Origin of the sequence: Streptomyces sp. KL109B (assembly GCF_030766935.1) — a bacterium.
Taxonomy (GTDB): Bacteria; Actinomycetota; Actinomycetes; order Streptomycetales; family Streptomycetaceae; genus Streptomyces.
On sequence record NZ_JASERL010000016.1, the window covers coordinates 1 to 115,028 of the forward strand.

Sequence of the window (115,028 nt, forward strand, 5' to 3'; positions counted from 1 at the left end):
ACACGCGGGAGCGGTCGACGTCCTGCGTGAACGACGCGACGTAGTCATTGGCCGGCGTGACGAGGATGTCCTCGGCCGAACCGATCTGAACGATGCGGCCGTCGCGCATGACGGCGATGTTGTCGCCCAGCCGCATGGCCTCGTTCAGGTCGTGGGTGATGAAGACGATCGTCTTCTTCAGCGTCTTCTGCAGCTCCAGCAGCTGGTCCTGCATGTCACGACGGATCAGCGGGTCGAGCGCACTGAACGACTCGTCCATCAGCAGCAGATCGGCGTCCGTGGCCAGCGCACGGGCCAGGCCCACACGCTGCTGCATACCGCCCGACAGCTCGTCCGGGAAGGACTTCTCCCACCCCTCCAGACCCGCCAGGCGCAGCGACTCGATCGCCCGCTCCTCGCGCTCGGCGCGCGGCACACCCTGCACCTCCAGGCCGTACGCCGCGTTCTCCATCACGGAGCGGTGCGGGAACAGCGCGAAGTGCTGGAACACCATGCTGATCTTGTGCGAACGCACCTCGCGCAGCTCGCGCGGCGACAGCGTCGTCAGGTCCTGACCGTCGAAACGGACGTGACCCGCCGTGGGCTCCAACAGCCCGTTCAGCATGCGCAGGAGCGTGGACTTACCGGACCCGGACAGGCCCATGACCACGAAGATCTGGCCGGACTCGACCGTGAACGACGCGTCGATCACGGCGGCGGTGGTTCCTTCGGCGCGCAACTCCTCACGGTCTGCACCGCTGCGGAGCTTCTCCACAGCCTCAGCGGGTCGTCTGCCGAACACCTTGTACAGGTCTTCGGCTTCAAGCCTGGACACATACACCTCTCGGGTCGAACCAACACGGCCCGCCTCCCCCGCCGGCGGGCCGTAGAGCGACGCGGATCCGTCCGCTTGACCGACCCGCCCACTTCAATAGTTGAAGCGCGGACCGGCTCTGCTCCGAGATGGCGCTTGCCCCCGTTTATGTGAACCAAACGAAGAAGTTACCCAGTTCACAGCACTTCACTCACACTGTTCACTTACTCACAGTCGGTAACTGTCAGTGGTGTGCGGCATGATGCGAGCGTGACCCAGACGACATCCACGAACTCCACGGCAGGATCGGCGGACCGCCGCCTGATGCTGCTGGACACGGCATCTCTGTACTTCCGCGCCTACTTCGGGGTGCCGGACTCGGTGAGGGCCCCGGACGGCACTCCGGTGAATGCGGTGCGCGGGCTCCTCGAATTCATCACCCGTCTCGTCCACGACCACCGCCCCACGCACCTCGTGGCGTGCATGGACGCGGACTGGCGCCCCCAGTGGCGCGTCGACCTCATCCCCTCGTACAAGGCGCACCGCGTCGCGGAGGAGACCGCGGCCGGTTCGCCGGACGAGGAGGAGATCCCCGACACCCTCTCCCCGCAGGTCCCGGTCATCGAGGCGGTGCTCGACGCGCTGGGTATCGCGCGGGTGGGCGTGGAGGGGTACGAGGCGGACGACGTGATCGGCACGTTCACGGGCCGCGCCGAGGGCCCGGTCGACATCGTCACCGGCGACCGCGACCTCTTCCAGCTCGTCGACGACAAGCTGCAGCGCCGCGTCCTGTACCCGCTCAAGGGCGTCGGCACGCTGCAGGTGACGGACGAGGACCTGCTCCGCGAGAAGTACGGGGTGGACGGCGCCGGTTACGCGGACATGGCACTCCTGCGCGGCGACCCGAGCGACGGCCTGCCGGGCGTGCCGGGCGTCGGCGAGAAGACGGCGGCGAAGCTGCTCGCGCAGTACGGGGACCTGGCCGGGATCATGGCGGCGGTCGACGACCCCAAGTCCAAGCTGACGCCGACCCAGCGCAAGCGGCTCGACGAGGCGCGCCCATATCTGGCGGTGGCCCCGACGGTGGTGCGCGTCGCGGGCGACGTACCGCTGCCGAAGGTGGACACGACGCTGCCACGTGAGCCGCGCGACCCTGCGGCGCTCGACGACTTGGCGGCCCGCTGGGGCTTGGGAGGTTCTTTGCAACGCCTCCTCATCACCCTCTCAGAATGAGGTGTTAACTTAGGCATACCTAACTAGCAGTGGATCGAGGGAGACCCCATGGCCGAGCGCCCCGCACGCCCGCCCCGCAAGGCCCGCTCCGCACAGGTTGTGCGCGCCGAGAGCCTCACGCCCCACATGCGGCGGGTGGTGCTCGGCGGGCAGGGCCTCGCGGACTTCCCGCAGGAGCTCGAACACACCGACCACTACGTCAAGTTGCTCTTCGCGCCGCCCGGCGTCAGCTACGACGAGCCCTTCGACATGGCCCGCATCCGCGAGGAACTCCCCCGCGACCAGTGGCCGGTGACGCGTACGTACACGGTGCGCGCCTGGGACCCGAGCGCCCTCGAGCTCACCCTCGACTTCGTGGTGCACGGCGACGAGGGCCTGGCCGGCCCGTGGGCGGCGGCCGCCGAACCCGGCCAGACCATCCACCTGATGGGCCCCGGCGGCGCCTACCACCCCGACACCACGGCCGACTGGCACCTCATCGCGGGCGACGAGAGCGCCCTCCCTGCGATCGCCGCCGCCCTCGAAGCGCTCCCCGAGGGTGCCCGGGCCCACGCCTTCATCGAGGTCGAGAACCCCGACGAAGAGCAGAAGATCGACTCCCCGGCCCCGGTCACCTGGCTGCACCGCGCGGGCCGCCCGGTCGGCCAGGCCCTCATCGATTCGGTCACGGGCCTGGACTTCCCCGAGGGCCGCGTCCACGCCTTCGTCCACGGCGAGGCCGGCTTCGTCAAGGAACTCCGCCGCCACCTCCGCAAGGACCGCGCCATCCCCCGCGAGGACCTCTCCATCTCCGGCTACTGGCGCCTCGGCCACAACGAGGACGGCTGGCAAGCCTCCAAGCGCGACTGGAACGCCCAGGTCGAGGCCGAACAGGAAGCCCCCTGACCACCGACGACTTCCAATTCCCGGCCGCCCACCGACGGCCTCCAGTTCCCGGCCGCCCACCGACGGTCTCCAGTGTCCGGTTTCCGGCAACGAGGGACGCCGGTCCCCGGCGCCGGGCGCCGGGCGCCGGGCGCCCCATCCCAAGGCCTCAGCGGCGGGCGACCAAATCAAGCCCCGAGCGGCGGGTGACCCCAAATCAAGCCCCTGCGGCGATTGAGCAGCGGGGTCCGGGGCAGCGCCCCGCGACCGCGCCCCCGTCGCCGCGCCTACCCTTGACCCACGTGAGAAGACGCAAGCGCCCCACCCCACCCCCCTCCCCGCTGGCGCAGCGCTCCGGCATCGACGCCGTCCGCGTCCGCATGCCCGCCACCCCAGCGGAGCGCACCGTGCGGGACCACCTCGTCGCCCGCCTCCCCGCCCCGGCCGACGTGATCGACGCCATGATCGCCCAGGGCGCCTTCGTCACCGCCGACGGCACCCCCGTCACCCCCGACACCCCCTACGAGATCGGCGGCAACGTCTGGTTCCACCGGGACCTCGCCCCCGAGCCCCCCGTGCCGTACGACGTCGAGGTCGTGTACCGCGACGAGCACATCGTGATCGCCGACAAGCCGCACTTCCTCGCCACGACACCGCGCGGCAGCCACGTCACCGAGACCGCGCTCGCCCGCCTCCGCCGCGACCTCGGCATCGAGCGCCTCAGCCCGGCCCACCGCCTCGACCGCCTCACCGCAGGCCTCGTGCTGTTCGTGGTGCGGCCCGAGGACCGCGGCCGGTACCAGACCCTGTTCCGCGACCGCCGCGTCACCAAGAAGTACGAGGCGGTCGCCGCGTACGACCCACAGGTGACGCTCCCCGTCACCCTGCGCTCACGCATCGAGAAGGCGCCGGGGCGGCTCGCCGCGTTCGAGGTGCCGGGCGCCGAGCCCAACGCCCAGAGCCACATCGAACTGGCCGACCACAAGGGGGACTTGGGGCTCTACCACCTCACCCCGCACACCGGCCGCACGCACCAACTGCGCGTCCACATGAACCGCGTCGGCCTGCCGATCCTCGGCGACCCCCTCTTCCCGGAGACCGTCGAGCCGACACCGGCGCCGGACGACTTCCGACGCCCCCTCCAACTCCTGTCCCGCACCCTGGAGTTCACGGATCCGGTGACAGGCCGTGAGCACCACTTCATGAGTCGAAGGGAACTCACGGCCTGGACCGCGTACGAGAAGTGGAACCGGGAGCCCCGCCAGGAACCCCAAGAACCCTAGGAACCCTAGGAACCCCAAGAACCCTAGGAACCGGAACCCTAGGAACCCGGCTCACTCACCACGCCACCACCGCAGGAACCGCTGCCACACACCACGCTTGACCGGCTCCTGCGCCTCCGGATACCCGTACGGGCGCGGCGCGTGTGCGACGGGATCGGGAGCCGCGGCCACCGGCGTCGCGACCGGCTGCGGCGTCGACGACGGCGCGGGCGGCGGCGTGGGCGGCACGCCCGAACCGACCCGCCACTCCGGCCGCTGCGCCGGCAACTGCCCCGGCTGGGACTTCACGTCCTGCGGCGGCCGCGGCGTGAAGTCCACCGGCAGCTCCACCAGGTGCCGCCCCATGATCGTCGACGTCCACCTCAACTCGCTCTCGGGTACCTCGAGTTCGGCGTCGGGCAGCCGCATCAGGAACGCGTCGACGCCGATCTCCGCCACCGCACGCCCGATGTCCTGCCCGGGGCACTCGTGCGGCCCGCCGCCGAACGCGAGGTGCGAGCGGTTGCCCATCATGTGGGCGCCGGGTTCGGGCCGCACCCTCGGGTCCGCGTTGCCCGGCTGGATGCCGAAGATCAGGCCGTCCCCGGCACGGATGCGCTGCCCGCCCAGCTCCGTGTCCGCCTTGGCGAAGTAGCCGATGTTGGCGCTGAACGGCGGCTCGTCCCACAGCGACTGCTCGACCGCCTCCGGCACGGTCATCTGCCCGCCGTTGAGCCGCGCGCGGAACCGTGGGTCGGTGAGCACGACCCGCAGCACGTTGGCGATGAGGTTGGCCCCGCCCTCGTGCGTGGCGATGAGGATGACCCGCAGATGCTGCGCGACCTCGTCGTCGGTGAGCGCGGCGGGGGCGGCGATGAGGGCGCTGGTGAAGTCGTCCTCAAGCAGCTCGGCGCGACGCCGCACGGCGAGGTCCATCAGGATGCCCATGATGTACTCGTTGCTCGCGACGGCCGTCTCGCTGCCCCTGAGCAGATCGCGGGCGGCCTGCACGAAGCGCTCGCTGTACGCCTCGGGGGCGCCCAGCACCTCCAGCATCACCATCATCGGAAGGTGCTCGGCGAACTCGCTGACGACCTCGCAGGTGCCGCGCTCGGAGAACCGGTTGATGATCTCCTGCGTGGCCCGGTTGATGGAGCGGCGCAGCTCACGGTGGACCACGGTGTCGACGGCGGCGGTGACCGCGCTGCGCAGCCGTAGGTGCTCGGATCCCTCCTCCATCGAGCACATGGGCTGCCAGGTGAAGACCGGGGCGAGCGGGTGCGTGGGCTTGACGGTGCCGTCCTTGATGGCGCTCCAGTTGCGGGAGTCCCGGTTGAACAGGGCGGTGGTGCTCACCATTTGGAGGTTCTCGGTGTGCCCGAGCACCGCCCACATGGGTACGTCCTCGTGGATGAGGGCCGGGGCGACAGGACCGTACTCGGCGCGGAGCTTCTCGTACACACCGGCGAGGTCCGCGTCCGCCTCGGGCCCGTACAGCCGGCGCAGTCCGTCGGGGCCGAGGGCGTGCATGGGGCAGCCCGGCGGCGGCGCGAGCGAGGTATCCGCGGGGGCGTCGTATCCGGTGGACGACGTGGACGACTGTGGGGGCTGGGAGGATGACGTCACAAGAACGCTCCGGTCGGTGTGGTCGACTGACGGGTGGTGAGAGTGACGGACGACGGTGGGGGGACGGGATGGGGACGCGGGGGGCTCAAGCGCGGTGCAGCGCCATCTCGTGCAGGAACCGCATCAGCGTGAGCAGCACCTCGCGGCTCGACGCCCTGCGGCGTACGTCGCAGTCGATGATGGGGACGTAACTGTCCAGGTCGAGGGCGTGCCGCAGCTCCTCGGTGGGGTAGCGCGGCCCGTCGGGGAAGGTGTTGTTGGCGATCACGAACGGGACGCCGCGCTCCTCCAGCCGCCCGATGACGTCGAAGCTGACCTTGAGGCGGCGGGTGTCGACGAGCACGACGGCGCCGAGCGCGCCTTCGAAGAGCCCGTTCCACAGGAACCAGAACCGCTCCTGCCCCGGCGTGCCGAAGAGGTACAGGACGAGTTCCTCGGTGATCCCGATGCGGCCGAAGTCCATCGCCACGGTGGTCGCGGTCTTGGTGTCCGAGCCGTAGTTGTCGTCGACGCCGATGCCCGCCTGCGTCATGGTCTCTTCGGTGGTGAGCGGGCGGATCTCGCTGACGGAGCCGACCATGGTGGTCTTGCCGACGCCGAAGCCGCCCACGATGACGATCTTGACGGCGGAGGTGACGGTGTCGGGCAGCCGCTCCTCGGCCCGCGGGCCGGGGATGTGCACGGTCGTCGCGGTGTCGGTACCTGTGCCGGGGCCGGGGCCTGTCGCGCTGTCAGAGCTTCTGTAGTCCATGCATCACCGCTTCGAGAAGGGAACGGTCCGCGACCGCGCCTCGGATCACCGGCGCGCGCGCCTGCACGAGATCGGCCGCGAGGAGTTCGCCGAGCAGCACGGTGACCACGCTGAACGGCAGTTGGAGGTAGGCCGAGATCTCAGCCGTCGACAGGGGGGTCTTGCACAGCCGTATGACCGCGGCCTGTTCGGGCGGGGCCGAGGGCGGCGGTTCGCCGCGCGCCACGATCAGCGTCACCAGGTCGAGCGGCGCGCGCTCGCTGCCGTCGGTGCCTCCCGTGATGACGTAGAGGCGCTCGGGGTCGGGCTTTCCGCTGTTCTGCGGTGCCCGGCGCTCGCGTTTGGGCGGCGGTTCCCGGAAGGGGGGTTCTGGTGGGCGGTGCGTCATACGGTCTGGCCGTTGCGCCGGGGCGGGCTCGTCAGGTGGGCGCCGATCCGGATGACGAGATCGCGCATCTGGTGACTGACGAGGCCCGCGTCGACGAACTGGTCGGCCAGCACGGCGAGATAGGCGCCCTTCCCCGCGGCCATCAGATAGAAGAAGCCGGCGTCGACCTCGATGATGACCATGTTCATCTGGCCGCTGCTGTCGGGGATTTCCGTGGCGACGGCGGACGCGAGTGACTGAAGTCCCGCGCAGGCGGCGGCGATCCGGTCGGCGGCGTCCGGGTCGCCGCCGTAGCGGGCGATGCGCAGGCCGTCCGAGGAGAGCACCACCACCTGACGCACCTGGGGCACGCACTCGGCGAGCTCCTTGAGCATCCAGTCGAAATTGGCCCGTTGTTGGATCACTGGCGGTCTCCCTCGTCGACCTGCTGGTTGTAAGCGTCTTCATGCGGCTTGGCCGAGCCCTCCTGGTCCTGCGCGGTCTCCCCCACCGCGTCGGCCGCCTCGGCCTGGCCCCCCTCGGGCTTCAGTCCGTTCATGAACGCCTCGACCCACAGGCCGGGTTCGGGCAGTTCGGGCCCGCTGTGCTCGTCCGGCTCCGCGGCCGGCGCGGGGGCCGGAGCCGGTGCCTCGGCTGCCGCAGGAGCGGCCGGCGCCGCCGGTGGCGGCGTCGAGAGGTCCGGGTTGCGGGGCGTCACGATGATCTGGTCCTCGATGACCTTCGTGTCGTACTTCCTGCGCCGCTGCGGCAACCCGTTGGCCCGCCATTCGGTGACCACGGGTACGTCGTCTTCCTCCATCGCGGCGATCAGCGGGGCGGAGGGGCGCGGGCCCGTGACGGGACGGGGTCCCGTGGTGGGGCGGCGCGTCTTCTTCAGCCGCGGCTCTTCCTTGATCGGTACGCCGGTGTGGTCGACGCGCGGCACGGCGGAGGCGCCGATGCCGTGGGCGAGGCCGGGGGCGGGCTGGGTGCTCATCATGTCGCGCGGCACGACGAGGACCGCGCGCACGCCGCCGTACGCGGACTGGCGCAGCGAGATCTGCATGTCGTACATCGAGCAGAGCCGGCCCACGATGGACAGGCCGAGCCGCGGGTTCTCACCGAGGTCGTTGAGGTCGGTGCCGGCCTTGGCCTTGTCGAGCATGCCCTCGGTCTTGCGGCGCTGCTCCTCGCTGAGGCTGACGCCGCCGTCCTCGATCTCGATGGCGACGCCGGTCTGCACCTCGACCGCGGTGACGTGCACGCGGGTGGTGGGCGGCGAGTACCGGGTGGCGTTGTCGAGGAGTTCGGCGCAGGCGTGGATGACGGGCTCGACGGAGACGCCCCTGATGGCGACGTCGCAGATGGCGTGCAGGTCGATGCGCGGGTATTCGAGGATGCGCGACATGGCGCCGCGCAGCACGCTGTAGAGCTTGACGGGCCTGGGCCACTGGCGCCCGGGGCGGGCGCCGCCGAGGACGGTGACGGAGTCGGCGAGGCGGCCGATCAGGGCCGTGCCGTGGTCGACGCGCAGCAGGTCGTCGAAGACCTCGGGGTTGCGGCCGTGGTCCTCTTCCATCTCGCGGAGTTCCTCGGCCTGCTTGTGCACGATGGCCTGGACGCGGCGGGCGATGGAGACGAAGGCGCGCTGCGCGGCGTCCCGCATCGTGATCTCGGAGTCGATCTCCTTGAGGGCGATGCTCATCAACTCGCGCTCGCCCGCGGTGACATCGCGGAAGGCGGGCTCGGCCTCGCAGGTGTTGCGGACCGCGTCGTACGGCTTGTCGCCGCAGTGCATCCGGTACAGGGCGTACGGGAAGACCTCCTTGGCCACCCGCATCGTCCGGTGCTCCTGGGCGGCGATGTGCGCTTCCAACTCGGCTACGTGCCGGGTGAATTGGGCCCGCTGCGCGCGGTTCACGCGGCCGCGGCGGACGGTCTCGGCGGAGACGGCGAGCACGAGGAGCGCGCCGAGCGCGCCGCACAGGGCGACGGCGAGTCGAGCGGGCTGCGTGACCAGCGCGGTGGCCGCTCCGGTGGCGGCCGCCATGACCATGGCGGGCAGCAACAGCACGCGCAGATAGGGGACTTCTCGGCCACCGGGAGGCGATTGAACACTCACCATGTATGCCCTCTGAACGGTCGGGTCGGGGAAATTCGGGTGGTTCGTGGGGTGGTTCGTCACGCTTGGCCACACTTGAGAGGCGCCGGATCACAGAACTTCGGCACATAGGGGAACAAGCGGCCGAATCCATCTCAACTCGGTGCGCTGCGAGCGAGCTTAGTCGGACCGGATCATCGCTGAGGCATATTCAGCAAGGGCCTGAAATCGGCCCCGCGACAGGAATACACTCGCTCCATTTACACGCTCGGTCGCGATTCGCACACATGGAGCAATGGCGTCCGTGCGGCCGAACTCGGCCGTCTGCGCAGCGTGTTCGCGCACCGGCGCACGGGATGGCGCCCGCTCTCCGGCCGTCGCGCGGCCCGCGGGCGCCCCCGTCCTTCGTTCAGGGGATCCCCATCAATGAGAGCGGCGCGGTCGAATTCACCGGATCGACGGGTCCGCGCCACTCTCCTACCCCGCCAACTCTCCTACCCCACCGAGGAGTAGGCCACGACGCCGCGCCGTACCGCGTCGACCGCCTTGCGGGCGTTGCGGCCCACCGTGGAGCCCTCCGTGGGGGCGGCCGCCGCGATCTGCCCGAGCACGTCGATGACCTGCTTGCACCACCGGACGAAGTCCCCGGCCGGCATCTCCGCCTCCCGCAGCACCTCGTCGAGCCCCTTCCCGGAGGCCCACTGGTACGCGATCCACGCGAAGCCGAGGTCGGGCTCGCGCTGCCCGACGCCCTCGGCCTGGTTGATCCGGAACTCCTCCTCGAGAGCGTCGAGCCGCCCCCAGATCCGCACCATTTCGCCGAGCGCCGCCTTCGCCTTGCCCGAGGGCAGCTTCGGCGCCAGCGCGTCGTCGGCGACCCGCGCCTCGAACACCAACGCCGAGACGCACGCCGCGAGTTCGGCCGGGTTCAGCCCCTCCCAGACGCCGTCGCGCAGGCACTCACTGGCGAGCAGGTCCAGCTCCCCGTACAGCCGCGCGAGCCGCTTTCCGTGCTCGGTGACCTCGTCGCCGCGCAGATAGTCCATCTCCGTAAGGAGCTTGACGATCCGGTCGAAGGTCCGCGCGATCGTGTTCGTACGCCCCTCGATGCGGCGCTCCAGCTGACCGGTGTCCCGCTTGAGCCGGTAGTAGCGCTCGGCCCAGCGCGCGTGGTCCTCGCGGTCGGAGCAGCCGTGGCACGGGTGCGCGCGCAGCTCGGCCCGCAGGCGCGAGATCTCCCGGTCGTCGGCGGCCTGCGAACGGCCCTTCTTCTTGTGCCGGTCGGGCACGATGTGCCCGGCCTTCGTGCGCAGCGCGGACGCGAGATCGCGCCGGGACTGCGGCGAGCGCGGATTGAACGACTTCGGGATCCGCATCCGCTCAAGGGCCTCCACCGGCACCGGAAAGTCGATGGACGCGAGCCGCTTGACCTGCCGCTCGGCGGTCAGCACCAGCGGCCGCGGCCCGTCGTGGTGCTCGAAGCCGCGATGCCCGTTGGACCGGCCCGCCGGAATGCCCGGGTCGAGTACGAGCGCGAGACCCGCGAACTTCCCGGTCGGTACGTGGATGACATCGCCCGGCTTGAGCTTCTCCAGCGCGGCCGCCGCCTGCGCGCGCCGCTGCGCGGCGCCCTGCTTGGCCAACTCGGTCTCGCGGTCCTTGAGTTCGCGGCGCAGCCGCGCGTACTCCTCGAAGTCGCCGAGGTGGCAGGTCATGGACTCCTTGTAGCCCTCGAGCCCCTCCTCGTTCTTCTGCACCTGCCGGGAGATCCCGACGACCGAGCGGTCCGCCTGGAACTGGGCGAACGAGGTCTCCAGAAGCTCCCTCGACCGGTGTCGGCCGAACTGCTCGACCAGGTTCACCGCCATGTTGTACGAGGGCCGGAAGCTGGATCTGAGCGGGTACGTGCGCGTACCGGCCAGGCCCGCCAGGTACTCGGGGCTGAAGCCGCGCTGCCACAGCACCACGGCGTGGCCCTCGACATCGATGCCGCGGCGGCCCGCACGGCCGGTGAGCTGCGTGTACTCGCCGGGCGTGATGTCGGCGTGCTGCTCGCCGTTCCACTTGACGAGCTTCTCCAACACCACGGATCTCGCGGGCATGTTGATGCCGAGCGCGAGCGTCTCCGTCGCGAAGACCGCCTTCACCAGGCCGCGTACGAACAGCTCCTCGACGACCTCCTTGAAGGTCGGCAGCATGCCCGCGTGGTGGGCGGCGATGCCGCGCTCCAGGCCTTCGAGCCACTCGAAGTAGCCGAGGACGTGCAGGTCCTCGTCGGGGATCGCCGCCGTGCGCTCCTCGACTATGGCGCGGACCTCGGCCCGCGCGTCCTCGTCGTTGAGCCGCAGGCCCGCGTACAGGCACTGCTGGACGGCGGCCTCGCAGGCGGCGCGGCTGAAGATGAACGTGATGGCGGGCAGCAGGCCTTCGGAGTCGAGCCGCTCGATGACCTCGGGTCTGCCCGGCGTCCAGATCCGGGAGCGCTGTCTGCGCTCCCGCTCCCGGTCGGCCTCGCGCATGTGGCGCCCGCGCCGCCGGTCCTGGTACGAGGGGCGGCTGGCCTCCATGCGCGCCATCCGCGTCAGGTCGGGGTTGACCGCCTTCTTGCTGCCCTCCCCCTCCTCGAAGAGGTCGTACATCCGGCGCCCGGCGAGCACGTGCTGGAACAGCGGCACGGGCCGGTGCTCGGAGACGATCACCTCGGTGTCGCCGCGCACGGTGTCGAGCCAGTCGCCGAACTCCTCCGCGTTCGACACCGTCGCCGACAGGGAGACCAGCGTCACGGACTCCTGGAGGTGGATGATCACCTCTTCCCAGACGGCGCCGCGGAAGCGGTCGGAGAGGTAGTGCACCTCGTCCATGACCACGTATCCGAGGTTGAGCAGCGACTGCGATCCGGCATACAGCATGTTCCGCAGCACCTCGGTGGTCATCACGACCACGGGCGCGTCACTGTTCACACTGTTGTCGCCGGTCAGCAGGCCGACCTTGTCGGCGCCGTATCTCTTCGCCAGGTCCTGGTACTTCTGGTTGGAGAGCGCCTTGATGGGCGTCGTGTAGAAACACTTCTTGCCCTGCTGGAGGGCGAGGTGCACGGCGAATTCGCCGACGATCGTCTTGCCGGAGCCGGTGGGCGCCGCGACCAGGACGCCCTTGCCCGCCTCCAGCGCCTGGCACGCCTCGATCTGGAAGGGGTCGAGGCCGAAGTCGTACATCTCGCGGAAGGACGCGAGTGCGGTGGCCTGCTCGGCGGCCCGCTTACGGGCTGCCGCATACCGCTCGGCCGGGGAGAGGTCCTCTGTCATCGTGCTTTCCAGCCTACCGACGACCACTGACATCGGACGATCATTATCCGGTAAGGCCCGCTCAGGGGGTCCTGGTGAGGATCCGCACGGCCCCCGGCACACACTCCGCGACCAGCGGCAACGCGCCGACCGGCTCCCCGTCCGCGTACCCGGTGATCCCCTCGGCGGCCAGCTCGACGCGCGAGGCCCGGTACACGCTGACGGCGGGGTGGCTCAGATGCGTCCCCTTGTAGACCCGCGGAAACACCTTCACCAGCTCGGTCCGCGAGCAGTCCCCGACGACGGTCACGTCGAAAAGACCGTCGTCCATCTCGGCGTCGGCGCATATCCGCATGCCGCCGCCGTACGAGGTTCCGTTGCCGACGGCGACGAGCGTCGCGGCGACCTCCCGTACGGACCCGTCGTCGAGCGTCAGCTTGAACGGCACGGCCTTGAAAGTGGCGAGTTCGGCGACGATCGCCAGGTCGTACTTGAAACGCCCCAGCGGCAGCCGCATCCGGTTGCCCCGGTCGTTGACCCGGGAGTCGAACCCGGAGGCGAGCACGGTCCCGAACCAGTGGTCGCCGATCCGCCCGAGGTCGACGTCCCGGACCAGCGAGCCCTTGAGCGCCTCGGCGACGAGCGCCCCGCCCACGCCCGGCTCACGGATCGGAAGCCCCAGCGCCCGCGCGAAGTCGTTCCCGGTGCCGACGGCGACGATCCCCAGCGGGGTGTCGGTCCCGGCGACGGCCTGCAGGGCGAGGTTCACCAGCCCGTCCCCGCCGACGGCCACCAGCGCCCCGGTCCCCTCCGCCACCGCTTCACGCGCGCGTGCCAGCGCGTCGTCGGCGTCCGCACCGACGACGGTACGCACCTGGAACCCGGCCGCCCGCAAAGCAGCGGCGGCCGGCTGCGCAGCCTGTGCGCCCCGGCCGCGCCCCGCGGTGGGATTGACGAAGAGGGTGATCTCACTGCTCACGGGCGGACACTAACAAGTACCCCGCCCTGAACTGGAGTTACCTCAGGTCACATCGTCGTAACCGTTGACCCGGTCCGGCCGCGCCCCGCCATCGGAGGTTGCCTGCTCGGGCAGCGCACGGCTCGCCGAGACGGATTCGATCTCGCCGATGTCCTCGGGCGTCAGGTCGAGCTCGGAGGCCTCGTCGTCGGCGGGGCCGTTGGCCTCGCTCACGCGCCTGCGCCGGTCATTGAGCAGCGAGAAGCCGACGGCCGCGAAGTAGAGGATCCAGATCGGCCCGGCGAGCGCCATCATGGTCAGCGGGTCGGTGCTCGGCGTCGCGATGGCGGCGAACACGGTGATGCCCATGATCATGGCGCGCCACCAGCCGAGCATCCGCCTGCCGGTGATGGCGCCGATCATGTTCAGGAAGACGAGCAGCAGCGGCAGCTCGAAGGCGAGGCCGAAGACCAGCACCATGCGCAGCACGAGGTCGAGCAGGTCGTCCAGCGGCAGCAGGTTCTGGGCATTGCCCGGCGTGAAGTCGATGAGGACCTTCGCCGTCGTCGGCAGCACCGAGTAGGCGAAGTAGGCGCCGGCCACGAAGAGCGGCGCGCCCGTGCCCACGAACGCGTACGCGTACTTCTTCTCGTGCCGGTGCAGTCCGGGCGCCACGAAGCCCCAGAGCTGGTACAGCCAGACCGGCGAGGCGGCGACGACGCCGACCATCAGCGACACCTTCAGCGCGAGGGTGAAGGGGGTCAGCAGACCATTGAGGGTGATCTGGGCGCAGGGCTCGTCCGATGTGGACTTCGCCAGCTCCGAGAACGACTGCTCACAGCCGACCGAGTCGAGGATGGGCCGGGTGATCAGGTTGATGATGTCGTTGTAGAAGAACGCGGCGACGATCGTGACCGCGACGATGGCAACCAGCGCCTTCGCGAGCCGGTTGCGAAGCTCGCGCAGGTGCTCCGCGAGCGGCATCCGCCCCTCGGGGTCCTTCTCCTGCTTGCGGGCAGACTTGAGCAACCCACGTCCTCATCTCGTGCGGCAGGCCGCCATGGCAGGGGCGGCCTTCGATCAGCTCTTGGTCGTCTGGTTCGGCTGCTCGTTCACGGGACGCGAGCTGTTCACGTCACCAGGGGACGCCTGAATGGTGCGCGGCTGCTGACCGTCCTGCTGCGGAGGGTCGGAAGGAGCGGCCGACTTGTCGCCGCCCTCACCCTTCATGGCCTTGGCCTCGCTCTTGAGGATGCGGGCCGACTTGCCCAGCGAACGCGCCATGTCGGGGAGCTTCTTCGCGCCGAACAGCAGAATGACCACTACGAGGATCAGGATGATCTCGGGTGCGCCGAGCCTTCCGAACATATCCGTTTACCTTCTCACTGAGGCGGCAGGGGGCGGGGCTGCCGGTACCGATCGGACCTCGGACTGTTGTCCGACCACCGTGCTGGCAGCGATCGTATCCCGTGGGGGTAAACACGAGGCAATGCCCGTGCATCCTCCCAATTGCGACCCGCCGCCTCACTACGGGGCCGCCTAAGGGAGCGTACCCGCCGATCCCGCCGACCCGACAGGCCGCAGCGGTAAAGCGCTTACCATCCCGTCTCCACCGGTGCGACGGGGTGTCAGACGGCGTCGCCGCCGGCCTTCGCGACGCCCACCGCGGCCCGCTCCAGATCCTCGGCCGCGCGGTTGATCCGCTGTGTGGTGTCGGCGACTTGGCGCCCGAGGCGCTGCGCCTCGACGAAGACCCGCACCGCGAGGACCGCCAGCACGGCGAGCCCCACGAAACCCACAGCTACCGCCAGCATCGCCCAGAACATGCGCCGAGCCTAGACGGTCTGGTGCAGACGGAGCGTGCTGACCCCGCCACCGGTGAGCAGCTCGATGATGCGCTCACCGGCGGGCTTGCGCACGGACGTCTCGCACTCGGGGCAGGTGAACGAGTAGAAGGTGGTGCGGCGGCTGCCGCCGATCGCCAACCGGATCGCGGACGCGGCCAGTTCGAAGCGGGCGCGGCAGTCGGGGCAGGCGGCCTTGAAGACGACGGGCACCCCCGAGGGCACCGTGGCGGACATCTCGGCGATGTCAGTGAAACCGGCCACACCAGTCATTTCGAGCACCTCGCACCTTTTGTCCGCTCTGCACCATACGTAGCGATACGTCGCCGTGGATCCGGATTCGCGTCCAACTCCCTCACGCCGCCCCGTCGTACGCGGCCAGCGCCTCGCGCGCCGCGTCCCGCGCGCTGCCGGCCAGCTCGGCGGGCGACACGATGTGCCCGTCCCCGCCGAGCCGCAACGCGAGCCTGCGCAGCGAGGACGGGTCCGGGGTGCGCAGCGTGATCCGCAGCCCGCCGTCCGGCAGCTCGTCGGCGCTGTCGTGCGGGTAGTACTCGGCGACCCAGCGCCCGCCGGGACCCACCTCGACGACCACCTCGGGGTCCTCGGCGGCGGGCTGCACAAGCCCCTCGGACAGGTCCCGCAGCTCGACCTCCGGCGGCGCCGAAGGATCGTCCAGGACCTTGATCTCGGCGACCCTGTCAAGCCGGAACGTCCGCCGCGCCTCCGAACGACGACACCACGCCTCTACGTAGGTGTGGCCCACGGAGACGAGCCGGATCGGGTCGATCTCCCGCTCGGTCACCTCGTCCCGCGCGGGCGAGTAGTAGCGGATCCACAGCCGGCGCCCCTGGGAGATCGCCCGGTCGACGTCCGCGAAGACGCCGCCCTCCGACTCGAACGTGACACTCAGCCGCGCACTCGCGCCCGCGACCTCCCCGGCCGCCGCCTCCAGCTTCGCGGTCGCCCGCAGCAGCGCGAGCCGGTCGCTCTCCCGCAGGCCCGGCAACGTAGCCACCGCGCGAGCCGCCACCAGGAGCGCCGTCGCCTCGTCGGCGGCGATCCGCAGCGGCTCGGCGACGTCGTCCGGGTTGTGCCACCAGATGCGGTCGCCGTCGGTGTCGATGTCCAGCAGGTCGCCGCCCCGGAAGCTCGTCCCACACAGCGGCAGCACGTCCAGGTCGGAGATCAGCTCGTCCTCGGTGATGCCGAAGGCCCGCGCGACGTCCTCCACGCGCGCGCCGGGGCGCTCACGCAGATACGTCACCAGCGACAGCATCCGCCGGGTCTGGTCAATGGCGTTGGAAGCCATGGTCGTCCGTACTCCCCCTCAGCCCTTGGCCACCGCGCGCAGCCGGTCCACGACATCGGCCCGCAGCTCGGCGGGCTCCAGCACCACCACGTCGGGACCGAACTCCACGAGCCAGGCGTCGAGCCCGTGCCCGTACGGGATCTCCACCTCGTCCCAGCCGTCGCCCAACTCCCGTACGGAGACGGCCTTGGCGCGCAGCGGGTAACCGGCGCCCGCGCGCAGCCTGATCGACGCGGAGCGGGTGGCGGTCTCCCCCGCCCAGCTCGCCACGGTCTCCCGCACGGTCACCACGTCCGGCACCTGCGCCGTGAACTGCCCGGCCCGCGAGCGCACCTTCCCGGTGATCCGGGACAGCCGGAAGACCCGCTCGGCCTGCCGGTCGCGGTCCCAGCCCGCGAGGTACCAGTGGCCGCGCCAGCACTCCAGGGCCCACGGCTCGACGTGCCGCTGCTCGGGGCGCGCGGCCGTGGCCTTGCGGTAGTCGAAGACGACGGGGCGGCGGTCGCGGCAGGCCAGCATCAGCGGCTCGAAGGACGCCTCGTGCGCGGGGATCCGGGGTTCGAGCGCGCCATGGCTCTCGTACGGGTCCACGTCCTCGGGCATCCCGGCGGCGCGCAGTTTCTGCAGCGCTCCGGAGGCGGCGCCGGCGAGGCGGGCCTGCTGCCAGACCTTCGCGGCGAGGCCGAGGGCGGCGGCCTCCTCGGCGTCGAGGGTGACGGGCGGCAGCCGGTTGCTGTCGCGGCGGGCGAGGTAGCCGACCTCGCCGTCCAGGTTCTCCACGGTCTCGATGACCAGGCCGAGTTCGCGCAGGTCGTCCTTGTCGCGCTCGAACATCCGGTTGAAGGAATCCTCGCTGCCCGCTTCGAGGTAGGCCTCGATGGAGCCGCGCAGCTCGCGCTTGCTGAGGGGACGCCGCGTCCCGAGCAGACACAGCGCCAGATTCATCAGCCGCTCGGCCTTGGCAATCGCCATCGACGCCCTTTCATCAGATGACTCCCGACGGATGACCGTACCGCTCGGGAAGGCACTGGCAAAAGCCGAAGGCCCATGCCAGGTGGCATGGGCCTCGGGGTTGACCGCTCGCGGTCAGGGTGTGACTCGCTCAGACGGCGACCAGGTCACACACGAAGATCAGCGTCTCGCCGGGGGCAATGCGGCCGCCACCGGCGCCGCGGTCGCCGTACGCGAGGTGCGCCGGGATGGTCAGCTCACGACGGCCACCGACCTTCATGCCCTGCACGCCCTTGTCCCAGCCCGTGATGACCTGACCGGCACCCAGCTGGAACTCCAGCGGCTTGCCCCGGTTCCAGGAAGCGTCGAACTCCTCGCCGGTGGAGAAGGACACGCCCACGTAGTGGACCTTCACGAAGTCGCCGGCCTTGGCCTCGGCGCCGTCGCCCTCCCAGAGGTCCTTGATCTGAAGGTCCGCCGGCGGGTCGCCGATCGGGAAGTCGACCTCGGGCTTGTCGATGTTCACGTGAAGTGCTCCTGCTTGTTGACTGCTCTGCAACCGGGACAGTCTGCCATCTTCCGCCGCGCGGTGCGTGACGGCTCGGTGCGTGCCTCAGTGCGTGCCTAAGTGCGTTACTCAGTGCGTGACTCAGTGCGCGGCGAGGATGTCCACGGTGAAGACCAGCGTCGAGTTCGCCGGCAGCGTCTTGCCCTGCGCCTTCTTGCCGTACGCCTGGTCCGGCGGGATCACCAGGAGGACGCGGTCACCGACGTGCTTGCCGACGAGGCCCTGGTCCCAGCCCTTGATGACCTGACCGGCACCGATCGGCGTCGTGAACGGCTGGCCGCTCTTCCAGGACGAGTCGAACAGCTCGGCCTTCTTCTTGCCCTCGTTGATCTTCCAGGCGGCACCGCTGTACTGCATGGTGACCGTCTGGCCCTTCTTGACCTCGTCACCCTTGCCCTGGATCAGCACCTTGTCGACCAGGTCCTTCGGCGGGTCGCTCTTCGGCACCGAGATCGTCGCCGGGGCCTCCTTGTCGGCCTGGATCTGCGGCAGGTTCGACGGGATCGAGGCCTGCTTGCCCTCGGCCTTCTTCGGGATGACCTTGCCGACGTCCACGGCGAACACGAGCGTGTCCGTGCCCTTGATGCCGACCTGCTGGTTGCCCTGGCTGCCGAAGCCCGCGGCCGGCGGCGCCACGACGAGGACCCGGCTGCCCTCCTTCTGCCCGAGCACGGCCTGCGAGAACGCCGGGAGCTGACCCTCGGCGCCCGCCGTCACCATCTGGTCGCCGCCACCCTGGGACCCGTACGTCGAGCCGAGGTCCTTGCCGCCCTTCCAGACCTTGCCCGTGAAGTTCATCGACACCAGGTCGTTCTTCTTCACCGTCGGGCCGTCGCCCTCGGACACCGTGTGCACGACGAACTTGTCGCTCGGGTCGCCCTTGGGCAGCGAGATCTTCGCCTGCTTCCCGTACGCACCCGAGACCTCGGGCATCGGGTCGGCCTTGTCGACCGCCTTCGGTACCGCCGCCGCCTTAGGCGAGGAGGACGACGAATCGGCCTTGTCCGCCGAATCCTTCTTGCCGTCGTCGCTGCCGCAGGCCGTCGCGGTCAGCGCCAGTGCCGGCACGATCAGTAGAGCTGCAAGTCGGCGTCGCACAATCGTCCTCAAGTCGCTCGAATAAGGTCCGGCCACTCTAGGCCCTCACCCTGACAATCCAAGGTACGGCCAGGGGCCTCGTACGAATGATTCGCACGAGGCCCCTGGCCGGATTGCTCAGTGTGTCCATTCACCTACATACCGGCGATCAACTTCTCCACCCGGTCGTCCACACTGCGGAACGGGTCCTTGCACAACACCGTGCGCTGCGCCTGATCGTTCAGCTTCAGGTGCACCCAGTCCACCGTGAAGTCACGACGCTGCTCCTGGGCACGCCGGATGAAGTCGCCGCGCAACCTCGCGCGCGTGGTCTGCGGCGGCACCGACTTGCCCTCGAAGATCTTCAGGTCGTTGCAGATCCGCTTGGCCTGGCCCTTCTTCTCCAGGAGGTAGTAGAGACCGCGCTGCCGGTGGATGTCGTGATACGCGAGGTCTATCTGCGCGACCCTCGGGTGCGACATCGTCATGTTGTGCTTCGAGCGGTAGCGGTCGATCAGCTTGTACTTCATGACCCAGTCGATCTCGTTGCCCACCAGGTCCAGGTTCTCGGTCTCGATGGCATCGAGCGTGCGACCCCACAGCTCCAGGACCTGCTCGACGGTGCCGGTGCGGATGCCCCGGCGCTCGCAGAAGTCCACGGCCTTCTCGTAGTACTCGCGCTGCACCTCGAGGGCGGAGGCCTCCCGGCCGCTCGCCAGACGCACCTTGCGGCGGCCCGTGATGTCGTGACTCACCTCGCGGATCGCCCGGATCGGGTTCTCCAGGGTGAGGTCCCGCATCACCGTGCCCGCCTCGATCATGCGCAGTACGAGATCGGTCGCGCCGACCTTCAACAGCATGGTCGTCTCTGACATGTTCGAGTCGCCGACGATGACATGGAGGCGGCGGTACCGCTCCGCGTCCGCGTGCGGCTCGTCCCTGGTGTTGATGATCGGCCGGGAACGCGTCGTCGCGGAGCTGACGCCCTCCCAGATGTGCTCGGCACGCTGGCTCACGCAGTACACGGCGCCGCGCGGAGTCTGCAGCACCTTGCCCGCACCGCACAGCAACTGCCTGGTGACCAGGAAGGGGATGAGAATGTCCGCGAGCCGCGAGAACTCCCCGTGCCGCGCCACCAAGTAGTTCTCATGGCAGCCGTAGGAGTTTCCAGCCGAGTCGGTGTTGTTCTTGAACAGGTATACGTCGCCGGCGATTCCCTCCTCGTGCAGGCGGCGTTCGGCGTCGACGAGCAGGCCTTCCAGAATGCGCTCGCCCGCCTTGTCGTGCGTGACCAACTCGGTCACGTTGTCACATTCGGGAGTTGCGTATTCCGGATGCGACCCGACATCGAGGTAAAGGCGGGCACCGTTCCGCAGAAAGACGTTGCTGCTGCGGCCCCATGACACGACACGGCGGAAGAGGTACCGCGCCACCTCGTCAGGAGACAGGCGGCGCTGTCCCCTAAACGTACATGTGACGCCGTACTCGTTCTCCAGCCCGAAAATGCGGCGGTCCATGACTGAACATTACGCCCGATCCCCCGAGCTGAAACGGGGTTCGGCAGCACGGTTTGGATCATTTTCCGACGAGCGCGCGACACGCCCGGACGTGCGCGGCTCCCCCAGGACCCGACCCGTTGAAAGCAGCACGACCAGCGCGACCGCCCCGCTGACGGCCGGCACGGCGAACCCCCACCGCGTGCCCGCCCACTCGACGACCGGACCCGCCACGGCCGTTCCCACACTGGAGCCCACCATGAAGGTCGTCACGAGCCACGAGAACGCCTCCGTCACCGTCCCGCGCGGCGCGTGCCGGTCCACCACGATGAACGCGCACGCGATGCACGGCGCGAGGAACACGCCCGCGACCACCGTCAGCGCCACCATCGCCACCGGCCCCGGCATCAGCGTCAACGGCACATAGAACAGCGCCAGTAGCGCCACAAGGAGCCGAAGTCGCGTCTCCGGCGCGCCGGTCCACTGCCGCGCCCCGTAGACACCACCGCCCACCAGCGCGCCGAGCCCGATCGCCGCCATCAGCCAGCCGTACACCGTGTCGCCGCCGCGCCCCTCCGCGTACGACATCGCCGCCACGGTGATCGAACCGAGCGCGATCCCGATGAACAGGAACGTCGCGAGCAGCACCAGCAGCCCCGGCGAGCGCAGCGCCCCCAGCCAGTGCGCCTCACGCGGCGCCGAACGCCACGCGCGCGAAGGCTTCGACACCACCACGGACAGCGCGCCGAGCACCCCGATCACATTCAGGACCACAAGCGCGGCCATCGGCGACCACAGCGACACGCACAGCGTCACCAGCAACGGCCCGACGGTGAACATGACTTCCTGCGCGATCGCGTCCATCGCGTACGCCGTGTGCACCTGCTCCTCGCGCGGCAGCACGCTGGGCCACAGCGCGCGCAGACCGCCCTCCAGCGGCGGCGTGAACAGCCCGGCCAGCGCCATCGCCACGTACGCCACGGGCAGCGAGTCCGTGCCGACGAGCGCGAAGACCGTCATGGCGAGCCCCGACAGGACCGCCGCGGGCAACTGCACCTTCGGCTGGCCCCGCAGGTCGACGAGGCGCCCCAGCACCGGCTGCCCGATCGCGTTCGCCACCCCGTACACCGCCGCGAGCGCCCCCGCGAGGCTGTACGTGCCGCCCTCGGCGCGGATGAACAGCACGACGGCGATCGGCGCGGTGGCATTGGGCAGCCGCCCCACCAGCGTCCCGGTCAGCAGCCGCATCGCGTGCCGCGCCCTGAGGATCTCCGCATAGCCCGCGGCCATCGACCCGCCCCCGCCCTCCAGTTGTCGCCGTGACGCCCGGCCCTGCGACGCCTGACGTTTTACGTATAACGTCGAGACGTTATACGTACCACGTGCCCGACTGGCAGAGCCACCCGATAACGTCGAGCACCTCTGGACGACACCTACGGAGGCACCAGTGACAAGCGGCCCGGACGGCACCACGACCGCCCGCCCCACCAGCAGGGACGTGGCCAGAGCCGCAGGCGTCTCACAGGCCGCCGTCTCGCTCGTCATGGGCGACAAATGGCACGGCCGCGTCTCCGAATCCACCGCCGAACGCGTCCGCGCCGCCGCCCAGCGGATCGGCTACCGCCCCAACCTCGCGGCCCGCAACCTCCGCACCGGCCGCACCCGCACCGCACTCCTCGTCGTCCCCGCACTCACCAACGAGTTCTTCGCCGGCGTCTACACCGGAGCCGCCCGCGTCGCCGCCCAGCACGACTTCGGCGTCGTCCTCTACCCCTCACCCGACGGCATCGGCCCCGCCCGCGACCCCTTCCCCTCCGCGCGCGCCGCCCTCGACGGCATCCTCGCCTCCTCCATGGCCGCCGACGCCCTCACCGCCCTGCGCGGAGACGACGACCTCCCCCTCGTCATGCTCGACAGCGACCCCACCGGCAGCCCCGGCGCCACCACCGTCAACCTCGACCTCTCCGACGGCATCCGGCAGATCACCGACCACCTCCTCGCCCACGGCCACCGGCACTTCCTGCACCTCGCCTCCGCCGTCCAGTCCTGGACCTTCGACGTACGGGCCCACGAACTCGCCGCCCGCACCGCCCCCTTGCCGGACACCACCGTGCGCACCGTGCGCTCCGCCCTCACCGTCGAGGACGCCCTCGCCGCCACCGAACGCGCCTTGCGCACCTCCGGCCTCACCCACCCCACCGCCATCGTCTGCGACGACGACAAACTCGCCGCCGGCGCCTACAAAGCCGCCCGCCGCATGGGCCTGCGCATCCCCGACGACCTCTCCGTCACCGGCTTCGACGACCTCTCCCTCGCCACCGCGATCGAACCCGAACTCACCACCGTGCGGCTGCCCGCCGAAGAGGTCGGCGCACACGGCATGCGCGCACTCCTCGCCGTCCTCGGCGTCCTCGACGACAGCGAGGCCGAAACCGCCCCACTCCCCGTCGAGTTGATCGTCCGCGGCTCCACCGGACCGGCCACGCCCCGCGACTGACACACGTGTGCCCCGGCCGGAGCGACACCGGCCGGGGCACACGAACAGCTACGGGACTACGGGACTACTCGTCCTCGGACGAAGACGAAGACGAACCCTCGTCGTCGGACACCGCCTCCGACTCGGCCTCCGTCGTCGCGGCAGCCCCCTCGGCCGTGAGCAGATTCGACAACTGCCGACCCACGATCCGCTTGAACTTCCGCTGCTGCGGCCGCGTACGGTCCAGGACCGCCACCTCAAGGCGCTCCGCGGGAATCTCCCGCTCGCCACCATTGGTGTCCCGCGACAACGCCGTCACAGCCAACTTCAGCGCCTCCGACAGCGTCATGCCGTCCCGATGCTGCTGATCCAGATACGTACTGATCTGCTCCGCGTTACCGCCAACGGCCACCGAACCGTGCTCATCGACGATCGACCCGTCATGCGGCAACCGATAGATCTGATCACCCTCGGCCGACTGACCGACCTCGGCGACCACCAACTCCACCTCGTACGGCTTCTCCCCCGCGCTGGAGAAGATCGTGCCCAAGGTCTGCGCGTACACGTTCGCCAGACCACGGGCCGTCACATCGTCACGGTCGTACGTATAACCCCGCAGATCCGCGTAGCGCACGCCACCGATCCGAAGGTTCTCGTACTCGTTGTACTTACCGGCGGCCGCGAAGCCGATCCGGTCATAGATCTCGCTGAACTTGTGCAGAGCGCGGGACGGGTTCTCGCCGACGAACACGATGCCGTCGGCGTACTGCAGCACAACCAGGCTGCGACCGCGAGCGATGCCCTTGCGCGCGTACTCCGCGCGGTCGGCCATCGCCTGCTGGGGTGAGACATAGAACGGCGTCGACACCGGCTATCCGTCCCTTTCTGTCAGTGACTCTCAGGGGCTCGATGAGTAGGCAACCAAGGAAGAGAAGCGGTCCGGCTCAGAGCAGATCGGCCCGCGGGCCGTCCGGCTGCTCCAGACGCCGCTCCAGGATCGAGCGGGCGATCCCCGACGACTCGTCGTCCGAAAGACGCCGGAAGCCCTCATCCGTGATCACGGTGACGATCGGGAAGATCCGCCGCGCCATGTCCGGACCGCCCGTCGCCGAGTCGTCGTCCGCCGCGTCGTACAGCGCCTGCACGACCAGCGTCGTCGCCTGCTCCTCCGTCAGGTCCTCGCGGTAGAGCTTCTTCATCGCCCCACGCGCGAACACCGAACCGGAACCGGTGGCGGCGAAGCCGTGCTCCTCGCTGCGGCCGCCCGTGACGTCGTACGAGAAGATCCGGCCCCTCTCGCGATCCACGTCGTACCCCGCGAACAGAGGCACCACGGCCAACCCCTGCATGGCCATCCCCAGATTCGACCGGATCATGGTCGACAACCGGTTCGCCTTGCCCTCCAGCGACAGCTGCGCACCCTCGACCTTCTCGAAGTGCTCCAGCTCCAACTGGAAGAGCTTCACCATCTCGACGGCCAGACCGGCGGTGCCGGCGATACCGACGGCCGAGTACTCGTCCGCCGGGAAGACCTTCTCGATGTCGCGCTGCGCGATCACATTCCCCATCGTCGCCCGCCGGTCACCGGCGAGCACCACGCCGCCGGGGAACGTGATGGACACGATGGTCGTGCCGTGCGGGGCCTCGATGACGCCCTGCGTCGGCGGCAACTGCCGGTTGCCCGGCAGGATTTCGGGCTGATGCTCGGACAGGAAGTCCATGAAGGACGAAGATCCCGGCGTCAGGAAGGCAGCCGGTAGACGCCCGGTGCTACGAGGGTTGGCTTCCACGCGTTTCCTTCCACGTATGCTGCGGCCCGCCGTATGGCATCGGGCCGGTCCTTGAACTGCCCCAGGGCTGCGTTGCAGCTGAAGCACAGTACGCCACGGACCCTACCCGTCTCGTGGCAGTGATCCACATGTTCAGCGGGAGCATCCAAGCAGATACAGCAAACACCCTTCTGTTGCTGCACCAGCTCGTCCAACTCCGCGGGCGTGAGGCCGTACTTGCGCTTGAAGTAGCTGATCCGGTTGCGCTCGGCTCGGCAGCTTCGGCAGTAGCTCGACCAACCGTCCGAGGAGGACTTGTTGCGCTCCCACTCGGCGTGCGGCTTCACGACCTCGCATTGAGGGCACCGCTTGTGGCCGGGCGGCACCGCGACCTTCACACGCACTTTCTTGCCCTTGGCCTCCTGGCGCTGCCGGTAGTACTCGGCGGAGCACTCCCGGCAATACGCCTGAAGGCCATCAGGCATGGACTTGTTACTGGCGAACGCCACCCTCGGCAATCGCTCCTGGCACCGCGAGCAGCGCCTCATTCCCGAGACTTCCATACCAGCCACGCGGCCTTCGATTCGAAGGGAAAAGGGCCCTACTGGCCACCCTTCTGAACGAAGGACCTCACGAAATCCTCAGCATTCTCTTCGAGCACATCATCGATTTCGTCCAGGACGGAATCGACATCGTCGCTCAGCTTCTCCTGCCGCTCCTTGAGGTCCTCGGTCGACTGCTCGTCGACCTCCTGCTCCTCGACCTCCTCGGTGGAGCGCGTCGCCTTCTGCTGTCCGCCGCCGGTGTCCTTGGTTGCCATGTACAGCTCACCCCGCTCGGTTCGAGATAACAGCTCGTTCGTGATCAGAACCCTACGCGTCGGCTCTGACATCGGCCCCGCACTTTGTTCAACGTGCGGGGCCCACCTCTGTGATTCCCCTGCCGCAGATCAGTTACCCGAGAGCACCCGGACCAGATCCTCGGCCGTGCGGCACCTGTCAAGGAGCTCCTTCACGTGGTTGCGCGTGCCGCGAAGGGGTTCGAGGGTGGGGACGCGCTGGAGCGAGTCCCGGCCGGGGAGGTCGAAGATGACCGAGTCCCAGGAGGCCGCCGCGACGTCGTCCGCGTACTGCTCCAGGCAGCGCCCGCGGAAGTACGCGCGGGTGTCCTCAGGCGGCTTCGTACGGGCGTTCTCGACCTCGTTCTCGTCCAGGAGGCGCTTCATCTTGCCGCGGGCCGCGAGGCGGTTGTAGAGCCCCTTCTCGGCGCGTACGTCGGCGTACTGGAGGTCGAGGAGGTGGAGCTTCGCGGCGTCCCATTCGAGGTTGTCGCGGCGCCGGTAGCCCTGCATGAGCTCGTGCTTGGCGACCCAGTCGAGCTCGCCGGAGAGGCTCATGGGGTCCGATTCCAGGCGGCCGAGCACGTCTTCCCAGCGGCTGAGGACGTCCTTGGTCTGGTCGTCCGCGTCGGCGCCGAAGCGCTCCTCGACGTACTTCCTGGCGAGTTCGAAGTACTCCATCTGGAGTTGGACCGCGGTGAGTGTGCGGCCGCTACGGAGGGTGATCAGGTGCTTGAGGGACGGGTCGTGGGAGACCTGGTGGAGGGTGCGGACGGGCTGGTCCACGGCCAGGTCGACCGCGATGAAACCGTCTTCGATCATGGACAGGACGAGTGACGTCGTGCCGAGCTTGAGGTACGTCGAGATCTCCGACAGGTTCGCGTCGCCGATGATCACGTGCAGGCGGCGGTACTTCTCCGCGTCGGCGTGCGGCTCGTCGCGGGTGTTGATGATGGGCCGCTTCAGCGTGGTCTCGAGGCCCACCTCGACCTCGAAGTAGTCCGCGCGCTGGCTGAGCTGAAAGCCGTGGTCGTGGCCGTCCTGGCCGATGCCGACGCGGCCGGCTCCCGTCACGACCTGGCGCGAGACGAAGAACGGGGTCAGGTGGCGCACGATGTCCGAGAAGGGGGTCTCCCGCTTCATCAGGTAGTTCTCGTGCGTCCCGTAGGAGGCGCCCTTGTTGTCGGTGTTGTTCTTGTAGAGGTGGATGGGCTGGGCGCCGGGCAGCTGGGCGGCCCGGTCGGCGGCCTCGGCCATGATGCGCTCGCCGGCCTTGTCCCAGAGCACGGCGTCGCGGGGGTTGGTGACCTCCGGGGCGCTGTACTCGGGGTGTGCGTGGTCTACGTAGAGGCGCGCTCCGTTGGTGAGGATGACGTTGGCCAGGCCGATGTCCTCGTCGGTGAGCTGGCTGGCGTCGGCCGCCTCGCGCGCGAGGTCGAAGCCTCGGGCGTCGCGCAGCGGGTTCTCTTCCTCGAAGTCCCAGCGGGCCCTGCGGGCCCGGTGCATCGCCGCGGCGTAGGCATTGACGATCTGGGACGAGGTGAGCATGGCATTGGCGTTGGGGTGGCCGGGGACGGAGATTCCGTACTCGGTCTCGATGCCCATTACTCGCCGTACGGTCATGCGGCCCTCCTTGCCCGGCAGCGCCCTCGGTCGGGGGCGTCGCTCAAGTACCGCTGGTTCTCCGGTGCGTGTGCGGTGCCCGTCCCCGCACTGCGCGACTCGGCGGCAGGACAGAGCCTAGAACGCCTTTGCGCTGGTGGGGAGATCATTTGCGTCATTGAATTCGCTCCGGCTTCGAGCGGTGGTCGGCGTGGTCGGTTCCTGTGGGGGTGCCGCACGGTGGTGCCGCAAAACAGTCGGCTGCGGGTACCCGGTAGGGGCACCCGCAGCCACCCTGTCTTTTACAGGTACTGACCGGTGTTCGCCACCGTGTCGATGGAGCGTCCGGTGTCCGCGCCCTGCTTTCCGGTGACGAGGGTGCGGATGTAGACGATCCGCTCGCCCTTCTTGCCGGAGATTCGGGCCCAGTCGTCCGGGTTGGTGGTGTTGGGCAGGTCCTCGTTCTCCTTGAACTCGTCGATGCAAGCCTGGAGGAGGTGGGAGACCCGAAGGCCCTTCTGGTTCTGTTCGAGGAAGGCCTTGATGGCCATCTTCTTGGCGCGGCCGACGATGTTCTCGATCATGGCGCCGGAGTTGAAGTCCTTGAAGTAGAGGACTTCCTTGTCGCCGTTGGCGTAGGTCACCTCGAGGAAGCGGTTCTCCTCGGACTCGGCGTACATCTGCTCCACGGCCGTCTGGATCATGGCGTGGACGGTGGCGGCCCGGTCGCTGCTGTGCTCGTCGAGGTCGTCGAGGTGCAGCGGGAGGCGTTCGGTGAGGTACTTGCCGAAGATGTCCTTGGCCGCTTCGGCGTCCGGGCGCTCGATCTTGATCTTTACGTCGAGTCGTCCGGGTCGAAGGATGGCGGGGTCGATCATGTCCTCGCGGTTGGAGGCGCCGATCACGACCACGTTCTGGAGGCCTTCGACGCCGTCGATCTCGGCGAGCAGCTGCGGGACGATGGTGTTCTCCACGTCCGAGCTGACGCCGGATCCGCGGGTGCGGAACAGCGATTCCATCTCGTCGAAGAAGACGATGACGGGGGTGCCTTCGCTGGCCTTCTCCCTCGCGCGCTGGAAGACGAGGCGGATTTGCCGCTCGGTCTCGCCGACGTACTTGTTGAGAAGTTCGGGACCCTTGATGTTGAGGAAGTAGCTCTTTCCCTGGGCCTGTCCGGTCACTTCCGCGACCTTCTTGGCGAGGGAGTTGGCGACCGCCTTGGCGATCAGGGTCTTTCCGCATCCTGGGGGCCCGTACAGCAGGACGCCCTTGGGCGGCCGCAGTTCGTGCTCCCTGTAGAGGTCCGGGTAGAGGTAGGGCAGTTCGACCGCGTCCCGGATCAGTTCGATCTGGTTGCCCAGGCCGCCGATCTGGTCGTAGCCGATGTCCGGGACCTCTTCGAGGACGAGTTCCTCTACTTCGCTCTTCGGTACGACTTCGTAGACATAGCCGGAACGGGGTTCGAGAAGAAGGGCGTCGCCGGGGCGGATGGTGACGTCAAGGAGCGGCTCGGCGAGCCGTACCACCCGTTCCTCGTCGGTGTGCCCGACCACGAGGGCTCGATCGCCGTCCTCGAGGATTTCCTTGAGGGTGACGATGTCGCCGACGCTCTCGAACTCCATGGCCTCGACCACGTTGAGCGCTTCGTTGAGCATGAGTTCCTGGCCGCGTCGGAGCTCTTCGAGTTCGACGCTTGGGCTCACGTTCACGCGGAGTTTGCGGCCGCCTGTGAAGATGTCGGCGGTGCCGTCCTCGTTCGCCGAGAGGAAGACTCCGAAGCCTGCCGGTGGTTGTGCGAGCCGGTCGACTTCTTCCTTGAGGGCCACGATTTGGTCGCGGGCCTCGCGGAGTGTGTTGGCGAGTCGCTCGTTCTGGGCGGACACGCCGGCCAGGTTGGTCTGCAACTCGACGATCCGCTCTTCGAGAATCCTCGTGTGTCGCGGAGAGTCGGCGAGCTTGCGCCGCAGGACGGCGATTTCCTGCTCGAGATAGGCAACCTGCCCGGCCGGGTCCTCGGACCCTCGTCCCGGGCGGATGCCGCGGTTGATGTCGTCGTCGTGGGCTGCCACGGTCCTCACCTCCTCCAAGGGGAGCTGGACGCTTCCAGACCCTACCTGGGCGGGTGTCGATTGAAACCCCTAGATCAAAAAGACGATGGGGTGTGTCCGATCTTCACCCTTGCGCTCTCCCTCACGCCAGGGGAATACCCACCCAACAACATCGGAAAGCGGCCGGTTGTAGGGTCGAAGTGTTCAACACCCGTCAGGCTTGGCCCGACTTGCTCCTTCGAAGGAGCCTTTCGGGGGCCGCGACGCAGGAAACGGCAGGAGACATGACCGTGCGGCAAGAGGCCGGTTCCGGTACCGACAGCAGCGTTCCGCTGGAGGTGTGGATCGATCAGGATCTGTGCACCGGGGACGGGATCTGCGCGCAGTACGCTCCCGAGGTCTTCGAGCTGGACATCGACGGTCTCGCGTATGTGAAGAGCGCGGACGACGAGCTGTTGCAGGACACCGGTGCCTCAACGCCCGTTCCGCTTCCGCTTCTCACGGATGTGGTGGCTTCGGCGAAGGAGTGTCCTGGCGACTGCATTCATGTGCGCCGGGTCGAGGACAGGGTCGAGATCTACGGACCTGACGCTGAGTGAGAATTTAGCGGAGATCCGTCACTCTACGTACGCGAACGGGCCCCGTCCGCCGATGTTTCGGTGGACGGGGCCCGTTGCGTGTGGGTCAGACCGCGCGTGCCTCGGAGGGCGTGGAGCGGACGAACGACCCGTCCTTCCACTGCCACTTGGCCTTCTCGTGGACGTCCGGGCGGAAGCGCGGGACGGAGTCGGAGGAGTAGCCCTCCAGGTTCGCGAGGACGGAGCCGTCCTGTATGGCGAGGTCCGTCACCGAGTTGTTGTCCTTGGGGGCGACGAGCGTGGCGACGACGCGCGGCTTGGCGCCCGCGGGTTGCGTGACTACGTAGATGCCGCTCGGCGGGGTGCCGACGCCGGCGTCGCAGCGGACGACGGCGACCGTCTCGGGGCGTCCGTCGCCGTCCAGGTCACCGGCGGCCTTCTTGACGACCTTGGCCTTGACGGGGCCGCAGTCGAGCGGGAAGTGGACGGCGGCCGGATCGGGCGGGGCGACGGCCGCGGGTCTGTGCGCGGGCGTCTTGGTGCCGGCCTGGGCCGCGGTGGCGGAGTCCGGCTGCAGGAAGCCGGAGGCCGCGACGACGGCCGCGAGGGCGGTCGCAGTGGCCAGCCAGTGGATGGGCCGTGTGGTGGTGTGCGCCAGTTCCGGGAGCGTCTGCCGGGGGGGCTGCTGCACGAGGAGGGTCTCCTGTGAGGGCTGTGCCGGTGGGGGTGGCCAGCATCGTGCCATACGTCACAGTGCGCGGGAACGGCGGGGTCCGTGCTTTCTCGGCTGGTACGCCGCCGGTGCCTGGCTGGTCCCTGGTCCTGGTGCTGCCGCTTTGTGAACGAACGGGCGCCGCCGCCGAGTTCCCGGTCGTGCGGGGGAACTGGGCGGCGGCGCCGGTGCGTTGTGTTCGGCTACGGAGGTGGGCTCAGCGGCCGCGGCCTCCGCCGTCGGCGTTGGGGCCTTCGTAGTCCTCGCCGTAGGCGCCCTTGGCGGGGCGGCGGCGGCGCATGGGCGGCTCGACGCCGTCCGCGAGGCGGCGGGCGGTGAGCAGGAAGCCGGTGTGGCCGATCATCCGGTGGTCGGGGCGGACGGCGAGGCCCTCCACGTGCCAGTTGCGGATCATCGACTCCCAGGAGGTCGGCTCGTTGAAGCAGCCGATCTCGCGGATGGACTCGACGGTGCGGGCGAGCTGCGTGGTGGTGGCCACGTAGCAGCACAGGATGCCGCCGGGGACGAGCGCCTTCTTGACGACGTCGAGGCACTCCCAGGGGGCGAGCATGTCGAGGATGACGCGGTCGACGTCGGTGTCGACCAGGTTGTCCTGGAGGTCGCCGACGGTGAGCTGCCAGGCGGGGTGCGGGGCGCCGAAGTAGCGCTCGACGTTGCCCTTGGCGATCTCGGCGAAGTCCTCGCGGCGCTCGTAGGAGTGCAGCATGCCGTCGTCGCCGATGGCGCGCAGCAGGAAGCTGCTGAGCGAGCCGGAGCCCACGCCCGCTTCCACGACGCGGGCGCCGGGGAAGATGTCGGCGAAGGCGAGGATCTGCCCCGCGTCCTTGGGGTAGACCACGGCGGCGCCGCGGGGCATGGACAGGACGTAGTCGGGGAGCAGGGGGCGCAGCGCGAGGTAGGCGACGTTTCCGGTGGTGCGGACAACGCTGCCCTCGGGTGCGCCGATCAGCTCGTCGTGCGGGAAGGAGCCCTTGTGGGTGTGGAAGCTCTTTCCCTCTTCGAGCGTGAACGTGTGATGGCGGCCCTTGGGGTCGGTCAGCTGAACCTGGTCCCCGACCTTGAAGAGCCCGCGCCTGCGGGCGGCACCGGTCGGTTCGGACATGTGAACAGCCTACCGGGCCCGGCGGGGGCCGCCGACCACGGAGGTCACGGCGGCTCTACGAAGGGCGGGCCATCGCCTTCACGAAGGCGCGCTCCACGTCGGCGGCGGAGAGGACTCCGTAGATGGCGCCGTTCTCCTCGACGACGAGGTATTCGGTGGCGGGGGTCTCGCGGAGGGTGTCGAGGAGTTCCTCGCCGGCGAGTTCGGCGGAGACGCGCATGCCGTCGGTGAGGTCCTGGGCGAGGCCGCTGACGGGGACCCAGGGGCGGCGGTGTTCGGGGACGCCGACGATGGCGCTCTCGCGTACGAGGGAGTGGGGTTCGCCTTCGGGGTCGACGACGACGAGAGCGCGGGCCCCGGCTTCGTTGGCGCGGCGCAGGGCTTCGGAGAGCGGGGTTTCGGCTTCGACGGGGACGGCGCGGCGGGTGAGGGTGCGGGCGCGCAGTTCGGGGAGGTGTTCGCGCAGCCGTGCCATGCGCAGGCTGTTGCCGGCGCCGGTCCAGATGATCGCGGCGAGGATGGCGGCGAGCAGCGCGTCCGTGATGGTGTCGGCGCCGCCGACGTCCTCCGCGCTCTCGCCGAGGGCGCCGGACTGGGTGAGCAGGGGCAGGCCGATGAGGACGGTGATGGCGAGGGCGCGGCCGACCCAGGCGGCGGCGATGGTGCCGCTCATGGGCTTGCCGGTGAGCTTCCAGACGACCGCGCGGAGCATGCGGCCGCCGTCGAGGGGCAGGCCGGGCAGGAGGTTGAACGCGGCGACGATCAGGTTGGAGATCATCAGGCCGGCGAGGAGGACGCCGGGGACGGTGCCGGGTTCGACGGCCTTCATGGCTACGTAGAAGACGCCGGAGAGGACGAGGGAGAGCAGTGGCCCTACGAAGGCGAGCACGAACTCGCGGCCGGGGGTCTCGGACTCCTTCTCGATCTCGGAGACGCCGCCGAAGAACTGGAGCTGGATGCGGCGCACCGGGAGCTTGAAGCGCAGGGCGGCGACGGTGTGGGCGAGTTCGTGGACGAGTACGGAGGCGTAGAAGGCGACCGCGAAGAAGAGGGAGACCAGGTAGCGGGCGGCGCCGAGTTCGGGCAGCACGCGGTCGAGCTGGCCGCCGAACACCCACGTGATGAGCGCGGCCACGAGGAACCAGCTGGGGGCGACGTACACGGGCACGCCGAAGGGGCGGCCCATGAGGAGTCCGCCGCGCGGTTCGGGGCGTTTGGTGGGGCCCTTGGTGGCGCCCTTGCGCTTGCCGGAGGTGGCGGCGGCGCGCTCGGGGTGGAGGTCGTAGGGGTGTGCGGGGGGTGTGTCGTGCGGCTGGGGGGTCGCCGGGGTGGGGTCGGCCTCCGGGGTCGCCGGGGTGGTGTCGTCGTCCGGGGTGCCGGGGGTGTGCGGGGCCGCGTCGGGCGCCCGGTCCTTCGGCTCCGTGCCGGTCCCCTGGTCCTCCGGCCGCGTGGCCGCCTTCTGGTCCTCCGGGTCCGGCTGGGCCTCGCTGGTCTCGCGGGCTTCGGTCGCGTTCGGTTCGACCGCGGCCGGCGGCCGGGACGGCGTCGCCTTCCCGGTGCCGGACTGCGGCTGCCCGCTCTCGTCCACGGTGATCCCTCGGTCCCCTCGTTTCGAAGCGATTCCCGCCGCCCGGCGGGACGTTCTGGCGTCGATGGTATGCGGACAGTGTCGGTCGGCCCCCGTCGACTCCCCCGCGCCACGCTACGCAAGACGCGGCGGGGCGTGCAGGTGCCTGACCGACACCTGATTGTCAGTGGGTGCCCGTATCGTCGTACGTCATGGAGACCAGCACGGAAAAGCCCGCAGCCGCGCCGCCGGCCTCGCTCTCGCCGTCGCGCGCGAGCGATTTCATGCAGTGCCCGTTGCTGTACCGGTTCCGGGTGATCGACAAGCTGCCGGAGAAGCCGAGCGAGGCGGCGACGCGGGGCACGCTGGTCCATGCCGTCCTGGAGCGCCTCTTCGACACGCCGGCGGGTGAGCGGACGGCGCCGCGCGCCGCGTCGCTGATTCCCGGCCAGTGGGACCGGCTGCGGGAGGCGAGGCCGGAGCTGGCGGAGCTGTTCGTGGACGATGCCGAGGGCGAGCGGATGACGCGCTGGCTCGGTGACGTGGAGCGGCTCGTGGAGCGGTGGTTCACGCTGGAGGATCCGACGCGTTTGGAGCCGGTCGAGCGGGAGCTGTTCGTGGAGGCCGAGCTGGATTCCGGCCTGAAGCTGCGCGGGATCATCGACCGGGTGGATGTGGCGCCGACGGGTGAGGTGCGCATCGTCGACTACAAGACGGGCAAGGCGCCGCGCCCCGAGTACGCGGAGGGCGCGCTGTTCCAGATGAAGTTCTACGCGCTGGTGGTGTGGCGTCTGAAGGGGGTTGTGCCGCGGCGCCTGCAGCTGGTGTATCTGGGCAGTGGGGACGTGGTGACGTACGACCCGGTGGTGGCGGATCTGGAGCGGGTGGAGCGGAAGTTGCTGGCGCTGTGGGAGGCGATTCGGCAGGCGACGGAGAGTGGGGACTGGCGGCCGAGACCGTCGAAGCTGTGCGGGTGGTGTGACCACCAGGCGGTGTGTCCGGAGTTCGGGGGTACGCCTCCGCCGTATCCGCTCCGGGTGGCTTCGTCGGACGCCTCGTTGCGGTGAAAGGCCGGGGCTCTGCCCCGGGCCCCGCGCCTCAATCGCCGGCGGGGCTTGAATTACCCGGCCCGAGCGGCCCCCGCCCGGCAGGGCAGAATGGGGCGCCGGGTCTATCGAAGGATCGAAGGAGAGTTTCGTGGCCATCCGCGTCCTACTGGTCGACGACCAGCCGCTGCTGCGTACGGGCTTCCGCATGATCCTCGAGGCCGAGCAGGACATCGCGGTCGTCGGTGAGGCCGGGGACGGTCTGCAGGCGTTGGACCAGGTGCGTGCGTTGCAGCCCGATGTGGTGCTGATGGACATCCGGATGCCGCGGATGGACGGCGTGGAGGCGACGCGGCAGATCTCGGGTCCCGGCAAGGACGGTCCGGCGAAGGTCCTGGTGCTCACGACGTTCGATCTCGACGAGTACGTGGTCGAGGCGTTGAAGGCGGGGGCCTCCGGGTTTCTGCTGAAGGACGCGCCCGCGGGCGAGCTGGTGCAGGCGATCCGCGTCGTGGCGGCCGGTGAGGCGATGCTGGCGCCGAGCATCACGCGTCGGCTGCTCGACAAGTACGCGGATCATCTGCCGTCGGGCGAGGAGCCGGTCCCGGACACGCTGCACACGCTCACGGAGCGCGAGGTGGAGGTCCTGAAGCTGGTCGCGCGCGGCCTGTCGAACGCGGAGATCGCCGCGGACCTCTTCGTGAGCGAGACGACGGTGAAGACCCATGTCGGCCATGTGCTCACGAAGCTGGGCCTGCGCGACCGGGTGCAGGCGGCTGTGTACGCGTACGAGAGCGGTCTGGTCCGCCCCGGCGCGCAGTAGCCACAGCCGCCTTCCCCACAGGCCCCTGGCGGCTCAGCCCTTGCTGATCTCCCAGAAGCGGAACACGGTCGACGCGTCGAGGCAGTTCTCCAGGCCGTAGACGTCGGACTTGGCGACGGCGTACTGCTTGGCCTGCCAGATGGGCAGGATGGGCAGTTCGTCGGCGACGATGTTCTGGAGCTGTTCGTAGCGCGTCGCCGTCGCGGAGCGGTCGCTCTGGGCGCCGGTCTCCGGGATGATCCGGTCGGTGATGGTGCGGTTGTCGTAGCCGTTGTCGAGGACGTTGCCCTTGCCGAAGAACGGCTGGGTGAAGTTGTCCGGGTCCGGGTAGTCGGGCACCCAGCCCTTGACGTAGACGCCGTACTTGCCGGACTTGATGTCCCGCTCGTACTGGGCGAATTCGACGGACTTGACGTCGGCGTCGAAGAGGCCGCTGGCGTTGAGCTGCTTGGCGACGGTCTTCAACTCGGCGTCGGTGGCGGGGCCGTAGCGCGCGGGCGTGGACCAGAGGGTGAGCTTGACGGGCGTGGTGATGCCGTCGGCGCGCAGTGCGGCGGCCGCCTTGCTCTTCGAGGGGCGGGGCCCGTATTTGTCGAAGAAGGCCGTGTTGTGGCCGGTGATGCCCGCCGGGATGATCGAGTACAGGGACGTGGCGGTCTGGTCGTAGACGTCGTCGATGAGGGCGTCGCGGTCGATGAGGTGGGCGATCGCCTTGCGGACGCCGAGCTTGCCGACGACGGGGTCGTCCGTGTTGAAGACGAGGTGCTGGACCTCGGCGCTTGTGCCCTCGATGACGTCGAGGTTCTTGTTGCCGGAGTTCTGGATGTCGGCGACGTCCTTGGCGGCGAGGCCGCGGTAGGCGAGGTCGACGTTCCCGCCGAGCAGGGACTTCTTGAGGCCCTTCTGGTCGCCGTGGAAGAACTTCATGGTGACGCCGGAGTTCTTGACCTTGGCGGTGCCCTGGTACTTGGCGTTGACCGAGAAATCGGCCTGCTTCTTGCCGAAGGAGTCGAGCTTGTACGGGCCCGAGCCGACGGCCTTGCCGTCGGTGCGCAGCTTGTCGGCGGGGTACTCGGTGTGGTCGACGATCGATCCTGCGCCGGAGGCGATCTTGCTGGGGAAGGTCGCGTCGGCGGACTTGAGCCTGAAGACGACGGTCCTGGCGTCGGGGGTCTCGACCTTGTCCAGCATCGGGAACATGATCGCGGGCCCGGCCTCGTCGTTGATCCGCATCGTGCGGTCGAAGGAGAACTTGACGTCCTTCGAGGTCAGCGCGTGGCCGTTGCTGAACGTCAGGCCGGGGCGCAGCGTGCACCGGTAGACCTTGGTGGTGCTGTCGCTGAAGTGGCACTCCTTGGCGGCTTCCGGCTGCGGTTCGGTGCCGCCGTTGGGGAAGCTGAGCAGCGACTGGAAGACGTTGTTGAACAGCAGCCACGAGCCCGGGTCGTAGCCGGAGGCGGGGTCGGTGGCCTGGATGTCGTCGGACATTCCCATGACGACGGAGTCGCCGCTGTCGGCGGAGTCGCTCTCGTCAGAGCCACAGCCGGTCAGGAGTGCCGCGGCGAGTCCCGCGCCGAGGGGCATGACCAGCCACTGATTGCGCTTTCTCACGTACGTGCCTTGTCTTCGGTCGAGCGGACGGGGCTGGGGCCGGTGGGAGCCGGCCCCGGTGGGCTCAGCCGCTGACGCCGCGGCCCAGCTCCCACAGCTGAAGCACCGAGGAGGCGGAGAGCGCCCACTCCACCCCGGTGATGTCGTCGCGCGCGGCGACGTACTGCTTGCCCTGCCACAGCGGCAGGACGGGCACGTCGTCGGCGACGGTGTCCTGGATCTGCTGGATGGGCTTGGACGCGGTGAGCCGGTCGGCCTCGCGGCGCTCGGCGGGGATCAGGTTGCCGCGGATGTTCTGGTTGACGTACGGGGACGCCAGGAAGTTGTCCTTGTCGAGGAACGGCGCGAGGAAGTTGTCGGCGTCCGGGAAGTCGGGGAACCAGCCGAGGCCGTAGACGTCGTACTTCCCCTTGAGCTGGGCGTCGCGGTAGGTGTCCCAGTTGTCGCCCTTGATGTCGACGTCGAACACGCCGCTGGAGTTGAGCTGCTTCTGGAGGAGCTCGAACTCGTTCTTCGTGGCGGATCCGTAGTGGTCGCTCGTGTAGTGCAGGGTGAGCTTGACGGGCGTGTGGATGCCGGCCTGCCGCAGGATCGACGCGGCCTTGGACCTGCTGGGGTTCTGGTACTTGTTGAAGAACGAGTTCTGGTGTCCCGTGATGCCGCTGGGGACGAGCGAGTACAGCGGTTCGGCGCTGGTGCCGTAGACCTTGGAGGCGATCTCGCCGCGGTCCACGAGCTGCGCCATGGCCTGTCGTACGGCCTTGTTCTTGACGCTGTCGGCCTTGGTGTTGAAGCCGAGGTAGCGGATCTCCATGCCGGGCATCTCGACCAGGTTGATGTTCCCGGGCGGGTTGTCCGAGTACTTCTTGATCTGCTTCGGCGACATGGTGCGCGTCATCATGTCGAGGTCGCCCTTCTCCAGCGCCTTGCCCATGGCGTCGGAGTCGGCGAAGGAGTCCAGTTCGACCTTGTCGTTCTTCGGCTTCAACTGCCCCTTGTAGTGGGGGTTCTTGGTGAAGACGGTCTTGACGACGGTGTCGTTCTTGACCTGGGCCTTGAGGGTGTACGGGCCGGAGCTGTTCACCTTGAAGCCGGTGCGCAGCTTGTTCTTGGGGTACTCGTCGGGGTCGACGATGCCGGCGGTGGGCGTGGCCAGCTTGTACGGGAACGTGGCGTCCGGGGACTTGAGGTGGAAGATGACCTCGCGGTCGCCCTGGGTCTCGATGGTGTCGATCGAGGAGAGCAGTCCGTAGGAGCCGCTGCCGCTCTTGATGGTGCGTACGCGGTCGATGGAGTACTTCACGTCGGCCGCGGTGACGGGCTTGCCGTCGGCGAACTTGAGGTCCTTGCGCAGCTTGCAGGCGTAGCGTTCGCTGCCGCTGTCGGAGAATATGCAGCTCTCGGCGGCCTCGGGCACGGGCTCTCCGCTGCCGCTGCGCGGCATCGCCATGAGTGTCTGCACGGTCTGGCGCAGTACGTTCCAGGAGCCGGTGTCATAGGCGTACGCGGGGTCGAACGGCGCGGGCACCTTGCCGGAGGCGATGAACCGGTCCGTGGTGCCCACCTTGATGGCATCGCCGCCCGCGTCCCCGCTGTCGGACCCGCCGCACGCGGCGAGTACGGGGGCAAGCAGACCGATGATGGCCGGCAGCACCAAAGTCTTGCGGTTCATGCTCGAAGTTCTCCAGAGCTGTTGAACCCGCCGTCCCGGCGTCAGGGGTGGGACGCGTGGGTGGCGGGAGGGTACGGCGATGTTCTCGCGACGAGATTAATGGGCCCGCCCGAGCGGCCCGCGGGCGCGGGAGCGGGGCCCTCATCACGCTGTGGAATCGGGCGTGGACGCACCGAAAACACCTCAGGAGGAAGGTTCGTCGCATGGGGTGGCCAATCGGGACACAAGGTCACCCCTCGGGGCGCGGAGCGCGGTCGCGCAGCATGGGCCCGCGGGCCTGTCACCCCTCAGGAGAGTGGGAAAGCTCACACCGTCGATGGCGATGGTGGACGCGTCGATTCGGCCACTCCTGCCACCCGTGGCTGTCAGGGCGTCATCAGGCCCTGCAGGAAAGGAACGTTGACGTGTTCCAGGGAGCGGACGACGGTGCGCCGCGGCGCGGGTTCGATGGGGGCGACGGACGGTACGGCGACGACCTGGCAGCCCGCCGCCTCGGCCGCGGTGACGCCGGTGGCGGTGTCCTCGATGACGGCGCAGCGAGCCGGGTCGACGTCGAGCCCGGACGCGGCGAGCAGGTACGGGTCGGGGTGCGGCTTGGTGCGTGACACCTCGTCACCGGCGACGGTGAGGCGGAAGTTGTGGGCGCCGAGCGAGTGCAGGATCCGGTCGATGATGCGGCGGTGGGAGGCGGAGACGAGGGCCGCGGGCACGCGGTGCGCGGCGAGTTCGGCGAGGAGTCTCGCGGCCCCTGGCATCAGCGGCAGTGACTCGCTGATGCGCTTCTCGAAGCCGTCGTTGAGCAGCACGGTCACCTCGTCGAGGGTGATGTCGGCGCCGGTGGCCTCGATGAGGAAGCCGGCGCTGCGGGTCATGGGCCCGCCGACGACGACGTGCCGCCAGGAGTCGTCGAGGGTGTGGCCGAGTTCGGCGAAGACGGCCACCTCGGCGTCCCACCAGAATCCCTCGGTGTCGACGAGTGTTCCGTCCATGTCGAGGAGCACGGCCTGGAGCGTGGAGCCTTCGGCCGTTCGGGTACCGAGTGCGGGGACCGTACTGGTCATCCGTACACCTCCATGAGGGACGAAGAGGCCGGTTGCCCTCCGTGGAGCGGAAGGGCAACCGGCCTGCGCTGGACCGACCAGTGTACGACTGGTGTCGATTACCGCGCGTTGAAGTACTTCGCCTCTGGGTGGTGGATGACGATGGCGTCGGTGGACTGCTCGGGGTGGAGCTGGAACTCCTCGCTGAGCTGGACGCCGATCCGCTCGGGCTCCAGGAGGTCGGCGATCTTCGCGCGGTCCTCCAGGTTCGGGCAGGCGCCGTAGCCGAGGGAGAAGCGGGCGCCCCGGTACTTCAGGGCGAACATGTCCTCCATCTCGGCCGGGTCCTCACCGGCGAAGCCGAGTTCGTTGCGTACGCGCGCGTGCCAGTACTCGGCGAGTGCCTCGGCCAACTGGACGGACAGGCCGTGCAGTTCGAGGTAGTCGCGGTAGGAGTCGGACGCGAACAGCTTCGCCGTCTCCTCGCCGATCCGGGAGCCGACGGTGACGACCTGGAGGCCGACGACGTCGGTCTCGCCGGACTCCTCCGGGCGGAAGAAGTCGGCGAGGCACAGCCGCTTTCCGCGGCGCTGGCGCGGGAACGTGAACCGGGTCCGCTCGTTGCCCGCGTCGTCCAGGATGATCAGGTCGTCGCCCTTGGACACGCAGGGGAAGTAGCCGTGCACGACGGCCGCTTCGAGCAGGTTGTCGGTGTGCAGCTTGTCGAGCCAGCCGCGAAGCCGCGGCCGCCCGTCGGTCTCCACCAGCTCCTCGTACGTGGGTCCGTCGCCGGTACGGGCCTGGCGCAGGCCCCACTGGCCCTTGAACAGGGCGCCCTCGTCGAGCCAGGAGGCGTACTCCTTGAGCTGGATGCCCTTGACGACGCGGGTGCCCCAGAACGGCGGCTCGGGGACCGGGTTGTCGACCGCGACGTCCGAGCGCACCGGACCCTCGTCGGCCTGCTCCTCGATCGCGATGTCGCGCTTGGGAACCCGGCGTTGCTTGAGTTCGGGGAGGGTGGCGCCGGGCACGCCGCGCTTGACCGCGATGAGGGCGTCCATGAGGCGCAGGCCCTCGAACGCGTCGCGGGCGTAGCGGACTTCGCCCTCGTAGATCTCGTGGAGGTCCTGCTCCACGTAGGCGCGGGTGAGGGCGGCGCCGCCGAGGATGACCGGGAAGTCGGCGGCCAGCTTGCGCTGGTTGAGCTCCTCCAGGTTCTCCTTCATGATCACGGTCGACTTGACGAGGAGTCCCGACATGCCGATGACGTCGGCCCGGTGCTCCTCCGCGGCCTCCAGGATCGCGGAGACGGGCTGCTTGATGCCCAGGTTGACCACGTTGTAGCCGTTGTTGGACAGGATGATGTCGACGAGGTTCTTGCCGATGTCGTGGACGTCGCCGCGCACGGTGGCGAGCACGATGGTGCCCTTGCCCTCCGAGTCGGACTTCTCCATGTGCGGTTCGAGGTGCGCCACCGCGGTCTTCATGACCTCGGCGGACTGCAGCACGAACGGCAGCTGCATCTGGCCGGATCCGAACAGTTCGCCGACGACCTTCATGCCCTCCAGGAGGGTGTCGTTGACAATGTCGAGGGCGGGGCGGTCCTGGAGCGCGTCGTCCAGGTCCTCTTCGAGCCCGTTCTTCTCGCCGTCGATGATGCGGCGCTGCAGGCGCTCCTCCAGCGGGAGGGCCGCCAACTCCTCGGCCTTGCCCGCCTTGAGGGACTTGGCGGTGGCGCCCTCGAAGAGCGCCATCAGCTTCTGCAGCGGGTCGTAGCCCTCCGCGCGCCGGTCGTAGATCAGGTCGAGGGCGGTGGTGACCTGCTCCTCGTCGAAGCGCGCGATCGGCAGGATCTTGCTCGCGTGCACGATCGCCGAGTCCAGGCCCGCCTTCACGCACTCGTCCAGGAACACGGAGTTGAGGACGATGCGGGCGGCCGGGTTGAGGCCGAAGGAGATGTTCGACAGGCCGAGGGTGGTCTGTACGTCGGGGTGGCGGCGCTTGAGTTCACGGATCGCCTCGATGGTGGCGATGCCGTCCCCCCGGGACTCCTCCTGGCCCGTGCAGATCGTGAACGTCAGGCAGTCGATGAGGATGTCCGACTCGTGGATGCCCCAGTTGCCGGTCAGGTCCTCGATCAGCCGCTCGGCGATGGCGACCTTGTGCTCGGGGGTGCGGGCCTGGCCCTCCTCGTCGATGGTCAGCGCGATCAGCGCGGCGCCGTGCTCGCGGGCGAGCTTGGTGACCTTCGCGAAGCGGGACTCGGGGCCGTCCCCGTCCTCGTAGTTCACGGAGTTGATGACCGCGCGGCCGCCGAGCTTCTCCAGGCCGGCCTGGATGACGTCGACCTCGGTCGAGTCCAGGACGATCGGGAGGGTGGAGGCGGTGGCGAAGCGTCCCGCGAGTTCGTTCATGTCGGCGACGCCGTCGCGGCCCACGTAGTCGACGCACAGGTCGAGCATGTGGGCGCCCTCGCGGATCTGGTCGCGGGCCATCTCCACGCAGTCGTCCCAGCGGGCCTCCAGCATGGCCTCGCGGAACTTCTTCGACCCGTTGGCGTTCGTACGCTCGCCGATCGCCATGTACGCGGTGTCCTGGCGGAACGGGACCGTCTGGTAGAGCGAGGCGGCGCCGGGCTCGGGCTGCGGGGTGCGCTGCGTGGGCTCGGTGCCGCGGACGCGCTCGACGACCTGGCGCAGGTGCTCGGGCGTCGTACCGCAGCAGCCGCCCACCAGCGACAGGCCGTACTCGCGCACGAAGGTCTCCTGCGCGTCCGCCAACTCCTCCGCGGTGAGCGGGTAGTGGGCGCCGTCCTTGGTGAGGACGGGCAGACCGGCGTTCGGCATGGCCGAGACCGGGACGCGCGAGTGCCGGGAGAGGTAGCGCAGGTGCTCGCTCATCTCGGCGGGTCCTGTGGCGCAGTTCAGGCCGATCATGTCGATGCCGAGCGGTTCGAGCGCGGTGAGCGCCGCGCCGATCTCCGAGCCCAGCAGCATGGTGCCGGTCGTCTCGACGGTGACCGAGCAGATGACGGGCAGGTTGGCGCCGGTGGCGTCCAGGGCGCGGCGGGCGCCGAGCAGCGCCGACTTCGTCTGGAGGAGGTCCTGCGTCGTCTCGACGAGGAGGGCGTCGGCGCCGCCGGCGATGAGGCCCTCGGCGTTGCGCTGGTAGGCGTCGCGCAGTGTGGTGTACGGGGCGTGGCCCAGGGTGGGCAGCTTGGTGCCGGGGCCCATGGAGCCGAGGACCCAGCGCTGCTGTCCGGTGCTCGCGGTGAACTCGTCGGCGACCTCGCGGGCCACGCGCGCGCCCGCCTCGGACAGTTCGAAGACGCGCTCGGGGATGTCGTACTCGCCGAGCGCCGCGTGGTTGGCGCCGAAGGTGTTCGTCTCGACGCAGTCCACGCCGACGGCGTAGTACTCCTCGTGCACGGAGCGCACGATGTCGGGGCGGGTGAGGTTGAGGATCTCGTTGCAGCCCTCGAGTTGCTGGAAGTCCTCGAGGGTCGGGTCCTGCGCCTGCAGCATGGTGCCCATCGCTCCGTCGGCCACCACGACGCGGGTGGCGAGGGCTTCTCGGAAGGCGTCCACACGGGCGCGGGGATCGGATGCGGGCGTTGGCAACGAGGCCATGAAAGTTCTCCCAGAGGTGCGACGGCTGTCGGCTTTGCGTCCCCACTCCCCGGAGACGCACCCGGTCAGGGTAGCGGGGACGATGGTCCTGTCGTGAGTGCGTCCACGGTCCGGAACGTTGTGCGCGTGTCGTGGCCGAAACGCGTCGATCCGCGGGCGATCTCCTGGTGATGGAAATATTGGCGCACGCCGCGCTCGCCGGAGGTCGGCAACGACCGATACTGTTCAGCATTGTCGAACGTCGCATCCTGAGGAACCGAGGGAGGAAGGGCCTGCGATGGCACGCAACATCCAGTCGCTCGAACGGGCCGCGGCCATGCTCCGGTTGCTCGCGGGCGGTGAGCGCAGGCTCGGCCTCTCCGACATCGCCGCCGCGCTCGGCCTCGCCAAGGGCACGGCCCACGGCATCCTGCGCACGCTGCAGGCCGAGGGCTTCGTGGAGCAGGACTCCGCCTCGGGGCGCTACCAACTGGGCGCCGAACTGCTGCGCCTGGGCAACAGCTACCTCGACGTGCACGAACTGCGGGCGCGCGCCCTGGTGTGGACGGACGACCTGGCCCGCTCCAGCGGCGAGGCGGTCTACCTGGGTGTGCTGCACCAGCAGGGCGTGCTGATCGTGCATCACGTCTTCCGGCCGGACGACAGCCGGCAGGTCCTGGAGGTCGGCGCGATGCAGCCGCTGCACTCGACGGCCCTGGGCAAGGTGCTGTCCGCGTACGACCCGGTGGCACACAGCGAGGTCCTGGAGGCCGAGCGCAAGGACTTCACGGCGAGCACGGTGTGCGATCCGGGCGACCTGGAGGCGGTGCTCGACCTGACCCGCGCGCGCGGGTACGCGGCCGACGTGGAGGAGACCTGGGAGGGCGTCGCCTCGGTCGCGGCCCCGATCCACGACCGGCACCGGATGCCGGTGGGCGCGGTGGGCATCACGGGCGCCGTGGAGCGGGTCTGCAAGGCCCCCGAGGACGCGGCGGGCGGGACTCCGGGCGGGCTGCGCCCCGAGCTGATCGCCGCCGTACGCGACTGTGCGCGCGCCGTCTCCCGCGATCTGGGCGCCAGCCGCTTCTGAGCGGCGGCGCCCGCGGGCCCCAAGGTGCAGGCGGGCCCCAAGGTGCAGGCGGCACCGATCCGGGTGACCATCGTTGAACGCCCACCGGCCTGCCGACCGACAACGGCGGTCCGATAGCCAGAGGCGATCAATAACGATCGCGCATTCGATAAGAGATCCCTTGACGAGCCGGGAACCGCAGAGCGAGACTCGCGTCCATCGGTCGGCATTGTCGAACACCTACCGGCAATACGCGTTAGAGTGTCAGCAGGCCAGACCGGACCCGACCCTCGCCTTGAGGGTCTCGGACCACCGGAAAGGGACCCGGGAGGTTCGTTACTCGGGTTACCACCTGGACGAAGGACAAAGGAGTCGCGGGTGTCCAGCCACGACATCTTCATCGGCGAGACCATCGGTACCGCCATACTCACCCTGTTGGGCGGTGGCGTCTGCGCCGCCGTCACTTTCAAGCGCTCGAAGGCATTCGACGCCGGCTGGGTCGCCATCGCGTTCGGCTGGGGCTTCGCGGTCCTGACCGGTGCCTACCTGGCCGGCGGCGTCTCCGGCGCGCACCTGAACCCCGCGGTCACCCTCGGTCTCGCCATCGAGGGCGGCACGAAGTGGAGCGACGTACCGCTCTACCTGGTCTCCCAGCTCTTCGGCGCCATGATCGGCGCGGTCCTGGTGTGGCTCGCGTACTACGGGCAGTTCCACGCCCACCTCACCGACCGCGAGGTGCTGGCCGCGCACAACGGCACGGACGGCGACGAGGGTCTCGTCGACCCGAAGTCCGCGCCCGAGGCCGGTCCGGTGCTCGGCGTCTTCTCCACGGGTCCCGAGATCCGGAACATGCTGCAGAACCTCGTCACGGAGATCATCGCCACGGTCGTGCTCGTCCTGGCGATCCTCACGCAGGGCCTGAACGCCGAGGGCAACGGCCTCGGTGTGCTCGGCGCCCTGATCACCGCGCTCGTCGTGGTGGGTATCGGTCTCTCCCTCGGTGGCCCCACGGGCTACGCCATCAACCCGGTCCGTGACCTCGGCCCGCGCATCGTGCACGCGCTGCTCCCGCTGCCCAACAAGGGCGGTTCGGACTGGTCGTACGCCTGGGTCCCGGTGGTCGGTCCGCTCATCGGTGGTGCCCTCGCCGGCGCCATCTACCAGCTGTTCTGAGCGACGCCGCCGAAACCGACCACCCCACGCACCACGAGGAGCACACCGTGACCGACGCACACACCACCGGCCCCTTCATCGCGGCGATCGACCAGGGCACCACGTCCAGCCGCTGCATCGTCTTCGACAAGGACGGCCGGATCGTCTCCGTCGACCAGAAGGAGCACGAGCAGATCTTCCCGAAGCCGGGCTGGGTCGAGCACGACGCGAACGAGATCTGGGCGAACGTCCAGGAGGTCGTCGCCGGAGCCATCACCAAGGCCGGCATCACCCGCGACGACATCAAGGCCATCGGCATCACCAACCAGCGCGAGACGACGCTGCTCTGGGACAAGAACACCGGTGAGCCCGTCCACAACGCCATCGTCTGGCAGGACACCCGCACCGACGCCCTCTGCAAGGAGCTCGGGCGCAACGTCGGCCAGGACCGCTTCCGCCGCGAGACCGGCCTGCCGCTCGCGTCGTACTTCGCCGGTCCGAAGGCCCGCTGGCTGCTCGACAACGTCGAGGGCCTGCGCGAGCGCGCCGAGCGCGGCGACATCCTGTTCGGCACGATGGACACCTGGGTCATCTGGAACCTGACGGGCGGTACAGACGGCGGCAAGCACTACACCGACGTCACCAACGCCTCCCGCACGATGCTGATGAACCTGCACGAGATGCAGTGGGACGAGCGCATCTGCTCCTCCATCGGCGTCCCGATGACGATGCTGCCGGAGATCCACTCCTCCGCCGAGGTCTACGGCGAGGTCACCGGCGGCAAGCTGGGCGACCTGCTCGGCGGCATCCCGGTCGCCTCGGCGCTCGGTGACCAGCAGGCGGCCCTGTTCGGCCAGACCTGTTTCGCCGAGGGCGAGGCCAAGTCCACGTACGGCACCGGCACCTTCATGCTGATGAACACGGCGGACAAGGCCATCAACTCGTACTCCGGACTGCTGACCACGGTCGGCTACCAGATCGGCGACCAGAAGCCGGTCTACGCGCTGGAGGGCTCGATCGCCGTCACGGGCTCCCTGGTGCAGTGGATGCGCGACCAGATGGGCCTGATCAAGTCGGCCGCCGAGATCGAGACGCTGGCGTCCTCGGTCGAGGACAACGGTGGCGCGTACTTCGTGCCCGCCTTCTCCGGCCTGTTCGCCCCGTACTGGCGCTCGGACGCGCGCGGTGTCATCGCGGGTCTGACCCGCTACGTCACCAAGGCGCACCTCGCGCGCGCCGTGCTAGAGGCCACCGCCTGGCAGACCCGCGAGATCACCGACGCCATGACGAAGGACTCCGGCGTCGAGCTGACCGCGCTGAAGGTCGACGGCGGCATGACCTCCAACAACCTGCTGATGCAGACCCTCTCGGACTTCCTGGACGCGCCCGTGGTGCGGCCGATGGTCGCCGAGACGACCTGCCTCGGCGCCGCCTACGCCGCCGGCCTCGCCGTCGGCTTCTGGTCCAACACCGACGAGCTCCGCGCCAACTGGCGCCGGGCCGCCGAGTGGACCCCCCGCATGGACGCGGCCACCCGTGACCATGAGTACAAGAACTGGCTCAAGGCCGTCGAACGGTCCATGGGCTGGCTCGAAGACAGCTCTGTCGAGGAGTAACACCCCACCATGAGTACCCAGTCCACCCTCCAGACCGTGCCTGCCCTCGGAACGCACCCGGTCGCCGGTTCCAACCCGAGCCGCGCCGAGACCCGCGAGCAGCTTTCCAAGGCGACGTACGACCTCCTGGTCATCGGCGGCGGCATCCTGGGCATCTCCACTGCCTGGCACGCGGCGCAGTCCGGTCTCAGGGTGGCCCTGGTCGACGCCGGCGACTTCGCCGGCGCCACGTCCTCCGCGTCTTCCAAGCTGCTCCACGGCGGTCTGCGCTACCTGCAGACCGGTGCGGTGAAGCTGGTCGCGGAGAACCACTTCGAGCGGCGTGCGGTGTCCCGCAATGTGGCCCCGCACCTCGCCAACCCCCTGACCTTCTACCTGCCCATCTACAAGGGCGGCCCGCACGGCGCGGCGAAGCTGGGCGCGGGTGTCTTCGCGTACTCGGCGCTGTCCGCGTTCGGTGATGGCGTGGGGCATTTGTTGTCGCCGGAGAAGGCGCAGCGTGATGTGCCGGAGCTGCGGACCGACAACCTGAAGGCCGTCGCCGTGTACGGCGACGACCAGATGAACGACGCGCGGATGGCGCTGATGACGGTGCGTGCGGCCGTCGATGCCGGTGCTGTTGTGCTCAATCACTCCGAGGTCACCGGGCTTCGGTTCACCAACGGCCGGGTGACCGGTGCCGAGCTCAAGGACCGGATGGACGGTGCGGAGTTCGGCGTCAACGCCCGGCTGGTCCTCAACGCGACCGGGCCGTGGGTCGACCACCTGCGCAAGATGGAGGACCCGAACTCGGCGCCGTCCATCCGCCTGTCCAAGGGCGCGCACCTGGTCATGAAGCGCACCAAGCCGTGGAAGGCCGCGCTCGCCACCCCGATCGACAAGTACCGCATCACCTTCGCCCTCCCCTGGGAGGACATGCTGCTGCTCGGCACGACCGACGAGGAGTACGAGGGTGACCCGGGCGACGTCGCGGTCAACGAGAAGGACATCGAGCAGATACTCGACGAGGCCGCCTTCTCGGTGCGTGACGAGCAGCTCAAGCGGGAGAACATGACGTACGCCTTCGCGGGCCTGCGCGTGCTTCCCGGTGGCCCCGGTGACACGTCGAAGGCCAAGCGCGAGACGGTCGTCACCGAGGGCAAGGGCGGCATGCTGTCCGTCGCGGGCGGCAAGTGGACGACGTTCCGGCACATCGGCCGTACGGTCATGCAGAAGCTGGAGCAGCTGCCCGGTCACCCGCTGGGCGACGACTTCGAGGAGATCAAGAACCTTCCGAAGAAGCTGCCGCTGCCGGGTGTCGCCAACCCGCGTGCGGTCGCGCACCGGCTTCTGGTGGACAGCCCGGCGCCGGGCCCGCGTATGGGCGCCGACACCGCCAAGCACCTGGCGACGCACTACGGTTCGCTGTCCTTCGACATCGCGCGGCTCGCGAACGAGGACCCGGCGCTGGCGGAGCGGGTGCACCCCGATGCGCCGGAGATCTGGGCGCAGGTCGTGTACGCGCGGGATCACGAGTGGGCGGAGACGCAGGACGACGTGCTGCGGCGGCGTACGACGCTGACGATTCGTGGGCTCGACACGGATGACGTGCGGTCGAAGGTGCAGGATCTGCTCGACAAGAAGTAGGTCCTCCGGACGGCAGAAGGGGCGGCTCCCACGGGGGGAGCCGCCCCTTCTGTTGTCGTCTGCGACGGGGGTGCGGTCGCGGGGCTCTGCCCCGGACCCCGCGCCTCAATCGCCGGCGGGGCTTGATGTGTCCTCGTCCGCGTCCAGGATCGAGTGTTCCAACTTGCCCAGGAGGCGGGCCAGTTGGCGGCGCTCGGACGGGGAGATGCCTGCCAGCATGCGCTCCTCGTTCGCCAGGTGGTCCGTGAATACCTGGTCCACCGTCGCGAGGCCGAGGTCGGTGAGGCGGGAGTAGACGACGCGGCGGTCCTCGGCGTCGCGTTCGCGGACTATCAGGCCGTCCTTCTCCAGGCGGTCCATGCGCAGGGTGACCCCGGCGGACGAGACGAGCCCGGAGTCGGCGAGCTGTCCGGCGGTGAGGCGGTACGGCTTGCCCGCGCGGCGCAGGGCCGTCAGGACGTCGAAGCCGGCGACGGACAGGCCGTGCCGCTCGATCGACGCGTTGAGCTTGGTGTTGTAGCGCAGGAACGAGCGGTGCAGGCGGGCCAGCACTTCCAGTGGGCCGGTGTCGAGCTCGGGCCGTTCACGCGCCCAGTCCGCCACGATCTCTGCCACGGCGTCGCGCCGCTTCGGCTTCCGCTCGGCCATCCCCGTCCCCTCGCATCACAACGCATGTCTCATGAGCGGGCGCGAAGTGTTACGCCCCTGAAAATTCTACCCCTGAAGCGATCGCGGGCGACCTTGACCAGTATGACCGCGGCGAGCGCCGCCGCGGCCGGGACGGCGGCCTTCTTGAGGAGTACGGGGAGGGCCGCGGCGCCGAGGTCGACGGCTTCCGGTTCGGCCGGGGTGGACGCAGGGGTCGAGACGGGCTCGGTCGCCGACATCAACTCGGCCAGGCGGTCCGCGAATTGGCCGACGATGCGGTCGCCGACCTCCGTCATGATGCCGCGCCCGAACTGGGCGGGGCGGCCGGTGATGTCGAGGTCGGTGCGGACGCGGACACGGGTGCCGGCCGGGTCGGCGACGAGTTCGGCGGTGACGGTCGCCGAGGCGGTGCCCGCGCCGCGGGTCTCGCTGCCGGAGAGGTCGAGGCGCATGCTGTGGGCGGCCTCGTCGCGGGTCACGGTGCCCTCTCCCCGGTAACTCATCTGCACGGCCCCGACCTTGACCTTCACGCGGCCGGTGAAGGTGTCGCCGTCGAGGGTGTCGAGGACCGCGCCGGGCATGCAGGGGGCTACGCGGCCGAGGTCGTGGAAGAGCTTCCAGGCGTCGTCCGGCGCGGCCGGCACGGTGAAGGTGTGGTCGAGTTGCACGCTGGTGTTCCGTTCGTCAGGGGGTGCGCAGCAGGGCGCGGATGCGGCTCGGGGAGAGGGGGCCGCGGCGGACGACGACGCCGAAGGGGCGCAGGGCGTCCTCGACGGCGTTCGCGAGGACGGCCTGCGGGGCGATGGCGCCGCCTTCGCCGAGGCCCTTCACGCCGAGGTCGTTCATGGGGCTCGGCGAGTGGATCTCGTCCATGTCGAGGTCGGGGATCTCGGAGGAGGTGGGGACGAGGTAGTCCATGTAGGTGCCGGTGCGGGGCTGGCCGTCGGGGCCGTAGATCATCTCCTCGTAGAGGGCGCCGCCGATGCCCTGGGCGATGCCGCCGGTGACCTGGCCCTCGGCGATCAGCGGGTTGACGATGACGCCCGCGTCGTGGACGACGACGTACTGGAGGATCTCCAACTCGCCCGTCTCTTCGTCCACTTCGACGACCGCGGCGTGGGCGCCGCTGGCGACGGCGAAGCCGGGTGGGCGGAAGTGGACGGTCTCGCTGAGTTCGGTGCCGTGCCGGCCGTCGGTGGGTTCGGGGGTGCCGGGGAGCGGGGCGCGGCCCGCGAGTTCGGCGAGGGTGAGGGTGGGGCCGTCGGGGGCCTTCGTCGTGAATACGCCGTCGGTGAGGGTCAGTTCGGCGGGTGGGACGTCGAGGCGGCGGGCCGCGAGGGCGAGCGCCTTTTCGCGTACGAGCTTCCCTGCCCGGTGGGTGGCGTTGCCCGCGTTGACGAGGGCGCGGCTGGCGATGGTGCCGACGCCGAAGGGGGTCGCGGAGGTGTCGCCGCCGACCACGTCGATGACGCCGAGGGGGACGCCGAGGGCGTCGGCGGCGATCTGCGCCATCGAGGTGCGGTGGCCCTGGCCTTGGGACGGTGCGCCGATGGCCAGTTTCACGCGGCCGCTGGGAGCGATGTCGATGCGGGCCGTCTCGAAGGGGCCGAGCCCGGTGGCCTCGATGTACATGGCGTAGCCGACGCCGATGTGCTTGCCTTCGCGTGCCTGCGTGGGCAGTTGGACCTTGGCGCGGGCGCGGCGCAGGAGTTCGGGGAAGTCCCCGGAGTCGTACGACTGGGGGTTGCCGGAGCGGTCGACGAGGCCGGTCGAGTACGGCATGTCGTCGGGGTGGATGAGGTTGCGGGCTCTCAACTCGGCCGGGTCCAGCCGCAGTTGTGCTGCCAGGCGGTCCATCGCGCGTTCCATCGCGAACACCGTCTCGGGGCGTCCGGCGCCCCGGTAAGGCGTCGCGAAAGCCGTGTTGGTGAGGACGCCGAGGACGTCGATGTCGACGTTCGGGATGCGGTAGGGGCCGAGGAGGTGGCACAGGGAGTTGTACGGGACGACGAGGCCGGTCATGTTGTACGCGCCGAAGTTGACGGTGATGCGGTCGCGTACGGCGAGGATCCGGCCGTCGGCGTCGGCGGCGAGTTCGATGCGGTGGAGCTGTTCGCGGGCGTGCGAGGCGGCGGTGAGGTTCTCGTTGCGGTCCTCGCGCCAGACCACAGGGCGGCCCAACTCCCGTGCCGCGTAAGGGATCAGCATTTCCTCTACGTAGAGGATGCCCTTCTGGCCGAAGCCGCCGCCGACGTCGGTGGCGATGACGCGGACGGTCTCGCCGTCGAGGCCGAGGGTGGTGGCAATGGACTCGCGGACGCGGTGCGGGGTCTGGGTGTTGGACCAGACGGTGAGTTCACCGCTGTAGGGGTCGACGCGGGCCGCGACGGCGCGGGTCTCGATGGGTGAGGCGACGTAGCGGTGGGCCTGGAACTCCTCGCTGATCACCGTGTGGGCGGAGGTGAACGCGGCGTCGGGGTCGCCGACTTGGGTGGTGATGGCGACGGCCGTGTTGTCGGGGAGGTGGTCGTGGAGGAGTGGGGCGTCGGAGTCGAGGGCGTGGTCGGGGTCGACGAGGACGGGCAGTGGGGCGTAGCGCACGTCGACGAGTTCGAGGGCGTCCTCGGCGAGGTAGCGGCTGTCCGCGAAGACGACGGCGACGGGCTGGCCGACGTACAGGACCTTGTCGGTGGCGAGCAGTGGCATCGGCGTCAACTCGACGCGCGGGTCGAGGAGTTCGGCGAGGCGGGGCGGGGTGCGCAGTTCCTCTTTGTTGAGGAGGGGTGCGAGGTGGGCGACGTCGGCGCCGGTCCAGACGGCGAGGACGCCGGGGGCCTGGAGCGCGGCGGTCACGTCGACGGACTCGACGCGGGCGTGGGCGTGCGGGCTGCGCAGGACGGCGGCCTCGGCGGCGCCGGGCAGGTCGATGTCGTCGACGTAGCGGCCGTTGCCGCGCAGGAGTCGGTCGTCCTCGACGCGGGGGACGGGGCGGCCGATCCAGGTGGCGGGTGGCGCGGTGGTGGCGGATGGGGCACTGGGGGCGGATGGGGTGCTGGTGGTGGATGGGGCGCTGGTGGTCATGCGGGGCACTCCCCTCGCTTCGTGTGCTCACCCTCGTACGTCTCGTCGAGGGCCTGGCCGACCGCGCGGCGGATGTTGCGGTAGCCGGTGCAGCGGCAGAGGTGGCCGCTGAGCGCGTCGGCGACCTCGGTGTCGCCCGGCCGTTCGCCCTGTTCGGTGAGGGCCGTCGCCGTCATGAGGAAGCCGGGGGTGCAGAACCCGCACTGCATGCCGTGGCACGCGTGGAACGCCTCCTGCACCGGGGTGAGCGGCGCGTCCGCGCTGGTCAGGCCCTCGACGGTGCGCAGTTCGGCGCCCTCGCACTGGACGGCGAGCGTGAGGCAGGAGCGGACGGGGGTGCCGTCGACGAGGACGGTGCAGGCCCCGCACACGCCGTGCTCGCAGCCGACGTGGGTGCCGGTGAGACGGAGCCGGTCGCGCAGGAAGTCGCTGAGCAGCAGCCGGGATTCGACCTGGGCAGTGACGGGGGCTCCGTTGACGGTGAGGCGGATCTCGTGCCAGCCGGAGGGTTCGGCGAGCGGCGGAGTCCGTACGGCGGGGTTCACTGGAGTGGGGCTCGGCGTGGTCGTCATCGGGTGCGCTCCCAAGCGGTCGTGCAGGCGCGGACGAGGAGGTGGGCGGCGGCCTCGCGGCGGTACGCGGCCGTGGCGTGGACGTCGTCGGAGGGGTCGAGGTGCGCGAGGGCGGCCTCGCGGGCGGCGGCGAGGGCGGCCGGGCCCGCGTCGGTGCCGGTCAGCGCCGTTTCGGCGGCGGGGAGGCGGACGGGGGCGGGGCCGACGCCGCAGCAGACGACGCGGGCCGAGCCGACCTCGGCCCCGGACCGCTCAAGGAGGACGGCGACGCCGACCGTCGCGAAGTCGCCGTGCCTGCGGGCGAGTTCCTCGAAGGCCCAGCCGCCGCGGGCCGGGAAGACGACCTCGGTGAGGAGTTCGTCCGGCTCCACGGCGGTCTGGAAAGTGGCGACGAAGAACTCCTCGGCCGGGACGGTGCGCTCCCCCGCCGGGCCCGCGATGACGAAGCGGGCGTCCAGCGCGACGGCGGCGGTGGGGAGTTCGGCGGCCGGGTCGTGGTGCACGAGGCTGCCGCAGACGGTGCCGCGGGCCCGGATCTGCGGGTGCCCGATGTGGCCGATCGCGGCGGCGAGCAGCGGCCAGCCTTCGCGGAGCCGGGGGTCGGCGGCGGCAGCGGACTGGCGGACGGCGGCGCCGATGTGCAGGGCGCCGTCCGCGTCGACGGTGAGGGCGTCGAGGCCGGGGATGCGGGTGATGTCGACGAGGAGGCCGGGGCGGGCGAGCCGCATGCTCAGCATCGGGATCAGCGACTGGCCGCCGGCCACGACCTTGGGGTCGCGGTCCTCGTCGGCGAGCAGGGCGAGCGCCTCCGGAACGGAGCGTGGGGCGCTGTAGTCGAAGGGTGTGGGTTTCAAACCGTCTGCCACCAGGCCTCTCGGAGCTCGTATTCCTTAGCCCTGAAATGATTGACACTGAACTACCGATTTGGCAAGAGGTCCATCTCACTCAGTCTTGGCACGGCATACCTCTTTGAACAGTCGTGCAGAAACGAGCGTGTCAGTGGCCTCGACTACTGTTGCGCCGTGGACGAGGCACAGCAGGACAGGCGGCGTGGCCGGGCGCACGACCCCGAGGGCAACCGGCGGGCCGTGCTCGAAGCGGCGCGGCGGCTGTTCGCGGCGCACGGGTACCAGGGCGCCGGCATCCGGGCCATCGCCGCCGAGGCCGGGGTGACGCCGGGCCTCGTCATGGCGTACTTCGGGTCCAAGGACGGGCTCTTCCGCGCCGTCGTCGGCGAGGGCACCGGTGTCACGGACCGGCTTCTCGACGAGGCGGGCAACGATCCGGCCGGCCTCCCGCAGGCCCTCGCCCACTCCTACCTCGACCGCTGGGACCGGCTCTCCGCGCAGGACCCGCTCGCCGCGCTCATCCGCTCGGCGCTGAACCACCCGCCCAGCGCGGAGCAGTTGAGCGAGCTCCTGGAACGCCTGGTGACCCGGCCGCTGCAGGACGTACTCGGCGAGACCCGGGAGGCGGCGGCCCGGATCGGGATGATCCGCAGCGTCCTGTTCGGCGTCATCATGGAGCGCTATCTCTTCGCGCACGAGCCCGCCCGCTCGGTGCCGACGGCCGACCTGGAGCGGCTGCTCACGGAGGTGCTGGCCGCGGCGGTCGGGGCGTCCGCGCGCTCCGGTGAGCCGCGCCCCGGGGACTCCCCGGCCACCGACGCCGACACCCGCGTCTTCGCCGCGCTCACCGACTGCGCCGACCGCTACCGGGGGCTGATCGGCCGCGTCGTCAAGCGGCACGGCCTCTCCCTCGCCGCCTTCGAGGTGCTCGCCGAGCTGCGCCGCTCCCCCGCCCCGCACCGCCGCACCATGGGCGAACTCGCGGCGGCGGGCGCGGTCCGGGCCGGCGCGGTGACCCAGCACGCGGACCGCCTCGCGCGGGCCGGGCTCATCGAGCGGGAGCGGGACGACCGGGACCGGCGGATCGTGTATCTGCGGTTGAGCGGGGCGGGGCGGGAGTTGGTCGACCGGGTCGCGGCGGAGCGGGCGGCGGGTGAGCGGGAGTTGCTGGACGGGCTGCGGCCACAGGAGCGGCGGCAACTGCGGGCGCTGCTCGGGGCGTTGGGCCAGGCGCTCCCGTAATGACGGCGGCGCCGGGCCCACTCGGACCCGGCGCCGCGAAGCACACCCCCGCACCGCGCACTCCCGTTACGCGTTGAGCTCCTCCAGCGTCTTGCCCTTCGTCTCCACCGCGAACAGGGCGATGATCGCGCCCACGGCCGCCACCGCCGCCAACTGCGCGAAGACCACGCCGAGTCCGCCACCGGAGCTGATGATCGCGCCGACCGTGATCGGGCCGAGGATCACGCCGAGCCGGTTCCACAGGCCGCCGAAGGCGGCGCCGGTGGCCCGGTTGCGCGTCGGGTACAGCTCCGGCGAGTAGAGGTAGAGGCCCGCGTTGATCGCGTAGACGAAGAACGTCGTGCACGACGCGAACAGGGCGACCTGGAGCCCCGATGTGACCCCGACCAGGGACAGGATCCCGAGGGCGAGCGCCGTGCCGCCGAGCGCGGCGACCAGGGCCGGGCGCCGCCCGATCCGGTCGATGACGAGCGCGACGACGAAGGTCCCGAGCAGACCGGTGATGTTGCTGAGCAGCGTGTAGACCAGCGCCGTCGTCAGGTCGAGGCCGAAGTTCTTCGTGTAGAGCGAGGGCAGCCACGTGGAGATGCCGTGGTTGACGTAGTACGCGACGAACCAGAGCCCGGACAGCACGGCGGTGCGGCGCAGATAGCGGCCGGTGAACAGGTCCCGCAGCCGGCCGCGCCCGGTCTCCTGCACGGGCGCCGGGCCCGGCTGCGGCAGCGGTTCGCCGACGGCCCGCTCGACCTCGGACTCGATCCGGGCGATGACCTTCTCGGCCTCCTCGGTCCGCCCCTGCGAGAGCAGCCAGCGCGGCGACTCGGCGACCTGCTTCGGCAGCGCCACCGCGATCAGCACGGGCAGCGCGCCCAGCACGAACATCGCGCGCCAGCCGAGGTTCGGCACGACCCACACGGCGACGAGGCTGGCGGCCGCCAGTCCGGCCGGAAAGATCATCTCGTAGAGCAGGACGAAGCGGCCGCGCTTGTCGGAGCGGGAGATCTCGTTGATGTACGTGGCCGCGACCGGGACGACGCCGCCGATGCCGAGCCCTTGGACGAAGCGGAAGAGCGAGAACAGCTCGATCCCGTTCGACAGGGCGACGGCGAGGCTGGCCAGGCCGGTGATCGCGACGCCCAGGGCGACCGTGCGCACGCGGCCGATCCGGTCGCCGAGCCATCCGGCGACCAGCGCGCCGAGCAGCATGCCGACGGAGCCGGTGGTGACCGCGAAGGTCGCCTGCCCCGTGCTGAGGTGCCAGTCCTTGATGAGGACGGGCAGGGCGGAGGCGGCGAGCAGTTGGTCGAAGGCCTCGAAGAAGGTCACGGCTCCGATGAGGAAGCGCACCTTGACGTGCCAGCGGGAGTGCGGCAGCCGTTCGAGTCTGGCCGCGACAGAGCCGAGGCCCTGTTGACCGGTCGGTCCGGGCTGCCCGGGCGGTCCGGCTTTACCGGCCACAGTCGTCATGGGAGGGGTCCTTCCGCAGGGTGGATGCGGTGACAGTAGAAGCCAACTCCTAAGCGGTCAATGGTTAGCCACTTAGAGATGTGGAGGTTTGAAGAGCCTCCACATCTAACCCACGACCCTCTTGCGAAGAAACATTTAAGCGCTTAGCTTTCTAGCGCTTGGTCATTCGCAGCACCCTTCCCTGGAGGTCCCGCCGTGCCTCAGCACGCCACCGAGATCCTTGTCGCGGGCCAGTGGCGGCACGGCGCCGGCGCCCCGCTCGACACCGTCGACCCCGCCACCGGCGAGGTCATCGCCACCGTGCACACCGCGTCCGCCGAAGAGGTCGACGAGGCCGCGCGGGCGGCGTCCGAGGCCGCGGCCGACCCGGCCTGGCGCGAGCTGCTCCCGCACCAGCGGGCCCGACTCCTGTACCGGATCGCGGAGTTGACCGAGGAAGCGGCCGACGACCTCGCCGCGACACAGACCGCCGACACCGGCAAGACGCTCACCGAGACGAAGGCGCTCGCGCTCAGCGCGGCCGGCACCTTCCGGTACCTGGGCGCCACCCTGGAGACGGCGGAAGAGGCGATCACGCCTTCGCGCGGCCCGTACGTCACGATGAGCGTGCACGAGCCGATCGGCGTGGTCGGGGCGATCAACCCGTGGAACTCGCCGGTCGCGAGCGACGCGCAGAAGATCGCGCCCGCGCTCGCGGCGGGGAACGCGGTGCTGCTCAAGCCCGCCGCCTGGACGCCCCTCGTGTCCCTGAAGCTCGGCCGGATCATCACCCGGGCCCTCACCGAACTCGGCCTTCCCACCGCCCTGTTGTCGGTCCTCCCGGGCAGCGGCCGAGTCGTCGGGGACGCGGTCGCACGCCACCCGCTCGTCGGCCGGATCGGCTTCACCGGCGGCACCGAGACCGGCCGCTCCATCGCCGAGGTCGCCGCCCGCAAGCTGATCCCCGCCTCCCTCGAACTGGGCGGCAAGTCGCCGACGATCGTGCGGGAGGACGCGGACGTCGAACAGGCCCTGGCGGGCGTGATGTTCGGCATCTTCTCGTCCAGCGGGCAGTCCTGCATCGCGGGTTCGCGGCTGTTCGTGCACGCGTCGCTGTACGAGTCGTTCGTCGGCGAACTCGTGTCGCGGGTGCGGAAGTTGCGGGTCGGTCCCGGCACCGCCCCCGACACGCAGGTGGGCCCGCTCGTGCACGCCGAGCACCGGGACTCGGTCGCCGCGTACGTCGACCTCGCGCGCTCGGAGGGCGCCGAGGTGCTGTGCGGCGGCGCCGCGCCCGAAGGCCCCGCGTACGAGAACGGCGCGTACTACCTGCCGACCGTCCTCGCCGGGCTCGCGAACGACTCCCGGACCTGCCAGGAGGAGATCTTCGGCCCCGTCCTGGTGGTCCTCCCCTACGACGACGAGGACGACCTGGTCCGCCAGGCCAACGACTCGGTGTACGGCCTGGCCTGCGGCATCTGGACCCGCGACGCGCGGGCCGCCTGGAACCTGGCCCGCCGGATCGACGCGGGCACCGTGTGGATCAACACGTACAAGCAGTTCAGCGCGTCCACCCCGTTCAGCGGGATGAAGGACAGCGGCCTCGGCACCGAGAAGGGGCGCGACGCCATCCGCGCCTACCAACGCCAGAAGTCCCTGTACTGGGGCACGTCCGAAGCCCCGCTCCCCTGGGCCAACTGACCACCCCCGCAACGGAGTTCCCCATGCCCCACCCCACGCATCCCACTCGCCCCCCGCACCCGCCGATCGCCCGGCTGCGCGCGCTGCGCTCCGTCGAGCTGCTCACCCCGTCCTTCGCCGAGGCCACCGACTTCTACGAAGAGGCGTGGGGCCTGGAGGTCGTCGAGTCCGAGCACAGCGCGAGCTGGCTGCGCGGCACCGGCGAGCAGCACCACGCTCTCCAGCTCACCCGCTCCGAGCGCACCGGGCTCGGCCGCCTCGTGTTCGCCGTCGCCACGCCCGCCGAGATCGACGAGGCGGCGCGCAGGCTCGAAGCGCGCGGCATCGTGCCGGTCGCAGGGCCAGGACCGCTCGACCAGGTCGGCGGCGGCTATGGCCTGCGCTTCCACGACCACGAGGGCCGGCTCGTCGAACTGTCCGCCGAGACCTGGGCGGTGGCGCCGCGCGGGCAGCAGGCGGCGGTGCCGGTCGGTGTCACGCACGCCGTCCTCAACACCCCCGACATCGACGCCGCCGTCGCGTTCTACTGCGACGTCCTCGGGCTTCGCGTGTCCGACTGGTCCGAGCACCAGATGGCGTTCCTGCGCTGCAACGCCGACCACCACTGCATCGCGTTCAACCAGGCCGAGTGGGTGTCCCTCAACCACGTGGCGTACGAGATGAGTTCGGTCGACCACTTCATGCGCGGCCTCGGCCGACTGCGCCACCACGGCATCGTCCCGAAGTGGGGTCCTGGGCGGCACGGGCCCGGCAACAACACCTTCTCCTACTTCACCGACCCGACCGGGCTCGTCTGCGAGTACACGTCCGAGGTCGCGCAGATCGTCGAGGACCGGTGGATCGCCAAGGTGTGGCGGCGGATTCCCGAGCTGTCCGATCTGTGGGGGACGGCGGGGGCGCCGTCGAAGGAGATCCGCTGTCACATGGCCGGTTCGCCGGAGTCCCCGGTCGTCCCGGAACCGGAATCCCCGGTCGTCCCGGAAGGAGTGCGCAAGTGAGCAGTACGTTGAGGATCGGGCTCGTCGGCTGGGGCGCCATCGGCCGCGTCGTCGGCACGGCGCTCGCCCAAGGAGACGTCCAGGGCGCCGAGTTGGCGTGCATCGTCGACAACCGTCCGCTCGGCGAGGCGGCGCCCGCGCCGCAGGTCGCCTTCGAGGAGGCCATCGACCGCTGCGACCTGATCGTGGAGGCGGCGGGTCAGGGTGTCGTACGGGAGTGGGGCGAGCGCGTCCTGACCTCCGGCACCGATCTGCTCGTGGCCTCGACCGGCGCCCTCACCGACGACGAGCTGACGAAGCGGCTGCTCGCGGCAGGTCCTGGCCGGGTGTTCTTCACGGGCGGCGCCGTCGGCGGCCTCGACCTCCTCCAGGCCGTGCGGGCCCTGGGGCCGATCGAGGACGTGCGGCTGACGACGACGAAGTTGCCGTCCACTCTCGAACAGCCGTGGATGGACGAGGAGTTGCTGGGCCGGATGCGTGCGGCGGACGGCCCGGTCGTGGTCATGTCCGGCACCGCGCGCGACGTTCCGGTGAAGTTCCCCAAGTCGACGAACGTGGCCGCCTCGGTCGCCCTCGCCGTCGGCGACCTGGACGCTGTGCGGGTCGAGGTCGTCGCCGATCCGGGGGCCACGCGGACGCGTCATGTCATCGAGGCGTCCGGGGAGCACGGCGCGTACCGCTTCGAGGTCGCGCACCGGCCCGACCCGGGCAACCCGGCGACCAGCCAGGTCGTGCCGTACTCGGTGCTGCGGTCGGTGGCCGCGCTCGCCGGGCGGTCGGGGCAGATCCTGTGACGGCCGCCGTCCACACCTCCGTACATGTGGAGGAGGCGGGTACCGAAGGGCCCCTGCTGCTGTGCCTGCACGGCATCGGCTCCTCTTCGGCGGCGTTCGCGCCGCAGCTCGCCGCGCTGAGCGAGCACGCGCGCGTGGTCGCGTGGGACGCCCCCGGATACGGCAAGTCCCCCGATCCGGAAGGCCCGTTGGACCTCGACGGCTTCGCGGACGCCGCGGCGGACCTGATCCGTTCGTACGGTGACGGCCCCGCACACGTCCTCGGTGTCTCGTGGGGCGGCGTGATCGCGCTGCGGCTCGCCGCCCGGCACCCTTCGCTCGTCGAGTCGCTGATCGTCGCCGACTCCAGCGCCGGGTCCGGCACCGACCCCGCCAAGGCCGAGGGCATGCGGGCGCGCGCCGCCGAGCTTGCCGAGGCCGGGCCGCGCGCCTTCGCCGAGAAGCGCGGGCCGCGCCTCGTCTCGGACCTCGCGCCCGCCGAACTCGTCGAGCGGGTCGTCGACACCATGGCCGCCTCCGTGCGGCTGCCCGGATACGGGTACGCCGCCGAGGCCATGGCAGGCGCCGACCTGCGCCCCGAACTGTCCGCCGTCACCGCGCCCACCCTCGTGATCTGCGGCGACCGCGACAAGGTCACCGGCGTCGAGGCCTCCCAGGTCCTCGCCGGCGGCCTGCACAAGACGGCCTACGTGATCGTCAAGGACGCCGGTCACCTGGCCAACCAGGAACAGCCCGAGCGGTTCAACGCCTGGGTCCTGTCCCACCTGCACATCGTCACGCGCTGACACCCTTTCGAAAGGCCCACACCATGCCTCTGACCACCACCGAGTACGACAACGGCGGCGACCTCGCCCAGTACACCGACTCCCTCATCGCCTCGAAGGAGTCCCGCGTCGCCGACTTCGACACGCTCTCCTTCCAGGAGAAGGCGGGCAAGCAGTACCGCCGCGGCCAGATCCGTTACGTCGGCTCCGGCGCCACCGGCAACCACGAGGGCGACAGCCGCATCCTCCCGTCGGGCGGCTTCACCTTCTCCAACATGCTGCTGCCGCCCGGCGCCGAGGGCCCGGCCCACACCCACCACGACGTGGAGGAGGCCTTCTTCGTCCTGGAGGGCGAGGTCCGCGTGGGCGTGCACCGCGGCCCGGACGAGGTCGAGTACCGCACCCTCGGCTACCGCGACATGATCGTCGTGCCCGCAGGTGTGACCCGCTCGCTGAAGAACGAGGGCGACACCGACGCCCTGTTCTGCGTCGTCATCGGCACGCAGAAGCCGCAGGTGCCGTCGTACCCCGAGTACTCGCCGATGCACGGCGTCACCCGTGACTGATGCACGGCAGACCGTTGTCGTGACCGGGGCGGGCCGTGGCCTGGGACTGGCCATGGCCCGCCGGGCCGCGGCGGACGGCTTCCGGGTCGTCCTCGCGGAGCTGGACCCCGAGCGCGGCGAGCGGGCGGCGGCGGAGCTGCGGGCCGAGGGCCACGACGCGCACTTCGTACGGTGCGACGTGGCGGACCCGGCCTCCGTCGACGAACTCGCCGTATTCGTACGGGAGTTGGGTGGCGGCCTGTACGGGCTCGTCAACAACGCCGCGCTCGCCAACGGCGTCGGCGGCAAGGAGTTCCAGGACATCGACATCGAGGTCTGGGACCGCCTGATGACGGTCAACGCGCGCGGCCCCTGGCTGGTCTCCAAGGCGCTGCACCCGCTGTTCGGCCCGACCGGACGCATCGTCAACATCGCCTCGGACGCGGCCCTTTACGGCTCCCCGCGGCTCGCGCACTACATCACGTCGAAGGGCGCGGTCATCGCCCTCACGCGGGCCATGGCACGGGAGCTGGGCGAACGCGGCATCACCGTGAACGCCCTCGCCCCCGGCCTCACCGAGTGCGAGGCGACCGAGGGCGTACCCGAGGAACGGCACGGCCTGTACGCGGCGAACCGGGCGATCTCCCGGCCGCAGCAGCCCGACGACCTCACCGGCCTCGCCTCCTTCCTCCTCTCCGAGGAGTCCCGCTATCTGACCGGACAGGTGATCGCCGTCAACGGCGGATTCACCATGAACTGACCCGACTGAACCAACTGACCCAACTGCCTCAACTGCCTCAACTGCCGTACTGGAGTAACTGAGTTATGGATCTGGGCCTCGCCGACCGGACCTACGTGGTCACCGGAGGCAGCTCGGGCGTCGGCCTGGCCACGGTCCGCGCCCTCCTCGACGAAGGCGCGAACGTCGCCACCTGCGGGCGCGACGCCGACCGCCTGAAGCGGATCGGCACGCACGACCGCCTCTTCACCGCGACCTGCGACGTGCGCGACGCAGCCGCCGTACGCGACTTCGTAGCGGCGTCCGCCGAGGCCTTCGACGGCCGCGTCGACGGGCTCGTCAACAACGCGGGCCAGTCCCGCATGAAGCGCCTCGACGACACCACCGAGGACGACTGGCGCGACGAGCTGGAGCTGAAGTTCGCCGGTGTGCTGAATCCGCTGGAGGCCGCCCGGAAGTACCTCGGCGCCTCCGACGCCGCCTCGATCGTCAACGTCAACGCCGTCCTCGCCAAGCAGCCCGAGCCGCGCCTGATCACGACGAGCGCCGCCCGCGCCGGCATCCTCAACCTCTCCAAGTCCCTCTCCCAGGAGCTGGCTTCGGACGGCATCCGGGTCAACTCGGTGTGCCTCGGGCTCGTCGACACCGGGCAGTGGACGCGCCGGCACGCCGCCGCGGACTCCGGGATGTCGTACGAGGACTGGCAGGCGGAACTGGCCGCCGACCGGGGCGTCTCGCTCGGCCGGCTCGGCCGCGCCGAGGAGGTCGCGTACGCGATCGTCGCGCTGCTCTCGCCGCGCGCCTCGTACATCACCGGCACCAGCATCGATGTCTGCGGCGGCGTCGGCCGCGGCATTCTCTGAGGAGTTCGCATGTCAGATCGCATGTCAGATCGCATGTCTGATACGTCATATACGACGTACGCCAACGGCGGTGACCTCCTCGTCGCCGTCCTGAAGGAACTCGGCGTCGACACCGTCTTCGGCATCGTCTCCGTGCACAACCTGCCGCTGGTCGAGGCCGTCGACCGGGAGCTGCGCTTCGTACCGGTGCGGCACGAGGCGAGCGCCGTCAACGCCGCCGACGCGTACGGCCGCGCCCGCGGCACCATCGGCTGCGCGCTCACCTCCACCGGCACCGGCGCGGGCAACGCCGCCGGTTCGCTCATCGAGGCGCTGGCCTCCGGCACCTCCGTACTGCACGTCACCGGTCAGGTCGAGGCCGAATTCCTGGGCAGCGGGCGCGGGTTCATCCACGAGACGAAGGACCAGCTCGGCATGCTGGACGCCGTCTCCGCGTACGCCGCGACCGTGCGGTCCACCGAGGAGGCGGGCGCCACCCTCCGTGCCGCCGCCCGCGCCGCGCTCGCCTCGCCCGGCGGCCCGGCCAGCGTGGAGTGGCCGATCGACCTGCAGTACGCGGCGCAGACGGACGCCACCCGGGAGACCACGGATGCCGGGAAGCCCTCCGTGGACGCGAACCAACTCGCCACCGCCGCCGCACTGTTGGCGTCCGCCGAGCGCCCTCTCATCTGGGCCGGCGGCGGCGCCACCCGCGCCGGCGCCGAGCTGACCGCGCTCGTCGAGGCGACCGGCGCCGGTCTGCTCACCTCCAACTCCGGTCGCGGCAGCGTCCCCGAGGACCACCCGCAGGTCATCGGCAACTTCGCCACCACGCCCGCCGGGCGCGCGCTGCTCGCGGACGCGGATGTGCTGCTGACCATCGGCACCCACTTCCGGTCCAACGAGACCGCCGACTACGGGCTGAAGCTCCCCGGCGCCGAACGGCACATCCAGATCGACGTCGATGCCGCCGCCCTCGGCCGCGTCTACCCCGCCGCGCACACCCTGCACGCCGACGCCGCCGACGCCCTGACCGCGCTCCTCCCCCACGCACGCGCCGCCGAGCCTTCGTGGACGGCCCGGGTCAAGGACGTACGCGAAGAGGTCCGCGCCACCCTCCACGACAACATCGGCCCGCAGGCGGCCATTTGTGACGCCCTGCGCGCCGCCCTGCCGCGTGACGCCGTCGTGGCGCGTGACGTCACGATCCCGTCCAGCAGCTGGGGCAACCGGCTCCTGGAGATGTACGACCCGCGCTCCAACGTGTTCCCGCGCGGCGGCGGCATCGGGCAGGGCCTCGGCATGGGCATCGGCGCCGCGCTCGCGGCCCCCGAGCGGCCCAGCGTGGTCATCGCGGGCGACGGCGGACTCGCCGTGCACCTCGGCGAACTGCTCACCGTCGCCCAGGAGCGGCCGCGCCTCACCGTCCTGGTCTTCAACGACGGCGGCTACGGCGTGCTCCGCAACATGCAGGACCGCTACAGCGAGCGCCGCTCCGGCGTCGACCTCGCCACGCCCGACTTCGAACTCCTCGCCCGTGCCTGCGGGTTGCCGTATCTGCGGATCTCGGACGCCGAGCACGCCCGCCCGGTGATCGAGCAGGCCGTCGGCTCGGACGGGCCGACGCTCGTCGAGGTCGACCTGGCCGCGCTCGGCCCGATGAAGAACCCGTTCACCCCGCCCGTGAAGATCCCCGGCGCGTAAGGAGGCCACCGCCATGACTGAAGAGCGTCACCTGGACCTGCTGGTCCGGCGGATGACCTGGGAGGCCGAAGGTGTCCTGTCCGTCGAGCTGACACACCCCGACGGCAAGCCGCTCCCCGCCTGGGAGCCGGGCGCCCACCTCGACGTGCACGTCGGCGGCCAGATCCGCCAGTACAGCCTGTGCGGCGACCCGGCCGACTGCGGCACGTACCGCATCGGTGTCCTCAACGAGCCGTCCTCGCGCGGCGGTTCGCGCCACGTCCACACCAAGCTGCGCCCCGGCCAGACCGTCACCGTCTCCGAGCCGCGCAACCACTTCGCCCTGGAGGACGCCCCGGCGTACGTGTTCGTCGCGGGCGGCATCGGTGTCACGCCGATCCTCGCGATGGCGCGGGAGGCCGCGCGGCGCGGCGCCGACTGGCGGATGGTGTACGGCGGCCGGGGCCGGGCCTCGATGGCCTTCACCGATGAACTGGCCGCGCTCGGCGGGGACTTGACCCTCGTACCGCAGGACGAGCGGGGGCACATCGACCTGGACGCGACGCTCTCGGACCTTCCCGAAGGCACCCTCGTCTACTGCTGCGGCCCCGAGCCGCTGCTCGCCGCGATCGAGGAGCGCTGCCCCGGCGACCGTCTGCGCCTGGAGCGGTTCGCGGCACCAGCCGTTGAACGAAAGGCGGACGACGGCGAGTTCGAGGTCGAGTGCCGCACGTCCGGGCAGACCCTCACCGTCGGCGCCGACACCTCGATCCTGGAGGCCGCCGAGTCCGCGGGCATCGACGTCGCCAGCTCCTGCCGCGACGGCATCTGCGGCTCCTGCGAGACCCGCGTCCTCGAAGGCGCCCCCGACCACCGCGACTTCCTCCTGTCGGAAGCCGAGCACGCCGCGAGCGCCTCGATGATGATCTGCGTCTCGCGCTGCGCGGCCGGCTCCCGCCTCGTACTCGACCTGTAAGGAGACACGCCATGCCTGGCACCGCGACCCCCACGGACTGGCCGTACCTGGAGATCCACCAGTCCCGCACCCACGAGCCGAGCCCCTACGAGTACAAGCTCGCGGCCACGCTCGAAGAGGTCTTCACCAAGGTCGGTCACGAACTGGCCGACGTCGTCACCGGGTTGAACGCCCGTCAGGTCCACGCCCCCGACGGGCAGCCGTGGACCGAGGAATCCTTCCGCGCCGAGATGCACCGACTGGGAGCGTGACCCCACCATGGCTCTGACCGCCGACAAGATCTACGCGACCGGCCTGCGCAATCAGTGGCACCCGGTCGTCCCGTCCTCCTTCGTCGCGCCCGGCGCCATGCGCAAGGTGACCGTCCTCGGCGAGCAGTGGCTGCTTTTCCGCCGCTCCGACGGCACCCTGAGCATGCTCGCCGACCGCTGCCCGCACCGCGGCGCCCCGCTCTCGCTCGGAAAACACCTGGGCGACAGAGTGGCCTGCTGGTACCACGGAGTCGAGATCGAGACCGACGGCACCGTGTCCTCCGTTCCCGGTCTGCCCGGCTGCAACCTGGAGGGCAAGAAGCTCGTCCAGTCGCTGCCCGTGCGCGAGGTGGCCGGCGCCGTCCTCGCGTACTTCGGTGACGAACAGCACCCGGAACCGGCCGAGTTGACGCTCCCCGAGCATCTGACCGACCCGGACACCGACGCGTTCCTGTGCTACGCCGAGTGGGACGTGCCGTGGCGCTACGGCGTCGAGAACCTGCTCGACCCGATGCACGGCCAGTTCCTGCACCACGACTCGCACACGATGTTCGACGGCGACACCACCGCCAAGTTCCGCATCCGGGAGACCGACCGCGGCTACTTCTTCGAGAAGACCGACCAGCGGGGCGTGAACTTCGACTGGGTCGAGCTGTGCCGGACGGGCGTGGACTGGGTCGACCTGTCGATCCCGTACCCGCCGTCCGCGGGCCCCGGCGGCCCGTTCGGCATCGTCGGCATGGTCCGCCCGGTCGACGAGGGCCGCTGCGCCGTCTTCTTCTGGCGCTACCGCAAGGTCCAGGACTGGCAGCGCGATACCTGGCGTTTCCTCTACAAGACGCTCATCGAGAAGCGGCACTGGGCCGTCCTGGAGCAGGACCGCGAAATGCTGGAGGCCATGCCTTCCGACGCCGACCAGCGGGAGAACCTCTACCAGCACGACCTCGGCGTGGTCCGCCTCCGCCGCATGTACCGCGGCGAGGCGGAGAAGCAGGCGACCGAGAAGCAGTCGACCGAGAAGCAGGCCGCCGGCGCATGAGCACCCGGGCCCGCTGGGCGGGCGTCGTCAGCCTCCTGGTCATCGTCCTGATCTCTTACGTGGACCGGGTGAACGTCTCCGTCCTCATCACGGACAAGGCGTTCACCGACCACTTCGGCATCACCGGCGACCCGACGGCGCAGGGCGCCCTGTCGACCGTGTTCCTCATCGGGTACGGCATCGCGGCGTTCGTGCTCACCCCGTTCTACGAGACGTCGCTCGGGGTGCGCCGCGGGCTCGTCGTCAGCGTCGCCCTCTGGTCGCTGATGACGCTGCTGTCCCCCTACGCGCTCGGCGCGCTCACCCTGACCGCGCTGCGCGCCCTGCTCGGCGCGGCCGAGGGCCCGCTGTTCTCGCTGAAGACGATGTACGTGCGCGAGCACTTCGCGCCGCACGAGGCGGGCCGCCCGAACGCGGTCAGCTCGATGGGGGTGTCGCTCGGCACGGCCGCGGGCCTGCCCCTGATCACGTACCTCGTCTACCGCTTCGACTGGCACACCTCGTTCCTCGCCCTCGCCGCCCTGAACGCGGTGATCGGGCTGCCGCTGATCCTGCTGTTCGTACGGGGCCGTGGGGTGCGCGCAGCCGCCGAGCGGCCGGGCTTCGGGGCGACGCTGAAGGGCGCGCTGCGGATGCCCCGGCTGGCGCCCATCCTGGTCGTCGAGATCGCCACGCTCGCGTACCTGTGGGGGTCGAGCGCCTGGCTGCCCTCGTACCTGCTGCGCGAGCGGCACTTCTCGATCGGGGCGATGGGGTTCGTCTCCGCGCTGCCGTTCCTGATGTCGCTGGTGTCCGGGTTCCTCGGCGGGCTGCTGCTCGACCGGCTGCCTCGGCGGCTGCTCGCGCTGCCGTTCGTGGTGGGTTCGGCGGGCACGGCGGTCTGCGTGCTGCTGGTCGCGGGCGCGGAGAGCGACGGGCTCGCGGCCACCGGGCTGATCCTCGCGGGCGGTTTCTGGGGCCTGCAGGGTCCGGCGATCCCCACGCTCGTCCAGCACTGCGCGCCCGCCCACTTCGTCGGCAGCGCGTACGGCGTCGTGAACGGGGTCGGCAACCTCGTCTCGGCGTTCATGCCCACCCTCATGGGCGTGGCCATCGCGGCGAGCGGCGGCCACGGCTTCGGCGCCGGTTTCAGCCTCCTCGCCGGGGCGCAGGCGCTGACCCTGGTGTGCGGGGTGTGGCTGCTGGTGCGGCCCGTGGCCCCGGCACCCGCCGCCCCGTCGGTGGAGTGGACCACTCCGGCACGGGGCAGTGTTGGGGGCAGTCCGCGCCCGTAAGGGGGCTGCGGGGAGCCCCCGTGCACGCCGTAAGGTGGGCAGGTACGCGAGGGCACGTCGGAAGGAGGCGCTGGGTGATCGAGCTCGAGGGGGTTCCCGAGCTGGTCGACCCGGTCATGGTGGCCGCGTTCGAGGGCTGGAACGATGCCGGCGACGCCGCCTCCACCGCGGTCGCGCATCTCGACAAGGAGTGGAAGGGCCAGGTGTTCGCGGCGCTCGACGCCGAGGACTACTACGACTTCCAGGTCAACCGGCCGACCGTCTTCGTGGAAGGCGGCGTGCGAAAGATCACATGGCCGACGACCCGGCTCTCGGTGATCAGGATCGGCGGGGACAAGCCGCGCGACCTGGTGCTGGTCCGGGGCATCGAGCCGTCCATGCGCTGGCGCTCGTTCTGCAACGAACTGCTCGGCTTCGCGCACGAGTTGGGCGTCGAGCTCGTCGTCGTGCTCGGCGCGCTGCTCGGCGACACCCCGCACACCCGGCCTGTGCCGGTCAGCGGCGTCACCTCCGATGCGGACCTGGCGACGCGGATGGACCTGGAGGAGACCAAGTACGAGGGGCCGACGGGCATCGTCGGCATCCTCCAGGAGGCCTGCACGCACGCGGGCGTCCCGGCGGTCTCGCTGTGGGCGGCCGTCCCGCACTACGTGTCGCAGCCGCCGAACCCGAAGGCGACGCTGGCCCTCCTCAACCGGTTGGAGGACCTGATCGACCTGCGGATCCCGCTGGGCGACCTGGCGGAGGACGCGCGGGCCTGGCAGTTGGGCGTGGACCAGCTGGCGGCGGAGGACAGCGAGGTCGCCGAGTACGTGCAGTCCCTGGAGGAGGCCCGCGACACCGCGGAGCTCCCGGAGGCCTCCGGAGAGGCCATCGCCCGGGAGTTCGAGCGCTATCTGCGGCGCCGCGACCCGGGCGCCGGTCCCGGCGGCCACGCCACGGACGGCGGCGACGGCTCCTCGCACCTGCGCGACAACCCGAGCGGCCGGACCAGGCCGCCGAAGCCGCCGCGCCCGGACAGCGACGACGGCGACGAATGACCACGCCGCACGACGGATGACGGCAGCGGGCCGGGACCACTGGACTGGTCCCGGCCCGCTCCTCATTCCACATCCGGCGTCACGTCCGGTGTCATGTCCGGTGTCACGTCCGACGTCACACCTGATCGACGGCGATCACGTCGTACTCCGTGTCCGGCGTCGGCACCTCCACGTCGAAGCGGGCGTTCGGCAGATACAGCCGCCCGTCCCAGGCCGCGGCCGTCGTCGGGATCCGGAACAGCGGGTCGGTGATCCGGGCCACCGCCGCACCACGCGTGCCCGCCGCGTCGATCCGGAAGACGTCCACGACGTTCTGCCACTGCTGGACGACGTACAGCAGACGGCCGATGAGCAGCAGCCCGTCGCCGTTCGGCACCGTCGCGCCGCCGAGGTCGAGGGCGCGCGCGACGCCCGTGCGCGGGTCGACGCGCATCAGGCTGCCGCCCCCTGCGACGGTGTTGACGACGATGAGCGCGCGGCCGTCCGGCGTGCGCTCGATGCCGTTGGCCGTGAAGTCGGGGCCCTGCTCCCAGTCCCCCTTGAGCGGCAGCGTCCACTGCTTGCCCGGCTCGCCGCGCCGCCCGAGCGCGACGCCGTAGAGCTGCGCCTTGTACGAGTCGGTGAACCAGGCGGTGCCCGGCGTGAGCACCACGTCGTTCACCATCGTGCCCTCGGAGCCGACGACGTACGTCCGCTCGATCCGGCCGTCGCGCGCCGAAGCGATCCGGATCTCGCGGCTGGTGGCGCCCGCCAGATAGAGCCGGCCATAGTCGTTGATCTTGAGCCCGGCCGTCGGGTGCGCCGCGCCGAGCCCGGTGGACAGGAGCGTGCCGCGCCCGGTGGCGAACGAGGCGCGGTACACGTCGCCGCCCGCGAGCGAGCCGAAGTACGCGTACGGGGCGGCGCCGATGGCGATGCCCTCGGGCTGGAATCCGTCGGGCAGGAAGAAGCGGCGGGGCCAACCGGCGCCCGCCGCACGGGAATCGGCCGCGTGGGCGGTGCCGCCCGCGAGACCGGTGACGGCCACCGCGCCCGCGGCGCCGGCGGCCAGGAATCGTCTACGTGCGAAGGAACGGTGCAATGGAGCGTCCTTCCGCAGGGGCCGGCGCGGCAGGAGCGCCGCCCGGCCTTCGGGTCGAATGACGCCGATATAACACCACACATACGACGCCCGCCCGCAGCGATTGGCCGGTTTGCCACGTGACATCTGTTTCCGGACAGATTGCAGGGGTTTCCCAACTCAACTGGATTTGAAACGTAGTTGGGAGAGGAGGGGTGGACGGACGGGCGTCCGCGTAGCAGGGTGAGCCCCGACGAGCCGCTGAGAAACACGGCACAACACCACAACACGACACGGCACGACACCGCACGACACGGCACAAGCAGACGACCCGTACGACCAGATGTGGCGAGGGGAGCTGTGGACCGATGACCGACCAGCACGCGAGCCCGGCGCAGGGTCCGGGAGCGGCGGGTCCTGGACCGGACGGATCCGGTTTCACCTATCGCGGGGCGGAAGAGGAACTGATCGTCGTGGCGCGCCCCGAGGCCCGACTTCGGGTCCGGGCGGACGGCGTACGCTCCGCCGCCGGCGCCGACGTATCGGCGCTGAACATGTTCCTCGGGGACGAACAGCTCGCGCTTGAACCGCTGTTCGGCGGCGAGGACCGGGTCCAGGGCGCGGACGAGGCGCCCGGGGCCGACGTGCCCGACCTGGCGCTGTTCTACCGGGTGCGCGGCGGCGCGGAGCGGGCGCAGGAGCTGCGTGCGCGGATCGCGGCGCTTCCGGAGATCGACACGGCGTACGTGAAGCCGGGCGCGGTGCCCGCGGCGCGCGCCTCGTCGTCCGCGTCGTCGCCGGAGGACTTCGAGGAGGCGCGGCGGCTGAAGGAGAAGACGGCCGCGACGCCCGACTACACGGGCCGCCAGGGCTACTTGGGGCCCGCGCCCGCCGGCATCGACGCGCAGTGGGCGTGGCGGCGGCTCGGCGGCAGCGGCGAGGGCGTCACCGTCATCGACGTGGAAGGCGCCTGGCAGTTGGGGCACGAGGACCTGTCGGCGAAGCTCGCGGGCATCGTGGTCGGCACGCCGATCTCCGACGTGGCGTGGCGCAACCACGGCACGGCGGTCCTCGGGGTGATCGGCGGCGATCGCAACGAACGCGGGGTCACCGGCATCGCGCCGGAGGCGGTGACCGCGGCGGCGTCCTTCCAGGGTGTGGGCACGGCGGCGGCGATCCACGCGGCGGCCGAGCGCCTGGGCGCGGGCGACGTGATCCTGATCGAACTGCACCGCCCCGGGCCGCGGTTCGACTTCGAGCCGCGCGACGACCAGCGCGGCTACATCGCCCTTGAGTGGTGGCCCGACGACTTCGCGGCGATCAAGTACGCGACGGCGAAGGGCGTCGTGGTCGTGGGCGCGGCGGGCAACGGCGCGGAGTCCCTGGACGACGCGGTGTACGAGCGGCGGCCCGACTCGTTCCCGGCGTGGTGGCACAACCCGTTCAACCCGTCGAACCGCTCATCGGACGCGGTCCTCGTCGGCGCGGGCGCCCCGCCTCCGGGCACGCACGGCCGCGACCACGGCCCGGACCGCTCGCGCCTGGCGTTCTCCAACTACGGGGCGCGCGTGGACGCGCAGGGCTGGGGCCGCGAGGTCACGACCACCGGCGGCTTCTGGGACCGGCCCGGCGATCTGCAGGGCGGCGCCGAGGAGATCGCCTGGTACACGGACACCTTCTCCGGCACCTCGTCCGCCTCCCCGGTGGTCGTCGGCGCGCTGACCGCCCTCCAGGGCATGTTGAAGGCAGGCGGTCAGCGCCCGATGACGTCGCGGCGGGCCCGCGAGGTCCTGCGGGTGACCGGCACCCCGCAGCAGGACGCCCCGGGGCGGCCCGCCTCCCAACGCATCGGCAACCGGCCCGACATCAAGGGCGCGGTCACCAACCTCCTGCCCTCGACGGTCGGTTCGGGCCAGGCCGAGCGCTACTGGGACGAGCTGATCCCCTACCCGCCCGAACTCCCGCCCCGCCTGCGCCTGTTCGTGGCGGGCTCCTGGCGCAACCTGAACAACCCGTCCCCCGAGACCCGGCAGGCGGTGCACGCCGCCTTCGCGGGGGGACGGCCCGACGTACGTGTGTGGTTCTCGGACGACGAGGTCGTCGGCCTGGTCGTCACGGGCTGAGGCAACGCACCCAACCATCGAACGCGACCAACCATTCATGGAAGGTGGCACCCGCATGAGCATCACCCCCCAGATGGGCCAGCAGCAGTTCCCGAGCACCTCGCCCTACCAGCAACAACAGGGCATGAGCCCGCAGTCGTACGGCCCGCAGTCGTACGGCTCACAGTCGTACGGCTCACAGCCCTACGGCCAACAGCAGCTCCAGCAACAGCTCCAGCAGCTCGGCCAGCAACAGCCGTACCAGCAGCTGCTCCAGCAGCTCGGCGGGCAGCAGTCGTACGGCCAGCAGTCCGGGCAGCAGTCCGGCTACAGCCAGCAGTACGGGCAGCAACAGGACCAGCAGGCGCAGCAGATGGAGCAGCAGGCGCAACAGATGCTGCAGCAGGTCCAGCTGTCCGCGATCCAGCAGTCCCTCCAGCAGGTGCAGCAGCAGGCCCTGGCCGCCGGCATCGCGGACGCCTACATCGACGTCGTGCAGCCGCTGCCGGGCCAGCCGGAGCAGATCTTCCTGCGCATCAACAACACGTTCCGCGTCCTCAACAACCCGACCCCGCAGGCGCACGACGAGATCCAGGAGGCCTTCGCCTTCGGCCACCAGGTCGTCGGCATCTGGGACTCGGGGTCACCGAGCATCCTTCGGAGCGTCCGGGTGCAGCGCGTCTGATACGCGGCCGCGGAACGGAAGGGGCGCCTCCCCGGTTCACGGGGAGGCGCCCTCTTGGTGGTTGTTGTTCGGCCGACTACAGCGCCACGCCCAACAGGGCGTCCACAGCACGCGATACGACGCCGGGGGCGCCCTCGTCCGTGCCGCCACCGGCGGACTGGGCCTCGGCCCAGCGGTCGACGGCGGTCAGCGCGGCGGGCGAGTCCAGGTCGCCCGCGAGCGCCTCGCGGATCTCCTCGACGAGCGCCTCCGCGGGCAGCCCGTCGGGCCGGGAGACGGCGGCGCGCCAGCGCTCCAGGCGGGCCACGGCGTCGGCGAGCACCTGGTCGGTCCACTCCCAGTCGGAGCGGTAGTGGTGCGCGAGGAGCGCGAGCCGGATGGCGGCCGGGTCGACCCCGTCGCGCCGCAGCTTCGACACGAACACGAGGTTGCCCTTGGATTTGGACATCTTCTCGCCGTCGAGCCCGACCATGCCGGCGTGCACGTACGCCTTGGCCATCGGGAACTCGCCGGTGAGCGCCTGCGCGTGCGAGGCGCCCATCTCGTGGTGCGGAAAGGCGAGATCGGACCCCCCGCCCTGCACGTCAAAACCCATCCCGAGGTGGTCCAGGGCAATGGCGACACACTCGATGTGCCAGCCGGGCCGCCCCTGTCCGAGCGAGCCGCCGTCCCAGCTGGGCTCACCTTCCCGTGCGGCCATCCACAGCATCGGGTCGAGCGGATTCTTCTTGCCGGGACGCTCCGGGTCGCCGCCGCGCTCGGCGGAGAGCAGCCGCATCGCCTCGGCGTCGAGGTTCGAGACGGACCCGAAGTGCGGATCGGCCTCTACGGAGAAGTAGATGTCGCCCTCGAGCTCGTACGCGGCGCCGCTGTCACGCAGCCGCTCGACGAGCGGGACGATTCCGGGTATCGCCTCGACGGCGCCTATGTAGTGCTGCGGCGGCAGCATCCGAAGGGCGGTCATGTCCTCACGGAACAGGGCGGTCTCGCGCTCGGCGAGCCCGTCCCACTCGATACCGTCCCGCACGGCCCGCTCAAGAAGAGGATCGTCGACGTCCGTCACGTTCTGGACGTAGTGAACCTGCCGCTTGGTGTCGAGCCACACGCGCTGCACGAGGTCGAACGCGTTGTAGGTCGCCGCGTGACCCATGTGGGTCGCGTCGTACGGCGTGATGCCGCAGACATAGATACGGGCGACGGGACCGGGGTCGAGGGTGACGAGCCCACCGGTCGCGGTGTCGTGGATCCGGAGGTCGCGGCCCTTGCCGGGCAGGGCGGGGACCTCAGAAGCGGGCCAGGCATGCATGCGTCGAGCGTAACCGGACGCCCCTTCCGGATACGAACCGGACCACTCCCAATGTCCGAAGCCCCCCTCTTGCACGATCAAGCTCAAGGGTTTATGGCCCCTGCGGCGCTCAAGCAGCGAGGCCCGGGACAGAACCCCGGTCTTTCAAGCCCCTGCGGCGATTGAGCAGCGGGGTCCGGGGCAGAGCCCCGCGACCGCAACCCCGGCCCGGGCCGCACTACACCGGTGGCCAAGGAATCGCCGGCCAGTCCCCACCGGGCTCCCGGTGCCGCCCACTCTTCAACAGATCCGCGACGCGCCCCCGTACGGCCTCCACCTCGACCGCCGTGACCAGCTCACCGAGCCGCACCGCAAGCGGCTCCCCCTCCCCGAGCCCCGCCCGCAACGCCTCCAACGCCACCGTCGCCTCCTCGGTCAACGGCTCCCCCGCCCAGCCCCACAGCAGCGTCCGCAGCTTGTCCTCGGTGTTGAAGGTGACCCCGTGGTCGATCCCGTACAGATGCCCGTCACCGTCGACCAGCAGATGCCCACCCTTGCGGTCCCCGTTGTTGATCACGGCATCGAGCACGGAGAGCCTCCGCAGCCGGTCGTCGTCGGCGTGCACGAGCAGCGCCGTACGGCCCTCTCCGACGTCGGCGAACCCGATGGCCTTCCAGCCCTCCTCCGGCTCCTCACGGTCGACGAGAGCCAGCAGCTCGGGCCCCTCCGCGCCCTCTCCGGGCCCGTCGATCCAGAGCTGGCACATGCCCTCGCCGTACGGCCCGTCGCGCAGCACGGTCGGCGGCACCAGGCCCCAGCCGAGCGCTTCGGAGACCTCGTACGCGGCGACCTCGCGCCGCGCCAGGTTCCCGTCGGGAAAGTCCCACAGCGGACGCTCACCGCGTACGGGCTTGTAGACGCACCGCGCCTCGCGGCCACCGTGCGTGACGGTGCACACGAGCACCGCGTTCGACGCCTCGCGGATCTGCCCTTCCACATGCAGCTCACCGAGGGTGAGTAGGTCCCGGTCGCGCACGTCGCTCACGCGTCGCGCCGGTATCCGTTCTGGCGCGGACATACGTGTCCCTCCGGGTCGAGCGGCAGGCTGCACAGCGGGCACGGCGGGCGCCCCGCGTTGACGACGTCAAGGGCCCGCTTGGCGAACGCGCGGGCCTGGTTCCCGGTGAGGCGGACGCGGAGCATCGGCGGGCCGTTCTCCTCGTCCTGGAGCAGCTTCTCCTCGGCCTCCGCCAGGTCCTCCTCGGAGTCGGCGTCCAGCTCGACCAGGGCCTGCGCCTCGACGATCATGCGCTGCTCGTCGCCGTCCCACGCCAGGGCCATGGTGCCGACGCGGAACTCCTCCTCCACGGGCGCCTCCAGGGGCCCGGTGTCGGAGATCTCGCTGGGGGCCACGGCGGGCACCGGGGCGTTGCCCCCGCTGCGCCGCACGACCTCGTCGAGCAGTTCGTCCATGCGCTCGGCGAGCGCGGCCACCTGGGTCTTCTCCAACGCGACGCTGGTGACCCGGGTTCCTGCGGTGGCCTGCAGGAAAAAGGTGCGGCGCCCGGGGAGCCCGACCGTACCGGCCACGAACCGCTCCGGAGGGTCGTAGAGGAACACCTGACGGGACACGTCCTGTCTCCATGGGATCGGGATCGACTGAATGCGCTTACGGCTGCTTCACCCTACTGCGGCCGACGATCACGGTGCGCCCGCGCCGCCTCCGACAGGTGCGTCCGTGCCCTGGGACTCCTCGCGCGGCGCCAGGGACGCGAAGTCCCCGGTGTCCCCGAGGCGTACGAGGAAGGGGCGAAGCCGGGTGTAACGGATCGCCGTGATGGAACACGGCTCTACGGAGATCCGTTGGAAGAGGTCCAGATGCAGCCCGATGGCGTCCGCCACAAGGGACTTGATGATGTCGCCGTGCGAACACATCACATAGGCGGCGTCCTCGCCGTGTTCGCTCTCCACGCGCGCGTTCCACTCACGTACCGCCTCTGCGGCGCGGTGCTGCATCTGCCGCATCGACTCGCCGCCGGGGAACGCGGCGGCCGTCGGGTGCTGCTGCACGACCTGCATCAGCGGCTCGTCGGACAGCTCGGCGAGCTTGCGCCCCGACCAGTCGCCGTAGTCGCACTCGCCGATCCGGTCGTCGGTGCGCAGGGTGCTCTCGGGCCGGGCGGCGAGCAGCGGCGCCAGGGTCTCCTTGCAGCGCTGCAAGGGGCTGGAGACGATCTCGGCGAGGGGCAGGCCCGACAGCCGCTCGGGCAGCCGCGCGGCCTGCGCGGCCCCGCGCTCGTCGAGCGCCACTCCGGGCGTCCACCCGGCGAGCACCCCCGCGGTATTGGCGGTGGACCGTCCGTGCCGGACAAGGATCAGCGTGGGCATGTGCCCCACCCTAAGCACACGACAACGTGCGGCAGTGCCCGGCACTGGGAAGAATTCGCTTCGTGATCGTCGACTGCGCCATCTACCGGGACGGCCGCCGCATCGAGGGCCCCGCGGACTTCTCCGACGCCCTCGACGAGGCACGGTCGACGGGCGGCGACGCGTTCGTGTGGATCGGGCTGCACGAGGCGAGCGACGAGGAGTTCGACCGGGTCACCGAGGAGTTCGGGCTGCACCCGCTGGCCGTGGAGGACGCCATGAAGGCGCACCAGCGGCCGAAGCTGGAGGTCTACGACGACTCGCTGTTCGTGGTCCTCAAGCCGGTCGTGTACGAGCCGAAGAGCGACAAGGTGTCCGCGGGCGAGCTGATGCTGTTCCTGGGCGACTCGTTCGTGGTGACCGTGCGGCACGGCGAGGGCGCTCCCCTGAAGGCCGTACGACAGCGCCTGGAGGCCGAGCCGGAGTTCCTGCGGCAGGGGCCCACGGCGGTCCTGTACTCGGTCGCGGACGCCACCGTGGACCACTACCTGGAGGTCGCGGCCGAGCTCCAGACCGACCTGGAGGAGCTGGAGACGGAGGTCTTCTCCCCGGAGGGCGGCGGCTCCCGCGACACCGCGGAGCGGATCTACACCTTCAAGCGCCAGATCCTCGAATTCCGCCGCGCGACGGGCCCGTTGGCGCTGCCGTTGGCCCGCCTCGCCGGGGTCGGCCCCTGGGGCCTGGCCGCCGTGCCGTTCGTGCACGAGGAGGCGCGCCCCTTCTTCCGCGACGTGAACGACCACCTCACCCGGGTCAACGAGTCCGTGGACGGCCTGGACCGCCTCGTCTCGGACATCCTGTCGGCCCACCTGGCCCAGATGAGCGTCCGCCAGAACGACGACATGCGGAAGATCTCCGCGTGGGCGGCGATGGCCGCGGTCCCCACGATGATCGCGGGCATCTACGGCATGAACTTCGACCACATGCCGGAGCTGCACTGGGTGTGGTCGTATCCGGCGGTGATCGTGCTGATGGCCGCCCTGGAACTACTCCTGTTCCGCCTCTTCAAACGCCGCGGCTGGCTGTAGCCGCGCGACACCTCACGCGAACTCCACCGACGTCGTCGCGGTCCCCCCGAGCGCGTCCCGCCGCTCCGGCATCTCCAACGACACCATCCGCCGCCACCCGCCCAACCGCTCATACGCGTACACCGCGTGGATCCCCGCCGCGAGCACCCCCGCCTTCGCCTTGCTCCACCCCAGGATCCGCCCCATGTGATCCATCACGGCGAGACTCACGTCCCGGTAGACCGCGATCTCCGCGAGCGCGCACTCGCGCAGGATCCGCTGAATGGCCCGCCCGTGCCCCGCGTACGCGAATCGCAGCAACTCCTCGTGGCAGTAGGCGAGATGGTTGTCCTCGTCGTTCGAGATCATCTTGACCGCGCGGCCGATGTCCGGGTGCCGGGCGAAGTGCTTGCGCAGCATCACCATCTGCTCGGAGGCCCGCTGCTCGGTGACGCGGCTGTGCACGAGGTACGTGACGACGTCCTGCACGGAGAGCCGCTCGTCGCGCCGCAGCCGTTCGTGCGCAAGCCCGATGCCGTGGTGCTCCAGGAGCATCGTGTAGTCGGCCTCGTCGGGGACGGGCACCGGCTCCAGGCCGCGCTTCTTCAGGAGCGCGTGGAAGATCCGCCCGTGCTTGTCCTCGTCGGCGCCGTGCCGCGTGATCTTGGGGGCGAGGGCGCGCTGGCTCTCGGGGACCAGCGCGGCGATCCGCCCGTTCTCCCAGCCGCCCTGCGCCTCGCCGCTGGCCGCGATGGAGCAGAACAGCCGGAACGACTCGTCGTTGTCGATGATCTCCTGGAACAGACTCTTGGCCGACAGCATCCGCATCCTCCATCTCGCGCACCGGACCGCACAGATCTGCAAAGTCCGAGTCAAATGCGGGACATGGGGCGGGGCAACAGCTATCCGGGTCAACTCGTCCGAAAGGAGGACTCCAGGGGCGGTACGGAGCCGTAACCAGGCCCCTGGTGAAGCGTTGAGCTACGTGTCGGCCGTGGCGGGGAAGACCCCCCGAGCCCCCACCACGGCCGCAGAAATCCCTCCCTCGGATCGCTTACGCGAGTCCGGCGCGCTCCATGGCCTCCGTGCCCGCGCGCAGCGAGGCGAGCCGGTCGTCCAGGGTGAGCCCGGCCGGGTTGATGGTCAGCGTGGTGACACCGGCCTCGGCGTAGGCCCGCATCCGGTCGGCGATCCGGTCCACGGAACCGAGCAGCGTCGTGGAGTCGATGAGCTGCTGCGGAACGGCCGCGGCGGCGCCCTCCTTGTCGCCGTCCAGGTACTTGTCCTGGATCTCCGCGGCCTCCTTCTCGTAGCCCATGCGCTGCGCGAGCTGGTTGTAGAAGTTCTGCTTACGGCTGCCCATGCCGCCTACGTAGAGGGCGGTGTACGGACGGAACATGTCGGCGAGCGCGCTCACGGAGGCCTCGTCGTCCCCGCCAAGCGCGAGCGGAACCGTCGGGCAGACGTCGAAGTCCTCCATCGTCTTGCCGACCTTCTCGCGGCCCGCGCGGATGTGCTGGAGCGCGGTCTCCTCCAGGTGCTCGGCCGCCGGGAAGATCAGCAGGGCGCCGTCGGCGATCTCGCCGGTCTGCTCCAGGTTCTTCGGGCCGATCGCGGCGATGTAGAGCGGGATCCGCTCGCGCTCCGGGTGCACGATCAGCTTCAGCGGCTTGCCGGGGCCGCCCGGCAGCGGCAGCGTCCAGTGCGCGCCCTCATGGGAGACCCGCTCCCGGCTCATCGCCTTACGGATGATGTCGACGTACTCGCGCGTGCGGGCCAGCGGCTTGTCGAACTTGACGCCGTACCAGCCCTCGGAGACCTGCGGCCCCGACACACCGAGGCCGAGCCGGAAGCGGCCCCCGGACAGCGAGTCGAGGGTCGCGGCCGTCATCGCCGTCATCGTGGGCTGGCGGGCCGGGATCTGGAAGATGGCCGAGCCGACGTCGATCCGCTCCGTCTGCGCGGCGACGTACGCGAGGACGGTGGCGGCGTCGGAACCGTAGGCCTCGGCGGCCCAGCACACCGCGTAACCGAGCTGATCGGCCTCCTTCGCTACGGCGAGGTTGTCCGCGTCCATTCCCGCGCCCCAGTAGCCGAGGTTGATGCCGAGCTTCATTGACCACATCCCCTTAACGCCGTGCCGTGTCCGGTGAATTACCCATCGGTAAGGTTCCTCGCCCGGCACCCTAACCCGGCGACCCCGGCGACAGATATCCACAGGGGCCCCGTTCTTGACCTTCGGCCAGTAACCTCAGCGCCCATGGAGCAGAGGCATCTCGGCCGCACCGGCCTTCGTGTGTCCCGGATCGGGCTCGGCACCCTCATGTGGGGCCGGGACACCGACGAACACGACGCCGCCGACCTGTTGAAGGCGTTCTGGGAGGCGGGCGGCACGCTCGTCGACACGGCGGACGTGTACGGGGACGGAGAGGCGGAGTATCTGCTCGGCAAGCTGGTGGAGGGCCTGGTGCCGCGCCGCGACCTGGTCATCGCCACGAAGGCGGGCAGCGTCCCCGACCCCGACCGCCGCTTCGACGGCTCCCGCGGCCATCTCCTCGCGGCCCTGGACGCCTCCCTCGCCCGCCTCGGCACGGACCACGTCGACCTGTGGCAGGTGCACGCCTACGACCCCGACACCCCGCTGGAGGAGACGCTCCAGGCCCTCGACATCGCCGTCAGCAGCGGGCGGGCGCGCTACGCGGGCGTCTCGAACTTCTGCGGCTGGCAGCTCGCGAAGGCCGGTACGTGGCAGCTGGCCGCGCCCGGGGCGCGCACCCGGCTCGCCAGCACGCAGATGGAGTACTCGCTGCTGCAACGGGGCGTGGAGCGCGAGGTGCTGCCGGCGGCGCTCGACCTGGGCATCGGCCTGCTGCCCTCCTCGCCGCTCGGCCGCGGCGTCCTCACCGGCAAGTACCGCACGGGCACCCCCACGAACTCACGCGGCGGCTCCGACCACATGGCGCCGTTCGTCGCGCCGTACCTCGACGAGCCGGCGACACACATCGTGGACGCGGTCGCCATAGCGGCGGACGGGCTGGCGGTGACGCCGCTGCAGGTCGCTCTCGCGTGGGTCAGGGACCGGCCGGGAGTGGCCGCGCCGATCGTCGGCGCGCGGACGACACAGCAGCTCACGGAGGCATTGTCAGTGGAGGCCCTTAGTCTTCCTGACGAGATCTGCCAGGCGCTCGACGATGTGTCGGCGCCCGTGCACCGCTATCCCGATCAGGACTGGAGCACGTTGTGAGTACGGAGTCCGCTGCCGCGGAGAACGAGTCAGGGGCCCGCCCCGACGCCGGGCCGGACACGGAGCACCTCGACGGTGCGCCCGACCCGGCGGAGGCCACCGATGGGGCCGAGGCGACCGGTGAGGCCGAGGCTACCGATGAGGCCGGGGCCACCGATGAGGCCGGGGCCACCGATGAGGCCGGGGCCACCGATGAGGCCGGGGCCACTGATGAGGGTGACGCCACCGGCGAGAAGGGTGATGCCGCGCAGGACGCCGGTGAGCTGTCCGAGGCGGAAGCCGAATTGGCGGCGCAGCGGGAGTTGCGGGAGCGAATCGCCGCGCGCAAGGCCGCCAAGGAGGCGCCGATCGACGCCGGCGGCAAGCTGAGCGGGACGGCCGCCGACCTGATGGCCGCCGTACGCGCGGTGGAGAGCGGGGAGAAGCCGGCCGCCGCCCCCGCGCTCGCGCGCCCGGAACCCGAGCCGCGGCGGGAGGCCGCGCCCGCCACCGAGCCCGTACGCACGCCGCAGGCCGCCCCGCAGGCGGGGCCCGACCCGGACACCGTCTCCGCGGTGCGGGGCGTGCTCACCGAGGGCGGCGCGCCCGAGTCGCTCGCCGCCGCGACCGCCGCGACCCTCGGCGAGGGCGCGGGCGAGCAACTGCGGGCGGACCCATGGCTGTTGCTGCGGGTCGCCGGGGTGCGGCCCGAGCAGGCCGACGGGTTCGCGCGGGCGCTGCTCGGCGCGGAGACCGGTCCCGACGACGAGCGCCGGGGCCGCGCGGTCACCGTATGGCTGCTCGACCAGGCCGCGGACGCCGGGCACACGGCCCTCGACCTGCCGGTGCTCGCCGAGGCGCTCGGCAAGCGCGGGGTGCCGGATCCGGAGGAAGCCGTGCAGAGCGCCGTCGCGGAGGGCGACGCGCTGATCTTCCAGGACCCGCTGGAGGACGCGCCCGCACCGACCGCCGCCGATGAGGCCGAAGCCGACAGCGAGGAAGAGGAAGCCGAGCGTCCTGTACGCGTCCTGGTCGGGCTCGAACGGTACGCGCTCGCCGAGGAGAGCCTCGCCGACGGCCTCGCCCGACTGATCAACGCCGCGCCCAAGGAAGGCAGTTCGACCGAGGCCCAGGGCCTTGAGGGAGCCGCCGACGCCGCGCGCGGCAGCACCGCCGAGCTGATCAGGGCGATCGCCGCCCACCGCCTCGTACTGCACACCGGCGGGGAGGCGGCCCGCGCCGAGCCCGTCGCCGCGGCGGAGGCGGCCGGGAGGCTGGGGCTGCGGGTGTGCGTCGCCGCGCACAGCGCGGACGGCCGGCGCCGGGCCGCCGAGCTCCTCGGCGCCGACGCGCCGGAGAGCGCCACGGCGACCGTCGCGGGGCTGCTGGCGCAGACGGAGGGCCCCGGCCTGGACCAGGACGGGGCGTTCGCCCTTGACCTCCTGGTCGTCCTGGACGCGCCGCAGTTGGACGTGGCCGACGCCGCGATGCTCGTGGAGCTGCTCGCCGACGGGACGGGTGTCGTGCTCAGCGGGGACCCGGGGACGCTGTGGTCGGCGGGCCCCGGCCGGGTCTTCGCGGATGTCGCGGCGGCCGCCGTCTGCCCGCGCGTAGCCTCCCGGACGCCGGACTTCGGCCCGATCGGCGAGCTGGTGTCGGGAATCGGCATCGGTGAGCTGAACCAGGTGGAGGCCCCCGGCAAGGAAGTCGTGATCGTTCCGGTACAGGAACCGGCAGAGGCGATCCACCGGACCGTGCAGCTCGTCGCGGACTCGGTGCCGCGGGCGATCGGGGTGCCGGCCGAGCAGACGCAGGTCATCACGCCGGGGCACGGCGGTGCGGCGGGGACGCGGGCGTTGAACGTAGCCCTGAAGGAGCGGCTCAACCCGGGGCCGGGCAAGTTCGGGGGCTTCGACCCCGGGGACCGGGTGGTGTACGTGACCGGGCGCGGGCGGATCCGGCCCGGGACGGTGGCCGGGGCCGACGCGGAGGGGCTGCGGCTCGACTGTGACGGGGCGCCCGTGCACGTACCGAAGGAGCAGGTGGACCGGGGCGCGGTCCGCCACGGATGGGCGATCACCGGTCATCAGGCCGTGGGCATCCGATGGCCCGCGGCCGTGGTCGTACTCCCGGGCGACGCCACGCAGACGCTCAGCCGTCCCTGGGTGTACACGGCGTTCGGCCGCGGCGAGCGCCACCTCTCGGTGGTCCACGGCGCGGACACGGCCCTCCCCCGCGCCGTCTCCGACATCGCCGCGAAACCCCGCACCACCCGCCTACGCACCCTGATCCGCCCCCAGATCCCCACCCCCTGACCGACGCCCACAGTCCCGCACCCACCGCGCCCCGCCTCGCCCACGCTGCCGCCCAAGGCGGGGCGGGTGGTGGGAGATGAGGCGGGTGTATGGGGCAGGACGAGCGTGGATGGGCGTTACGGGAGGCCGCAGCCCCGGTGCAGCGCGCCATTTCAAGCCCCTGCGGCGATTGAGCAGCGGGGCCCGGGGCGGAGCCCCGCAACCGCAACCCCGGTGTGGCGGGACCCACCCGTGGCGTGGGAAGAGGACCGGCCCGCCCCGGAGCGGTTAGCGGTCGGCCTCCTCCAGCGGCTCGTCGAAGTCGGCGGCGCCGTCCTCGTCGTCGAACACCGCACTCACATCGAACCGACACACCACCCGCTGCGGATCCACCTGCTCGAAGGGCCCCTCCAGCCAGTCCCCCGGATCCGCCGGCTCGTCCGACGCCGTGACCCAGAGCGTGGAGTCCCCCTCCTCAAGACCGAACTCCTTGTGCCGGGAAGCGATCTCGTCGGGCTCGAACTCACCGAAGAGCACGCCGAGCGCCGCGTGCACACTGCTCCCCGCCCCGTTCACGGACTCCGAATCCGCGTCCACGTCCGCGTCCGCGTCCAGGTCGGCGACCCTCCCGGCCTGCGCCAGCAGACGCTGCGGCTCGACCACGGCGTAGTCGCGTCGGATCAGCACGCTCAACGCGTTCGGTTCCTCGGGCCCCGCGTACGGCGGCAGCGAGTCCTCGCCGCCGGGGATCTCGAAGGGGGTGACCTCGTCGTAGCGGTCGTAGAGGAGCTCGTCGTACTCCTCGGCCGCGGCGGCGAGTTCGTTGAACGCTTCGTAGACGGCCGGGTCGTCCTCTCCCGACCGGCGCTCGACCGCCGCCAAGTGGGCGTCGAGCGCTGCCTTGACCGCCTCGGCGGCGGCGCGTACCTCGGCAGCGGTGGGCTGCGCAGCATCAGACATAGTGCAGACGCTATCCGTACCGGGCCGCTGCCCGCACAATAGATGCGATGCCGGAATACGAATTTGTCGACGTGTACGTACCTCGCGGGGTATCCCGTAAGGAGGCGACGCGTCTGCTGACGGACCATGCCGAGTACGGACACTGGGAGTTGGACCGATTGAGCCTGCGCCGCGACGGCAGTCGCCGCGTGCGGCTGCGCCGACGGATCATCCGCCAGGTACGGGCCACATGGTGACCTGACGAGGGCAGGGCGAGAGAGAAGACGAAAACGGAGCGGGCCCCGTCCCCGGGGCCCGCTCCGTTTCGTACCGCCTGACATCACAGCCGCGTACCGCCCGACGTCACGACGCCGCGTTCGCCTTCCGGTACAGCAGCGCACCCGCGAGCAGCGCGCCTCCGGCCATCGGGACGGCCGCGCCGATCGGCATCGAGCTGCCGGTCTCCGCGAGCTCGCCGGTCGCCCTCGGGCTACCGGTCTGCCCGAGCTGGGACTCGCCCTCGGGCATGGCGACGGTCTGCGTCCCCGGTTCGTTGGGCATGTGACCGCTGCGCGTGGGCGGGGTGGTCGGGTTCGACGGAGTGTCGGAGCTCGGCGGCGGCGTGCCGACGCTGCTCCCACCGCCCTCGTCGGAGCAGCCGTTGCCGCTCGTCGCGTTGCCGATCGAGCCGACGCCGATGGAGTCGCCGCACACGTTCACCGGGACGTGCACCGGAGCCGACACATGGTTGCCGGAGCCGACGCCGGGCGAGTCGCTGCTCTGCCCGGAGGCCTGCGCGCTGTCGCCCGAGGACCGCTCGGCGGCCTTCTCCTTGCCGCCGCCGTCGTCCGAGCCGCTGTCGCAGCCGTTGCCGGACGCCGGGTTGAGCAGTCCGACGACGTTGATGGTGTTGCCGCAGACGTTCACCGGTACGTCCACGGGCGCCTCGACGGAGTTGCCGGACAGGACGCCCGGCGAGTCCGAGGAGCTGCCGTCCGCACCGGAGTCCGCGTGCGCGTAGCCGCCGGTCGCGGCGAGCACACCGGACGCGGCCGCCACGGTGATCAGGCCCTTGCGCATGACCTGTCGCATAGGTTTCCCTGCCTTGCCTTAGAAGTCTTGTCCTGGAGCCTTGGACAACCCGGCGGCCCCGGAGTGCATGGCGCGCACTCCGGGGCCGTGGGCTCAAACCCTCAAGGGGTGAGGCACAACAACGTCAGTCGTTGGTGCAGGTGTTACCGAAGGCGGGGTTCAGCAGCCCGATCACGGAGATCGTGTTGCCGCACACGTTCACCGGGACGTGAACAGGCGCCTGAATGACGTTGCCCGAAACGACGCCCGGGGACTGCGTGGCAGCACCCTGAGCACCGGAGTCGGCGACGGCCATGCCCGCACCCGCGAGAACCAGACCACCAGTGGCAGCCGCAGCGGCGACGACCTTCTTGATCATTATTCCTCCTTGTTGGCAATGCAGTCCCAGCCGCGGACTGCACCACCTGTAACGAGGAGAAACTGATGGGGCTACGAGCGCCCGCTCCCTTTCACTCTTTTCAGTCAAGTGCGCACGTGCGGACGATTGCGCCCCGGTGTCGGGTTGACGTCGGGAGGCTCAGGACGCGTCGATGAAGCGGTCCAGGACCCGCACGCCGAACTTGAGGCCGTCCACCGGCACCCGCTCGTCGACCCCGTGGAACATGCCGGCGAAGTGCAGCTCGGGCGGCAGCTGCAGCGGCGCGAAGCCGAAGTTGCGGATGCCGAGCTCCACGAAGGACTTGGCGTCGGTGCCGCCGGAGAGCATGTACGGGATGGCCTTGCCGATCGGGTCCTCGGCCTCGATGGAGGTCTTCATGGCGTCGACGAGCGCCCCGTCGAAGGTGGTCTCGACGGCCTTGTCGGCGTGCACGTCCTCGCGCTTGACCTTGGGGCCGAGGATCCGGTCGAGGTCGGCGAGGAACTCGTCCTCGTGGCCGGGCAGGAAGCGGCCGTCGACGCCCGCGGTGGCCTCGCCGGGGATCACGTTGACCTTGTAACCGGCGCCCAGCTGAGTGGGGTTGGCGGTGTTGGAGAGGGTGGCGCCGATCAGCTTGGCGATGCCGCCGAGCTTGGCGATGGTCCCCTCCATGTTCTCCGGGTCGAGCTCGGTGCCGAGGGCGTCGCCGAGTTCGTCGAGGAAGGCGCGCGTCGTCTTGGTGACGCGGACCGGGAACTGGTGGCGGCCGAGGCGGGCGACGGCCTCGGACAGTTCGGTGATCGCGTTGTCCCGATGGATCATCGAGCCGTGCCCCGCGGTGCCGGCCACGCTCAGCTTCATCCAGTGCATGCCCTTCTCGGCCGTCTGGACGAGGTAGAGCCTGCGCTGCTCGTTCACGGTGAAGGAGAAGCCGCCGACCTCGCTGATCGCCTCGGTGACGCCCTCGAACAGATCCGGGTGGTTGCGGACCAGATGGCGGGCGCCGAACACGCCGCCGGCCTCCTCGTCGGCGAGGAAGGCGAGGACGATGTCGCGCGGGGGCTTGCGGCCGCTGCGCAGCCGGTCGCGGACGACCGCGAGGGTCATCGCGTCCATGTCCTTCATGTCGACGGCGCCGCGGCCCCAGACGCAGCCGTCGGCGATCTCGCCGGAGAACGGGTGGTGCGTCCAGTCCGCCGCGTTGGCGGGGACGACGTCGGTGTGGCCGTGGATGAGGAGGGCGGGCCTTGAGGGGTCCTCGCCCTCGATGCGGGCGACCGTGGAGGCGCGGCCGGGGTGCGACTCGAAGATCTGCGGTTCGAGGCCGACCTCGGCGAGCTTCTCCGCCGTCCACTCGGCGGCCTTGCGCTCGCCGGGACCCGAGTGGTCGCCGTAGTTGCTGGTGTCGATCTGGATCAGTTCGCGGCAGAGGTCGACGACCTCGTCCTGCCCGGAGACCGCCCTGCCCGTACTCGGCTCGCTCACGCTGCTTCCTCTCTGACCTCTGTGACCTGTGGCCGTGGATGCCTCTCATCCTCTCTCCCGCGGGTGACAGGGGTGTGATCGGGGCACTGCGAATCCCTGGTAATGTTCTCTGTGTCGCTGCGGGGAACACCCCGCACAGAGCGGCAGACACCTAGTCCGGGTGGCGGAATGGCAGACGCGCTAGCTTGAGGTGCTAGTGCCCTTTATCGGGCGTGGGGGTTCAAGTCCCCCCTCGGACACTTCAATAGGCAACCGTCAGACGCAGGTTATGACTTCACAGTCATGACCTGCGTTTTTCGTTGTTGCTGGCCGGTTTCCGACCTCCCGGAACTTCCGGCTCAGTGCCACGCTCCCCCGTGCCGGGCAATTCGCCCATGCCCCGGCAAAAAGGAGAGCACCATGGCATTCATGCGTCACAAGACGACCGGGTTCGCGGGCGCGTTCGCATATCCGCAAGCGACCTGGCAGGCGCTGTTCCTGCGCAGCACCGACACCGCGGTGATCAGTGAGAGCGGCCTGGTGGAGGACGGCAATTGGGCCTCCGTGGCCGGAGGGAAGCTGCGGGGCATCGGCGCGTACCAGAACTTCAACTGGTACAGCGACGGCGTGCTCCAGCTGCCCAGCGACGGCACGGCGTGGCAGACGATGCTGTTCCACGGCGACCGGGCGCTTCAGTACGACTGGGACAAGGGCACCGGCACCGAGGCCGCGTGGTCGCAGATCGGGAACTGGGGCACGGCCCTGCCGGTGCGCTACCGCTCCGGGCTCGACGCCCTGCTCCAGGCGCCCAACTCGGCGGACAGCAAGTGGCGTACGTACTTCTTCAAGGGCTCGCGCGTGCTGACCCTGAACTGGAGCACAGGGGTGGAGCGCGAGTGCCTGATCACCGAGGGCCCGGAGGCCACCGGCGCGGCCGGCTGGGCGAGCCTCCCGGTCGGCTTCCGCGGCGACCTCGACCACGTGGTGGCGCTGCCCGATGCCTCGGGGGCGCGCCGCACGCTGCTCGTCAAGGGCGAGGACGGGCTGATCCTGAACTGGAGCAGCGGCGTCGAGAAGACCGGCAAGCTCTCCACCCTCTTCGCCGGGCTCGGCAAGCTGCCCGCCAAGTACCTCACTCCGTACCGGCCGTTCAGCGGTCGCTACGTCATGGACACCGCCACCACCAGGGTCGAGCTGCGGCTCGACTTCGAGGGTGACCGGGCGCTGTGCGTGGCCAGTGGCGATGTGTTCACCAAGAGCGGCGACACCGTCACGTACACGAACTCCTTCCGTGCGAACGCGCTGCGCGTGTATCTGTCCCAGACGCGGGTCCAGTTGAACCAGACCGGCGGCGTGCAGTTCGCGAATCCGTCGAACCGCACGGACATCCAGGTGGTCATTCCGCGCGTGGCGGCCGGGCAGACGGCGGGCAAGGCGGATCTGATCCTCGCCGTCCCCGCCTGGACGGAGGGCGACCAGTGGCAGCTCACGTGGGAGGCCTCGGCGTTCCGCACGGTCGACTTCGAGACCGACACGATGTCCGGCACGGCGAACTTCGTCGACTACGACACCGCGTCGGCGGACACCCCGCCCGGCTACCGCGACCGCCGGATATCGGTGTCGTCGGCGTTCGCGGAGGCGGGCGTCGAGATGCGGGTCGCCGGGACCACGAATGTCGCGAACGACAGCTCGGGCGAGGATCTGCGCTGGTCCGAGGCCGAGCTGCACGCCGCCATGGTCGCCAACTTCAGCCTCCAGCGCGACGTACCGCAGTGGAAGCTGTGGACCTTCGTGGCGACCAAGTACCTCCAGGACGCGGTCGGCGGCATCATGTTCGACCAGATGGGATCCCACCGCCAGGGCATGGCCGTGTTCTACAAGGCCCTTGAGGCCTACGGCCTGGTCGGCAGCAACGTAGAGCTGCACACGTACGTCCATGAGCTGGGGCACGCGTTCAACATGCTGCACTCCTGGCAGAAGAACCTGGCGAGCCCGCCCGCGCCGCTGGGTCCCGAGAACGGGTACGGCGAGCTGTCCTGGATGAACTACCCGCAGAACTACCGGAGTTCGGCGGGCAACGGCTCGGAGGCGTTCTGGAAGGCGTTCCCCTTCCAGTTCTCCGACGACGAGCTGCGCCATCTGCGGCACGGCTTCTACCGGTACATCGTCCCCGGCGGCGACAACTGGACCATCAACGCCGCCCTTGAGCTGAGCGGCGGTGAGGCGTTCTCGCTGCCCGTCACCGACGAGTCGGGGCTGCGCCTGGAACTGGGCGGCAAGCAGGCGTTCGGGTACGGCGAGCCCGTCATGGCGGACATCAAGCTCGTCCGCACCCGCGGCGATGTCACCGTCGCCACCGACCTCAGCCCGAAGGGCGAGCGCGTGGCCTTCGCGATCACCGACCCGTCGGGGCGCTCCCGGCCGTTCCGGCCCATGACGCGCATCTGCTCCGGCCACCACGGGCCGGAGGCGACGACGAGGCTCACGGCGGCGGACCCGGCGATCTACGACACCGTGTATCTCGGCTTCGGCGCCGAGGGCCTGTACTTCAGCGAGCCCGGCCGCTACCGGATCGTCGCCGTGTACCAGGCGGCGGACGGCTCCCGGGTGGTGTCGCAGCCGCGCACGGTGCTGGTCAGGCAGCCCGTGGACCGCACCGACCAGCAGGTCGGCGAGCTGCTCATCGGCGACCAGCAGGGCACGCTCCTCGCCCTCCTCGGCTCGGACGCGCCGCAACTCTCGGCGGGCGACAACGCGCTCCGCGAGGTCGTCGAGCGGTTCGGCTCGCACCCGCTGGCCGTGTACGCGCGCCTTGCCAGGGGCGCCAACGCGGGCCGCGACTTCCAGCGTGTGCACTCCGGCCGGATCGAGGTGCGCAGGCCCGACATCAAGGAGAGCGTCTCGCAGCTCACCGCCGCCATCGACGCCTCGACCGGTGACGCGGGGCTCAACAACATGACGCTCAACGCCGCCATGCGCCGGCTGGCCCGGGTGCACGCCAAGGAGGGCGACCTCCACCGGGCCGACCAGGTCCTCGGCCGGATGACCCGTGTCTTCAAGGACAAGGGGGTGCCGGCGCAGGTGCAGAAGCGGGTCCAGAAGCAGGCGGAGGAGACGCGCACGCGGATCCACGCCAAGAAGGGCTGACCCCGGACCGGGGCAGCGGAACCCCGGACCGGGGCAGCGGCCCGCACCCCACCGGCGCGTACGCGTATTGACGATCGTTCAAGCGACGCGCCGGTGAGGTGCTTTGCGTCACGTGATGCAATGGACCCTCGACGCAACATGGGGGTGCAGCGGGACGTGTGGGCGAACAGGGAGCCCGGCAGCAGTCAGTTCCGTCCGCTGGACGACAAGGATCCGCGGACGGCGGGCGGATACCGCCTGGTCGCGCGGCTCGGTGCCGGCGGAATGGGACGTGTCTATCTGTCACACACGCCGGGCGGCCGGGCCGTCGCGGTCAAGGTGATCAGACCCGAGCTGGCCGAGGATCCCGAGTTCCGTCGCAGATTCCGTACGGAGGTCGCCGCGGCCAGCAAGGTGCACGGGCTCTACACGGCGCCGGTCGTCGACCACGACACGGAGGGTTCGGATCCGTGGTGCGCGACGGCGTACGTGCCCGGGCCCTCGCTCGCCGAAGCGGTGCGCGAGCACGGGCCGCTGCCCGTGGACACGGTGCTGCGGATGACGGCGGGGATCGCGGAGGCGTTGCAGGCGGTGCACGACGCGGGCATCGTGCACCGCGACCTGAAGCCGTCGAACGTACTCCTTGCCTCCGACGGGCCGCGCGTCATCGACTTCGGGGTGGCGCGGGCGGCCGACGCGACGTCCGTGACGCGCAGCGGGGCGGCCGTGGGCACGGTCGCGTACATGGCTCCGGAGCAGGTGCTCGGCGGTTCGGCGAGCGGGTCGGCCGATGTGTTCGCGCTCGGGCAGACCGCGGTGTTCGCCGCGACCGGTTCCACCGCGTACGGGGAGGGCGAGCCGCACGCGGTGCTTTACCGGGTCGTGCACGAGGAGCCGGATCTCTCCGAAGTCCCGGACGAGCTGCGGGAGTTGATATCCCGCTGCCTCAGCAAGACCGCCGAGGACCGGCCGACCGTACGGGAGGTCATCGAGACGGTCCAGGTCATACGCGAGGCACAGCCCGGCGGACCGGGGCCCGCGACGGACGCGTGGCTCCCGGGGGAGCTCGCCGAGGGGATCGCGGCGCGGGCCGAGGGGGCGCGGGTGGCGGGGGCGGAGCCGACGGGGCTTTCTACGCCGCCGGGGAGTGCCGGGGGCGCCGACTCCGGGTCCGGCTCCGGGTCCGGGTCCGGTGGGGTGTTCGGCCCGCCGGAGGGCTTCGGGGAGGACGGGCAGGGCCGGCAGGGCGGGCAGGATCATCCGCCGACCGCACCCGATGTACCCGGCTCCCCCGCCGCGTTGCCCGATCCCTACGTCATGGGGCGTCAGCCGCAGGCCCCGGCCCCGGCTCCGGCTTCGCCCGCGGGCGCGGAGACCGCGGCCGTGAGTACGACGGCGCCGCGGAAGCGGTCCCGTGGGTGGCTGCTCGCGGCCGTCGGGGTCGCGCTCGTCGCGTGCGGTGCGGGGGTCGCGCTGTGGCTCGTGCCGGGTGGGGGCACCCGGGACGACAAGGCCGAGAAGCCGGTCGCCGCCCGCTCGCCGGAGGTGACGGGGTCCGCGTCGAAGTCGGCTTCCGCGTCCAAGTCCGCGTCGCCGAGCGCCTCGAAGGCGCCGAAGCCCACCAAGTCGGCCGCGCGTCCCGCGCCTTCGGGTGCGCCCGACGGCGGGGCGGCCTCTCCCGAGGCACCCACCACGAGTGCGCCGCCGACGTCGGAGGCACCGGATCCGTCGACGTATCCCGGCATGGTCCTGACGGACGGCCAGGAGCTGTCCCTGTCGGACGATCCGTTGGGGCCGAAGGCGGGTGAGGGAGGTTCGAACGGGGACCTCACGTACTCCGTGTTCAGCGACGGGGCGCAGCTCGCGCCGGGCAGCGCGTCCGGGGCCACGCTCGCGCTGCTCGACGCCGGGCAGCCGAGCACGCTCGACGCGTGCCGTGCGGCGCCGGGGTCCCAGGACTTCCAGTGGGTGTACAACCTGCCGGTGGGGCAGCGGATGTGTGTGGTCAGCGCGTCTGGGGACGTGGGGCTGCTGACGCTCCAGGGCAAGACGGAGGGCAAGAACGTGACCCTCGACGCGAAGGTGTGGCGGGGCGTCGGGTAGCGGGGCCGGGTCTTTCGTTGCGCTGCGGCGGGGGTACCTGCGGTGCGGCACCGGGGCCGTGACGTCGACCGGGGACCTGCGGTGCGACACCGGGGCCGTGACATCGACCGGGGCTCGGCCCCACGTTCCTGCGGTGCGGCACCGGCGTGCGCCAGGCCCGACCGGGGCCGGACCCCGCCTCCCTGACACGCCGCACCGGGGGCCGCCTTGCCCACCCTGCCGCCCTAGGCGGCAGATTGCCCAAGGCGGGTGCGGCCTACCGCAACGGGTGGGGAGCCGGGGCTGACGGCAGGTGACACAAGGCGCGTGGCGTCGGCCGCAACGGGTGGGGAGCCGGGGTGGGCGGCGGATTGCCCGAGGCGGGTGCGGCACCCCGTCGGGCCGACGCCCCCGGAGGGGGCGGGTGGGAGGGAGATGGGCGGAGCGCGGCAGGCGACGCGGGCACCACGGGTGGGTCATTCGAGCCCCTGCGGCGATTGAGCAGCGGGGTCCGGGGCGGAGCCCCGAGGCGTGGGAGCGGGGCCGGGCAGGCCAGGGCCCGAGGCGTGGGGCAAACCCGTGTCCGAGGCGTGGGAGCGGGGCCCGGCAAGCCAGGGCCCGAGGCGTAGGAGCGGGGTCGGGAAAGCCAGGGTCCGAGGCGTGGGGCGGTCGGCCGCGTCGTCGTACGCCGAGCGGGCCCACCCCGTGGTCGAGGTGGGCCCGCTCGGCCGGGGTGGGGGTACCCCCCGGTCCCCGGAGGGTTACTTGGCGGATTCGACCGCGTGGCCGCCGAACTGGTTGCGCAGCGCCGCGATCATCTTCATCTGCGGCGAGTCCTCCTGCCGGGAGGAGAAGCGCGCGAAGAGGGAGGCCGTGATCGCGGGCAGCGGCACCGCGTTGTCGATGGCCGCTTCCACGGTCCAGCGGCCCTCGCCGGAGTCCGCCGCGAAGCCGCGCAGCTTGTCGAGGTGGGTGTCCTCGTCGAGGGCGTTGACGGCGAGGTCGAGCAGCCAGGAGCGGATGACCGTGCCCTCCTGCCAGGAACGGAAGACCTCGCGGACGTTGTCCACGGAGTCCACGGCCTCCAGGAGCTCCCAGCCCTCGGCGTAGGCCTGCATCATCGCGTACTCGATGCCGTTGTGGACCATCTTGGAGAAGTGACCGGCGCCGACCTTGCCCGCGTGGACGTAGCCGTAGTCGCCCTCGGGCTTGAGGGCGTCGAAGACCGGCTTGACGCGCGCGACGTTCTCCTCGGAGCCGCCGACCATGAGGGCGTAGCCGTTCTCCAGGCCCCAGACGCCGCCGGAGACACCGGCGTCGACGAAGCCGATGCCCTTGGCGGCGAGCTCCTCGGCGTGCTTCTCGTCGTCCGTCCAGCGGGAGTTGCCGCCGTCGACGACGATGTCGCCCTCGGAGAGGAGACCGCCGAGCTCGTCGACCGTCGACTGGGTGGCGGCGCCCGCCGGGACCATCACCCAGACCACGCGCGGGCCTTCGAGCTTCTCGACCAGTTCGGCGAGGGAGGCGACATCGGAGACCTCGGGGTTGCGGTCGTAGCCGATGACCTCGTGGCCCGCGCGGCGGATGCGCTCGCGCATGTTGCCGCCCATCTTGCCGAGACCGATGAGACCGAGCTGCATGTCAGTTCACTTACCTTCAGTGCTAGTTGGGGCTGCGTAGGAGTAGGACAGGAGTAGGGCAGGAGTAGGACAGGAGTAGGGCAGGAGTAGGACAGGACTAGGTGCGGTCGCGCAGGCTGCGGTACGTGTCGACCAGGGACCGCGTCGACGCGTCGAGGCCGGGGACCTCCGCGCCCTCCGTCAGGGCCGGCTCGACGCGCTTGGCGAGGACCTTGCCGAGTTCGACGCCCCACTGGTCGAAGGAGTCGATGTTCCAGATGGCGCCCTGGACGAAGACCTTCTGCTCGTAGAGGGCGATGAGCTGGCCGAGGACCGACGGGGTGAGCTCCTTCGCGAGGATCGTCGTCGTCGGGTGGTTGCCCTTGAACGTCTTGTGCGGGACCAGGTCCTCCGCCACGCCCTCGGCGCGCACCTCCTCCGGCGTCTTGCCGAAGGCGAGCGCCTGGCCCTGCGCGAACAGGTTCGCCATCAGCAGGTCGTGCTGGCCCGCGAGGGTGTCCGACAGCTCGTCGACCGGCTTGGCGAAGCCGATGAGGTCCGCCGGGATCAACTTCGTGCCCTGGTGGATGAGTTGGTAGTAGGCGTGCTGGCCGTTGGTCCCCGGGGTGCCCCAGACGACCGGGCCGGTCTGCCACTCCACGCCCCGGCCCTCGCGGTCCACGGACTTGCCGTTGGACTCCATGTCCAGCTGCTGGAGGTACGCAGTGAACTTGGACAGGTAGTGGCTGTACGGGAGGACCGCGTGCGACTGCGCGCCGTGGAAGTTGCCGTACCAGACGCCCAACAGGCCGAGCAGCAGCGGGGCGTTGGCCTCGGCCGGTGCCGTGCGGAAGTGGTCGTCGACGAGGCGGAAGCCGTCGAGCAGTTCGCGGAAGCGGTCCGGGCCGATGGCGATCATCAGCGAGAGGCCGATGGCCGAGTCGAAGGAGTAGCGGCCGCCGACCCAGTCCCAGAACGCGAACATGTTGGCCGTGTCGATGCCGAATTCCGACACCTTCTCGGCGTTCGTCGACAGGGCGACGAAGTGCTTCGCGACCGCCGCCGAGTCACCCAGCGAAGACAGCAGCCATTCGCGCGCCGCCTTCGCGTTGGTGATCGTCTCGATCGTCGTGAAGGTCTTGGACGCGATGATGAACAGCGTCTCGGCCGGGTCGAGGTCGCGGACGGCCTCGTGCAGGTCGGCGCCGTCGACGTTCGACACGAAGCGGAGGGTGAGGTCGCGGGCGGTGAAGGGCCGCAGCGCCTCGTACGCCATCGCCGGGCCGAGGTCGGAGCCGCCGATGCCGACGTTGACGACGTTGCGGATCCGCTTGCCGGTGTGGCCGGTCCACTCCCCCGTACGCACGGAGTCGGCGAAGACGGCCATCCGGTCGAGGACTTCGTGGACCTTCGGCACGACGTTCTCGCCGTCGACCTCGACCACGGCGTCGGCCGGGGCGCGCAGGGCCGTGTGCAGGACGGCGCGGTCCTCGGTCGTGTTGATCTTCTCGCCGCGGAACATGGCGTCGCGCTGCCCGAACACGTCGGTGGCGGTGGCGAGTTCCTGGAGGAGGGCGAGGGTCTCGTCCGTGATCAGGTGCTTGGAGTAGTCGATGTGCAGGTCACCGACGGAGAGCACGTAGCGCTCGGCGCGCGCGGAGTCCTTCGCGAACAGGTCGCGCAGGTGCGTGCCGTTGAACTTCGCACGGTGGTCCTCAAGGGCCGTCCACTGCGGGCGGCGGGTGAGGAGGGGGTTGCTGTCAGGCATGTTGAACGGACTCCTTGGTGACTGTGCCGTGGTCGGCTGCCTGCAGGGCCACGGCGTACATCTCGTCGGCGTCGAGGCGGCGGAGCTCCTCCGCGATCAGCTCGGCGGTGGAGCGGACCTTCAGGGCGAGGGTGCGCTCGGGCTGGCCGGGGAGGGTCAGCGTGGCGAGCGGGCCGTCGGGGCGGTCGATGCGGATCTCGCCGCCGGGGGTACCGAGGCGTACGGCGGTGACGACCGGGCCGTCGGTGGTGACGCGCTCGACCTTGACGCCGAGGCGGGCGCCGAGCCAGCGGGCGAGCAGTTCGGCGCTGGGGTTGTCGGCCTCGGACTCGACGGCCGCGGAGACGATGTCGGCGCGGGCCTGGTCGAGGGCGGCGGCCAGCATGGAGCGCCACGGGGTGAGGCGGGTCCAGGCGAGGTCGGTGTCGCCGGGGGCGTAGGACCTGGAGCGCTGGGCGAGGGCCGCGACCGGGTCCTCGACGGCGTACGCGTCGGTGATGCGGCGGGCGGCGAGGGCGCCGAGCGGGTCCTTGGCGGGGACGTCGGGCGCGTCGACCGGCCACCACACGACGACCGGGGCGTCGGGAAGCAGCAGCGGCAGGACGACGGAGTCGGCGTGCTTGCCGGTCTCGCCGTACAGGCGCAGGACTACGGTCTCGCCGGTGCCGGCCTCGGAGCCGACCCGGACCTCGGCGTCGAGCCGGTTGCCGTGGCGGTCGCGCGGCAGCCGGTTGGTGCGCCGGATGACGACGAGGGTGCGCGAGGGGTGCTCGCGGGACGCCTCCTCGGCCGCCTTGATCGAGTCGTAGGCGTTCTCCTCGTCCGTGACGATGACCATCGTCAGGACCATGCCCACGGCGGGCGTCCCGATGGCCCGGCGCCCCTCGACGAGCGCCTTGTTGATCTTGCTTGCCGTGGTGTCGGTCAGGTCGATCCTCATGGCCTGCGCCAGCTCCGTCCGTCTCGTGCGAGCATCTCGTCCGCTTCCTTCGGGCCCCAGCTGCCCGAGGCGTACTGGGCGGGCCTGCCGACCTTGTCCCAGTGCTCCTCGATGGGGTCGAGGATGCGCCAGGACTCCTCGACCTCTTCCGTACGGGGGAAGAGGTTGGCGTCGCCCAGCAACACGTCCAGGATCAGCCGCTCGTACGCTTCCGGGCTGGACTCGGTGAACGACTCGCCGTAGGCGAAGTCCATGGACACGTCGCGGATCTCCATCGACGTACCCGGCACCTTGGATCCGAAGCGCACCGTCATGCCCTCGTCCGGCTGGACGCGGATGACGACGGCGTTCTGGCCGAGCTCTTCCGTAGCAGTGTGGTCGAACGGGGAGTGCGGGGCGCGCTGGAAGACGACGGCGATCTCGGTGACGCGGCGGCCGAGGCGCTTTCCGGTGCGCAGATAGAACGGGACGCCCGCCCAGCGTCGGTTGTCGATCTCCAGCTTCACGGCGGCGTACGTGTCGGTCTTCGACTGGCGGTCGATGCCGTCTTCCTGGAGGTAGCCGCGGACCTTCTCGCCGCCCTGCCAGCCCGGCGCGTACTGCGCGCGGACGGTCTCCTTGGCGAGGTCCTTCGGCAACCGCACCGACTTGAGGACCTTGAGCTTCTCGTTGACCAGGGACTCGGCGTCGAACGAGGCCGGCTCCTCCATCGCCGTGAGGGCGAGCAGCTGGAGGAGGTGGTTCTGGATGACGTCGCGGGCGGCGCCGATGCCGTCGTAGTAGCCGGCCCGGCCGCCGATGCCGATGTCCTCGGCCATCGTGATCTGCACGTGGTCGACGTACGAACGGTTCCAGATGGGCTCGTACATCTGGTTGGCGAAGCGGAGCGCCAGGATGTTCTGGACGGTCTCCTTGCCGAGGTAGTGGTCGATGCGGAAGACCTGCTCGGGCGAGAACACGTCGTGCACGATGCTGTTCAGCTCGCGCGCCGAGTCCATGTCGTGGCCGAACGGCTTCTCGATGACGGCGCGCCGCCAGGAGCCCTCGGGGCCGTCCGCGAGGCCGTGCTTCTTGAGCTGCTGCACGACCTTGGGGAAGAACTTCGGCGGTACGGAGAGGTAGAACGCGTAATTGCCGCTGGTGCCGCGCTTCTCGTCCAACTCGTCGACGGCGCTGCGCAGTTGCGAGAACGCGGTGTCGTCGTCGAAGTCGCCGGGGATGAAGCGCATGCCCTCGGCGAGCTGCTGCCAGACCTCCTCGCGGAAGGGGGTGCGGGCGTGCTGCTTGACCGAGTCGTGGACGACCTGCGCGAAGTCCTGGTCCTCCCACTCACGCCGTGCGAAGCCGAGGAGCGAGAAGCCCGGCGGGAGGAGGCCGCGGTTGGCGAGGTCGTAGACGGCGGGCATCAGCTTCTTGCGGGACAGGTCGCCGGTGACGCCGAAGATGACGAGCCCGGAGGGGCCCGCGACGCGCGGGAGGCGGCGGTCGCGGGGGTCCCTCAGCGGGTTCCGCCAGTCCTGAGCGGTGACGCTCACTTGGCCTCAGCCTCCGTCAGGCGGGAGGAGACGGTGGCGAGCAGGTCGTTCCAGGCGATCTCGAACTTGGCGACGGCCTCGTCCTCGAGCTGCTGGGTGACCTCGTCGAGCGAGATGCCGAGCGCGTCGACGGCCTTCAGCTCGGCGCGCGCCTGCTCGTAACGCCCGGTGATGGTGTCGCCGGTGATCTCGCCGTGGTCGGCGGTGGCCTTGAGGGTGCCCTCGGGCATCGTGTTGACGGTGCCGGTCGCGACCAGCTCGTCGACGTACAGGGTGTCCTTGTACGCGGGGTCCTTGACGCCGGTGGAGGCCCACAGCGGGCGCTGCTTGTTGGCGCCGGCCGCCTCCAGCTTGGTGGCGCGCTCGGAGGCGAAGACCTGCTCGTACGCCTCGTAGGCGAGACGGGCGTTGGCGAGGGCGGCCTTGCCCTTGGCGTCCTTGGCGGCGTCCGTGCCGATCTTGTCGAGGCGCTTGTCGATCTCGGCGTCGACGCGCGACACGAAGAACGAGGCGACCGAGTGGATCGAGGAGAGGTCGAGGCCGCGCTCGTGGGCCTTCTCCAGGCCGGCCAGGTAGGCGTCCATGACGGCCTGGTAGCGGTCGAGGGAGAAGATCAGCGTGACGTTCACGCTGATACCGAGGCCGATGACCTCGGTGATCGCCGGGAGGCCCGCGAGGGTGGCCGGGATCTTGATCATCACGTTGGGGCGGTCGACGAGCCAGGCGAGCTGCTTGGCCTCGGCGATGGTGGCCTCGGTGTTGTGGGCGAGGCGCGGGTCGACCTCGATCGACACGCGGCCGTCACGGCCCTGCGTGGCGTCGTACACGGGGCGCAGGATGTCGGCGGCGGCGCGCACGTCCTGCGTCGTCATCATGCGGACGGCCTCGTCGACGGTGACCTTGCGGACGGCCAGGTCGGCGAGCTGCTCCTCGTAGCCCTCGCCCTTGCCGATGGCGGCCTGGAAGATCGAGGGGTTCGTCGTGACGCCCACGACGTGGCTGTCCGCGATGAGCTCGGCGAGGTTGCCGGACTCGATGCGGGTGCGGGACAGGTCGTCCAGCCAGATGGAAACGCCTTCGTCGGACAGTGCCTTGAGGGGTGCGACGGCGTTGCTCATGTTCTGCTTCATCTTCTTTCGGACGTGCGTGTTTCTACGAATACGTAAAGGGTCAGGCGCGGGCGGCGGCGAGCGACTCGCGGGCCTTCGCGGCGACGTTCTCGGCGGTGAAGCCGAACTCGGCGAAGAGGGTCCCGGCGGCGGCGGAGGCGCCGAAGTGCTCAAGGGAGACGATCCGGCCGGCGTCGCCGACGTAGCGGTACCAGGTCAGCGCGATCCCGGCCTCGACCGCGACGCGGGCCTTGACCGACGGCGGCAGGACGGCGTCCTTGTAGGACTGCTCCTGCTCCTCGAACCACTCGACGGACGGCATCGACACGACACGCGTGGCGACGCCCTCGGCCTCAAGCTGCTCGCGGGCGGCGACGGCGACCTCGACCTCGGAGCCGGTGGCGATGAGGACGACGTCGGGGGTGCCGGTGGACGCCTCGGCGAGGACGTAACCGCCCTTGGCGGCGTCCTCGTTGGCCTCGTACGTCGGCAGGCCCTGGCGGGAGAGCGCCAGGCCGTGCGGGGCCGGCTTCTCCGCGGCGCGCTTGAGGATCTCGCGCCAGGCGATGGCGGTCTCGTTGGCGTCGGCCGGGCGGACCACGTTCAGGCCGGGGATGGCGCGCAGCGCGGCGAGGTGCTCGACGGGCTGGTGGGTCGGGCCGTCCTCACCGAGGCCGATGGAGTCGTGGGTCCACACGTAGGTGACCGGGAGCTGCATGAGCGCCGACATGCGGACGGCGTTGCGCATGTAGTCCGAGAAGACGAGGAACGTGCCGCCGTAGATGCGGGTGTTGCCGTGCAGCGCGATGCCGTTCATCTCGGCGGCCATCGAGAACTCGCGGATGCCGAAGTGCACGGTGCGGCCGTACGGGTCGGCCTCGGGAAGGGGGTTGCCCTTCGGGAGGAAGGAGGAGTTCTTGTCGATGGTGGTGTTGTTGGAGCCGGCGAGGTCGGCGGAGCCGCCCCACAGCTCGGGGATCACCGGGCCGAGCGCCTGGAGGGTCTTGCCGGACGCGGCGCGGGTGGCGACCTTCGTGCCGGTCTCGAAGACGGGGAGCGCGTCCTCCCAGCCCTCGGGGAGGCGGCCCGCGAGGACGCGGTCGAGGGTCTCGGAGCGCTCCGGGTTGGCGGCGCGCCACTCGACGAGCTGCTTGTCCCAGGCGGCGTGCGCCTCGGCCCCGCGGTCAAGTGCCTTACGGGTGTGGGCGATGACCTCGTCCTCGACGATGAAGGTCTGCTCGGGGTCGAAGCCGAGGACCTTCTTCGTGGCGGCGATCTCCTCGTCGCCGAGCGCGGAGCCGTGCGAGCCCTCGGTGTTCTGCTTGGTCGGGGCGGGCCAGGCGATGATCGTGCGCATCGCGATGATGGACGGCTTGTCGGTGACGGCCTTGGCGGCGGCGAGCGCCTCGTACAGGGCCTTCGGGTCGACGTCGCCGCTCTCCGTGGGCGCGATGCGCTGCACGTGCCAGCCGTACGCCTCGTAGCGCTTCAGCACGTCCTCGGAGAACGCGGTCGCGGTGTCGCCCTCGATGGAGATGTGGTTGTCGTCGTAGACGAAGACGAGGTTGCCGAGCTTCTGGTGGCCCGCCATGGAGGAGGCCTCGGCGGAGACGCCCTCCTCCAGGTCGCCGTCGGAGACGATCGCCCAGATGGTGTGGTCGAACGGGGAAGCACCCTCGGCGGCCTCCGGGTCGAACAGGCCGCGCTCGTAACGGGCGGCCATCGCCATGCCCACGGCGTTGGCGACACCCTGGCCGAGCGGCCCGGTCGTGGTCTCGACACCGGCGGTGTGCCCGTACTCGGGGTGGCCCGGCGTCTTCGAACCCTGCGTGCGGAACGCCTTCAGGTCGTCGAGCTCCAGCTCGTAGCCGGAGAGGAAGAGCTGCGTGTAGAGGGTGAGGCTGGTGTGTCCGGGCGACAGGACGAAGCGGTCGCGGCCGGTCCACTCCGGGTCGGCCGGGTCGTGGCGCATGGCCTTCTGGAAGATCGTGTACGCGGCGGGGGCCAGGCTCATGGCGGTGCCGGGGTGTCCGTTGCCGACCTTCTGCACGGCGTCCGCCGCCAGCAGGCGCGCGGTGTCCACGGCACGCCGGTCATTCTCGGTCCACTCGAAGGGCCGCGCGAAGGGGTCGAGTCCGTCCGGTGTCTGCGTGCTCATGTGTCCAGCTTCCTTCACATCCGTTGTCCTGCCTTGGTGTCGAAAGACACCACTCGCCCGGGACCAAAGTCCCAGGTCGAAGCACCTACGAATGTAAAGGTCATACTTTTGGCTCGACAGGTGCCCCCGTGCCAGCGTTCGGTGAAAATGGGACACGCGAACAGGCCGAGCCCAAGGAAAGTGCATGACGGAGCAGGACCCCTCACAGACGAGCGCACATCTGCGGGCGTCCCCCGAAGATCGAGCGCGGATCCGCACCTACCCGTTCGACCCGAGCGCCTCCCTGTCCGGCGTCGGCATCCAGGTCGGACCGATGGGTTCGGAGGGACCTTGGGCCGGCGGCGTGGGTCTTTCGCGGCGCGTGCACCGCATCGACTTCCACGTCCTGCTGTTCTTCCGCGAAGGCCCCGTACGCCACATGATCGACTTCACCGAGTACGAGGTGGGGGCCGGGGACATCCTGTGGATCCGGCCTGGCCAGGTGCACGGCTTCTCGACGGAGGACAGCTACGTCGGCACCGCCCTCACCATGCAGCCGGGCTTCCTGCCGCGCGCGATCGTCGAGGCGACGGGCCTGTACCGCTACGACCGGCCCCCGCTGCTGCACCCCGACCCGGCCCAACTCGCGGCGCTCGACGCCTCGTTGGAGCAGTTGCGCCGCGAGTACCTGGACACGGTCACGCTCCCGCTGAGCCTGCACACCTCGGTGCTGCGGCACACCCTGACGGCGCTGATGCTGCGCGTGGCGCATGTGTCGGCGCAGGCCGCCGCCGAGGACGGGAACCCGCAACAGGACGCCGCCGCCTCCGCGTTCTCCCGGTTCCGCACGGCGGTCGAGCACGGCTTCACGTCCAACCACAGCGTCAGCGCGTACGCCGATGAGCTGGGCTACTCGCGGCGCACGCTGGTCCGGGCGGTGCGGGCCGCGACGGGCCTCACCCCGAAGGCGTTCATCGACCGGCGCGTGATCCTGGAGGCGAAGCGGATGCTGGCGCACACGGAGGTGCCGGTGGGGCGGATCGGGGTCGCGGTCGGCTTCGCGGACTCGGCGAACTTCTCGAAGTTCTTCCAGCAGCACACGGGGGTCACGCCGGCGGGGTTCCGGGCGGAACAAGCGTGAGGCCGGGACCTCCGGGACCTCCGGGACCTCCGGGACCTCCGGCCGGTCACGTGCCCACCCTCACGGTCACGTGTCCGACGTGAAGATCAGGCACATGTCCGCCGTCGCCTGCGCGTGAATCCTGAACTCCTCGCGGGCCCGTTCCGCGTCGCCCGCGAGGATCGCCCGGGTGAGCGGGTCGTGCAGTTCGCCGGGGGTCGAGCGGGCCTCGGCGCCGCCGGGGTGACTGGAAAGCAGCCGGGTCAGCTCGTCCTGGATGCCCTGCTCGGCCTCCAACAGGCGCCGGGAGCCGGAGAGTTCGGCGATGCAGAGGTGGAACGTGGCGTCGGCGGTGCGGTAGGCGTCCGCTTCGGGCAGCAACTCGTGGGTGTGGGCCGCCAGTTCACGTAGGCGCGCGTCCGCGTCGGCCCCTTCGGCGACGCGGCGGGCCGCGCGCGCCGAGGCCTCGCCGGAGATCGCCTGGCGCCACGCCGTCAACTCCTCGATCTGCTCCACCGTGTAGGGGTGCAGGCCGACGAGCTCCTTCACGCGGGTGAGCACGTCGTCGGCGACGTACGTGCCCCCCTTGTAGCCGCGCCGCGTCTCGACGAGGCCCTCCGCGCGCAGCACGGCCACGGAGTGACGCACCGTCATGGGCGCGACGCCGAACATCTCGGCGAGCGCCTTCTCCGACGGGAAGCGGTCGCCCGCGACGAGCATGCGCGCGCCGATCAGTTCGCTCAGGCGCCGCGCGATCGCCTCGGCGGCGCCGCCCGCGCGCACGGGGCGGATGTGTGTGCTCCAGCCGCTGTCATCCACGGGTCGTCACCACGCCCCAGGCCACGTCGTCGTCATCCGCACCCTTGTACCCGCCCGCGCACGCACCTGCGCATCCACTCTTGTACCCACCTTTGTATCCACCCTTGTATTCCATGAACTCTAACCTCTAGATTTCGCTGCGTTCAGTCCTGCCTTGCCCAATGGAGAGCTTATGAGCAGCGCGTCCGTGCCCGTCATCGGCATACCTGTCCGGCTGAGCGTCACCGACGCCCCCGGCACCGACCCTCGTGTGGTCGGAGCGGCCCGCGTCTTCGACGCGATCGTGGATCTCGTACGGGCGTCGGGGGCGCGCCCCCAAATCCTCGGCCCCGGCGACCCGTTGGAGGCGTGCGACGGCTTCGTCGTGCCGGGCGGCGGCGATGTGGACCCGGCGCTGTACGGCGGGCCCGCCGACCACCCCGCCCTGTACGACGTCAACCAGGAGCAGGACCGCCTCGACCTGGCCGTGCTGCGGCACGCGCTCGACGCCCGGCTCCCGCTGCTCGGCATCTGCCGCGGGCTTCAACTCCTCAACGTGGTGCGCGGCGGCACCCTGCACGTCGACCTGCCGCCCGGCTCCGTCGTGCACGATCCGCCCGCGGAGACCGGCGAGGAGTGGGCGCTGCACGACGTCCAGCTGGAACCGGACAGCCGGTGCGCGCGGGCCTTCGGCACGGACGTGCTGCCCATCGCCTCGGGACACCATCAGGCGGTGGACCGGGTCGGCGAGGGGCTGCGGGTGACGGCGCGGGCCGCGGACGGCTGCGTAGAGGGACTTGAGAGCGCCACCGATGAAGGTGGCTGGGTCGTCGCCGTGCAGTGGCATCCCGAGGCGGAGGTGCCCGAACCCGCCCTGCGTGCCCCGCTGTTCGAGGCGCTGTGCCGGGCCGCGTCCCCCGCGGTGCCCGCGTGCTGACCGAGGGGCGCCCCGGGCTCGACAGCTCGGCGGGCGCCCGGCGCGGCGGCCTCGCCCAGGGGCTGCACAGCCGGCACATGACGATGATCAGCATCGGCGGCGCGATCGGCGCCGGGCTCTTCGTCGGCTCCGGCGCCGGGATCCGGCAGGCGGGCCCCGGGATCCTGCTCTCGTACGCGCTGACCTCGCTCATCGTCGTACTGATCATGCGGATGCTCGCCGAACTCGCGGTGGCGAGGCCCGACACGGGCGCGTTCGCCGTGTACGCGCGGCTCGCGTTCGGGCGGTGGGCCGGGTTCGCGGGCGGCTGGATGTACTGGGTGGGGTAGCCGCTGGGGCTCGCCATCGACGCGATCGCCTCCGGCACCATCCTGCACGGGTGGGTGCCGGCGATTCCCGTGTGGGTGGCGGCACTTGTGCTGGTCGGCCTCGTCACCGTGGTCAATCTGACGTCGGTGCGGGCGTACGGCGAGATGGAGTTCTGGGTGGTCTGGCTGAAGGTCGCGGTGGTCGTGGCCTTCATCGGGATCGGGCTCGTCGCCGTGGGCGGGCTGCTGCCGGGGACCGATGCGCCGGGGACGAGCAATCTGCTGGGGCACGGCGGGTTTCTGCCGCACGGGATGGCGGGGGTGCTGCTCGCGATGACCGGGGCGATGTTCTCGTTCTCCGGGTCCGAGATCGTGACCGTCGCGGCCGGAGAGGCGAAGGATCCGGCGAAGGCGATCCGGGGGTGCACACGGTCGATCCTGTGGCGGGTCAGCGTCTTCTACCTCGGATCGCTGGCGGTGGTGGTGCTGTTGCTGCCGTGGGACGCGGGGGCCGTCGGCGAGAGTCCGTTCGCGGCGACGTTGAGTCATCTTGGGCTCGACAACGCGTCGGCGGTGCTTCAGGTCGTGCTGTTCGCGGCGATGGTGTCCACCATGAACTCGCAGGTGTACGTGAGTTCGCGGATGATGTTCGCGCTGGCGCGGGACCGGGATGCGCCGGCGGCGTTCGGGAGGGTGTCGCGGACGTCGGCGCCGCGGAACGCGATTCTGTTCACGGTGGCGTTGGCCGTGTGCTGCGTGATGCTGCAGGTCGTGCATCCGACGACGGCGTTCGACCGGTTGGTGAGTATGGCCGGGGACACGATGTTCGTTACGTGGATCAGTGTGGCCGGGGCGCAGATTGTGCTCGGGCGGCGGGATCGGCGGGCGGGGCGGGTGCCTGCGGCGGGGACCGGGATGTGGTTGTTCCCGTGGTTGAGTTGGGCGGTGTTGGTCGTGGTCGGCGCGATGTTCGTGTCGCTGGTCGTGATGCCGGATTCGCGGGTCGATGCGGTGGGGGCGTTGGTGTTGACCGTTGTGTTGGGTGGGATTTCGTTTCTCTTCCCCAAGCCCGCCCCTTCCTCGGAGTAGCGCTCACGCGCGGGTGGTGGCGGTCGCGGGGCTCTGCCCCGGACCCCGCTGCTCAAGCGCCGCAGGGGCTTGATTTGGTGGCCCTCGCCTCGGGAATCGCTACTCAGGCGCCGCAGGGGCTTGAGCGTCGGCGTAGGGGCTTGGATGGTCCGTCACAATGGGGGCATGTCGCGCATCAGCCCCACCCCCACCACCTGCCCCTGCGGGCTCCCCGTCGGCTACGAGGAGTGCTGCGGGCGGTATCACTCCGGTCGTGCCGCCGCGCCCACCGCAGAGGCGTTGATGCGGTCGCGGTATGTCGCGTTCGTGCGGCAGGACGCCCCGTACCTGTTGCGGACCTGGCATCCGGACACCCGGCCGCCCGGGATCGACTTCGGTGATGCCCCGGAGTGGACCGGGCTGGAGATCGTGGAGGCGGGTGACGGGTCGGCGTTCCATCAGCGCGGCACCGTCACCTTCCGCGCCCGGTACAAGGGCGGCGAGCTGCACGAGCGGAGCCGGTTCTCGCGCGTCGGCGGGGCGTGGGTGTACGTCGACGGGGACTTCATCGATTGACATGCTCCTCGGGCTGAAGCCCGAGGATTCTGGCCTTCCCTACCGGGTGCTGTGCCGCTCTGCGGCACAGCCTTGGGTGGGGAGGCGGGGCAGGCGGCAGGGCGGGGGGAGTCGGCCGCAACGGGTGGGGAACCGGATCCGGGATCGCGGTCAGGGTGCCAGGATGTCCAACTCCTGGAGCGCCCCGACCGCGATTTCGCGTGTCAGCTCCTCCGCGCGCTCCGCGTTCCGCTCGCGCACCGCCTCCGCGACCTTGACGTGCAGGCTGACGGCCGCCGGGTCCGGGTCCTCGAACATGACCTGGTGGTGGGTGCGGCCCGCGAGGACCTCGGCCACCAGGTCGCCGAGGTGGGCGAACATCTCGTTGCCGGAGGCGTTGAGGACGATGCGGTGGAACTCGACGTCGTGGCGGAGGTAGCCCTCCAGCTGGTGGCCGCGCGAGTTCGCCACCATGCCGAGTGCGCACTCCGTGAGGGCCGCGCACTGCTCCGCGCTCGCGTTGCGGGCCGCCAGGCCCGCCGCGACCGGTTCGACCGCGGACCGGAGGACCGTAAGAGAGCGCAGTTGGCGCGGCCGGTCGGAGCCGGCGAGGCGCCAGCGGATGACCTGCGGGTCGTAGACGTTCCACTCCGCGGCGGGCCGCACCGTCACGCCGACGCGGCGGCGCGAGGCCACCAGGTGCATCGACTCCAGGACGCGGACCGCCTCGCGCATGACCGAACGCGAGACTTCGTAGCGCTGCGCGAGTTCGTCCGTACGCAGGACACTTCCCGCGGGGTACTCGCCCGCCGTGATCGCGGGACCGAGACTTTCCAATACGCGGGCGTGCAGGCCCCGGCCCTCTGTGGTCATGGGACAACCCTAGCCCCGACCCCAATGGTCTGACTTATATGTCACACCCCCTTGAATTCATCTGACCATTGAGTTTCAGTGAGGTGTCACAGCGATGTCGAAGAAGACAGCGAGGCAGTACCCGATGAGCACCCCCCACGTCGTCGTGGTCATGGGCGTCGCAGGAACCGGCAAGACAACGATCGGTCCCCTGCTCGCCGAACGACTCGGCGTCCCCTACGCCGAGGGCGACGACTTCCACCCCGCGGCCAACATCGCGAAGATGTCGGCCGGCACCCCCCTGACCGACGACGACCGCTGGCCCTGGCTCGATGCCATCGGCCGGTGGGCGCACAGCCGGGCGGGGCTCGGCGGGGTGGTCTCCAGCTCCGCGCTCAAGCGGAGCTACCGGGACCGGCTGCGGGCCGAGGCTCCCGGCGCCGTCTTCGTCCACCTCACCGGCTCGCGCGAGCTGATCGCCGAGCGGATGGGGCATCGCGAGGGGCACTTCATGCCCACCTCGCTGCTCGACTCCCAGTTCGCCACGCTCCAGCCGCTCGCGGCGGACGAGGCGGGCGTGGCCGTCGATGTCGCGGGGACGCCGGAGGAGATCGCGGACCGGGCCGCCGAGGCCCTGGCCGGGCTCGGCTCTCCCGCCGCCCCGGCCTCGTAGGCCCTCCTCCTTTCCTGCCCGTTCCCCCCACCCCGTCCTCCCCCCACTCGTTCAAGGGATTAGACCGTGACCAGACTCAGCGTCGAGATGCTGGCAGCGGACACCGTCGAGCCGATCACGTCCGCGGGCCATGCCCAGCTCGGGATCGCCGTGCTCGCGGGCATCGCCGTCATCGTCCTGCTCATCACCAAGTTCAAGATGCACGCCTTCCTGGCGCTGACCATCGGCTCGCTCGCGCTCGGCGCGTTCGCCGGTGCGCCCCTTGACAAGGTGATCGAGAGCTTCAGCGCCGGACTCGGTGACACCGTCGCCGGTGTCGGCGTGCTCATCGCGCTCGGCGCGATCCTCGGAAAGCTGCTCGCCGACTCCGGCGGCGCCGACCAGATCGTCGACACGATCCTCGCCAAGGCCGGGAAGTCCGGCGGCAAGGCCATGCCCTGGGCGATGGTGCTGATCGCCGCCGTGATCGGCCTGCCGCTGTTCTTCGAGGTCGGCATCGTGCTGCTGATCCCCGTGGTGCTGATGGTCGCCAAGCGCGGCAACTACTCGCTCATGCGGATCGGTATTCCGGCGCTCGCGGGTCTCTCCGTCATGCACGGGCTGATCCCGCCGCACCCCGGGCCGCTCGTCGCCATCGACGCCGTCAAGGCCAACCTCGGCATCACGCTCGCGCTCGGCATCCTCGTCGCCATCCCGACGGTGATCATCGCGGGTCCGGTGTTCTCGAAGTACGCCGCGAAGTGGGTCGACGTCCCGGCGCCGGAGAAGATGATTCCGGCCCGTGCCTCCGACGAACTGGAGAAGCGGCCGAGCTTCGGCGCCTCCGTGCTCACCATCCTGCTGCCGGTCGTGATGATGCTGGCCAAGGCCCTCGTCGACATCATCGTGGACAACCCCGACGCCACCGTGCAGCGCGCCTTCGACGTGATCGGCAACCCGCTGACCGCGCTCCTCGTCGCCGTCGTCGTCGGCATGTTCACCCTCGGCCGCCCGGCCGGGTTCACCAAGGGCAAGCTGCAGTCCACCACCGAGAAGTCCCTCGCCCCGATCGCGGGCGTGCTCCTCATCGTCGGCGCGGGCGGCGGCTTCAAGCAGACGCTCATCGACTCCGGCGTCGGCGAGATGGTCATGGAGATCTCCAAGGACTGGGGCCTGCCGACGCTGCTCCTTGCCTGGCTGATCGCGGTCGTCATCCGTGTCGCCACGGGTTCGGCGACGGTCGCCACCGTCTCCGCCGCCGGTCTGGTCGCGCCGCTCGCGGCGAACATGACCGACACCCACACGGCGCTGCTCGTCCTCGCCATCGGCGCGGGTTCGCTGTTCTTCAGCCACGTCAACGACGCCGGGTTCTGGCTGGTCAAGGAGTACTTCGGGCTCAGCGTCGGACAGACGGTGAAGACCTGGTCGATGATGGAGACGATCATCTCCGTCGTCGCGGGTGCGCTGGTGCTGTTGCTGTCGCTGGTGATCTAGCGGCTCTGCCCGCACATGCTGTACGAGGGCGTCCCGCCGGTTGGCGGGGCGCCCTCGCCGCGTGTTCAGTCCAGCCACTCGCCGTGTTCGCGTGCCGCCCAGTCGCGGCGGACGAAGCCCGTGCGCATGCCCCTACGCGCCTCCGGGTCGCCGACCGCCATGCCGATGTGGCCCGCGATCACGATGCCGAGCGCGAGTGCCAGCCAGTCGTGCACGAAGGTGCTGCCGGTGCGTACGGCGAGCGGGGCGAGGTGCGTGAACCACATGAGCAGGCCCGTGCCGAGCATCAGCAGGACGGCTCCGGCGAGCCAGGCCGCCCAGAGTTTCTGGCCCGCGTTGAACTTTCCCGAGGCGGGGCGGCCGGGGCGGCGGCGCAGTGCGGCGCGCAGCCAGGCCGTGTCGTGTGCGGCGAAGCGGTTCAGGCGGCCCAGGTCCGCCCGGAACGCGCGGGACGCGAGGCCGAGCAGGAACGGGGCCGGAAGCAGCAGGCCCGACCACTCGTGGAGCGTGACCACGAGGTAGCGGCGGCCGACGAGTTCCGCGAGCTGGGGGACGTAGAGGCAGGCGGCGGTCGCGACGCAGATGCCCATCAACGTCGCCGTGGTGCGGTGGACCCAGCGTTCGGCGTGCGTGAAGCGGCGGACGGAGGGCGGGACTTCAGTGCGTAGGGGCATCGTCGCGTCCGTTCGAGCGGCCGACCCAGGCGTCGATGTCGTAGCCGCGTTCCTCCCAGTAGCCCGGCTGTACGTCGTCGGTGACCGTGATGCCGGAGAGCCACTTCGCCGATTTGTAGAAGTACATGGGGGCTACGTAGAGGCGGGCCGGGCCGCCGTGCGCGTGGCCGATGTCCTTGTCCTGCATACGCAGGGCGACCAACACGTCGGCGCGGCGGGCCTGTTGGAGGGTGAGGCTTTCGCTGTACGTGCCGTCGAAGCAGGTGAGGCGTACGGCTCGCGCGGTGGGGCGCACCCCCGCGGCGTCCAGGAGCCGCGAGAGCCGTACGCCTTCGAAGGGGGTGCGGGGGACGCGCCAGCCCGTGACGCACTGGACGTCGCGGACGAGGCGGGTCTGGGGCATCGCCTTCAGTTCGGGGAGCGTGTACGTCGACGGGTGGTCGACCAGGCCGTTCACCGTGAGGCGGTACGTGGTGGCGGACTTGTGGGGGACGGAGGCCGCCACGGAGTAGTAGCGGAAGCCGCCGCCGTTCGGGAGTGCGCCCGTGAGGCCGGTGGGGTCGTTCGCGGTGACCGTTTCGAAGGCGCGTTGGAGGGTGGGGGCCGCGGCCACGGTGAGGGTGCCCGCGGCCAGCATGCCGAGGACGATGCGGCGGCCCACCGGGGGGCCGTGGTCTGGTGTCACCCTTTGATTCGAGCACCACGGGTGGGGTGCGGGACAGGGGGGTGCGGTCGACGTCAGCGTTTCGTCACCTGTGGTGGCGGTCGCGGGGCTCCGCCCCGGACCCCGCTGCTCAAGCGCCGCAGGGGCTTGATTTGCCGGAACCGGGCCCCGGACCCCGCGCCTCAATCGCCGGCGGGGCTTGATTGGCCGGCGGGGCTTGAGGGGCGGGATTTTTGGTCGAGTTGGAAGGCCTCGTTGCCGAGGCCGATGCGGGCGTGGGTCTCGGGGTTGCGGCGGTGGAGGAGGAGGCCGTGGGCGGCGCCCGCCGCGGCGGCTGCCGCGATGATGCCGGGGAGGGCCCAGTTGAGGGCGGAGTCGGGGCCGGAGCCGACCAGGATGTCGAAGTCCTTGACCGTGTAGGCGGCGATGGCGAGGAGGGCGAGGCCCGCCGCGGCGGATGCGGTCAGGCGCCAGGCCTGGGCGCGGGCCGAGCCGCGGCGGGCGAAGAAGACGATGACCGCGAGGGAGGCCGTGGCCATGAGGAGGATGATGCCGAGCGCGCCCACGTTGCCGCCCCAGGTGAAGAGGCGCAGGACGGGGGCCGTGGGGTCGCCCTCGGCGCCGGAGTCCGTGAGGGCGAAGACGAGGACGGCGAGCGCCGCGATCACCGTGATGAGCACCGAACCCGCCGCCGGAGCCCCGCTCGTCCTGCTGGTGCGCCCGAACACGGACGGCAGCAGGCCCTCGCGGCCCATGGCGAACGCGTACCGGGCGACGACGTTGTGGAAGCTCAGCATCGCCGCGAACATCCCGGTGACGAACAGGACGTGCATGACGTCCGTGAAGGTCGAGCCGAGGCGGGCCTGGGTGAGAGAGAAGAGGAGGCCCGCTGATTGTTTCTGGGCCGTGCCGACGACGGCCCCGGGGCCCGTGGCCACCGTCAGCGCCCAGGAACTGATCGCGAAGAAGACGGCGACGCCGCCCACCGCCAGGTACATCACCCGCGGCACCAGGATGTGCGGGCGGCTGGTCTCCTCCGCGTACACGGGCGCCTGCTCGAAGCCCGCGAACGCCGAGATGCAGAAGCAGAGCGCGGTGCCGATGCCCACGCCTGACAGCGTTTCCGGGTTGAAGGCGTGCGCCGAGACCCCCTCGGGGCCGGGCGAGCCGAACGCCGCGATGTCGAAGACGACGACGAGCGCCACCTCGATGAGGAGCAGGACGCCCAGCACCCGCGCGTTGATGTCGATCTTCAGCAGCCCGCAGACGGCGACGACGGCGACCGCCACGAACGCCGGGATCCACCAGGCGATGCCGACGTCCAGGTACGTACGCGCCAGCGACGACACCTCGAAGCCGAACATGCCGAAGATGCCGACCTGGAACGCGCTGTACGCGACGAGCGCCACCAGCGCCGCCGCGGACCCGGCCGTCGGGCCGAGCCCCCGGGATATGTACGCGTAGAACGCCCCGGCGTTGTGCACGTGCCGGCTCATCTCCGCGTAGCCCACGCTGAACAGGGCGAGGACCACGCCGAGCGCCAGGAACAGCAGGGGCTGGCCCACCGCGCCCACCACCGCGAACGTGGTGGGCATGACGCCGGCCACCACCATCAGCGGCGCCGTCGCGGCCAGCACGGAGAGCAGCAGCCCCACCGTGCCGAGCCGACCGGCGCGCAGCGCGCCCGCCTCGCCCCGGTAGGTGTTGATGCCCGGGTCGGGCGGGGCGGCCTGGTCGGCGGGGTGCGTTGCCTCGGGTGGTCTCTTGTTCGCGCTCATGGGGAGTCCTTCGTGGCTGGAAGAGGCGGTGGGTCAGGGCGAGTCGAGTGCCGTGCGGCGTGCGGAGCGGAATGCCTCGTGCGGGTCCCGGTCGGCGTACGACCAGGGTTCGGGCGTGTTGTGCCGGCCGATCCGGTGGAACAGGGCGGTGGCCTCGGCCCGGTGTCCCGCGCAGTACTGCGCGTGCGCCAGGTAGTTGAGGTCGACGCGGCCGCGCGGGTGCGTGACGCCGGGCCGTTCGCGGGTGCCGCCCCACTGCAGCCACCAGTCGAACGCGGACTTCAGGACGAGCCGGGCCCGCCGCCCCGTCCAGTGCCCGGACAGCTCCGGATCGCCGTGGAGCACGCCCGCCCGCGCGAGCACCCGGTAGCGCTCGGCGTGCGCGACGACCGGGAGGAGCGCCAACGGCGAGTCGGGCGCGGCCTGTTCGACCGCCCAGGACGCGAAGTCGTACACCTCGTGCAGCGGGTCCTGGCCGACGTCGGCGCGCCGCTCGGCGAGCCGCGCGACCATCAGGTGGTGGGCGTGGTGGTGGCCGGGATGCCGCAGCCGCACCTCGTCGAAGAGCCGCACGACGTCCGCCTCGTCCCCCAACTCCCGCTCCAGGAGCAGCAGTCCGAGCCAGGGCGTCGGGTCGTCAGGGACGAGTTCGGCCGCTTCGGCGCACGCCGCGCGCACCTCGTCGGGGCGGCCGCGGCCGGCGACGGCGCGCAGCACGCTCGCGCAGGCGAGCAGCACGACGGCGTCCGTGGAGCCGGGTTCGGCGAGCAGCCAGTCGCGGGTCCAGACGCGCGCCGTGGGTTCGCGCGCGAGACCCAGCACGCGATGGCCGCGCAGGTCCCAGTCGGTGCCGGTGGCGCGGAGCAGAGACCTGGCGGCGGTCCAGCGGCCCTGCGCGAGGGCGGTGCGGGCCGTGACGAGTTCGGAGTCGTCGAGCGCGGGGTCGAAGGAGTGCGCGGGCTTCTTGCGGGAGCGCCCGAGCGGAGGCGGAGGTGGGGTCACCGCGGCGGGGTCCTTACGACTTTTCAGATATGGGTGATGATCAACGAACAGCAAAGCGGGTCGGGGGCGGTCGCGTCAAGGTCAAGCGGTGACGGACATCACCAACTCGCCGAAGAAGCAGGTGAGTTCGGCCGGAGGACAGCCGACTGCCGCCGCTCGCGCGCGGGGCACGGCGGGGGCCGCTATCGTCGACAGGGTGTCGGTTGTCGTCCTCGTCCTCGCCGTGAGCGCGGCGTTCTGTCTGGGCATCGGATTCGTCCTCCAGCAGAACGCGGCGGTGCGCGCCCCGCTCGGTGACTTTCTCTCGCCCCGGCTGCTGCTCGACCTGGTGCGGGTGCCGCGCTGGCTCGGCGGGATCGGTCTGATGGTGTGCGGGATGGTGCTGGGCGCGATGGCCCTCGGTCAGGGCGAGGTGTCGCTCGTCGAGCCACTGCTCGCCACGAACCTCCTCTTCGCCCTGCTGCTCTCCCGCCGCCAGACGAGACAGCCGCTCGGCCGCCAGGGCTGGGCGGGCCTCGTGCTGCTCGCGGGCGGCGTCACCGCGTTCATCGTGGCCGGTCAGCCGGAGGGCGGCAGCGCGGTCACGGATCCGCTGCGGCACTGGCTGATCATCGGCGTGATGGTCGGCGGGGCGCTGCTCCTCGCGGCCCTCGCCAAGCGCTCCCGGCTGAGCGCGGGGCCCGCGCTGCTCGCGGTGGCCGCGGGCCTGTTGTACGGGGTTCAGGACGCGTTGACGCGGGTGAGCGGTCAGCGGTTCGCCGCGGGCGGCTGGCCGGAGCTGTTCACCGGGTGGCAGCCGTACGCGGTGCTGGTGCTCGGGGTCACGGGGCTCGTCCTGGTGCAGAGCGCGTTCGAGACGGCGCCGCTGCGGATGTCGCTGCCCGCGCTGACGGCGGCGCAGCCGCTGGCCGGGATCGCGTGCGGCGTGGGCTTCCTTGGCGACCGGCTGCGGATGGACACGGCGGCGCTGACGTGGGAGGCGGTGGGGCTCGCCGGGATCGTGGCGGGTGTGGTGCTGCTCGGGCTGCACCCCGCGATGCCGGGCGCGGATACGGCGGGGCGGGACCGGGTGGGCGCGCCCCTTTAGACGGCTGTTCCAGACGACCGTTTTAGTCAGCCGTTCTAGCCTGCCGTTCATGAACTCCGCTCCCATGAACCCCTCCCCTACGAACCCCTCCGAAGAGATCCTCGACATCGTCGACGAGCACGACCACGTCGTCGGACAGTCGCCGCGCGGCGAGGCCTACGCGAAGAACCTGCGGCACCGCTGCGCCTTCATCCTCGCCAGGAACCCGGCAGGCGAGATCTTCGTGCACCGCCGCACCCCCACCAAGCTCGTCTTCCCCTCCCACTACGACATGTTCGTCGGCGGCGTCGTCGGCGCGGGCGAGACGTACGACGAGGCGGCGCTGCGCGAGGCGGAGGAGGAGCTGGGGGTGAGCGGGCTGCGGCAGCCAACGCCGCTGTTCAAGTTCCTGTACGAGGGCGGTGCCGGGCAGTCCTGGTGGTCGTACGTCTACGAGGTCACCTTCGACCTGCCGGTGCGCCCGCAGGTCGAGGAGATCGACTGGCACGGCTTCCTGAGCCCGGCCGAGCTGGAGCGGCGGATCGGCGAGTGGGAGTGGACGCCGGACGGGCTCGCGGCGTACGAGCGGTGGAAGGCGCACAGGTGAGCCGCGGGTCACAGGTGACCCGAAGGTAATGTGCCGGGCGTGATCGAATTCGTACGCAGCATCCGGCTCTGGTTCGCGCCGGAGCGGATCAGAGAAGAGGGTGACACCCCGGACTACCGGTTCTCGCTCGCCAACGAGCGCACCTTCCTCGCGTGGGTGCGCACGGCGCTCGCGCTGATCGGTGGCGGTTTCGCCGTGGACCAGTTCCTGCCGGACCTGCGCTGGGGCTGGCGCGTCGGGCTCGCGCTCGCGCTG

Annotated in this window: 101 protein-coding genes, 1 tRNA gene and 1 pseudogene (1 of these 103 running past the window's edge); 43 read left to right on the top strand and 60 right to left on the bottom strand. The window is 70.5% G+C overall.

The window, feature by feature from the left end; genetic code table 11:
* Positions 1–814: glycine betaine/L-proline ABC transporter ATP-binding protein (locus RBJ65_RS37285; RefSeq protein ID WP_306332198.1), on the bottom strand; the 814-nt coding region annotated here is incomplete at its 3' end.
* A gap of 303 nt (positions 815–1,117) precedes the next feature.
* Here RBJ65_RS37285 and RBJ65_RS37290 point away from each other — a divergent pair.
* The 3 genes from RBJ65_RS37290 to RBJ65_RS37300 all read left to right on the top strand — a co-directional run bounded on the left by RBJ65_RS37290 (position 1,118) and on the right by RBJ65_RS37300 (position 4,173).
* Positions 1,118–2,026 (top strand): 5'-3' exonuclease, encoded by a 909-nt coding sequence (locus tag RBJ65_RS37290; RefSeq protein ID WP_306319399.1) that lies wholly within the window; start codon positions 1,118–1,120, stop codon positions 2,024–2,026.
* 48 nt (positions 2,027–2,074) lie between these two features.
* A complete protein-coding gene (locus tag RBJ65_RS37295; protein ID WP_306319217.1) occupies positions 2,075–2,911 on the top strand; it encodes a siderophore-interacting protein in 837 nt (278 codons plus the stop codon).
* Between the two features lie 281 nt (positions 2,912–3,192).
* Positions 3,193–4,173, top strand: a complete 981-nt coding sequence (locus tag RBJ65_RS37300; protein WP_306319218.1) for a pseudouridine synthase — start codon at positions 3,193–3,195, stop codon at positions 4,171–4,173.
* A gap of 51 nt (positions 4,174–4,224) precedes the next feature.
* On the opposite strand, the gene RBJ65_RS37305 is transcribed toward RBJ65_RS37300, so the two are convergent.
* The 17 genes from RBJ65_RS37305 to RBJ65_RS37385 form a co-directional block, all read right to left on the bottom strand.
* Positions 4,225–5,682, bottom strand: a complete 1,458-nt coding sequence (locus tag RBJ65_RS37305; RefSeq protein WP_306319400.1) for a cytochrome P450 — start codon at positions 5,680–5,682, stop codon at positions 4,225–4,227.
* A gap of 181 nt (positions 5,683–5,863) precedes the next feature.
* Positions 5,864–6,529 (bottom strand): ATP/GTP-binding protein, encoded by a 666-nt coding sequence (locus RBJ65_RS37310; RefSeq protein ID WP_306319219.1) that lies wholly within the window; start codon positions 6,527–6,529, stop codon positions 5,864–5,866.
* Positions 6,510–6,917, bottom strand: coding sequence for a DUF742 domain-containing protein (locus tag RBJ65_RS37315; protein ID WP_306319220.1), 408 nt, complete (start codon positions 6,915–6,917; stop codon positions 6,510–6,512). Before RBJ65_RS37315 ends, RBJ65_RS37310 begins: the two co-directional genes overlap by 20 nt.
* Positions 6,914–7,321, bottom strand: coding sequence for a roadblock/LC7 domain-containing protein (locus RBJ65_RS37320; RefSeq protein ID WP_306319221.1), 408 nt, complete (start codon positions 7,319–7,321; stop codon positions 6,914–6,916). Before RBJ65_RS37320 ends, RBJ65_RS37315 begins: the two co-directional genes overlap by 4 nt.
* Positions 7,318–9,021 (bottom strand): ATP-binding protein, encoded by a 1,704-nt coding sequence (locus tag RBJ65_RS37325; protein WP_306319222.1) that lies wholly within the window; start codon positions 9,019–9,021, stop codon positions 7,318–7,320. The genes RBJ65_RS37320 and RBJ65_RS37325 overlap by 4 nt, the downstream gene beginning before the upstream one ends.
* A gap of 470 nt (positions 9,022–9,491) precedes the next feature.
* Positions 9,492–12,302, bottom strand: a complete 2,811-nt coding sequence (locus tag RBJ65_RS37330) for a DEAD/DEAH box helicase (protein ID WP_372341282.1) — start codon at positions 12,300–12,302, stop codon at positions 9,492–9,494.
* A 61-nt stretch (positions 12,303–12,363) separates the two neighbouring features.
* Complete coding sequence (locus tag RBJ65_RS37335; protein ID WP_306319224.1) at positions 12,364–13,260, bottom strand: diacylglycerol kinase; 897 nt, start codon at positions 13,258–13,260, stop codon at positions 12,364–12,366.
* A gap of 42 nt (positions 13,261–13,302) precedes the next feature.
* The gene (gene tatC / locus RBJ65_RS37340) at positions 13,303–14,268 is read right to left on the bottom strand and encodes a twin-arginine translocase subunit TatC (protein ID WP_306319225.1); all 966 of its coding nucleotides are present in this window, start codon (positions 14,266–14,268) and stop codon (positions 13,303–13,305) included.
* A gap of 51 nt (positions 14,269–14,319) precedes the next feature.
* Positions 14,320–14,607, bottom strand: coding sequence for a Sec-independent protein translocase subunit TatA (gene tatA / locus RBJ65_RS37345; RefSeq protein ID WP_306319226.1), 288 nt, complete (start codon positions 14,605–14,607; stop codon positions 14,320–14,322).
* A gap of 260 nt (positions 14,608–14,867) precedes the next feature.
* Positions 14,868–15,065, bottom strand: a complete 198-nt coding sequence (locus RBJ65_RS37350; protein ID WP_306319227.1) for a hypothetical protein — start codon at positions 15,063–15,065, stop codon at positions 14,868–14,870.
* A gap of 9 nt (positions 15,066–15,074) precedes the next feature.
* A complete protein-coding gene (locus RBJ65_RS37355; protein ID WP_306319401.1) occupies positions 15,075–15,320 on the bottom strand; it encodes a hypothetical protein in 246 nt (81 codons plus the stop codon).
* A 118-nt stretch (positions 15,321–15,438) separates the two neighbouring features.
* A complete protein-coding gene (locus RBJ65_RS37360) occupies positions 15,439–16,395 on the bottom strand; it encodes a YafY family protein (protein ID WP_306319228.1) in 957 nt (318 codons plus the stop codon).
* Positions 16,396–16,413: 18 nt separating this feature from the next.
* Positions 16,414–17,367, bottom strand: coding sequence for a YafY family protein (locus tag RBJ65_RS37365; protein ID WP_306319229.1), 954 nt, complete (start codon positions 17,365–17,367; stop codon positions 16,414–16,416).
* 130 nt (positions 17,368–17,497) lie between these two features.
* Positions 17,498–17,872 carry an FKBP-type peptidyl-prolyl cis-trans isomerase gene (locus tag RBJ65_RS37370; protein WP_306319230.1) on the bottom strand — a complete coding sequence of 125 codons (375 nt, stop codon included), beginning with the start codon at positions 17,870–17,872 and terminating at the stop codon, positions 17,498–17,500.
* A 123-nt stretch (positions 17,873–17,995) separates the two neighbouring features.
* Positions 17,996–19,012, bottom strand: a complete 1,017-nt coding sequence (locus tag RBJ65_RS37375) for an FKBP-type peptidyl-prolyl cis-trans isomerase (protein WP_306319231.1) — start codon at positions 19,010–19,012, stop codon at positions 17,996–17,998.
* Positions 19,013–19,146: 134 nt separating this feature from the next.
* Positions 19,147–20,508 (bottom strand): Pup--protein ligase, encoded by a 1,362-nt coding sequence (gene pafA / locus RBJ65_RS37380; RefSeq protein ID WP_306319232.1) that lies wholly within the window; start codon positions 20,506–20,508, stop codon positions 19,147–19,149.
* A 9-nt stretch (positions 20,509–20,517) separates the two neighbouring features.
* A complete protein-coding gene (locus tag RBJ65_RS37385) occupies positions 20,518–21,777 on the bottom strand; it encodes an MFS transporter (RefSeq protein ID WP_372341283.1) in 1,260 nt (419 codons plus the stop codon).
* A 157-nt stretch (positions 21,778–21,934) separates the two neighbouring features.
* Here RBJ65_RS37385 and RBJ65_RS37390 point away from each other — a divergent pair, with 157 nt between their 5' ends.
* On the top strand, positions 21,935–22,984 hold the full coding sequence (locus RBJ65_RS37390; protein ID WP_306319234.1) for a LacI family DNA-binding transcriptional regulator: 1,050 nt from the start codon (positions 21,935–21,937) through the stop codon (positions 22,982–22,984).
* A 64-nt stretch (positions 22,985–23,048) separates the two neighbouring features.
* On the opposite strand, the gene prcA is transcribed toward RBJ65_RS37390, so the two are convergent.
* The 6 genes from prcA to arc form a co-directional block, all read right to left on the bottom strand.
* On the bottom strand, positions 23,049–23,831 hold the full coding sequence (gene prcA, locus RBJ65_RS37395) for a proteasome subunit alpha (protein ID WP_306319235.1): 783 nt from the start codon (positions 23,829–23,831) through the stop codon (positions 23,049–23,051).
* A gap of 76 nt (positions 23,832–23,907) precedes the next feature.
* Entirely contained in the window at positions 23,908–24,753 is an 846-nt protein-coding gene (gene prcB, locus RBJ65_RS37400; RefSeq protein WP_306319236.1) for a proteasome subunit beta, read from the bottom strand.
* Positions 24,705–25,280, bottom strand: coding sequence for an endonuclease VII domain-containing protein (locus RBJ65_RS37405; RefSeq protein WP_372341288.1), 576 nt, complete (start codon positions 25,278–25,280; stop codon positions 24,705–24,707). Before RBJ65_RS37405 ends, prcB begins: the two co-directional genes overlap by 49 nt.
* 53 nt (positions 25,281–25,333) lie before the next feature.
* Positions 25,334–25,552 (bottom strand): ubiquitin-like protein Pup, encoded by a 219-nt coding sequence (locus tag RBJ65_RS37410; RefSeq protein ID WP_306319237.1) that lies wholly within the window; start codon positions 25,550–25,552, stop codon positions 25,334–25,336.
* A 129-nt stretch (positions 25,553–25,681) separates the two neighbouring features.
* On the bottom strand, positions 25,682–27,193 hold the full coding sequence (gene dop / locus RBJ65_RS37415) for a depupylase/deamidase Dop (protein ID WP_306319238.1): 1,512 nt from the start codon (positions 27,191–27,193) through the stop codon (positions 25,682–25,684).
* A gap of 281 nt (positions 27,194–27,474) precedes the next feature.
* On the bottom strand, positions 27,475–29,241 hold the full coding sequence (gene arc, locus RBJ65_RS37420) for a proteasome ATPase (RefSeq protein WP_306319239.1): 1,767 nt from the start codon (positions 29,239–29,241) through the stop codon (positions 27,475–27,477).
* A gap of 263 nt (positions 29,242–29,504) precedes the next feature.
* Between arc and RBJ65_RS37425 the strand changes: the two genes are divergently transcribed.
* Entirely contained in the window at positions 29,505–29,819 is a 315-nt protein-coding gene (locus RBJ65_RS37425) for a ferredoxin (protein WP_306319240.1), read from the top strand.
* Between the two features lie 85 nt (positions 29,820–29,904).
* On the opposite strand, the gene RBJ65_RS37430 is transcribed toward RBJ65_RS37425, so the two are convergent.
* The 3 genes from RBJ65_RS37430 to RBJ65_RS37440 form a co-directional block, all read right to left on the bottom strand.
* Positions 29,905–30,489 carry a hypothetical protein gene (locus RBJ65_RS37430; RefSeq protein ID WP_306319241.1) on the bottom strand — a complete coding sequence of 195 codons (585 nt, stop codon included), beginning with the start codon at positions 30,487–30,489 and terminating at the stop codon, positions 29,905–29,907.
* Between the two features lie 238 nt (positions 30,490–30,727).
* On the bottom strand, positions 30,728–31,633 hold the full coding sequence (locus tag RBJ65_RS37435) for a tRNA (adenine-N1)-methyltransferase (RefSeq protein ID WP_306319242.1): 906 nt from the start codon (positions 31,631–31,633) through the stop codon (positions 30,728–30,730).
* A 55-nt stretch (positions 31,634–31,688) separates the two neighbouring features.
* A complete protein-coding gene (locus tag RBJ65_RS37440) occupies positions 31,689–33,221 on the bottom strand; it encodes a site-2 protease family protein (protein ID WP_306319243.1) in 1,533 nt (510 codons plus the stop codon).
* 191 nt (positions 33,222–33,412) lie between these two features.
* Here RBJ65_RS37440 and RBJ65_RS37445 point away from each other — a divergent pair, with 191 nt between their 5' ends.
* Together RBJ65_RS37445 and RBJ65_RS37450 are read left to right on the top strand one after the other, a co-directional pair.
* Complete coding sequence (locus tag RBJ65_RS37445) at positions 33,413–34,267, top strand: RecB family exonuclease (protein WP_306319244.1); 855 nt, start codon at positions 33,413–33,415, stop codon at positions 34,265–34,267.
* 130 nt (positions 34,268–34,397) lie between these two features.
* Entirely contained in the window at positions 34,398–35,069 is a 672-nt protein-coding gene (locus RBJ65_RS37450; RefSeq protein ID WP_306319245.1) for a response regulator transcription factor, read from the top strand.
* A gap of 33 nt (positions 35,070–35,102) precedes the next feature.
* On the opposite strand, the gene RBJ65_RS37455 is transcribed toward RBJ65_RS37450, so the two are convergent.
* The 4 genes from RBJ65_RS37455 to metH form a co-directional block, all read right to left on the bottom strand.
* Positions 35,103–36,680 carry an ABC transporter substrate-binding protein gene (locus RBJ65_RS37455; protein ID WP_306319246.1) on the bottom strand — a complete coding sequence of 526 codons (1,578 nt, stop codon included), beginning with the start codon at positions 36,678–36,680 and terminating at the stop codon, positions 35,103–35,105.
* Between the two features lie 64 nt (positions 36,681–36,744).
* Positions 36,745–38,352 carry an ABC transporter substrate-binding protein gene (locus RBJ65_RS37460; RefSeq protein WP_306319247.1) on the bottom strand — a complete coding sequence of 536 codons (1,608 nt, stop codon included), beginning with the start codon at positions 38,350–38,352 and terminating at the stop codon, positions 36,745–36,747.
* A 365-nt stretch (positions 38,353–38,717) separates the two neighbouring features.
* Positions 38,718–39,413 (bottom strand): HAD family phosphatase, encoded by a 696-nt coding sequence (locus RBJ65_RS37465; RefSeq protein WP_306319248.1) that lies wholly within the window; start codon positions 39,411–39,413, stop codon positions 38,718–38,720.
* 98 nt (positions 39,414–39,511) lie between these two features.
* Positions 39,512–43,021 (bottom strand): methionine synthase, encoded by a 3,510-nt coding sequence (gene metH, locus RBJ65_RS37470; RefSeq protein WP_306319249.1) that lies wholly within the window; start codon positions 43,019–43,021, stop codon positions 39,512–39,514.
* Between the two features lie 277 nt (positions 43,022–43,298).
* Between metH and RBJ65_RS37475 the strand changes: the two genes are divergently transcribed.
* The 4 genes from RBJ65_RS37475 to RBJ65_RS37490 all read left to right on the top strand — a co-directional run bounded on the left by RBJ65_RS37475 (position 43,299) and on the right by RBJ65_RS37490 (position 48,463).
* A complete protein-coding gene (locus RBJ65_RS37475) occupies positions 43,299–44,090 on the top strand; it encodes an IclR family transcriptional regulator (protein WP_306319250.1) in 792 nt (263 codons plus the stop codon).
* A 357-nt stretch (positions 44,091–44,447) separates the two neighbouring features.
* On the top strand, positions 44,448–45,242 hold the full coding sequence (locus RBJ65_RS37480; RefSeq protein ID WP_306319251.1) for an MIP/aquaporin family protein: 795 nt from the start codon (positions 44,448–44,450) through the stop codon (positions 45,240–45,242).
* A gap of 47 nt (positions 45,243–45,289) precedes the next feature.
* Positions 45,290–46,837, top strand: a complete 1,548-nt coding sequence (gene glpK / locus RBJ65_RS37485; RefSeq protein WP_306319252.1) for a glycerol kinase GlpK — start codon at positions 45,290–45,292, stop codon at positions 46,835–46,837.
* Between the two features lie 9 nt (positions 46,838–46,846).
* On the top strand, positions 46,847–48,463 hold the full coding sequence (locus RBJ65_RS37490) for a glycerol-3-phosphate dehydrogenase/oxidase (protein ID WP_306319253.1): 1,617 nt from the start codon (positions 46,847–46,849) through the stop codon (positions 48,461–48,463).
* A 105-nt stretch (positions 48,464–48,568) separates the two neighbouring features.
* On the opposite strand, the gene RBJ65_RS37495 is transcribed toward RBJ65_RS37490, so the two are convergent.
* The 5 genes from RBJ65_RS37495 to RBJ65_RS37515 are packed head-to-tail and all read right to left on the bottom strand — an operon-like array spanning position 48,569 to position 53,618.
* Positions 48,569–49,111 (bottom strand): MarR family winged helix-turn-helix transcriptional regulator, encoded by a 543-nt coding sequence (locus RBJ65_RS37495; RefSeq protein WP_306319254.1) that lies wholly within the window; start codon positions 49,109–49,111, stop codon positions 48,569–48,571.
* 29 nt (positions 49,112–49,140) lie between these two features.
* The gene (locus tag RBJ65_RS37500; protein ID WP_306319255.1) at positions 49,141–49,779 is read right to left on the bottom strand and encodes an SRPBCC family protein; all 639 of its coding nucleotides are present in this window, start codon (positions 49,777–49,779) and stop codon (positions 49,141–49,143) included.
* Positions 49,780–49,795: 16 nt separating this feature from the next.
* Complete coding sequence (locus tag RBJ65_RS37505) at positions 49,796–52,192, bottom strand: xanthine dehydrogenase family protein molybdopterin-binding subunit (protein WP_306319256.1); 2,397 nt, start codon at positions 52,190–52,192, stop codon at positions 49,796–49,798.
* Positions 52,189–52,764 carry a (2Fe-2S)-binding protein gene (locus RBJ65_RS37510; RefSeq protein ID WP_306319257.1) on the bottom strand — a complete coding sequence of 192 codons (576 nt, stop codon included), beginning with the start codon at positions 52,762–52,764 and terminating at the stop codon, positions 52,189–52,191. The genes RBJ65_RS37505 and RBJ65_RS37510 overlap by 4 nt, the downstream gene beginning before the upstream one ends.
* Positions 52,761–53,618, bottom strand: coding sequence for a xanthine dehydrogenase family protein subunit M (locus RBJ65_RS37515; protein WP_306319258.1), 858 nt, complete (start codon positions 53,616–53,618; stop codon positions 52,761–52,763). Before RBJ65_RS37515 ends, RBJ65_RS37510 begins: the two co-directional genes overlap by 4 nt.
* 168 nt (positions 53,619–53,786) lie before the next feature.
* On the opposite strand from RBJ65_RS37515, the gene RBJ65_RS37520 reads away from it, so the two are divergent.
* Positions 53,787–54,854: a TetR family transcriptional regulator gene (locus RBJ65_RS37520; protein WP_306319259.1), complete on the top strand. Its 1,068-nt coding sequence runs from the start codon at positions 53,787–53,789 to the stop codon at positions 54,852–54,854.
* Positions 54,855–54,920: 66 nt separating this feature from the next.
* Here RBJ65_RS37520 and RBJ65_RS37525 read toward each other — a convergent pair whose 3' ends face one another.
* Entirely contained in the window at positions 54,921–56,321 is a 1,401-nt protein-coding gene (locus RBJ65_RS37525) for an MFS transporter (protein WP_306319260.1), read from the bottom strand.
* Between the two features lie 195 nt (positions 56,322–56,516).
* On the opposite strand from RBJ65_RS37525, the gene RBJ65_RS37530 reads away from it, so the two are divergent.
* The 13 genes from RBJ65_RS37530 (at position 56,517) to RBJ65_RS37590 (ending at position 68,946) form a co-directional block, all read left to right on the top strand.
* Positions 56,517–58,001: an aldehyde dehydrogenase gene (locus tag RBJ65_RS37530; RefSeq protein ID WP_306319261.1), complete on the top strand. Its 1,485-nt coding sequence runs from the start codon at positions 56,517–56,519 to the stop codon at positions 57,999–58,001.
* Between the two features lie 23 nt (positions 58,002–58,024).
* Complete coding sequence (locus tag RBJ65_RS37535; RefSeq protein WP_306319262.1) at positions 58,025–58,999, top strand: VOC family protein; 975 nt, start codon at positions 58,025–58,027, stop codon at positions 58,997–58,999.
* The gene (locus tag RBJ65_RS37540; protein ID WP_306319263.1) at positions 58,996–59,793 is read left to right on the top strand and encodes an aspartate dehydrogenase domain-containing protein; all 798 of its coding nucleotides are present in this window, start codon (positions 58,996–58,998) and stop codon (positions 59,791–59,793) included. Before RBJ65_RS37535 ends, RBJ65_RS37540 begins: the two co-directional genes overlap by 4 nt.
* Complete coding sequence (locus RBJ65_RS37545) at positions 59,790–60,578, top strand: alpha/beta fold hydrolase (RefSeq protein ID WP_306319264.1); 789 nt, start codon at positions 59,790–59,792, stop codon at positions 60,576–60,578. Before RBJ65_RS37540 ends, RBJ65_RS37545 begins: the two co-directional genes overlap by 4 nt.
* A 23-nt stretch (positions 60,579–60,601) precedes the next feature.
* Complete coding sequence (locus RBJ65_RS37550) at positions 60,602–61,123, top strand: cupin domain-containing protein (RefSeq protein ID WP_306319265.1); 522 nt, start codon at positions 60,602–60,604, stop codon at positions 61,121–61,123.
* Positions 61,116–61,862, top strand: coding sequence for an SDR family oxidoreductase (locus tag RBJ65_RS37555; RefSeq protein WP_306319266.1), 747 nt, complete (start codon positions 61,116–61,118; stop codon positions 61,860–61,862). Before RBJ65_RS37550 ends, RBJ65_RS37555 begins: the two co-directional genes overlap by 8 nt.
* A gap of 65 nt (positions 61,863–61,927) precedes the next feature.
* The gene (locus tag RBJ65_RS37560) at positions 61,928–62,704 is read left to right on the top strand and encodes an SDR family oxidoreductase (RefSeq protein ID WP_306319267.1); all 777 of its coding nucleotides are present in this window, start codon (positions 61,928–61,930) and stop codon (positions 62,702–62,704) included.
* 33 nt (positions 62,705–62,737) lie between these two features.
* The gene (locus RBJ65_RS37565) at positions 62,738–64,387 is read left to right on the top strand and encodes a thiamine pyrophosphate-binding protein (protein WP_306319268.1); all 1,650 of its coding nucleotides are present in this window, start codon (positions 62,738–62,740) and stop codon (positions 64,385–64,387) included.
* 13 nt (positions 64,388–64,400) lie between these two features.
* Positions 64,401–65,342, top strand: coding sequence for a PDR/VanB family oxidoreductase (locus RBJ65_RS37570; RefSeq protein ID WP_306319269.1), 942 nt, complete (start codon positions 64,401–64,403; stop codon positions 65,340–65,342).
* Between the two features lie 11 nt (positions 65,343–65,353).
* Positions 65,354–65,593, top strand: a complete 240-nt coding sequence (locus RBJ65_RS37575; RefSeq protein ID WP_306319270.1) for a recombinase-like helix-turn-helix domain-containing protein — start codon at positions 65,354–65,356, stop codon at positions 65,591–65,593.
* Positions 65,594–65,600: 7 nt separating this feature from the next.
* Positions 65,601–66,632 carry an aromatic ring-hydroxylating dioxygenase subunit alpha gene (locus RBJ65_RS37580; RefSeq protein WP_306319271.1) on the top strand — a complete coding sequence of 344 codons (1,032 nt, stop codon included), beginning with the start codon at positions 65,601–65,603 and terminating at the stop codon, positions 66,630–66,632.
* Entirely contained in the window at positions 66,629–67,906 is a 1,278-nt protein-coding gene (locus tag RBJ65_RS37585; RefSeq protein WP_306319272.1) for an MFS transporter, read from the top strand. The genes RBJ65_RS37580 and RBJ65_RS37585 overlap by 4 nt, the downstream gene beginning before the upstream one ends.
* Positions 67,907–67,980: 74 nt before the next feature.
* Entirely contained in the window at positions 67,981–68,946 is a 966-nt protein-coding gene (locus RBJ65_RS37590) for a PAC2 family protein (RefSeq protein ID WP_306319273.1), read from the top strand.
* Between the two features lie 115 nt (positions 68,947–69,061).
* On the opposite strand, the gene RBJ65_RS37595 is transcribed toward RBJ65_RS37590, so the two are convergent.
* Positions 69,062–70,027: a superoxide dismutase gene (locus tag RBJ65_RS37595; protein WP_306319274.1), complete on the bottom strand. Its 966-nt coding sequence runs from the start codon at positions 70,025–70,027 to the stop codon at positions 69,062–69,064.
* A 347-nt stretch (positions 70,028–70,374) separates the two neighbouring features.
* Between RBJ65_RS37595 and RBJ65_RS37600 the strand changes: the two genes are divergently transcribed.
* Together RBJ65_RS37600 and RBJ65_RS37605 are read left to right on the top strand one after the other, a co-directional pair.
* The gene (locus RBJ65_RS37600; RefSeq protein WP_306319275.1) at positions 70,375–72,129 is read left to right on the top strand and encodes a S8 family peptidase; all 1,755 of its coding nucleotides are present in this window, start codon (positions 70,375–70,377) and stop codon (positions 72,127–72,129) included.
* A 55-nt stretch (positions 72,130–72,184) separates the two neighbouring features.
* The gene (locus RBJ65_RS37605) at positions 72,185–72,793 is read left to right on the top strand and encodes a hypothetical protein (RefSeq protein WP_306319276.1); all 609 of its coding nucleotides are present in this window, start codon (positions 72,185–72,187) and stop codon (positions 72,791–72,793) included.
* A gap of 76 nt (positions 72,794–72,869) precedes the next feature.
* On the opposite strand, the gene mshC is transcribed toward RBJ65_RS37605, so the two are convergent.
* The 4 genes from mshC to RBJ65_RS37625 all read right to left on the bottom strand — a co-directional run bounded on the left by mshC (position 72,870) and on the right by RBJ65_RS37625 (position 76,466).
* Positions 72,870–74,099: a cysteine--1-D-myo-inosityl 2-amino-2-deoxy-alpha-D-glucopyranoside ligase gene (mshC, locus tag RBJ65_RS37610; protein ID WP_306319277.1), complete on the bottom strand. Its 1,230-nt coding sequence runs from the start codon at positions 74,097–74,099 to the stop codon at positions 72,870–72,872.
* A 217-nt stretch (positions 74,100–74,316) separates the two neighbouring features.
* The gene (locus RBJ65_RS37615) at positions 74,317–75,156 is read right to left on the bottom strand and encodes an SCO1664 family protein (RefSeq protein ID WP_306319278.1); all 840 of its coding nucleotides are present in this window, start codon (positions 75,154–75,156) and stop codon (positions 74,317–74,319) included.
* Positions 75,120–75,710, bottom strand: a complete 591-nt coding sequence (locus tag RBJ65_RS37620) for a DUF3090 domain-containing protein (protein WP_306319279.1) — start codon at positions 75,708–75,710, stop codon at positions 75,120–75,122. The genes RBJ65_RS37615 and RBJ65_RS37620 overlap by 37 nt, the downstream gene beginning before the upstream one ends.
* Before the next feature lie 69 nt (positions 75,711–75,779).
* Positions 75,780–76,466, bottom strand: coding sequence for a histidine phosphatase family protein (locus RBJ65_RS37625; RefSeq protein WP_306319280.1), 687 nt, complete (start codon positions 76,464–76,466; stop codon positions 75,780–75,782).
* A gap of 62 nt (positions 76,467–76,528) precedes the next feature.
* Here RBJ65_RS37625 and corA point away from each other — a divergent pair, with 62 nt between their 5' ends.
* On the top strand, positions 76,529–77,533 hold the full coding sequence (gene corA, locus RBJ65_RS37630; RefSeq protein WP_306319281.1) for a magnesium/cobalt transporter CorA: 1,005 nt from the start codon (positions 76,529–76,531) through the stop codon (positions 77,531–77,533).
* A 12-nt stretch (positions 77,534–77,545) separates the two neighbouring features.
* On the opposite strand, the gene RBJ65_RS37635 is transcribed toward corA, so the two are convergent.
* Together RBJ65_RS37635 and RBJ65_RS37640 are read right to left on the bottom strand one after the other, a co-directional pair.
* On the bottom strand, positions 77,546–78,334 hold the full coding sequence (locus RBJ65_RS37635) for a ferritin-like domain-containing protein (protein ID WP_306319282.1): 789 nt from the start codon (positions 78,332–78,334) through the stop codon (positions 77,546–77,548).
* Positions 78,335–78,566: 232 nt separating this feature from the next.
* On the bottom strand, positions 78,567–79,628 hold the full coding sequence (locus RBJ65_RS37640; protein ID WP_306319283.1) for an LLM class F420-dependent oxidoreductase: 1,062 nt from the start codon (positions 79,626–79,628) through the stop codon (positions 78,567–78,569).
* 144 nt (positions 79,629–79,772) lie between these two features.
* Here RBJ65_RS37640 and RBJ65_RS37645 point away from each other — a divergent pair, with 144 nt between their 5' ends.
* Complete coding sequence (locus RBJ65_RS37645; RefSeq protein ID WP_306319284.1) at positions 79,773–80,756, top strand: aldo/keto reductase; 984 nt, start codon at positions 79,773–79,775, stop codon at positions 80,754–80,756.
* On the top strand, positions 80,753–83,050 hold the full coding sequence (locus tag RBJ65_RS37650; RefSeq protein ID WP_306319285.1) for a helix-hairpin-helix domain-containing protein: 2,298 nt from the start codon (positions 80,753–80,755) through the stop codon (positions 83,048–83,050). Before RBJ65_RS37645 ends, RBJ65_RS37650 begins: the two co-directional genes overlap by 4 nt.
* Positions 83,051–83,317: 267 nt before the next feature.
* On the opposite strand, the gene RBJ65_RS37655 is transcribed toward RBJ65_RS37650, so the two are convergent.
* Positions 83,318–83,989 (bottom strand): hypothetical protein, encoded by a 672-nt coding sequence (locus RBJ65_RS37655; RefSeq protein WP_306319286.1) that lies wholly within the window; start codon positions 83,987–83,989, stop codon positions 83,318–83,320.
* A gap of 47 nt (positions 83,990–84,036) precedes the next feature.
* Here RBJ65_RS37655 and RBJ65_RS37660 point away from each other — a divergent pair, with 47 nt between their 5' ends.
* Positions 84,037–84,225, top strand: a complete 189-nt coding sequence (locus RBJ65_RS37660) for a DUF5703 family protein (RefSeq protein ID WP_018535088.1) — start codon at positions 84,037–84,039, stop codon at positions 84,223–84,225.
* Between the two features lie 106 nt (positions 84,226–84,331).
* Here the strand turns inward: RBJ65_RS37660 and RBJ65_RS37665 are convergent, their stop codons facing one another.
* From RBJ65_RS37665 to RBJ65_RS37675, 3 genes are all read right to left on the bottom strand, one after another.
* Positions 84,332–85,060, bottom strand: coding sequence for a chaplin (locus RBJ65_RS37665; protein WP_306319287.1), 729 nt, complete (start codon positions 85,058–85,060; stop codon positions 84,332–84,334).
* Between the two features lie 124 nt (positions 85,061–85,184).
* Positions 85,185–85,418 (bottom strand): chaplin ChpH, encoded by a 234-nt coding sequence (gene chpH / locus RBJ65_RS37670; protein WP_306319288.1) that lies wholly within the window; start codon positions 85,416–85,418, stop codon positions 85,185–85,187.
* A 159-nt stretch (positions 85,419–85,577) separates the two neighbouring features.
* Positions 85,578–86,903, bottom strand: a complete 1,326-nt coding sequence (locus RBJ65_RS37675; RefSeq protein ID WP_306319289.1) for a M20/M25/M40 family metallo-hydrolase — start codon at positions 86,901–86,903, stop codon at positions 85,578–85,580.
* A gap of 154 nt (positions 86,904–87,057) precedes the next feature.
* On the opposite strand from RBJ65_RS37675, the gene RBJ65_RS37680 reads away from it, so the two are divergent.
* From RBJ65_RS37680 to RBJ65_RS37690, 3 genes are all read left to right on the top strand, one after another.
* Positions 87,058–87,142: transfer RNA gene (locus RBJ65_RS37680), tRNA-Leu, on the top strand.
* Between the two features lie 160 nt (positions 87,143–87,302).
* Positions 87,303–90,029: a hypothetical protein gene (locus RBJ65_RS37685; protein WP_306319290.1), complete on the top strand. Its 2,727-nt coding sequence runs from the start codon at positions 87,303–87,305 to the stop codon at positions 90,027–90,029.
* A gap of 120 nt (positions 90,030–90,149) precedes the next feature.
* Entirely contained in the window at positions 90,150–92,111 is a 1,962-nt protein-coding gene (locus RBJ65_RS37690) for a serine/threonine-protein kinase (RefSeq protein WP_306319291.1), read from the top strand.
* Between the two features lie 740 nt (positions 92,112–92,851).
* Here the strand turns inward: RBJ65_RS37690 and gnd are convergent.
* From gnd to tkt, 6 genes are all read right to left on the bottom strand, one after another.
* Positions 92,852–93,730 (bottom strand): phosphogluconate dehydrogenase (NAD(+)-dependent, decarboxylating), encoded by an 879-nt coding sequence (gnd, locus tag RBJ65_RS37695; protein ID WP_306319292.1) that lies wholly within the window; start codon positions 93,728–93,730, stop codon positions 92,852–92,854.
* Between the two features lie 97 nt (positions 93,731–93,827).
* Positions 93,828–95,477 carry a glucose-6-phosphate isomerase gene (pgi, locus tag RBJ65_RS37700; protein WP_306319293.1) on the bottom strand — a complete coding sequence of 550 codons (1,650 nt, stop codon included), beginning with the start codon at positions 95,475–95,477 and terminating at the stop codon, positions 93,828–93,830.
* Complete coding sequence (gene opcA / locus RBJ65_RS37705; protein WP_306319294.1) at positions 95,470–96,417, bottom strand: glucose-6-phosphate dehydrogenase assembly protein OpcA; 948 nt, start codon at positions 96,415–96,417, stop codon at positions 95,470–95,472. Before opcA ends, pgi begins: the two co-directional genes overlap by 8 nt.
* Positions 96,414–97,952, bottom strand: a complete 1,539-nt coding sequence (gene zwf / locus RBJ65_RS37710) for a glucose-6-phosphate dehydrogenase (RefSeq protein ID WP_306319295.1) — start codon at positions 97,950–97,952, stop codon at positions 96,414–96,416. The genes opcA and zwf overlap by 4 nt, the downstream gene beginning before the upstream one ends.
* Entirely contained in the window at positions 97,949–99,070 is a 1,122-nt protein-coding gene (tal, locus tag RBJ65_RS37715; protein WP_306319296.1) for a transaldolase, read from the bottom strand. The genes zwf and tal overlap by 4 nt, the downstream gene beginning before the upstream one ends.
* Before the next feature lie 52 nt (positions 99,071–99,122).
* Positions 99,123–101,219 (bottom strand): transketolase, encoded by a 2,097-nt coding sequence (gene tkt, locus RBJ65_RS37720; RefSeq protein WP_306319297.1) that lies wholly within the window; start codon positions 101,217–101,219, stop codon positions 99,123–99,125.
* Positions 101,220–101,403: 184 nt separating this feature from the next.
* Between tkt and RBJ65_RS37725 the strand changes: the two genes are divergently transcribed.
* Complete coding sequence (locus RBJ65_RS37725) at positions 101,404–102,339, top strand: AraC family transcriptional regulator (protein ID WP_306319298.1); 936 nt, start codon at positions 101,404–101,406, stop codon at positions 102,337–102,339.
* A 66-nt stretch (positions 102,340–102,405) separates the two neighbouring features.
* Here RBJ65_RS37725 and RBJ65_RS37730 read toward each other — a convergent pair whose 3' ends face one another.
* Entirely contained in the window at positions 102,406–103,137 is a 732-nt protein-coding gene (locus tag RBJ65_RS37730; RefSeq protein ID WP_306319299.1) for a FadR/GntR family transcriptional regulator, read from the bottom strand.
* 172 nt (positions 103,138–103,309) lie between these two features.
* Here RBJ65_RS37730 and RBJ65_RS37735 point away from each other — a divergent pair, with 172 nt between their 5' ends.
* The 3 genes and pseudogenes from RBJ65_RS37735 (at position 103,310) to RBJ65_RS37745 (ending at position 106,005) form a co-directional block, all read left to right on the top strand.
* Complete coding sequence (locus RBJ65_RS37735) at positions 103,310–104,053, top strand: gamma-glutamyl-gamma-aminobutyrate hydrolase family protein (protein ID WP_306319300.1); 744 nt, start codon at positions 103,310–103,312, stop codon at positions 104,051–104,053.
* A gap of 83 nt (positions 104,054–104,136) precedes the next feature.
* Positions 104,137–105,450: pseudogene (locus RBJ65_RS37740) on the top strand (amino acid permease).
* Between the two features lie 165 nt (positions 105,451–105,615).
* Positions 105,616–106,005 (top strand): YchJ family protein, encoded by a 390-nt coding sequence (locus RBJ65_RS37745; RefSeq protein WP_306319301.1) that lies wholly within the window; start codon positions 105,616–105,618, stop codon positions 106,003–106,005.
* A gap of 150 nt (positions 106,006–106,155) precedes the next feature.
* On the opposite strand, the gene RBJ65_RS37750 is transcribed toward RBJ65_RS37745, so the two are convergent.
* Positions 106,156–106,857 (bottom strand): FadR/GntR family transcriptional regulator, encoded by a 702-nt coding sequence (locus tag RBJ65_RS37750; RefSeq protein WP_306319302.1) that lies wholly within the window; start codon positions 106,855–106,857, stop codon positions 106,156–106,158.
* A gap of 124 nt (positions 106,858–106,981) precedes the next feature.
* Between RBJ65_RS37750 and RBJ65_RS37755 the strand changes: the two genes are divergently transcribed.
* Together RBJ65_RS37755 and RBJ65_RS37760 are read left to right on the top strand one after the other, a co-directional pair.
* Positions 106,982–107,509 (top strand): gluconokinase, encoded by a 528-nt coding sequence (locus RBJ65_RS37755; protein WP_306319303.1) that lies wholly within the window; start codon positions 106,982–106,984, stop codon positions 107,507–107,509.
* Positions 107,510–107,575: 66 nt separating this feature from the next.
* Complete coding sequence (locus RBJ65_RS37760; protein ID WP_306319304.1) at positions 107,576–108,982, top strand: gluconate:H+ symporter; 1,407 nt, start codon at positions 107,576–107,578, stop codon at positions 108,980–108,982.
* 65 nt (positions 108,983–109,047) lie between these two features.
* On the opposite strand, the gene RBJ65_RS37765 is transcribed toward RBJ65_RS37760, so the two are convergent.
* The 4 genes from RBJ65_RS37765 to RBJ65_RS37780 form a co-directional block, all read right to left on the bottom strand.
* Positions 109,048–109,656, bottom strand: coding sequence for a cytochrome b/b6 domain-containing protein (locus tag RBJ65_RS37765; protein ID WP_306319305.1), 609 nt, complete (start codon positions 109,654–109,656; stop codon positions 109,048–109,050).
* On the bottom strand, positions 109,640–110,293 hold the full coding sequence (locus RBJ65_RS37770; RefSeq protein ID WP_306319403.1) for a molybdopterin-dependent oxidoreductase: 654 nt from the start codon (positions 110,291–110,293) through the stop codon (positions 109,640–109,642). Before RBJ65_RS37770 ends, RBJ65_RS37765 begins: the two co-directional genes overlap by 17 nt.
* 209 nt (positions 110,294–110,502) lie before the next feature.
* Positions 110,503–112,098, bottom strand: coding sequence for an APC family permease (locus RBJ65_RS37775; protein WP_306319306.1), 1,596 nt, complete (start codon positions 112,096–112,098; stop codon positions 110,503–110,505).
* Between the two features lie 33 nt (positions 112,099–112,131).
* Entirely contained in the window at positions 112,132–113,100 is a 969-nt protein-coding gene (locus RBJ65_RS37780) for a hypothetical protein (protein WP_306319307.1), read from the bottom strand.
* A 196-nt stretch (positions 113,101–113,296) separates the two neighbouring features.
* On the opposite strand from RBJ65_RS37780, the gene RBJ65_RS37785 reads away from it, so the two are divergent.
* The 3 genes in view from RBJ65_RS37785 to RBJ65_RS37795 are tightly spaced (at most 49 nt apart) and all read left to right on the top strand, a layout consistent with a single transcriptional unit that may run on beyond the window.
* Positions 113,297–114,187, top strand: coding sequence for a DMT family transporter (locus tag RBJ65_RS37785; RefSeq protein ID WP_306319308.1), 891 nt, complete (start codon positions 113,297–113,299; stop codon positions 114,185–114,187).
* Positions 114,188–114,236: 49 nt separating this feature from the next.
* On the top strand, positions 114,237–114,773 hold the full coding sequence (locus tag RBJ65_RS37790) for an NUDIX hydrolase (RefSeq protein WP_306319309.1): 537 nt from the start codon (positions 114,237–114,239) through the stop codon (positions 114,771–114,773).
* Positions 114,774–114,812: 39 nt separating this feature from the next.
* Positions 114,813–115,028, top strand: the 5' portion of a protein-coding gene (locus RBJ65_RS37795) for a YidH family protein (RefSeq protein ID WP_306319310.1). 177 nt of this gene lie beyond the right edge of the window; only the first 216 of its 393 coding nucleotides appear in the window; it begins with the start codon at positions 114,813–114,815; its stop codon lies off the right edge, out of view.

Bases quoted from the DNA above. Each gene is read 5' to 3' on its own strand.
- RBJ65_RS37290 (WP_306319399.1), top strand. From the start codon at position 1,118: ATGCTGCTGGACACGGCATCTCTGTACTTCCGCGCCTACTTCGGGGTG.
- RBJ65_RS37295 (WP_306319217.1), top strand. From the start codon at position 2,075: ATGGCCGAGCGCCCCGCACGCCCGCCCCGCAAGGCCCGCTCCGCACAG.
- RBJ65_RS37305 (WP_306319400.1), bottom strand. From the start codon at position 5,682: ATGCACGCCCTCGGCCCCGACGGACTGCGCCGGCTGTACGGGCCCGAG.
- RBJ65_RS37310 (WP_306319219.1), bottom strand. From the start codon at position 6,529: ATGGACTACAGAAGCTCTGACAGCGCGACAGGCCCCGGCCCCGGCACA.
- RBJ65_RS37315 (WP_306319220.1), bottom strand. From the start codon at position 6,917: ATGACGCACCGCCCACCAGAACCCCCCTTCCGGGAACCGCCGCCCAAA.
- RBJ65_RS37325 (WP_306319222.1), bottom strand. From the start codon at position 9,021: ATGGTGAGTGTTCAATCGCCTCCCGGTGGCCGAGAAGTCCCCTATCTG.
- RBJ65_RS37330 (WP_372341282.1), bottom strand. From the start codon at position 12,302: ATGACAGAGGACCTCTCCCCGGCCGAGCGGTATGCGGCAGCCCGTAAG.
- tatA (WP_306319226.1), bottom strand. From the start codon at position 14,607: ATGTTCGGAAGGCTCGGCGCACCCGAGATCATCCTGATCCTCGTAGTG.
- RBJ65_RS37350 (WP_306319227.1), bottom strand. From the start codon at position 15,065: ATGTTCTGGGCGATGCTGGCGGTAGCTGTGGGTTTCGTGGGGCTCGCC.
- RBJ65_RS37355 (WP_306319401.1), bottom strand. From the start codon at position 15,320: ATGTCCGCCACGGTGCCCTCGGGGGTGCCCGTCGTCTTCAAGGCCGCC.
- RBJ65_RS37360 (WP_306319228.1), bottom strand. From the start codon at position 16,395: ATGGCTTCCAACGCCATTGACCAGACCCGGCGGATGCTGTCGCTGGTG.
- RBJ65_RS37365 (WP_306319229.1), bottom strand. From the start codon at position 17,367: ATGGCGATTGCCAAGGCCGAGCGGCTGATGAATCTGGCGCTGTGTCTG.
- pafA (WP_306319232.1), bottom strand. From the start codon at position 20,508: ATGGACCGCCGCATTTTCGGGCTGGAGAACGAGTACGGCGTCACATGT.
- RBJ65_RS37385 (WP_372341283.1), bottom strand. From the start codon at position 21,777: ATGGCCGCGGGCTATGCGGAGATCCTCAGGGCGCGGCACGCGATGCGG.
- RBJ65_RS37405 (WP_372341288.1), bottom strand. From the start codon at position 25,280: ATGAGGCGCTGCTCGCGGTGCCAGGAGCGATTGCCGAGGGTGGCGTTC.
- RBJ65_RS37410 (WP_306319237.1), bottom strand. From the start codon at position 25,552: ATGGCAACCAAGGACACCGGCGGCGGACAGCAGAAGGCGACGCGCTCC.
- dop (WP_306319238.1), bottom strand. From the start codon at position 27,193: ATGACCGTACGGCGAGTAATGGGCATCGAGACCGAGTACGGAATCTCC.
- RBJ65_RS37425 (WP_306319240.1), top strand. From the start codon at position 29,505: ATGACCGTGCGGCAAGAGGCCGGTTCCGGTACCGACAGCAGCGTTCCG.
- RBJ65_RS37435 (WP_306319242.1), bottom strand. From the start codon at position 31,633: ATGTCCGAACCGACCGGTGCCGCCCGCAGGCGCGGGCTCTTCAAGGTC.
- RBJ65_RS37445 (WP_306319244.1), top strand. From the start codon at position 33,413: ATGGAGACCAGCACGGAAAAGCCCGCAGCCGCGCCGCCGGCCTCGCTC.
- RBJ65_RS37460 (WP_306319247.1), bottom strand. From the start codon at position 38,352: ATGAACCGCAAGACTTTGGTGCTGCCGGCCATCATCGGTCTGCTTGCC.
- RBJ65_RS37465 (WP_306319248.1), bottom strand. From the start codon at position 39,413: ATGACCAGTACGGTCCCCGCACTCGGTACCCGAACGGCCGAAGGCTCC.
- metH (WP_306319249.1), bottom strand. From the start codon at position 43,021: ATGGCCTCGTTGCCAACGCCCGCATCCGATCCCCGCGCCCGTGTGGAC.
- RBJ65_RS37475 (WP_306319250.1), top strand. From the start codon at position 43,299: ATGGCACGCAACATCCAGTCGCTCGAACGGGCCGCGGCCATGCTCCGG.
- RBJ65_RS37490 (WP_306319253.1), top strand. From the start codon at position 46,847: ATGAGTACCCAGTCCACCCTCCAGACCGTGCCTGCCCTCGGAACGCAC.
- RBJ65_RS37495 (WP_306319254.1), bottom strand. From the start codon at position 49,111: ATGGCCGAGCGGAAGCCGAAGCGGCGCGACGCCGTGGCAGAGATCGTG.
- RBJ65_RS37505 (WP_306319256.1), bottom strand. From the start codon at position 52,192: ATGACCACCAGCGCCCCATCCACCACCAGCACCCCATCCGCCCCCAGT.
- RBJ65_RS37510 (WP_306319257.1), bottom strand. From the start codon at position 52,764: ATGACGACCACGCCGAGCCCCACTCCAGTGAACCCCGCCGTACGGACT.
- RBJ65_RS37525 (WP_306319260.1), bottom strand. From the start codon at position 56,321: ATGACGACTGTGGCCGGTAAAGCCGGACCGCCCGGGCAGCCCGGACCG.
- RBJ65_RS37535 (WP_306319262.1), top strand. From the start codon at position 58,025: ATGCCCCACCCCACGCATCCCACTCGCCCCCCGCACCCGCCGATCGCC.
- RBJ65_RS37550 (WP_306319265.1), top strand. From the start codon at position 60,602: ATGCCTCTGACCACCACCGAGTACGACAACGGCGGCGACCTCGCCCAG.
- RBJ65_RS37560 (WP_306319267.1), top strand. From the start codon at position 61,928: ATGGATCTGGGCCTCGCCGACCGGACCTACGTGGTCACCGGAGGCAGC.
- RBJ65_RS37565 (WP_306319268.1), top strand. From the start codon at position 62,738: ATGTCTGATACGTCATATACGACGTACGCCAACGGCGGTGACCTCCTC.
- RBJ65_RS37570 (WP_306319269.1), top strand. From the start codon at position 64,401: ATGACTGAAGAGCGTCACCTGGACCTGCTGGTCCGGCGGATGACCTGG.
- RBJ65_RS37575 (WP_306319270.1), top strand. From the start codon at position 65,354: ATGCCTGGCACCGCGACCCCCACGGACTGGCCGTACCTGGAGATCCAC.
- RBJ65_RS37580 (WP_306319271.1), top strand. From the start codon at position 65,601: ATGGCTCTGACCGCCGACAAGATCTACGCGACCGGCCTGCGCAATCAG.
- RBJ65_RS37585 (WP_306319272.1), top strand. From the start codon at position 66,629: ATGAGCACCCGGGCCCGCTGGGCGGGCGTCGTCAGCCTCCTGGTCATC.
- RBJ65_RS37600 (WP_306319275.1), top strand. From the start codon at position 70,375: ATGACCGACCAGCACGCGAGCCCGGCGCAGGGTCCGGGAGCGGCGGGT.
- RBJ65_RS37605 (WP_306319276.1), top strand. From the start codon at position 72,185: ATGAGCATCACCCCCCAGATGGGCCAGCAGCAGTTCCCGAGCACCTCG.
- mshC (WP_306319277.1), bottom strand. From the start codon at position 74,099: ATGCATGCCTGGCCCGCTTCTGAGGTCCCCGCCCTGCCCGGCAAGGGC.
- RBJ65_RS37615 (WP_306319278.1), bottom strand. From the start codon at position 75,156: ATGTCCGCGCCAGAACGGATACCGGCGCGACGCGTGAGCGACGTGCGC.
- RBJ65_RS37625 (WP_306319280.1), bottom strand. From the start codon at position 76,466: ATGCCCACGCTGATCCTTGTCCGGCACGGACGGTCCACCGCCAATACC.
- RBJ65_RS37635 (WP_306319282.1), bottom strand. From the start codon at position 78,334: ATGCTGTCGGCCAAGAGTCTGTTCCAGGAGATCATCGACAACGACGAG.
- RBJ65_RS37640 (WP_306319283.1), bottom strand. From the start codon at position 79,628: ATGAAGCTCGGCATCAACCTCGGCTACTGGGGCGCGGGAATGGACGCG.
- RBJ65_RS37645 (WP_306319284.1), top strand. From the start codon at position 79,773: ATGGAGCAGAGGCATCTCGGCCGCACCGGCCTTCGTGTGTCCCGGATC.
- RBJ65_RS37655 (WP_306319286.1), bottom strand. From the start codon at position 83,989: ATGTCTGATGCTGCGCAGCCCACCGCTGCCGAGGTACGCGCCGCCGCC.
- RBJ65_RS37660 (WP_018535088.1), top strand. From the start codon at position 84,037: ATGCCGGAATACGAATTTGTCGACGTGTACGTACCTCGCGGGGTATCC.
- RBJ65_RS37665 (WP_306319287.1), bottom strand. From the start codon at position 85,060: ATGCGACAGGTCATGCGCAAGGGCCTGATCACCGTGGCGGCCGCGTCC.
- chpH (WP_306319288.1), bottom strand. From the start codon at position 85,418: ATGATCAAGAAGGTCGTCGCCGCTGCGGCTGCCACTGGTGGTCTGGTT.
- RBJ65_RS37685 (WP_306319290.1), top strand. From the start codon at position 87,303: ATGGCATTCATGCGTCACAAGACGACCGGGTTCGCGGGCGCGTTCGCA.
- RBJ65_RS37690 (WP_306319291.1), top strand. From the start codon at position 90,150: ATGGACCCTCGACGCAACATGGGGGTGCAGCGGGACGTGTGGGCGAAC.
- gnd (WP_306319292.1), bottom strand. From the start codon at position 93,730: ATGCAGCTCGGTCTCATCGGTCTCGGCAAGATGGGCGGCAACATGCGC.
- pgi (WP_306319293.1), bottom strand. From the start codon at position 95,477: ATGCCTGACAGCAACCCCCTCCTCACCCGCCGCCCGCAGTGGACGGCC.
- opcA (WP_306319294.1), bottom strand. From the start codon at position 96,417: ATGAGGATCGACCTGACCGACACCACGGCAAGCAAGATCAACAAGGCG.
- tal (WP_306319296.1), bottom strand. From the start codon at position 99,070: ATGAGCAACGCCGTCGCACCCCTCAAGGCACTGTCCGACGAAGGCGTT.
- tkt (WP_306319297.1), bottom strand. From the start codon at position 101,219: ATGAGCACGCAGACACCGGACGGACTCGACCCCTTCGCGCGGCCCTTC.
- RBJ65_RS37725 (WP_306319298.1), top strand. From the start codon at position 101,404: ATGACGGAGCAGGACCCCTCACAGACGAGCGCACATCTGCGGGCGTCC.
- RBJ65_RS37735 (WP_306319300.1), top strand. From the start codon at position 103,310: ATGAGCAGCGCGTCCGTGCCCGTCATCGGCATACCTGTCCGGCTGAGC.
- RBJ65_RS37745 (WP_306319301.1), top strand. From the start codon at position 105,616: ATGTCGCGCATCAGCCCCACCCCCACCACCTGCCCCTGCGGGCTCCCC.
- RBJ65_RS37750 (WP_306319302.1), bottom strand. From the start codon at position 106,857: ATGACCACAGAGGGCCGGGGCCTGCACGCCCGCGTATTGGAAAGTCTC.
- RBJ65_RS37755 (WP_306319303.1), top strand. From the start codon at position 106,982: ATGAGCACCCCCCACGTCGTCGTGGTCATGGGCGTCGCAGGAACCGGC.
- RBJ65_RS37765 (WP_306319305.1), bottom strand. From the start codon at position 109,656: ATGCCCCTACGCACTGAAGTCCCGCCCTCCGTCCGCCGCTTCACGCAC.
- RBJ65_RS37770 (WP_306319403.1), bottom strand. From the start codon at position 110,293: ATGCTGGCCGCGGGCACCCTCACCGTGGCCGCGGCCCCCACCCTCCAA.
- RBJ65_RS37775 (WP_306319306.1), bottom strand. From the start codon at position 112,098: ATGAGCGCGAACAAGAGACCACCCGAGGCAACGCACCCCGCCGACCAG.
- RBJ65_RS37790 (WP_306319309.1), top strand. From the start codon at position 114,237: ATGAACTCCGCTCCCATGAACCCCTCCCCTACGAACCCCTCCGAAGAG.